Source organism: Clostridium sp. JS66, assembly GCF_033561535.1.
GTDB lineage: Bacteria > Bacillota > Clostridia > Clostridiales > Clostridiaceae > Clostridium_AM > Clostridium_AM carboxidivorans.
This window is the reverse complement of record NZ_CP131467.1, coordinates 922,747-1,038,089: the sequence shown is the minus strand read 5'-3', so window position 1 is coordinate 1,038,089 and position 115,343 is coordinate 922,747. Positions and strand designations below refer to the sequence as shown.

Annotated in this window: 128 protein-coding genes, 1 tRNA gene and 6 pseudogenes (2 of these 135 only partly in view); 31 read left to right on the top strand and 104 right to left on the bottom strand. The window is 29.1% G+C overall.

The features are described from left to right. The 3 genes from Q6H37_RS04830 to Q6H37_RS04820 form a co-directional block, all read right to left on the bottom strand. On the bottom strand, window positions 1-359 hold the 5' portion of the coding sequence (locus Q6H37_RS04830) for a helix-turn-helix transcriptional regulator (protein WP_318739573.1). 67 nt of this gene lie to the left of the window's left edge; only the first 359 of its 426 coding nucleotides appear in the window; it begins with the start codon at window positions 357-359; the stop codon falls past the left edge of the window. Window positions 360-536: 177 nt separating this feature from the next. Further along, a complete protein-coding gene (locus Q6H37_RS04825) occupies window positions 537-980 on the bottom strand; it encodes a helix-turn-helix transcriptional regulator (protein ID WP_318739571.1) in 444 nt (147 codons plus the stop codon). A 922-nt stretch (window positions 981-1,902) separates the two neighbouring features. Continuing rightward, a complete protein-coding gene (locus Q6H37_RS04820) occupies window positions 1,903-3,240 on the bottom strand; it encodes a cell wall-binding repeat-containing protein (RefSeq protein WP_318739569.1) in 1,338 nt (445 codons plus the stop codon). Window positions 3,241-3,537: 297 nt separating this feature from the next. On the opposite strand from Q6H37_RS04820, the gene Q6H37_RS04815 reads away from it, so the two are divergent. Beyond that, window positions 3,538-3,870 carry a helix-turn-helix transcriptional regulator gene (locus Q6H37_RS04815; protein ID WP_318739567.1) on the top strand — a complete coding sequence of 111 codons (333 nt, stop codon included), beginning with the start codon at window positions 3,538-3,540 and terminating at the stop codon, window positions 3,868-3,870. A gap of 266 nt (window positions 3,871-4,136) precedes the next feature. Here the strand turns inward: Q6H37_RS04815 and Q6H37_RS04810 are convergent, their stop codons facing one another. Further along, the gene (locus tag Q6H37_RS04810; RefSeq protein ID WP_318739565.1) at window positions 4,137-4,817 is read right to left on the bottom strand and encodes a hypothetical protein; all 681 of its coding nucleotides are present in this window, start codon (window positions 4,815-4,817) and stop codon (window positions 4,137-4,139) included. A gap of 726 nt (window positions 4,818-5,543) precedes the next feature. Here Q6H37_RS04810 and Q6H37_RS04805 point away from each other — a divergent pair. Both Q6H37_RS04805 and Q6H37_RS04800 read left to right on the top strand, forming a co-directional pair. Continuing rightward, a complete protein-coding gene (locus Q6H37_RS04805; protein WP_318739563.1) occupies window positions 5,544-5,843 on the top strand; it encodes a helix-turn-helix domain-containing protein in 300 nt (99 codons plus the stop codon). Between the two features lie 8 nt (window positions 5,844-5,851). After that, the gene (locus Q6H37_RS04800; protein ID WP_318739561.1) at window positions 5,852-6,331 is read left to right on the top strand and encodes a helix-turn-helix domain-containing protein; all 480 of its coding nucleotides are present in this window, start codon (window positions 5,852-5,854) and stop codon (window positions 6,329-6,331) included. Window positions 6,332-6,963: 632 nt separating this feature from the next. Here Q6H37_RS04800 and Q6H37_RS04795 read toward each other — a convergent pair. Beyond that, window positions 6,964-7,965 carry a GGGtGRT protein gene (locus Q6H37_RS04795; RefSeq protein ID WP_318739559.1) on the bottom strand — a complete coding sequence of 334 codons (1,002 nt, stop codon included), beginning with the start codon at window positions 7,963-7,965 and terminating at the stop codon, window positions 6,964-6,966. 21 nt (window positions 7,966-7,986) lie between these two features. After that, window positions 7,987-8,679 carry an iron-sulfur cluster assembly scaffold protein gene (locus Q6H37_RS04790; protein WP_007060791.1) on the bottom strand — a complete coding sequence of 231 codons (693 nt, stop codon included), beginning with the start codon at window positions 8,677-8,679 and terminating at the stop codon, window positions 7,987-7,989. A gap of 552 nt (window positions 8,680-9,231) precedes the next feature. On the opposite strand from Q6H37_RS04790, the gene Q6H37_RS04785 reads away from it, so the two are divergent. After that, window positions 9,232-9,318: transfer RNA gene (locus Q6H37_RS04785), tRNA-Leu, on the top strand. Window positions 9,319-9,472: 154 nt separating this feature from the next. On the opposite strand, the gene Q6H37_RS04780 is transcribed toward Q6H37_RS04785, so the two are convergent. Further along, window positions 9,473-9,652, bottom strand: coding sequence for a transcriptional regulator (locus Q6H37_RS04780; protein WP_318739555.1), 180 nt, complete (start codon window positions 9,650-9,652; stop codon window positions 9,473-9,475). A 387-nt stretch (window positions 9,653-10,039) separates the two neighbouring features. Between Q6H37_RS04780 and lexA the strand changes: the two genes are divergently transcribed. Both lexA and Q6H37_RS04770 read left to right on the top strand, forming a co-directional pair. Continuing rightward, window positions 10,040-10,648, top strand: coding sequence for a transcriptional repressor LexA (gene lexA / locus Q6H37_RS04775; RefSeq protein ID WP_318739553.1), 609 nt, complete (start codon window positions 10,040-10,042; stop codon window positions 10,646-10,648). Window positions 10,649-11,303: 655 nt separating this feature from the next. Beyond that, a complete protein-coding gene (locus Q6H37_RS04770; protein WP_318739552.1) occupies window positions 11,304-11,462 on the top strand; it encodes a hypothetical protein in 159 nt (52 codons plus the stop codon). A gap of 32 nt (window positions 11,463-11,494) precedes the next feature. Here the strand turns inward: Q6H37_RS04770 and Q6H37_RS04765 are convergent, their stop codons facing one another. Further along, window positions 11,495-12,097, bottom strand: a complete 603-nt coding sequence (locus Q6H37_RS04765; RefSeq protein ID WP_318739550.1) for a hypothetical protein — start codon at window positions 12,095-12,097, stop codon at window positions 11,495-11,497. A 253-nt stretch (window positions 12,098-12,350) separates the two neighbouring features. Between Q6H37_RS04765 and Q6H37_RS04760 the strand changes: the two genes are divergently transcribed. The 3 genes from Q6H37_RS04760 to Q6H37_RS04750 all read left to right on the top strand — a co-directional run bounded on the left by Q6H37_RS04760 (window position 12,351) and on the right by Q6H37_RS04750 (window position 15,192). Continuing rightward, window positions 12,351-12,905 carry a DUF6431 domain-containing protein gene (locus Q6H37_RS04760; protein WP_318742904.1) on the top strand — a complete coding sequence of 185 codons (555 nt, stop codon included), beginning with the start codon at window positions 12,351-12,353 and terminating at the stop codon, window positions 12,903-12,905. 205 nt (window positions 12,906-13,110) lie between these two features. After that, window positions 13,111-14,370 carry a DDE-type integrase/transposase/recombinase gene (locus tag Q6H37_RS04755; protein ID WP_318734736.1) on the top strand — a complete coding sequence of 420 codons (1,260 nt, stop codon included), beginning with the start codon at window positions 13,111-13,113 and terminating at the stop codon, window positions 14,368-14,370. Between the two features lie 15 nt (window positions 14,371-14,385). After that, window positions 14,386-15,192 carry an ExeA family protein gene (locus tag Q6H37_RS04750; RefSeq protein ID WP_318733562.1) on the top strand — a complete coding sequence of 269 codons (807 nt, stop codon included), beginning with the start codon at window positions 14,386-14,388 and terminating at the stop codon, window positions 15,190-15,192. 758 nt (window positions 15,193-15,950) lie between these two features. Here Q6H37_RS04750 and Q6H37_RS04745 read toward each other — a convergent pair. Beyond that, on the bottom strand, window positions 15,951-16,943 hold the full coding sequence (locus Q6H37_RS04745; RefSeq protein ID WP_318739548.1) for an alpha/beta hydrolase: 993 nt from the start codon (window positions 16,941-16,943) through the stop codon (window positions 15,951-15,953). Between the two features lie 1,427 nt (window positions 16,944-18,370). Here Q6H37_RS04745 and Q6H37_RS04740 point away from each other — a divergent pair. Continuing rightward, entirely contained in the window at window positions 18,371-18,598 is a 228-nt protein-coding gene (locus Q6H37_RS04740) for a DUF6485 family protein (RefSeq protein ID WP_318739546.1), read from the top strand. A 296-nt stretch (window positions 18,599-18,894) separates the two neighbouring features. Here Q6H37_RS04740 and Q6H37_RS04735 read toward each other — a convergent pair whose 3' ends face one another. From Q6H37_RS04735 to Q6H37_RS04605, 28 genes and pseudogenes are all read right to left on the bottom strand, one after another. Next, complete coding sequence (locus Q6H37_RS04735) at window positions 18,895-19,341, bottom strand: helix-turn-helix transcriptional regulator (protein ID WP_318739544.1); 447 nt, start codon at window positions 19,339-19,341, stop codon at window positions 18,895-18,897. 352 nt (window positions 19,342-19,693) lie between these two features. After that, complete coding sequence (locus Q6H37_RS04730) at window positions 19,694-20,143, bottom strand: hypothetical protein (protein ID WP_318739542.1); 450 nt, start codon at window positions 20,141-20,143, stop codon at window positions 19,694-19,696. A 763-nt stretch (window positions 20,144-20,906) separates the two neighbouring features. After that, window positions 20,907-21,203 carry a hypothetical protein gene (locus Q6H37_RS04725; protein ID WP_318739539.1) on the bottom strand — a complete coding sequence of 99 codons (297 nt, stop codon included), beginning with the start codon at window positions 21,201-21,203 and terminating at the stop codon, window positions 20,907-20,909. Window positions 21,204-21,462: 259 nt separating this feature from the next. After that, window positions 21,463-21,897 carry a hypothetical protein gene (locus Q6H37_RS04720; protein ID WP_318739537.1) on the bottom strand — a complete coding sequence of 145 codons (435 nt, stop codon included), beginning with the start codon at window positions 21,895-21,897 and terminating at the stop codon, window positions 21,463-21,465. Between the two features lie 369 nt (window positions 21,898-22,266). Next, window positions 22,267-22,902: a chloramphenicol acetyltransferase gene (locus Q6H37_RS04715; protein WP_318739536.1), complete on the bottom strand. Its 636-nt coding sequence runs from the start codon at window positions 22,900-22,902 to the stop codon at window positions 22,267-22,269. A 40-nt stretch (window positions 22,903-22,942) separates the two neighbouring features. After that, entirely contained in the window at window positions 22,943-23,152 is a 210-nt protein-coding gene (gene dmpI / locus Q6H37_RS04710) for a 4-oxalocrotonate tautomerase DmpI (protein WP_318739534.1), read from the bottom strand. A gap of 148 nt (window positions 23,153-23,300) precedes the next feature. After that, window positions 23,301-23,828, bottom strand: coding sequence for an NUDIX hydrolase (locus tag Q6H37_RS04705; protein WP_318739532.1), 528 nt, complete (start codon window positions 23,826-23,828; stop codon window positions 23,301-23,303). Window positions 23,829-23,883: 55 nt separating this feature from the next. Then, window positions 23,884-24,351, bottom strand: coding sequence for a VOC family protein (locus Q6H37_RS04700; RefSeq protein ID WP_318739530.1), 468 nt, complete (start codon window positions 24,349-24,351; stop codon window positions 23,884-23,886). A 149-nt stretch (window positions 24,352-24,500) separates the two neighbouring features. Further along, entirely contained in the window at window positions 24,501-25,040 is a 540-nt protein-coding gene (locus tag Q6H37_RS04695; protein WP_318739528.1) for a sigma-70 family RNA polymerase sigma factor, read from the bottom strand. 5 nt (window positions 25,041-25,045) lie between these two features. Further along, window positions 25,046-25,222 (bottom strand): YvrJ family protein, encoded by a 177-nt coding sequence (locus tag Q6H37_RS04690; protein ID WP_412523907.1) that lies wholly within the window; start codon window positions 25,220-25,222, stop codon window positions 25,046-25,048. Between the two features lie 141 nt (window positions 25,223-25,363). Continuing rightward, window positions 25,364-25,582, bottom strand: coding sequence for a DUF2922 domain-containing protein (locus tag Q6H37_RS04685; protein WP_318739524.1), 219 nt, complete (start codon window positions 25,580-25,582; stop codon window positions 25,364-25,366). A gap of 44 nt (window positions 25,583-25,626) precedes the next feature. Beyond that, window positions 25,627-25,851 (bottom strand): DUF1659 domain-containing protein, encoded by a 225-nt coding sequence (locus Q6H37_RS04680; protein ID WP_318739522.1) that lies wholly within the window; start codon window positions 25,849-25,851, stop codon window positions 25,627-25,629. Between the two features lie 634 nt (window positions 25,852-26,485). Continuing rightward, window positions 26,486-27,148 (bottom strand): hypothetical protein, encoded by a 663-nt coding sequence (locus Q6H37_RS04675; protein ID WP_318739520.1) that lies wholly within the window; start codon window positions 27,146-27,148, stop codon window positions 26,486-26,488. Window positions 27,149-27,238: 90 nt separating this feature from the next. Further along, window positions 27,239-27,613, bottom strand: coding sequence for a DUF6262 family protein (locus tag Q6H37_RS04670; protein WP_318736958.1), 375 nt, complete (start codon window positions 27,611-27,613; stop codon window positions 27,239-27,241). After that, window positions 27,613-29,567, bottom strand: a pseudogene (locus Q6H37_RS04665) (tyrosine-type recombinase/integrase). The gene Q6H37_RS04670 and the pseudogene Q6H37_RS04665 overlap by 1 nt, the downstream one beginning before the upstream one ends. Window position 29,568: 1 nt before the next feature. After that, window positions 29,569-30,696 (bottom strand): tyrosine-type recombinase/integrase, encoded by a 1,128-nt coding sequence (locus Q6H37_RS04660; RefSeq protein ID WP_318736961.1) that lies wholly within the window; start codon window positions 30,694-30,696, stop codon window positions 29,569-29,571. A gap of 157 nt (window positions 30,697-30,853) precedes the next feature. After that, window positions 30,854-31,531: an ABC transporter ATP-binding protein gene (locus Q6H37_RS04655; protein ID WP_318739518.1), complete on the bottom strand. Its 678-nt coding sequence runs from the start codon at window positions 31,529-31,531 to the stop codon at window positions 30,854-30,856. Window positions 31,532-31,731: 200 nt separating this feature from the next. Then, on the bottom strand, window positions 31,732-31,860 hold the full coding sequence (locus Q6H37_RS04650; RefSeq protein ID WP_318739516.1) for a hypothetical protein: 129 nt from the start codon (window positions 31,858-31,860) through the stop codon (window positions 31,732-31,734). A 263-nt stretch (window positions 31,861-32,123) separates the two neighbouring features. Beyond that, the gene (locus Q6H37_RS04645; protein ID WP_318739514.1) at window positions 32,124-32,750 is read right to left on the bottom strand and encodes a type 1 glutamine amidotransferase family protein; all 627 of its coding nucleotides are present in this window, start codon (window positions 32,748-32,750) and stop codon (window positions 32,124-32,126) included. 100 nt (window positions 32,751-32,850) lie between these two features. Next, window positions 32,851-33,813: a YafY family protein gene (locus tag Q6H37_RS04640; RefSeq protein WP_318742922.1), complete on the bottom strand. Its 963-nt coding sequence runs from the start codon at window positions 33,811-33,813 to the stop codon at window positions 32,851-32,853. A 536-nt stretch (window positions 33,814-34,349) separates the two neighbouring features. Then, window positions 34,350-35,309 carry an alpha/beta hydrolase gene (locus Q6H37_RS04635; protein ID WP_318739512.1) on the bottom strand — a complete coding sequence of 320 codons (960 nt, stop codon included), beginning with the start codon at window positions 35,307-35,309 and terminating at the stop codon, window positions 34,350-34,352. A 43-nt stretch (window positions 35,310-35,352) separates the two neighbouring features. Further along, on the bottom strand, window positions 35,353-35,901 hold the full coding sequence (locus Q6H37_RS04630; protein ID WP_318739510.1) for a MarR family winged helix-turn-helix transcriptional regulator: 549 nt from the start codon (window positions 35,899-35,901) through the stop codon (window positions 35,353-35,355). Between the two features lie 761 nt (window positions 35,902-36,662). Beyond that, entirely contained in the window at window positions 36,663-37,136 is a 474-nt protein-coding gene (locus Q6H37_RS04625; protein ID WP_318739508.1) for a hypothetical protein, read from the bottom strand. Between the two features lie 347 nt (window positions 37,137-37,483). Then, window positions 37,484-37,987 carry an HTH domain-containing protein gene (locus Q6H37_RS04620; RefSeq protein WP_318739506.1) on the bottom strand — a complete coding sequence of 168 codons (504 nt, stop codon included), beginning with the start codon at window positions 37,985-37,987 and terminating at the stop codon, window positions 37,484-37,486. Window positions 37,988-38,043: 56 nt separating this feature from the next. Next, complete coding sequence (locus Q6H37_RS04615) at window positions 38,044-38,235, bottom strand: hypothetical protein (RefSeq protein WP_318739504.1); 192 nt, start codon at window positions 38,233-38,235, stop codon at window positions 38,044-38,046. Between the two features lie 238 nt (window positions 38,236-38,473). Next, window positions 38,474-39,295 carry an FtsX-like permease family protein gene (locus tag Q6H37_RS04610; protein WP_318739502.1) on the bottom strand — a complete coding sequence of 274 codons (822 nt, stop codon included), beginning with the start codon at window positions 39,293-39,295 and terminating at the stop codon, window positions 38,474-38,476. 26 nt (window positions 39,296-39,321) lie between these two features. Next, window positions 39,322-39,495, bottom strand: a pseudogene (locus tag Q6H37_RS29510) (hypothetical protein); the annotation flags it as partial. 180 nt (window positions 39,496-39,675) lie between these two features. Continuing rightward, a pseudogene (locus Q6H37_RS04605) lies at window positions 39,676-39,812 on the bottom strand (IS1595 family transposase); the annotation flags it as partial. Window positions 39,813-40,095: 283 nt separating this feature from the next. On the opposite strand from Q6H37_RS04605, the gene Q6H37_RS04600 reads away from it, so the two are divergent. After that, window positions 40,096-40,509, top strand: coding sequence for a hypothetical protein (locus tag Q6H37_RS04600; RefSeq protein WP_318739500.1), 414 nt, complete (start codon window positions 40,096-40,098; stop codon window positions 40,507-40,509). 155 nt (window positions 40,510-40,664) lie between these two features. Here Q6H37_RS04600 and Q6H37_RS04595 read toward each other — a convergent pair whose 3' ends face one another. Together Q6H37_RS04595 and Q6H37_RS04590 are read right to left on the bottom strand one after the other, a co-directional pair. Then, entirely contained in the window at window positions 40,665-40,934 is a 270-nt protein-coding gene (locus tag Q6H37_RS04595) for a hypothetical protein (protein ID WP_318739499.1), read from the bottom strand. After that, complete coding sequence (locus tag Q6H37_RS04590) at window positions 40,924-41,349, bottom strand: hypothetical protein (RefSeq protein ID WP_318739497.1); 426 nt, start codon at window positions 41,347-41,349, stop codon at window positions 40,924-40,926. The genes Q6H37_RS04595 and Q6H37_RS04590 overlap by 11 nt, the downstream gene beginning before the upstream one ends. A gap of 870 nt (window positions 41,350-42,219) precedes the next feature. Here Q6H37_RS04590 and Q6H37_RS04585 point away from each other — a divergent pair. Continuing rightward, complete coding sequence (locus Q6H37_RS04585) at window positions 42,220-42,627, top strand: hypothetical protein (RefSeq protein ID WP_318739495.1); 408 nt, start codon at window positions 42,220-42,222, stop codon at window positions 42,625-42,627. 658 nt (window positions 42,628-43,285) lie between these two features. Here the strand turns inward: Q6H37_RS04585 and Q6H37_RS29505 are convergent. The 6 genes and pseudogenes from Q6H37_RS29505 to Q6H37_RS04560 all read right to left on the bottom strand — a co-directional run bounded on the left by Q6H37_RS29505 (window position 43,286) and on the right by Q6H37_RS04560 (window position 48,551). Next, the gene (locus tag Q6H37_RS29505) at window positions 43,286-43,462 is read right to left on the bottom strand and encodes a hypothetical protein (protein WP_412523906.1); all 177 of its coding nucleotides are present in this window, start codon (window positions 43,460-43,462) and stop codon (window positions 43,286-43,288) included. Between the two features lie 18 nt (window positions 43,463-43,480). Beyond that, window positions 43,481-45,694, bottom strand: a complete 2,214-nt coding sequence (locus Q6H37_RS04580; RefSeq protein WP_412523905.1) for a VapE domain-containing protein — start codon at window positions 45,692-45,694, stop codon at window positions 43,481-43,483. A gap of 46 nt (window positions 45,695-45,740) precedes the next feature. Then, window positions 45,741-46,926: pseudogene (locus Q6H37_RS04575) on the bottom strand (hypothetical protein). A gap of 224 nt (window positions 46,927-47,150) precedes the next feature. Continuing rightward, a complete protein-coding gene (locus Q6H37_RS04570) occupies window positions 47,151-47,672 on the bottom strand; it encodes a DUF2815 family protein (protein ID WP_318739493.1) in 522 nt (173 codons plus the stop codon). Window positions 47,673-48,056: 384 nt separating this feature from the next. Further along, entirely contained in the window at window positions 48,057-48,266 is a 210-nt protein-coding gene (locus Q6H37_RS04565; RefSeq protein ID WP_318739491.1) for a helix-turn-helix transcriptional regulator, read from the bottom strand. A gap of 84 nt (window positions 48,267-48,350) precedes the next feature. Beyond that, on the bottom strand, window positions 48,351-48,551 hold the full coding sequence (locus tag Q6H37_RS04560) for a helix-turn-helix transcriptional regulator (RefSeq protein ID WP_318739489.1): 201 nt from the start codon (window positions 48,549-48,551) through the stop codon (window positions 48,351-48,353). 142 nt (window positions 48,552-48,693) lie between these two features. Here Q6H37_RS04560 and Q6H37_RS04555 point away from each other — a divergent pair, with 142 nt between their 5' ends. From Q6H37_RS04555 to Q6H37_RS04545, 3 genes are all read left to right on the top strand, one after another. Then, entirely contained in the window at window positions 48,694-49,116 is a 423-nt protein-coding gene (locus tag Q6H37_RS04555; protein WP_318739487.1) for a helix-turn-helix transcriptional regulator, read from the top strand. A gap of 309 nt (window positions 49,117-49,425) precedes the next feature. Continuing rightward, window positions 49,426-50,499, top strand: a complete 1,074-nt coding sequence (locus Q6H37_RS04550) for an ImmA/IrrE family metallo-endopeptidase (RefSeq protein WP_318739485.1) — start codon at window positions 49,426-49,428, stop codon at window positions 50,497-50,499. Window positions 50,500-50,896: 397 nt separating this feature from the next. After that, window positions 50,897-52,636, top strand: a complete 1,740-nt coding sequence (locus Q6H37_RS04545) for an ABC-F family ATP-binding cassette domain-containing protein (protein ID WP_318739482.1) — start codon at window positions 50,897-50,899, stop codon at window positions 52,634-52,636. A 232-nt stretch (window positions 52,637-52,868) separates the two neighbouring features. On the opposite strand, the gene Q6H37_RS04540 is transcribed toward Q6H37_RS04545, so the two are convergent. From Q6H37_RS04540 to Q6H37_RS04520, 5 genes are all read right to left on the bottom strand, one after another. Then, window positions 52,869-54,887 carry a Na+/H+ antiporter gene (locus tag Q6H37_RS04540; RefSeq protein WP_318739480.1) on the bottom strand — a complete coding sequence of 673 codons (2,019 nt, stop codon included), beginning with the start codon at window positions 54,885-54,887 and terminating at the stop codon, window positions 52,869-52,871. Window positions 54,888-55,719: 832 nt separating this feature from the next. Next, window positions 55,720-56,109 (bottom strand): hypothetical protein, encoded by a 390-nt coding sequence (locus Q6H37_RS04535; protein ID WP_318739478.1) that lies wholly within the window; start codon window positions 56,107-56,109, stop codon window positions 55,720-55,722. Between the two features lie 12 nt (window positions 56,110-56,121). Further along, the gene (locus Q6H37_RS04530; protein WP_318739476.1) at window positions 56,122-56,322 is read right to left on the bottom strand and encodes a hypothetical protein; all 201 of its coding nucleotides are present in this window, start codon (window positions 56,320-56,322) and stop codon (window positions 56,122-56,124) included. Window positions 56,323-56,493: 171 nt separating this feature from the next. Next, window positions 56,494-56,793 carry a hypothetical protein gene (locus Q6H37_RS04525; RefSeq protein ID WP_318739474.1) on the bottom strand — a complete coding sequence of 100 codons (300 nt, stop codon included), beginning with the start codon at window positions 56,791-56,793 and terminating at the stop codon, window positions 56,494-56,496. Between the two features lie 12 nt (window positions 56,794-56,805). After that, entirely contained in the window at window positions 56,806-57,333 is a 528-nt protein-coding gene (locus Q6H37_RS04520) for a hypothetical protein (protein ID WP_318739472.1), read from the bottom strand. A 242-nt stretch (window positions 57,334-57,575) separates the two neighbouring features. Between Q6H37_RS04520 and Q6H37_RS04515 the strand changes: the two genes are divergently transcribed. The 3 genes from Q6H37_RS04515 to Q6H37_RS04505 all read left to right on the top strand — a co-directional run bounded on the left by Q6H37_RS04515 (window position 57,576) and on the right by Q6H37_RS04505 (window position 58,721). Continuing rightward, window positions 57,576-57,764 (top strand): hypothetical protein, encoded by a 189-nt coding sequence (locus tag Q6H37_RS04515; RefSeq protein ID WP_318739470.1) that lies wholly within the window; start codon window positions 57,576-57,578, stop codon window positions 57,762-57,764. A gap of 235 nt (window positions 57,765-57,999) precedes the next feature. Next, window positions 58,000-58,374 (top strand): hypothetical protein, encoded by a 375-nt coding sequence (locus Q6H37_RS04510; protein ID WP_318739468.1) that lies wholly within the window; start codon window positions 58,000-58,002, stop codon window positions 58,372-58,374. Between the two features lie 53 nt (window positions 58,375-58,427). Beyond that, window positions 58,428-58,721, top strand: coding sequence for a hypothetical protein (locus Q6H37_RS04505; protein WP_318739466.1), 294 nt, complete (start codon window positions 58,428-58,430; stop codon window positions 58,719-58,721). A gap of 284 nt (window positions 58,722-59,005) precedes the next feature. Here Q6H37_RS04505 and Q6H37_RS04500 read toward each other — a convergent pair whose 3' ends face one another. The 7 genes and pseudogenes from Q6H37_RS04500 to Q6H37_RS04470 form a co-directional block, all read right to left on the bottom strand. Next, window positions 59,006-59,344 carry a hypothetical protein gene (locus Q6H37_RS04500; RefSeq protein ID WP_318739464.1) on the bottom strand — a complete coding sequence of 113 codons (339 nt, stop codon included), beginning with the start codon at window positions 59,342-59,344 and terminating at the stop codon, window positions 59,006-59,008. A 16-nt stretch (window positions 59,345-59,360) separates the two neighbouring features. After that, on the bottom strand, window positions 59,361-60,779 hold the full coding sequence (locus Q6H37_RS04495) for a hypothetical protein (RefSeq protein WP_318739462.1): 1,419 nt from the start codon (window positions 60,777-60,779) through the stop codon (window positions 59,361-59,363). 312 nt (window positions 60,780-61,091) lie between these two features. Continuing rightward, complete coding sequence (locus Q6H37_RS04490) at window positions 61,092-61,565, bottom strand: immunity protein YezG family protein (protein ID WP_318739460.1); 474 nt, start codon at window positions 61,563-61,565, stop codon at window positions 61,092-61,094. A 64-nt stretch (window positions 61,566-61,629) separates the two neighbouring features. After that, window positions 61,630-61,914: an SMI1/KNR4 family protein gene (locus tag Q6H37_RS04485; protein ID WP_318739458.1), complete on the bottom strand. Its 285-nt coding sequence runs from the start codon at window positions 61,912-61,914 to the stop codon at window positions 61,630-61,632. 260 nt (window positions 61,915-62,174) lie between these two features. Beyond that, window positions 62,175-62,297: pseudogene (locus Q6H37_RS04480) on the bottom strand (helix-turn-helix domain-containing protein); the annotation flags it as partial. A gap of 59 nt (window positions 62,298-62,356) precedes the next feature. Continuing rightward, entirely contained in the window at window positions 62,357-63,292 is a 936-nt protein-coding gene (locus tag Q6H37_RS04475) for a ketopantoate reductase family protein (protein WP_318739456.1), read from the bottom strand. 63 nt (window positions 63,293-63,355) lie between these two features. Further along, window positions 63,356-63,970 (bottom strand): TetR/AcrR family transcriptional regulator, encoded by a 615-nt coding sequence (locus Q6H37_RS04470; RefSeq protein WP_318739454.1) that lies wholly within the window; start codon window positions 63,968-63,970, stop codon window positions 63,356-63,358. A 686-nt stretch (window positions 63,971-64,656) separates the two neighbouring features. Between Q6H37_RS04470 and Q6H37_RS04465 the strand changes: the two genes are divergently transcribed. Beyond that, window positions 64,657-65,391, top strand: coding sequence for a helix-turn-helix domain-containing protein (locus tag Q6H37_RS04465; RefSeq protein WP_318739452.1), 735 nt, complete (start codon window positions 64,657-64,659; stop codon window positions 65,389-65,391). Window positions 65,392-65,644: 253 nt separating this feature from the next. Here Q6H37_RS04465 and Q6H37_RS04460 read toward each other — a convergent pair whose 3' ends face one another. The 23 genes from Q6H37_RS04460 to Q6H37_RS04350 form a co-directional block, all read right to left on the bottom strand. Next, on the bottom strand, window positions 65,645-66,859 hold the full coding sequence (locus Q6H37_RS04460; protein WP_318742921.1) for an FAD-dependent oxidoreductase: 1,215 nt from the start codon (window positions 66,857-66,859) through the stop codon (window positions 65,645-65,647). Window positions 66,860-67,110: 251 nt separating this feature from the next. Further along, window positions 67,111-67,896: an EFR1 family ferrodoxin gene (locus Q6H37_RS04455; protein ID WP_318739450.1), complete on the bottom strand. Its 786-nt coding sequence runs from the start codon at window positions 67,894-67,896 to the stop codon at window positions 67,111-67,113. Window positions 67,897-68,118: 222 nt separating this feature from the next. Beyond that, window positions 68,119-68,601 carry a hypothetical protein gene (locus Q6H37_RS04450; protein ID WP_318739448.1) on the bottom strand — a complete coding sequence of 161 codons (483 nt, stop codon included), beginning with the start codon at window positions 68,599-68,601 and terminating at the stop codon, window positions 68,119-68,121. A gap of 13 nt (window positions 68,602-68,614) precedes the next feature. Beyond that, window positions 68,615-68,887, bottom strand: coding sequence for a hypothetical protein (locus tag Q6H37_RS04445; RefSeq protein WP_318739446.1), 273 nt, complete (start codon window positions 68,885-68,887; stop codon window positions 68,615-68,617). A 396-nt stretch (window positions 68,888-69,283) separates the two neighbouring features. Beyond that, window positions 69,284-69,709: a hypothetical protein gene (locus Q6H37_RS04440; RefSeq protein ID WP_318739444.1), complete on the bottom strand. Its 426-nt coding sequence runs from the start codon at window positions 69,707-69,709 to the stop codon at window positions 69,284-69,286. 15 nt (window positions 69,710-69,724) lie between these two features. After that, window positions 69,725-69,925, bottom strand: coding sequence for a hypothetical protein (locus Q6H37_RS04435; protein ID WP_318739442.1), 201 nt, complete (start codon window positions 69,923-69,925; stop codon window positions 69,725-69,727). Window positions 69,926-70,399: 474 nt separating this feature from the next. Further along, window positions 70,400-70,690 carry a hypothetical protein gene (locus tag Q6H37_RS04430; RefSeq protein ID WP_318739440.1) on the bottom strand — a complete coding sequence of 97 codons (291 nt, stop codon included), beginning with the start codon at window positions 70,688-70,690 and terminating at the stop codon, window positions 70,400-70,402. 1 nt (window position 70,691) lies between these two features. Further along, window positions 70,692-71,069: a hypothetical protein gene (locus tag Q6H37_RS04425; protein WP_318739438.1), complete on the bottom strand. Its 378-nt coding sequence runs from the start codon at window positions 71,067-71,069 to the stop codon at window positions 70,692-70,694. 239 nt (window positions 71,070-71,308) lie between these two features. After that, window positions 71,309-71,560, bottom strand: coding sequence for a hypothetical protein (locus tag Q6H37_RS04420; RefSeq protein ID WP_318739436.1), 252 nt, complete (start codon window positions 71,558-71,560; stop codon window positions 71,309-71,311). A gap of 16 nt (window positions 71,561-71,576) precedes the next feature. After that, entirely contained in the window at window positions 71,577-71,864 is a 288-nt protein-coding gene (locus tag Q6H37_RS04415) for a hypothetical protein (protein ID WP_318739435.1), read from the bottom strand. A gap of 819 nt (window positions 71,865-72,683) precedes the next feature. Beyond that, window positions 72,684-73,400 carry a hypothetical protein gene (locus tag Q6H37_RS04410; protein ID WP_318739434.1) on the bottom strand — a complete coding sequence of 239 codons (717 nt, stop codon included), beginning with the start codon at window positions 73,398-73,400 and terminating at the stop codon, window positions 72,684-72,686. A gap of 20 nt (window positions 73,401-73,420) precedes the next feature. Beyond that, the gene (locus Q6H37_RS04405) at window positions 73,421-74,866 is read right to left on the bottom strand and encodes a hypothetical protein (protein WP_318739433.1); all 1,446 of its coding nucleotides are present in this window, start codon (window positions 74,864-74,866) and stop codon (window positions 73,421-73,423) included. Window positions 74,867-75,244: 378 nt separating this feature from the next. Continuing rightward, window positions 75,245-75,718 carry an antitoxin YezG family protein gene (locus Q6H37_RS04400; RefSeq protein ID WP_318739432.1) on the bottom strand — a complete coding sequence of 158 codons (474 nt, stop codon included), beginning with the start codon at window positions 75,716-75,718 and terminating at the stop codon, window positions 75,245-75,247. Window positions 75,719-76,010: 292 nt separating this feature from the next. Beyond that, window positions 76,011-76,907, bottom strand: a complete 897-nt coding sequence (locus Q6H37_RS04395; protein ID WP_318739431.1) for a DUF2156 domain-containing protein — start codon at window positions 76,905-76,907, stop codon at window positions 76,011-76,013. A 178-nt stretch (window positions 76,908-77,085) separates the two neighbouring features. Beyond that, window positions 77,086-77,913: an ABC transporter permease gene (locus Q6H37_RS04390; protein ID WP_318739430.1), complete on the bottom strand. Its 828-nt coding sequence runs from the start codon at window positions 77,911-77,913 to the stop codon at window positions 77,086-77,088. Beyond that, on the bottom strand, window positions 77,913-78,827 hold the full coding sequence (locus Q6H37_RS04385) for an ABC transporter ATP-binding protein (RefSeq protein ID WP_318739428.1): 915 nt from the start codon (window positions 78,825-78,827) through the stop codon (window positions 77,913-77,915). The genes Q6H37_RS04390 and Q6H37_RS04385 overlap by 1 nt, the downstream gene beginning before the upstream one ends. A 153-nt stretch (window positions 78,828-78,980) precedes the next feature. Beyond that, window positions 78,981-79,202, bottom strand: coding sequence for a NifU family protein (locus tag Q6H37_RS04380; RefSeq protein WP_029160347.1), 222 nt, complete (start codon window positions 79,200-79,202; stop codon window positions 78,981-78,983). An 80-nt stretch (window positions 79,203-79,282) separates the two neighbouring features. Next, the gene (gene lon / locus Q6H37_RS04375; RefSeq protein WP_318739425.1) at window positions 79,283-81,661 is read right to left on the bottom strand and encodes an endopeptidase La; all 2,379 of its coding nucleotides are present in this window, start codon (window positions 81,659-81,661) and stop codon (window positions 79,283-79,285) included. Between the two features lie 119 nt (window positions 81,662-81,780). Continuing rightward, window positions 81,781-82,344, bottom strand: a complete 564-nt coding sequence (locus Q6H37_RS04370) for a TetR/AcrR family transcriptional regulator (RefSeq protein WP_318739423.1) — start codon at window positions 82,342-82,344, stop codon at window positions 81,781-81,783. Window positions 82,345-82,716: 372 nt separating this feature from the next. After that, complete coding sequence (locus tag Q6H37_RS04365; protein ID WP_318739421.1) at window positions 82,717-83,880, bottom strand: macrolide family glycosyltransferase; 1,164 nt, start codon at window positions 83,878-83,880, stop codon at window positions 82,717-82,719. Window positions 83,881-84,139: 259 nt separating this feature from the next. Further along, window positions 84,140-85,480 carry an MATE family efflux transporter gene (locus Q6H37_RS04360; RefSeq protein WP_412523928.1) on the bottom strand — a complete coding sequence of 447 codons (1,341 nt, stop codon included), beginning with the start codon at window positions 85,478-85,480 and terminating at the stop codon, window positions 84,140-84,142. 98 nt (window positions 85,481-85,578) lie between these two features. Next, window positions 85,579-86,001 carry a class I SAM-dependent methyltransferase gene (locus Q6H37_RS04355; RefSeq protein WP_318739417.1) on the bottom strand — a complete coding sequence of 141 codons (423 nt, stop codon included), beginning with the start codon at window positions 85,999-86,001 and terminating at the stop codon, window positions 85,579-85,581. A gap of 180 nt (window positions 86,002-86,181) precedes the next feature. Then, complete coding sequence (locus Q6H37_RS04350; RefSeq protein ID WP_318739416.1) at window positions 86,182-86,580, bottom strand: Rrf2 family transcriptional regulator; 399 nt, start codon at window positions 86,578-86,580, stop codon at window positions 86,182-86,184. A gap of 191 nt (window positions 86,581-86,771) precedes the next feature. Between Q6H37_RS04350 and Q6H37_RS04345 the strand changes: the two genes are divergently transcribed. Continuing rightward, window positions 86,772-87,140 (top strand): transposase, encoded by a 369-nt coding sequence (locus Q6H37_RS04345; protein WP_318739414.1) that lies wholly within the window; start codon window positions 86,772-86,774, stop codon window positions 87,138-87,140. A gap of 468 nt (window positions 87,141-87,608) precedes the next feature. Here Q6H37_RS04345 and Q6H37_RS04340 read toward each other — a convergent pair whose 3' ends face one another. The 3 genes from Q6H37_RS04340 to Q6H37_RS04330 all read right to left on the bottom strand — a co-directional run bounded on the left by Q6H37_RS04340 (window position 87,609) and on the right by Q6H37_RS04330 (window position 90,477). Continuing rightward, window positions 87,609-88,328, bottom strand: a complete 720-nt coding sequence (locus Q6H37_RS04340) for a hypothetical protein (protein ID WP_318739411.1) — start codon at window positions 88,326-88,328, stop codon at window positions 87,609-87,611. A gap of 352 nt (window positions 88,329-88,680) precedes the next feature. Further along, window positions 88,681-89,883 (bottom strand): alpha/beta hydrolase family protein, encoded by a 1,203-nt coding sequence (locus Q6H37_RS04335; RefSeq protein ID WP_318739409.1) that lies wholly within the window; start codon window positions 89,881-89,883, stop codon window positions 88,681-88,683. A 21-nt stretch (window positions 89,884-89,904) separates the two neighbouring features. After that, window positions 89,905-90,477 (bottom strand): flavodoxin family protein, encoded by a 573-nt coding sequence (locus Q6H37_RS04330; protein ID WP_318739407.1) that lies wholly within the window; start codon window positions 90,475-90,477, stop codon window positions 89,905-89,907. A 142-nt stretch (window positions 90,478-90,619) separates the two neighbouring features. Here Q6H37_RS04330 and Q6H37_RS04325 point away from each other — a divergent pair, with 142 nt between their 5' ends. Then, a complete protein-coding gene (locus tag Q6H37_RS04325; protein WP_318739405.1) occupies window positions 90,620-91,132 on the top strand; it encodes a MarR family winged helix-turn-helix transcriptional regulator in 513 nt (170 codons plus the stop codon). Window positions 91,133-91,582: 450 nt separating this feature from the next. Here the strand turns inward: Q6H37_RS04325 and Q6H37_RS04320 are convergent, their stop codons facing one another. The 11 genes from Q6H37_RS04320 to Q6H37_RS04270 all read right to left on the bottom strand — a co-directional run bounded on the left by Q6H37_RS04320 (window position 91,583) and on the right by Q6H37_RS04270 (window position 99,500). Next, window positions 91,583-92,026, bottom strand: a complete 444-nt coding sequence (locus Q6H37_RS04320) for a hypothetical protein (RefSeq protein WP_318739403.1) — start codon at window positions 92,024-92,026, stop codon at window positions 91,583-91,585. A gap of 147 nt (window positions 92,027-92,173) precedes the next feature. Next, a complete protein-coding gene (locus Q6H37_RS04315) occupies window positions 92,174-92,941 on the bottom strand; it encodes an EFR1 family ferrodoxin (RefSeq protein ID WP_318739401.1) in 768 nt (255 codons plus the stop codon). Beyond that, the gene (locus Q6H37_RS04310; RefSeq protein ID WP_318739400.1) at window positions 92,938-93,510 is read right to left on the bottom strand and encodes a PadR family transcriptional regulator; all 573 of its coding nucleotides are present in this window, start codon (window positions 93,508-93,510) and stop codon (window positions 92,938-92,940) included. Before Q6H37_RS04310 ends, Q6H37_RS04315 begins: the two co-directional genes overlap by 4 nt. A 366-nt stretch (window positions 93,511-93,876) precedes the next feature. Further along, on the bottom strand, window positions 93,877-94,656 hold the full coding sequence (locus Q6H37_RS04305; protein WP_318739398.1) for an acyl-CoA thioester hydrolase/BAAT C-terminal domain-containing protein: 780 nt from the start codon (window positions 94,654-94,656) through the stop codon (window positions 93,877-93,879). A 96-nt stretch (window positions 94,657-94,752) separates the two neighbouring features. Next, a complete protein-coding gene (locus Q6H37_RS04300) occupies window positions 94,753-95,397 on the bottom strand; it encodes a TetR/AcrR family transcriptional regulator (RefSeq protein ID WP_318739395.1) in 645 nt (214 codons plus the stop codon). 493 nt (window positions 95,398-95,890) lie between these two features. Next, window positions 95,891-96,301, bottom strand: a complete 411-nt coding sequence (locus Q6H37_RS04295; protein ID WP_318739393.1) for a peptide deformylase — start codon at window positions 96,299-96,301, stop codon at window positions 95,891-95,893. Window positions 96,302-96,467: 166 nt separating this feature from the next. Beyond that, complete coding sequence (locus tag Q6H37_RS04290) at window positions 96,468-97,016, bottom strand: hypothetical protein (RefSeq protein ID WP_318739391.1); 549 nt, start codon at window positions 97,014-97,016, stop codon at window positions 96,468-96,470. Window positions 97,017-97,177: 161 nt separating this feature from the next. Beyond that, complete coding sequence (locus tag Q6H37_RS04285; protein ID WP_318739389.1) at window positions 97,178-97,717, bottom strand: hypothetical protein; 540 nt, start codon at window positions 97,715-97,717, stop codon at window positions 97,178-97,180. Window positions 97,718-98,026: 309 nt separating this feature from the next. Then, window positions 98,027-98,506, bottom strand: a complete 480-nt coding sequence (locus Q6H37_RS04280) for a hypothetical protein (protein ID WP_318739387.1) — start codon at window positions 98,504-98,506, stop codon at window positions 98,027-98,029. 121 nt (window positions 98,507-98,627) lie between these two features. Then, on the bottom strand, window positions 98,628-99,107 hold the full coding sequence (locus tag Q6H37_RS04275) for a DUF6557 family protein (RefSeq protein ID WP_318739385.1): 480 nt from the start codon (window positions 99,105-99,107) through the stop codon (window positions 98,628-98,630). A gap of 57 nt (window positions 99,108-99,164) precedes the next feature. Beyond that, entirely contained in the window at window positions 99,165-99,500 is a 336-nt protein-coding gene (locus Q6H37_RS04270; RefSeq protein ID WP_318739383.1) for a hypothetical protein, read from the bottom strand. A gap of 483 nt (window positions 99,501-99,983) precedes the next feature. Here Q6H37_RS04270 and Q6H37_RS04265 point away from each other — a divergent pair, with 483 nt between their 5' ends. Next, window positions 99,984-100,409: a PadR family transcriptional regulator gene (locus Q6H37_RS04265; RefSeq protein WP_318739381.1), complete on the top strand. Its 426-nt coding sequence runs from the start codon at window positions 99,984-99,986 to the stop codon at window positions 100,407-100,409. After that, window positions 100,327-100,650: a type II CAAX prenyl endopeptidase Rce1 family protein gene (locus tag Q6H37_RS29500; protein WP_412523904.1), complete on the top strand. Its 324-nt coding sequence runs from the start codon at window positions 100,327-100,329 to the stop codon at window positions 100,648-100,650. The genes Q6H37_RS04265 and Q6H37_RS29500 overlap by 83 nt, the downstream gene beginning before the upstream one ends. Window positions 100,651-100,802: 152 nt before the next feature. Here the strand turns inward: Q6H37_RS29500 and Q6H37_RS04260 are convergent, their stop codons facing one another. Continuing rightward, window positions 100,803-101,684 (bottom strand): hypothetical protein, encoded by an 882-nt coding sequence (locus Q6H37_RS04260; protein ID WP_318739379.1) that lies wholly within the window; start codon window positions 101,682-101,684, stop codon window positions 100,803-100,805. Between the two features lie 138 nt (window positions 101,685-101,822). Here Q6H37_RS04260 and Q6H37_RS04255 point away from each other — a divergent pair, with 138 nt between their 5' ends. Continuing rightward, entirely contained in the window at window positions 101,823-101,966 is a 144-nt protein-coding gene (locus tag Q6H37_RS04255; RefSeq protein ID WP_318739377.1) for a hypothetical protein, read from the top strand. Window positions 101,967-102,344: 378 nt separating this feature from the next. On the opposite strand, the gene Q6H37_RS04250 is transcribed toward Q6H37_RS04255, so the two are convergent. Beyond that, window positions 102,345-103,520: a papain-like cysteine protease family protein gene (locus tag Q6H37_RS04250; RefSeq protein ID WP_318739375.1), complete on the bottom strand. Its 1,176-nt coding sequence runs from the start codon at window positions 103,518-103,520 to the stop codon at window positions 102,345-102,347. Window positions 103,521-104,078: 558 nt separating this feature from the next. On the opposite strand from Q6H37_RS04250, the gene Q6H37_RS04245 reads away from it, so the two are divergent. Further along, on the top strand, window positions 104,079-104,498 hold the full coding sequence (locus Q6H37_RS04245; protein ID WP_318739373.1) for a hypothetical protein: 420 nt from the start codon (window positions 104,079-104,081) through the stop codon (window positions 104,496-104,498). Window positions 104,499-104,728: 230 nt separating this feature from the next. Here Q6H37_RS04245 and Q6H37_RS04240 read toward each other — a convergent pair whose 3' ends face one another. From Q6H37_RS04240 to Q6H37_RS04230, 3 genes are all read right to left on the bottom strand, one after another. Further along, window positions 104,729-105,202, bottom strand: coding sequence for a PTS glucose transporter subunit IIA (locus Q6H37_RS04240; RefSeq protein ID WP_318739371.1), 474 nt, complete (start codon window positions 105,200-105,202; stop codon window positions 104,729-104,731). Window positions 105,203-105,212: 10 nt separating this feature from the next. Further along, entirely contained in the window at window positions 105,213-106,772 is a 1,560-nt protein-coding gene (locus Q6H37_RS04235) for a PTS transporter subunit EIIC (protein ID WP_318739368.1), read from the bottom strand. Between the two features lie 98 nt (window positions 106,773-106,870). Continuing rightward, a complete protein-coding gene (locus Q6H37_RS04230) occupies window positions 106,871-108,193 on the bottom strand; it encodes a 6-phospho-alpha-glucosidase (protein ID WP_318739363.1) in 1,323 nt (440 codons plus the stop codon). 214 nt (window positions 108,194-108,407) lie between these two features. Here Q6H37_RS04230 and Q6H37_RS04225 point away from each other — a divergent pair, with 214 nt between their 5' ends. Further along, complete coding sequence (locus Q6H37_RS04225) at window positions 108,408-109,151, top strand: MurR/RpiR family transcriptional regulator (RefSeq protein WP_318739362.1); 744 nt, start codon at window positions 108,408-108,410, stop codon at window positions 109,149-109,151. A gap of 331 nt (window positions 109,152-109,482) precedes the next feature. Here Q6H37_RS04225 and Q6H37_RS04220 read toward each other — a convergent pair whose 3' ends face one another. The 3 genes from Q6H37_RS04220 to Q6H37_RS29495 all read right to left on the bottom strand — a co-directional run bounded on the left by Q6H37_RS04220 (window position 109,483) and on the right by Q6H37_RS29495 (window position 111,285). Further along, window positions 109,483-109,809, bottom strand: coding sequence for a hypothetical protein (locus Q6H37_RS04220; RefSeq protein WP_318739360.1), 327 nt, complete (start codon window positions 109,807-109,809; stop codon window positions 109,483-109,485). A gap of 64 nt (window positions 109,810-109,873) precedes the next feature. Next, window positions 109,874-110,770, bottom strand: a complete 897-nt coding sequence (locus Q6H37_RS04215; RefSeq protein ID WP_318739358.1) for a hypothetical protein — start codon at window positions 110,768-110,770, stop codon at window positions 109,874-109,876. Between the two features lie 158 nt (window positions 110,771-110,928). Continuing rightward, complete coding sequence (locus Q6H37_RS29495) at window positions 110,929-111,285, bottom strand: LytTR family DNA-binding domain-containing protein (protein ID WP_412523903.1); 357 nt, start codon at window positions 111,283-111,285, stop codon at window positions 110,929-110,931. A 462-nt stretch (window positions 111,286-111,747) separates the two neighbouring features. Between Q6H37_RS29495 and Q6H37_RS04210 the strand changes: the two genes are divergently transcribed. Beyond that, window positions 111,748-111,993, top strand: a complete 246-nt coding sequence (locus tag Q6H37_RS04210; RefSeq protein ID WP_318739357.1) for a ferritin-like domain-containing protein — start codon at window positions 111,748-111,750, stop codon at window positions 111,991-111,993. A 68-nt stretch (window positions 111,994-112,061) separates the two neighbouring features. Further along, a pseudogene (locus tag Q6H37_RS29490) lies at window positions 112,062-112,178 on the top strand (IS1595 family transposase); the annotation flags it as partial. Between the two features lie 18 nt (window positions 112,179-112,196). On the opposite strand, the gene Q6H37_RS04205 reads toward Q6H37_RS29490, so the two are convergent. Together Q6H37_RS04205 and Q6H37_RS04200 are read right to left on the bottom strand one after the other, a co-directional pair. After that, window positions 112,197-112,358 carry a helix-turn-helix domain-containing protein gene (locus tag Q6H37_RS04205; protein WP_318742919.1) on the bottom strand — a complete coding sequence of 54 codons (162 nt, stop codon included), beginning with the start codon at window positions 112,356-112,358 and terminating at the stop codon, window positions 112,197-112,199. Beyond that, entirely contained in the window at window positions 112,322-112,564 is a 243-nt protein-coding gene (locus Q6H37_RS04200) for a hypothetical protein (protein WP_318739343.1), read from the bottom strand. The genes Q6H37_RS04205 and Q6H37_RS04200 overlap by 37 nt, the downstream gene beginning before the upstream one ends. 273 nt (window positions 112,565-112,837) lie before the next feature. On the opposite strand from Q6H37_RS04200, the gene Q6H37_RS04195 reads away from it, so the two are divergent. From Q6H37_RS04195 to Q6H37_RS04185, 3 genes are all read left to right on the top strand, one after another. Further along, the gene (locus tag Q6H37_RS04195; protein WP_318739341.1) at window positions 112,838-113,602 is read left to right on the top strand and encodes a class I SAM-dependent methyltransferase; all 765 of its coding nucleotides are present in this window, start codon (window positions 112,838-112,840) and stop codon (window positions 113,600-113,602) included. Window positions 113,603-113,966: 364 nt separating this feature from the next. Then, window positions 113,967-114,416 carry an Lrp/AsnC family transcriptional regulator gene (locus Q6H37_RS04190; RefSeq protein ID WP_318739339.1) on the top strand — a complete coding sequence of 150 codons (450 nt, stop codon included), beginning with the start codon at window positions 113,967-113,969 and terminating at the stop codon, window positions 114,414-114,416. A gap of 32 nt (window positions 114,417-114,448) precedes the next feature. Next, window positions 114,449-115,343 carry the 5' portion of an EamA family transporter gene (locus tag Q6H37_RS04185; RefSeq protein ID WP_318739337.1) on the top strand. It continues 95 nt past the right edge of the window, so the window shows 895 of its 990 coding nt (coding positions 1-895); it begins with the start codon at window positions 114,449-114,451; the stop codon falls past the right edge of the window.

The window sequence follows — 115,343 nt, the reverse complement described above, 5'->3', positions numbered from 1 at the left end:
GTAATATGTCTCTCCAATTCATGTATAACTCTCTGTAGACTAAGCTTTATGTCTATATTAGAATCTTTTCCCACAAATATAAAATTACTTTTTATTATTAGTTCATCTAATGTTGTAATTTCCTCCAAATTGCTGTCTATAAAACAATCTGGATAAATCTCTAATATCACACTTAATGGTATCTTTAACACTTTTGCCAATTTAACAAAATAATTTAGAGATATGTTGTCCCTATTTTCTGTCTCAATCCTTGAAATATAAGCTGGGCTTATATTTACCTTTTTTGATAAATCGTGCATACTAAACCCTTGATTCTCCCTCATTTCCTTCAAGATGAGTCCCAAACTTCTCCCTGACATTTTTATCCTCTTCCTTCCTCTGTAAATTAGTTGCCTTATATACAACCCCTTCATTAATCAATTTATTTTATATATTCTATAAACCTTCGTCATTTTTTACTACTTGTATTTTGCCGTAAATTATAATTACTAAAATTGCAGTTTATAGTATTACCTTCTTAAATTAAATATCCAAAATTAATCTAACTTTAATACTTCACTTCTTAATTTACAAACTATTTCCAGTAGCTTATCATCATCTTTCTTACTTATGTTCTCTTTAACACAATAATCTTCAAGTGAATTAATGACATCCCTAAGTAACAATTGTATTTCCATTGTTGCAATTTTTGTCGCAAATATATATGTATCATTTATTAATAGCCAATCAATACTTTCTACTACTTTATCATCTTGTTTATCTTCCACACCCATTAGTAACTTTTCCATTAACCTGATATCCATATCTAAAGCATTGGATAATTTACTTATCACGAAGATTGTAATGTTCCTTTTTTTCCCGTTCTCTATACGGGAAAGATAGGATTTACTTATATCGGTAATATCAGATAATTCATCAAGTGACAAGTTCCTCTGTTTCCTAAGCTGGTTAACCCTCTTACCAAATATATTATTTTCCATTTTCCATCATCCTTTCTCAATTAACTGCATAAAGCAGTTCCTTCTTTATTACTCTGATGATGTATTTTATTCAATAACCATGGTTTTAAATAAGTATTATTGCTTGTCAATTATAGTTGACAACTTGAAAAGTTGCCTATGTTATCATTCACATTTTAAACATAACCTTGTATAATTAAGTACATAAAAAGAGACCTATAAAGATCTCCATGTATTAAATGTGTGTGATAATATTTCTACCATCATCCTATAATTTTTCATTTTTTCTAACAGCTCCAAATAACTTTTGAGCTGTTTTTAATTTGTTCTTTAATCCCTTAGTGTACATTTTTATCACTTATAACTCCCCCTCAAAATTAAATATTTACTTTACATATCTTATCTAACTTTTTCACATAAAAAAGTTCAAACTACTTTTAAAAAACCTACTTACAACAAAAGAAACTTTTTCATGGAGCTTGAACTGTTATTATTCTAATAAAGTTGCCTATTGTACTATTTACACCAAAATCTCATATCTTGTATAATAGTTCTATAAACGACTTATTATATTAAACAGCTAAAAAGTTGATTAATATAATATAAAGATTACAGTTTTCCCGAACTGTGACCTTTGTTGAGTGTTTTGTAATAGGGATGGTTACGTATCTTTATGGTTTATGCTTTGGTGGATGTTTGTCCGACACACCAAAGCGTTTTTCCTTTTTAATGATATAAAATATCGAGTTTGTAAAGAATCTTATATTCATCATTCTTATCAATAACAAAAATTTTACAGTTTCAAAATATTTGCACTAATTTTCTAAACCTTATCTACATCTTCCTTATATCAAACTCACTTAATCCTAATTATACTAAAAAAGAAAAAATCCAAGAACCAAGAGCCTCAACCCTTAATCCTTGAACCTTAATTCCCTAATTTCTATTTAACTGGACCAAAGTCTACTACAAGACCATAATCATAAACTCCAATTTTTATTGTTCTACCATCTAATTCAACTGTTCGAGTTGTTAAACCCACAGTGTCCAATATTGAATATAATGTGTTTCCTTGTGTTGGAAGTATCATATTCACTATTGTTTTTATCTTTTGGTCTATTTCTGGATTACTTTGATATATTACTAATGACATATCTCTATCCCCAGTACCTACAGTAAGTTCTAATTGTGTGAATTTTACATTTCCCTCTGCACCATATGGGTTCAATATTACATTGTTATGGCTATCAACAAAACCTAAATCATAAAGTTGCTGTTTTACATGGTTTGCTGTATGTCCAGGTTCATCAACCACATTAGTGTCAGGTAATTTATAGTCTCCTACAATTAATAGGTCTTTGCCATTAATCAAGCTCTTAACACTTTGATTATAAGCATTGTCTGCAAGTATTAATGGATGGTCTATTTTCTCTGCATATACAGAAGCTACAAGAGCATTATGGAAATCTTGTCCTGTAACAATAGTGAATTTATCTAATGAACCATCAAAGTGTTTCACTATTTGCTGAGATGTTTCATATCTATCTACTCCACCTAAACGAGTTATTGATATTCCCATACCTTTTAACTCATTCTCTATGTTTGTAGATATTACTCCTGTACCACCAAGAACATAAACATTTGTTATTCCCCAGTCTTTTAACGCTTGTCTGCTTTGCTCATTAAGAGTACCTGCGTCTGTTAATAAGATAGGGTCTCCTGCTTTTCCTGCAAATGTAGAACTTGAAAGAGCGTCTGGGTAATTATAAGCATTTGCTAAGAAAGCAGTTTTAGAACCAGTTAAGCCTTCAACCTTCTTACCTACAGCTAATGCTGTTCCAAATCTATCTTGACCCCAAAGTCTTTCAATACTAAAGCCTTCTACTTTAAGTGTAGTTTCTACATCTTGACCTACTGAACCAGTACCACCAAGTATATAAACTTTTTTAGCTTGTAACCTATGAAGTTCATCTAATATATTAGGTGAAACACCATTTGGGTCAGTGAAAAGTATTGGTGCATTAAGTTTTATACCTAATACTGTTCCTGTTAAAGCGTCTGGAAAATCTGATGAACTTGCCAATATTACATTATCGGATGTAGTCCATCCCTTTTGGCTTATCTTTTCACCTATATTGTAATAGTCAGTTCCAGTTATCCTGGTTATGTTAGTATTTGTACTCACACCATCTGCATAAGTTTTGTAATTTGTTGTTAATAATCCTGTTGTTGTAAATATTATAGCTAACGCTACAATAAGTGCTATTCTCCTTCTTTTCATTAAAGTCCCCCCAATTGTTATATATTAAATAAAATTATAAGACTTAGTTTATGTATATACTTTCTTATATTTTAAATATAATTTAAATAATAAAATAAATATTTTAAACTAAGCCTTATTATTAAATCCTATTAAGCTAAATTTATATCCAAATTCCTAAATAAGTACCTAAATTTACCTTAACCGACTAAATACATTTTATAAGATTTTGATGCTAATTGCAAACAATTTATATGCTATTAGCTTATTTTTATATTTTAAAATTACCTGTAAAGTTTTATTACAGGGGGTTTTAAGATGAAAGAGGAAATAAGTTATAAAGACGTTGGTTTAAGGATAAAATTAGAAAGAGAAAAGCTCGGATATTCACGTGAAAAATTTTCTGAGATGGTAAACATTGCCCCTGTCTATTTAGGCCAATTGGAACGTGCAGAACGCAAAATGAGCTTGGATACATTTGTAAAAGTTGCTTCAAATTTAAATCTTTCGCTTGATTATTTAATTTTTGGAGATCAAATTTATAATATTAACAAAGATGAATTAATTGATATAATAAACAATAGTTCTAAGCGTGAATTAAATGTAATTTCTCAAATACTGATGGTATTATCACAGAATTTAAAGAAATAGCATAATTAAGACCAGCCCTATAACTGGTCTAATTTTTTATTCTTATGTTTATGTCTGAATTTAATCTCATTTTCTCTATTAATAAATATGTACTAATAAAATTGTATTTACTTTAATATTAAACCCAACATATCATCAATTAAGTCATCTTCCACGGATTTACATATTTCTTGCAACTGTAATCTACATTTTCCAGCTTCATATGCTTATTCATTTGTTAGCCGTCACTATATAAAAACTTTGTTTGTTTATCATTTCATATTCCTTTAATTTCTTATTTCATACTGTGCCTTTTCTGTAATATATGATAGCCAGACAAAACTTATTCCTAACCAAGTGATTAATGGCTTTAAGGCATTTTGAAAAAATGGCCATATAATTATAGTCGATATTGTAGTAAAAAAGGCTATATAAAAATTTAGTCTAATCTTTATTTGCTGAATGCTAATTTCCTCATTAAATATAATGTGATACATAAACCATATTATTGTAAAAATTGCTGATGTTATGAAAACTAAATTTGTGATTATGTTGCTTAGATTTATTGGTTGTCCAATAATCATTATACTTGAATATAACAAAACCCCGTAAATTATTGTAGAAGTAATATATGAAAATATAAATATTCCGTAAAAATACGCTCCATGCGTAAAAGTTTTTAGTAACTCATAAGGAGTTTGTGCTTCATGTATAATAAATTTAGGCAACTTTATTTTTTGAAACATGAAATATCCAATATATATTATAATTAAAAATACACAAGCTATAACTCCTGCAACTAAATTTTTTATAGTATTATAATTAATGTACTTTAGTATCAACCCACCAAACAATATTAAAGCACATATTATGTTCCCTCCCCTTGTCATATCAAAAATACCTTTTCCTGTTATCCATTTAATAACAAATTTTAATCTTTTAAATAACATTTTAATAATTGCAAACATAATCTACCGCCCCTTTTATTAATCAAGTCCAGATAACTTCATTACTTCATCAAATATTTTCTTAGCTCTTATATTACCTTTATTAATTTCTTCTTCAAATATCTCTCTAATAGTGATACATCCAGATGATCCCACTCTATTTAAAATTTTGGTTGAATTTTAAATATAATATCTATAGCCACATATTGCTTTATTAACTTTATCTTTGTAATAATCATCATTTCCGCTGGCATAGTTGTAATAACTTTTTTTAGGAGCTGATTTATTACTACTTTGAGTATAAGATTTTATGCTATAACCTATATCACTCCAAGTACCTATTCTCGCATAAACATCCTTATCTTATTTTGTTTCTTTAACCAATAGTTTCAATCATTCTTGATCTTCCCTATATTTTCTTTCTTGTTCCTCAATCATCTTTTTATCTCTTTCTTCTTCCTTTCCTTTTTTCAAATAAGCTTGTACAAATTCTCCTTTAAGTTTCTTAAATTATCTACTCACACTTTAATTGATCTTGTTCACTTGCTTTCTTAGCATTTTTTCATATTCAACATTTATAATTTCATTTCCATCTATTACTTTAAAAGCATATACCACTTCCCCATTTTGTACCTATTATTACAATTATCTCATTAATTTCATCTAAATTGAAGCATTTTTGATTAATTTATTAATTTTGCGACTATACTAAAAATATGAGTAATTTTATTAGGAGGAATATGGTATATGGAATCTAAAGCATTTACTGTTAAAGAAGTAGCAAAAATACTTAATTTAAGTGAATATACTGTTAGAGAATTGATACATCAAGGCAAATTAAAAAAATTAAATATTGACAAACCAATAAGGGTTTCTCAATCAGCCATAGATAAATTATTGGACTTAGATACTAATAAATCACAAGTAAGTAACCAAATAGATATTGTACTGAAAAAGAAAGAGGTTCTTGACCTTATTTCCACTATAACAAGCCTTCAAAGCATGACCAATCAAATTCTTATAATGCTTCAAAATAAATTAAAGTAGGTTATATTATGGCAACATCATATACAATAAAACAAATTGCACAACTATTAAAAATAAGTGAATATGCCGTTAAAAAGTTAATAAAAGATAATAAGATAAAAGCATTTAATTTCGGCAATCACTATAGAATAAATGAAATTAGTTTAAATGTTTTTATGGGACATAGTATACACGATTGCATAAATAAAGATGAATTTGAAGAAGCTTATAATGATTTTAATAAACTCCAAAATGGTAAAATTGATAAAGGTAAATTTTATGAATATTACTGTAGTCTCTTTGTGCCTGGTACTGAGTTAGACCATGATTATTATATTATTAAAGAACATAGTACTTCTGAATTGAATGATGATATAATAACTACATCTAAAAATGACATCAATAAAACAATTGAAAATGATCAAGTCATATTAACAAAAACAGATATTACCGAGATTCTTAAAGCTTTGAACAATATACAACAAATATTAGAAGGAAAATTAAAATAAACTACAGAAGATATTTTTATCATTTTAAATTAGAAAATCTACTAACTTTGCTTAATTCTATAAATTTATTCCTTGAAAATTCATTAGAATTTTCTCTATCTATGTTCCCTAATAAAAAACACCCCCACACCCCTCATCACCTCTCCCCCTTCTCCAATCTATCCTCAGCCCTTCTCCCCATTTTTTCATCATAATAAAAATCCCCACACAAAAATCCTTATATTTTTCCACTTATCCACAGGTTAGGATTAATGTTAAAACACGAAATCATAATAAAGTTTTCCAAAAATCCAGACATAAAAACCACATACAAAATGAATTGTTTTTGCAATGTTATCTTCAAATATTCTATCAATCCATCATCCAGTAATACATCCGCACCCTAACGGGTTTCCTATGTTAAGCCTGCCTTATTCCAATCTTCTTACCAATCAATCACTCTATAATCAAAACTTAGCAAGATACGAAAAAAGGGAAAAGCATGAAGAGTTACAAGATTTTCTCTTGCATTTCCTTCATGCTCTTTAATTGTTCATTTATTTAATCTCTATATATTTTTTACGGAATTTTTTATGAGTTTTGGATGGTTTTTTATTATGTTGGAGACTTTATTTTAACTATACACAAAAAACTTATTTGCTCATAGCTTCTTCAACAGCAACTGCTACTGCAACTGAAGCTCCAACCATTGGGTTGTTACCCATTCCGATTAATCCCATCATTTCAACGTGAGCTGGAACTGATGAAGATCCTGCAAATTGAGCATCTGAGTGCATTCTTCCCATAGTATCTGTCATACCGTAAGAAGCTGGACCTGCTCCCATGTTATCTGGGTGAAGAGTTCTTCCAGTACCACCACCTGATGCAACTGAGAAGTATTTCTTACCTTGTTCATAGCATTCTTTTTTGTATGTTCCTGCAACTGGGTGCTGGAATCTTGTTGGGTTAGTTGAGTTACCAGTTATTGATACGTCAACTCCCTCTTTGTGCATTATAGCAACACCTTCTCTAACATCATCTGAACCATAGCATTTAACTTTAGCTCTTTCGCCTTTTGAGAAAGCAACTTCTCTAACTACTTCTAATTTTCCTGTATAGTAGTCGAATTTAGTTTCAACATATGTAAATCCATTAATTCTTGAAATTACGTAAGCAGCATCTTTTCCAAGACCATTTAATATAACTCTTAATGGCTCTTTTCTAACTCTGTTAGCTTTTTCAGCTATTTTTATAGCACCTTCAGCAGCTGCAAAAGATTCGTGTCCTGCTAAGAAAGCAAAACATTTAGTTTCTTCTCTTAAAAGCATAGCTGCTAAATTTCCGTGTCCTATTCCAACTTTTCTATCATCTGCAACTGATCCTGGAATACAAAAAGCTTGTAAGCCTTCTCCTAAAGATTCTGCAGCTTCTGCAGCCTTTTTACATCCTTTTTTTATAGCTATTGCAGCACCTAATATATATGCCCAACAAGCATTTTCAAAGCATATTGGCTGAGTTGATTTAACTATGTTATAAACATCGATTCCCTTTTCATCACAAACAGCTTTAGCTTCTTCTATAGTCTTCATGCCATACTTTTCAAGTACTGGTGTAATCTGATCAATTCTTCTTTCATAACTTTCAAATAATGCCATTTCAAACGTCCTCCTTATATATTATTCATGTCTTGGATCGATAACTTTTACAGCTTCATCAAATCTACCATATTGACCAGTAGCTTTTTCTTTAGCTTCGTTAGCATCCATTCCTTTTCCTATCATTTCCATCATTTTTCCAAGGTGAACGAATTTATATCCTATAACTTCGTTATTTTCATCTAAAGCTACATTTGTAACATATCCTTCAGCCATTTCTAAGTATCTAGTTCCTTTAGCTTTTGTACCATACATAGTACCAACTTGGCTTCTTAATCCTTTTCCTAAATCTTCAAGACCTGCTCCTATAGGTAGTCCACCTTCTGAGAAAGCAGTTTGAGTTCTTCCATATACTATTTGTAAGAATAATTCTCTCATTGCTGTATTTATAGCGTCACAAACTAAATCTGTGTTTAATGCTTCAAGTATAGTTTTTCCTGGAAGTATTTCTGATGCCATAGCTGCTGAATGAGTCATTCCTGAACATCCTATTGTTTCAACTAAAGCTTCTTGGATTATTCCATCTTTAACATTTAAAGTAAGCTTGCAGGCACCTTGCTGTGGAGCACACCAACCTATACCATGTGTTAAACCTGATATATCTTTTATTTCTTTAGCACGCACCCATTTTCCTTCTTCTGGAATTGGAGCTGATTGGTGGTTTGCTCCTTTAGTTACGCAACACATTCTGTCAACTTCTGTTGAATAAATCATATTTTATTCTCCTTCCCTTACTGATAAAATTATTTTTATAAGAATAAAAAACTTAACTTATAATTTTTTTACCCTTGATAGTGCTTTTTATATCCCAGTGGGTTTTTTATGTTCCCACCGAGTATAACACAATTCATGTTGAACAATTATATTGTAGCAAAGATGCCTTCATATAACAATACATTTCTACATAAAAATTTATATAATAATATAAAAAGTTAAAGAAGCACGAAACTTCCTTTACTTTAATCCACTTACACCATTTCTATATATTGAAGAATTTTAATTCTTTTACCTCTATTTATAAAAATAACATCAACTGCTACTTTAAAAGCTATAGCTGTTGATTCATCAGGAAATACTTCAGGAGTTCTAAGTAATTCATATGTAATAGTTACACTTTCAACTGGTACTAAGAATGTATATACATGACAAAGGGCAAACTATAACTTTAAGTGATACCGCAAACGTAAATAGATTTAAATATATTTACGTTTTTTTATTTTCTTCTTGACTATATCACATTTGTATGATATTATAATTTTGTCGCTTGCCGAAGTGGTGGAATTGGCAGACGCAACGGACTCAAAATCCGTCGAGGTCACACTCGTGCGGGTTCAAGTCCCGCCTTCGGCACCAAGTATTTTCAATGCTTAAGAGAGTATTATTAATTTAATACTCTCTTTTGTTTTTCCTAAATTGTCATCAAATTGTCATCAAATTAAATAATAAATATTAATACGTATTAAAACTTATTAAGAAAGATTATATAATTATTATTAAATATTTCTAATTAACAATAATATTTTTCTTTAAAATATTTAATAGGTATTCTACCCGCAATAGTTATATATCCTTTTTCTTTAAGTTCTTTATTTAACTGCTGTATAATTTTGTATGCCTTAGATTTAGAAACGCCTAAAATATTCTTAATATCATCAACTCTGTAAAAGCTTGATGTTTGGATTGCCACTTGTTTCAACTCCTTTCTTATGGTTATATCTAAATACGAAATGTCAGCATTAATATTCTGCAGCTCTATTATATTAATTATATAAAAAAATATAAGTATATTCTATATTTCTTCTCTTACTAATACAATCTTGTTTAAATATCCTCCTCCATATTATTTATCCACTCTTTAAATAAGATTTTTTTAATGTATAGAACTTATTTTTATACTTTCTAATTGTCATTTGATTATACTATCCACCACATTATCAACAATCAATTTAGCAACAATATAATTACATTCTAATTTTATTCTTTTGAAAGCCATTGCTTCATAACGAACATATGTTTGATATTTTTAAAACTATATGCTATAATCCAAATTAGGAAATTAATGGAGGGTTATTTTATGGCAGGACGTAAAAGCACTAAGCAAAAAGAAATTTATGAGTTTATAAAACAATATATTGATAAAAAAGAATATTCTCCTACAGTTAGAGAAATATGTGCAGCTGTAGGATTAAAATCAACTTCTACAGTTCATGAACATTTAGGAAGATTAGAGAAAAAAGGTCTTATAAAAAGAGATCCTACGAAACCTAGAACTATAGAGATTATTGAAAACTCTTTGAATAGAAAAGAAATGATAACTATTCCTATCATAGGTACACTTACTGCTGGATTGCCTATTTTATCCGCAGAAAATATAGAAGATACTTTTCAACTACCTGTAGATTACATACAAAGTAATAAAGAACTTTTTATGTTAAAGGTTAATGAAGAAAGTATGATTGATGCAGGAATACTAAATGGTGATTATTGCATAATTGAAAAAACTAATTCGGCTAAAAACGGTGATATTATTGCTGCTTTAGTAGAGAATAAAATTATCATCAGAAGATTTTTTGAAGATAATAATCTTATAAAGCTTCAACCTGAAAACCCTTCTATAAAACCCATTATAGCTAATCATTGTAAAATAATGGGCAAGCTTGTAGGAATTTATAGATCATATTAATACAAAACCTAAAAATAGAAAAAGGCACTCTTAAATAAGGGTGTCTTTTTTATAAAGTGATTACATTTTTCTTTTTATGTCTAAAATTATTACTGAGGTAATTGCAAATGATTAAATCCAAAAGTTATGTTAGAATAGATACAATTCTAAAATTAGGATGTATCTTTATGACTTGTATTGTTTGCTCAATAATATTTTAAGGGTATTGAATGAATCTACTATTTGATGCTAAAATATATTAAAACCATATCTTAACAAATTTATTTATAATAGGCGCTGACTAATTTAGTGCCTATTATTGTAATTTAGTAATAAAAAAACGCCCTAGGCTTTTACACCTAGGGTAAGACTCGCATTAATTTCTGTTAACTATGTTATTTTTAGTAATGTAGAATAGAGGGTACTTTTAATTTGTGCAATTAGTAAAATAATTATTACTAAATCCATATAATATGTTTAACTTTATGTACTATGGATACAATTTATTATGTAGTATAATTTAATCCAATTTCCCTAATATATACATGGCTAGTAGTATAAACTGCTAGTCTTTTGTTGTGTAATGCTTTATACTTATTGTACTACATTGTATAATTTACTTATCAGAAAATAGGTGAATGTATAATGTTAAGTAGATAAATAGGAGGAGATAAACGTGAAATTAAATTTACTAAAAAGCATTAAAGTTTTTTTAGCAGCACTAATTTTTCTTATACTTATCTCAAAATCTATAGTAGCTACAGGTGTTGTAATAATCGTAGTAGCAATAGCTTGGGGTGTATCATTATTTACTAAAAATAAGTCTTTTAAATAAAAAAGCCCTAGGCCTTTGACCTAGGGTTAAACTTATTGTGTTACTGTATTATTTTGAACTGTGCATGTAGTAGCCTGAACTACCTTATTAGTAGTGTCACCTGGAGTAGTTTGTGCTGTAGTAGCATTGACTTGTGCTATTGTATTTTTAAAAGAATCCCTTTCTGCAGTAACTTGCGCTAACTGAGCTTGTAATGCTTGTTTCTCAGCTATTTGTTCATCTTCTGTTTTATTATGTCCTAAATCCTTAACTGCATTTTCTATAGCAGCATTAATAAGATTCTTCTTATTTTCATCCAAAGGAATATTTAATTCTAATAAAGCATTATATACAACATTTTGTGCTGTAGATATTCTTTCATCTTTTTCTATACTTTCTGCGTAATAAAGCTGCTGTGCCTGTCCTACTGCAATTGTTGACCACTTCTCTATAGTTTTTAATATGTCTATAGCTTTATTATTAGGTAGTAAAGTACTTGCAGCATTTATAACCGGATCTGCTGCTTTAGCAGTATCTATGCCTTTTGATACATCTATGCCTTTTTTCTTTAAATAAGGTATGCCAGCTATAAAACCTATAACGCCTCCAACAACTCCACTTGCTATTATTATTTGTATTGTTTGTACACTTAACATAAAAATCATCCTCCAAAATTTTATTTTTTTTATAAATTAAAAGAGAGCCTTTTTTTAAGCTCTCCTAATTACTTGTTATTAAGCAATTTATTTGCTTAATAACAGGTTCAAAAAAAGTAAATTATAATAGCCTTTCTTTTTACGTCAGATTAAATAATCTGACACAAAAAGAATAAGATTATTTAATCTGACTATAATTTAAAAATATAAAAAAATTTTATAGGACTGAAAAAAAGTGATAGAAATAATAAAGATGCCTTACGGCATAAGAAAATATAATAAGCTTAATAAGTATAATAGGTTTCCCATAAAATATGGATGCGAAGCATGCGGATATGAAGGAAAACTATATAGACATGGATTCTACTATAGAAATTTGATTACATTTAACAAAGCTTATAGAGTAGTTATCATTAGATATAGGTGCAAATCATGCCATAAGACGTACTCTCTTATTCCAAGTTTCATAATACCTTATAGACAATACACCTATCATGTTATATTAACTTGCCTTATTATTATGTTTAAATTTAATTACTCATTTAGCAAAATTATTAAGTTTGTTAACTCTATAAATTGTATGTTATCCATAAACAAAACTCATTTATCATTTTGGAAAAGCAGACTAATAACTTCTTTAACGGCTATTCGCCTATTTTTTGCACAACTTAAAATATTTTGCCCTGATACCAAAAATGTTTTTCCATCCAATTTACTTACAATGATTACTGATTTTTCACGTTTAAGATATGATTTTAATTTAAGATTTTTCTTAGATATGCCTAAATATTTTTTCTGTAAACCTTAATTACAGAAGCTTTAGTTTTTTTGCCCTTTATCAAATTAAACACTTCTTATTTTTTAATGCTTATTTACTTAAAACTTGTCTCAACTTTTAAATTTTATTTTGAAGTTCTTATATTTTTCCACACAACTTTTAACGGTTAAGGCTGATTATTGAGGTACATAATTAAAAATGAAAATAAACTCAAAGTTGAAGGAGGCATTTAATTATGATATCTCATGAATTAAGCCAAAAAATAGCTCTGTTTAGATACTCTCTAATTGCACCTATAATCACTAATACTTTTACTCAATCTTCTGTTAAAGAATATTTATCAGAAATTGCTGCTAAATCTTATACTATGCCTAACGGCGGAAGAAAAGAGTATTCTCCGGCTACAATTAAAGGTTGGTTAACCTTATATAGGAAACATGGTATAGACGGTTTATATCCTAAAACAAGAGATGACAAAGGTTGTTCAAGAAAAATTTCGCAAGAAACAAAGCAGTTCATTATAAACTGCAAAATTAATTCCCCCAAAAAAACTGCTAAACATATATATCATGAAGTTATTGCCAAAGGATTTGAAAATGAAAACAATATATCTCTTTCTACAATAACTAGATTCATAAAACAGGCTAATATAGCACCTCAAAAGCTGGCGCCTCAAGATAGAAGAGCCTTTGAATTTGAATATGCGAATGAATGTTGGCAGTCTGATGTATCTGTTGGACCTTATCTCACTATTCAAGGCAGAAAATATAAAACTTATATTATAGCTTTCCTTGATGATGCTAGTAGGCTTATTGTTGGATGTAAAGTATTTTTTAAAGATGATTTATTGTCTCTTATGGCTGTTTTTAAAGATGCGGTAGCATCTAAAGGTATTCCTAAAAAAGTTTTTGTTGATAACGGAAAGATATATAAAAGTGAACAGTTTCAACTTATATGTGCTTCACTTGGGTCTATTTTAAGCTTTGCTAGGCCATATTCTCCTCAATCGAAAGGTAAAATTGAAAGGTGGTTTCAAACAATGCAAAAACAATGGATGAATTCAATAAACTGGGGTGATTTTAAGTCAATAGACATTTTGAATGAATCTCTATTGACTTATGTTAATCACTATAACAAAACCTTTCATTCATCAATAAATTCTACACCCTTTGATAAATATATGAATAATATTGAAAATTTAAGGTTTGTTTCCTCTAAAAGTGAACTTGATCATTTATTTTTATATAAAGTTCAACGTACTGTTAAAAATGACTCCACAGTATCCATAGGAACTAAATTATTTGAAGTTCCATTAAAGTATGTAAGAGAAAAAATAAATATTCGTTATGATCCTACTTCACTTGATAAAGCATACATCTTCTCTGAAGATGCTAAGCTTACAGATACTATTTTCCCACTAAAAAAAATTGATAACTCAAAGGTTAGAAGATCTAATAATGATTCTGTTGATTTTTCTGCCTTTAAAGCTAACTAACCGGAGGTTGATATTATGTATAAAACTTTTTATGGGTTAACCTTTGACCCATTTGATAAAAATATTGATTTAACACACAGCTTTAAATTCCAAGACTTTAATCACGCATTAAGCAGATTAGAATTTTTAAAATCTGTTTTGGGCATTGGTGTACTTACTGGTGAACCCGGAGTAGGTAAGTCTTTCCTACTCCGTTATTTTGTAAATTCACTCAACCCCAATTTATATAAATGTATATATATTCCTATTTCGACCTTAACGGTCATGGATTTTTACAGAGCTCTTTGTGATGGTCTTGGAATAATTCCTGCCTGTAAAAAAGTTACTATGTTTAAACAAATACAGGAAGCTATATACACTTATAGTCATAGTAAAAATATAACCCCAGTCATTATATTAGATGAATGTCAGTTTTTAAGCAATTCCATCCTTGATGATTTAAGAATTATATTTAACTTTAATATGGATTCAAAGAATTATGCTATGCTAATTCTTTCAGGTCAACCTAACTTTTTACTTCAACTCAGCAGACAAATTCATGAAGCGCTGCGCCAGCGAATTTTAATGAATTATTGCTTACGAGGGCTAACGCCAGAAGAATGTAAACCCTACATAATTTCAATGCTTAAAGCCGCAGGCTGCATAGAACCTATTTTTACTGATGATGCATTTGAACTTATGTATTCAACCACAAATGGCTCTATAAGACCTTTAAATTCTCTAACGAGAATGTGTCTTATTTCTGGTGCTAATCAAAAACTTTCCTCTATTAATGCTGAAATAGTTTATAAAGCTCAAAGCGAAATTGACCTTACAATTTAATTTTAAACACTGCTTACTTGGCAGTGTTTTTTTATACCTATATTAATTGTCTAATTTTCATATTTTATACATTGTGGATATTGTGAAGAAAGGTTGATTTAATTTGACTTTTTACATATTTTTTTCTATCGTAAGATTATTTAATCTGCATTTTTACCATATTATTACTTAATTTAGGTTGAAATAATTTGACTTTGAATAGCTTAAATAATTTGACGCGTAACAAGTATATTCTATAATCTTTCTACTTTTGTTGGACTTAATATAAATTTTATTACCCCTAAATAACATATAATACTTTTCCATCATCTTCACTCCAAATCTTTCTATTGTACTTATATTATTTAATAATCTGAGGTAACGTATGCATGATATCACAGTTTCATCGCAGCATAAGAAAGAGATAACACATTTTAAGGTACTGTTCCTCAAGGTGCGTCGTCTCTATCTACAATTGTGATATTATTTATATCACAATTGTATCATGTTTCCTAATATATTTTCACAATTATATAGAAAGTATAGGTATCTTTAACACTGCATTATTCCATTTTCAAAGACCATCGTTCGCATTTATAATTTAAAAAGTTATGTCACATAATTTTCAGAAAGAGTATATATCGTAAATTTAAAATGGATACAAATAGTCTTTGAAATGCGACGCAAAACACTGCATTATTCAAAATTGACTAATGCAGTGTTTCTAAAAATTGTTCCCTTTTTTGATTTTTCTTTAAATTTCAATAATGCAACAAATCTTATTTACCGTTTATAAGGTCTATTATTGATTGATTTATAATTTGTGGAGAATATAAATGTATATAATGTTTTGAACCACTAACAATTGTTTGCTTACTATCACTTGACCAATTTTTAAATTCAATTTGACTTTTAGCCCAAGCAGGAGACATATTACTATTACTTTGAGATGTAAAAATTCTAATAGGTATATTACCTAACTTTCCATTTTTTAATACTGTTTTTGCATTAATAGTAGAATTTTTTAATTCATTTAACCCATCATCATTTACAATGTTCTTTAATGTCATAGCCATGTCTAATTTTTGCAGGTCTTCCGGTATCAAATTCATTCCATTTTTATCCGAACCTAGTGTTTTATACATATTAGTTGTTTGAAATAATACACGAAGAACTCCAAAGTTTTTGAGTAGTTTTGTAGTTCCATAATTAGCACTTGATAAAGGATTATCCTTATAAAACTCAGGATTCCCAGAGTCTATAAAGACTATACCTTTAACTTCACCTTTATATTTTTGTGTAAATCTTATTGTTTCTAAAGAACCTAAAGAGTGTGCAACAAAAATATAGGGAGGCTTCTGTCCTGATTTTTCTAATGCAGTATGTATTTCATCAACAATTGTGTCAATGTCTCTTGATGATTTTGTACTTTGACTCCATCCAGTACCAGGTCTATCATATACCACTACTTTAGCATATTTTGAAACTTCACTATATAAAGGGTAAAAATTCACATAAGGGCATGAAACACCATTTCCAGATGCAAAAACTACTGTTTGTTTTCCAGTCCCTTTACTAAAAACATGCATATCTTGTCCATTTACTTTAACTAATTGTCCTGGAGGTGAATACTTTTTATTATCTAAATATCCTCCAACTTTTTGATAAGTATATCCAATCACAAGAGCACATATTAAAAATAATATAAATCGCTTAGTATACTTTAGAAATCTGGTATTATTTTTAACATTAATTTTACTTTCAATATTCATTAAGCATGCAACCTTTCATTATAGCTTTATATTTTTTAAATAATTTAAAATTTGTATTATTTTTTATTTGCGTTCTATAAATAGGCCTATTCACAGAATTAAAATGTAAAACTGTTCCAACACAAATAAGTATATTGAGTATTAATTAAATTTAATTGTGTCTATGATCATATTATGACATGACTTTTGTCATAATACCCCATACTTATGACTTAATTAACATTAAAATTATACCATATTTTTCTTATTTTTCACAATTACATAAAACATGTAAACATTTTTACCCACTGCATTATTAGATTTTCAAAAGCCATCATTTCTATTTTCTTCTTCAGTACTTACGTGGAATTTTTTTTAATTACTCATAAATTATTTAAGTATTTTCTCGACTTTCTAAGTGCTTCTTTTCTCAAGTTAATAGCACTTCTGTAATTTATACCATATCCAGATGCTACTTTTTAAAGTAGTGCCTTTAATATACAAGGATTGCCTTTTAACCAATCACTACTTTTGCTTTAGATAAGATTATCAGCTACGCCCCTAGGGAAATACTCCATGGTTGCAGAGGATAAGTTTGTCCAAAGCTTCCTTAAAAATAACTAAAATCACCCCAAAATTCAAACATGAATAATGTGGTGTTCCAGTACATTATTTTATTTTTAAAAAATATATTTAAATTTACAATAAGTACACCTTATCTTTGTAATACGACGAAAAACACCATACAATTCAAGTTTGAATAATACAGTGTTTTTGTGAATTGTTCATTTTTTTTAGTTGTAATGATAAATATCAATATTATTATTAATCTCAATTTACTTTCAGTTGAACTTTTTATGTTTAATATGATTGTTGAATGCATGCAATATTGAAAATTCTACAACTAAAATAATGAGAGTCGCTGCCAGTATAATTAATACTTGTTTCCATAATTCCAACGTTGTAAATGATAACGCATAAAAATAGCATAATATTGAAACAACAAATATATTTAAATATAAAATATTTTGCTTCTTTATACATTTGCCTTTATTCATTTCTTTCACCTTCTTTACAAAAACTTACTACTTTAACTTTATTAATAGTAATTATATCATAACTTTTACAAATAAAAGGCGATTATCTTCCCAATAAATGCAATTCATTTACTTCTTCACACTGTATTATTCAATTTTCAAAGACCATCGTTCGCATTTCTAATTTAGAAAGTTATGCCACATTTTTTCAGAAAGAGTATATATCGTAAATTTAAAATAGATACAAATAGTCTTTGTATTACGAACAAAAATTTATTCTACTCTAATTGCTTATAATTCTTTTATAAAACACACTTTTTTACATGATCTTTTTATTTCATTGTCAAATCTTCTAAAATTTGTTATACTCAATCTTGTCCATGTTAACTCTATTGAAAGGAGCAATACCTTATGGAAGATCCAAAACATTTTTGTACCTGTTCTGATTTAAATTGTAAACTAAATCCTTGCAATCATTCTAAAGGTTGTGACCCTTGTATAAAGAAGAATCTAAATGCCGGAGAAATTCCAAGTTGTTTTTTTAAATTAGTAAATAATGATTTAAGCAATCTAAAAGAATTTACTATTGAGAGCTTTGTTAACTTTTTTATAAAAAATAAAGATAAATGTTCAAAATAAAATAATTCAGATAAAGCAATTATTAGTGTTAACATGAATATAATTTTTGAAATGCCTAATTAATAATTTATTCTAATATATAAATTATTAAATTTAATTTTAAAAAACTAAAGAAAAAACACCTCAAAATTCAAACTTGAATAATGCGGTGCCTAAATAAATTATTTGATTTTTACATTTAAGTCATTAAATAAGAATATTCCGAGGTAAATATATACTATATATTGTATTAATACTTATTATTCCAGTAATAAATTTTGAACTTATATTATAACTATTCAACATTTAAAAATATTTTACTTAGTTTTATTTTTTTCTGATTTAAATTTTTTATAAAGAATATCTTTTAAAACCAAAGCAGTGTCCTCGTCATTAAAATTGAATTCTTTTTTGCAGTCATCATACAACTTCCATAACTTTTCACAATATATATTTATTCCTTGCTTACCTTGATAGGAGGCTAAAATCGGGTATTTCTTACTCCATGCACTAGTCCAGTCAATTTCATCCACTATCATTTCAATACTTGTAATATCACCACCAAGATTACTTCCGCTAATAAGATAGTCATAACTCACATTATATAGTTGACTTAACAGTTTCACTTTAATTAACTCGGGAACTGTTTGGTCAGTTTCCCACTTGCTCACTGTTTGCCTGGATACACCTAACTTGTCAGAAACATCTTCCTGCGATAATCCAGCCTTTTTACGTAAATTCAATAACTTTTCTCCTAATGACATAATAATCACCAACCCTTTTGTTTCAAATTACCTTTCAATAACAGTATATTTGAAATAAAAATTGTTTTCTACCAAGTAAAATTGGAATTTTGTCAACTAAACTTAACATCTTAATCATTTAAACCAATATAAATACTTTTTACTACGCATTTTTTACAATTGTTATCTAGCTTATATGAAAATTATATTATATCATCTACATATAATCATTAATTTATATATTTAATTAAACTATTTTTAGCTGCTCACCTTTAAGTTATTCTTTTATCCAAGATATGTATTCTTCCCATTTACAAGACTTATAAATTCTACTATTTACCCATCTGGCAAAGTGTTTTAACTTTTTATCAAGTTAATACATCTTATTAACTTTTAATTTTGAGTAGTACCAATATACTAGTAGATATGGAATAAGATATGATAAAAAAGTCCACCCTATATTCCATCCATTTCCGTAAGTAACCAACTTAAATAAAAACGCCAAATATTCAATCATTGTAGTAGCTACTGCAAAAATTAAAATAATTAAATAAGAGTTTATCTTTTTTATTGAGATATGGTAAATCAAATAACATCCCAATATAGGATATAATCCTAAGTTTACAGACATAGAAGTATAATCATCATTAATATTTAAAGGTACTAGTCTCCAAAAATTGAAATGAAAGCAAAACTCATTTATTACATACGCCAATATTGATGAAAAAGGAGCAATAGTTAATACTATTTTTCTATCTTTAAAATATAGAATTACTCCAAATATCCATGGAATTATAAAACCTAATACCATATTTACAATCATATATTACCTCATCCGCTTAGTATTTTGCTTTTATTATTCCCCCAAAAAAGTTTTTTTAATTTATATAATATTTGTTATGCGACGAAAAAGCACTGCAGAATTCAGCTTTGAATAATGCAGTGTTCATAAAAATTGTTCGTTTTTTTCATATGATTGATTGCAACATTTTTTTCTAATAATCTTCTGGCCCTCAGGATCAACCTCCAGTTTAATTTTTTCAAAATAAGGATTGCTTTAATGATCATATTTAGTAGAGAGTAATTCTTCCACATATGTTTTGAACCATCGTGCAGCAGTTTTCTTCTGATCAATTTCAATATATAATTTACTATAATTGTATGCCGCTGGATCTATTGGGTTCAGAGGCAGTTCCTTAAGAAACTTTTCACTTTCTTCATAATTCTCCATATCCATCTGAATCTGTGCAATACTAATTTCTTTTAAGTTATTAATTAATTAGAAGAAAATTTAAAATTTACAATAAGTACACTTTATATGAAAATTACGTCTATACAAGTCTAAATAAAATAAACATTATTATAAATACTATACATAGTACAACTGAAATAAAACTATGTTTTTTCACTTTTAAATTAGTATTTTTGAAATCCTTGTATGCTTTTAAATTTATACCTAATAATATAATAATCCATAAAATCAAAAAGATGTCTTTCATCATGTACCCCCAATTTATTCAAAATATCTTATAATTATAATTTTTCATAAGAAATGAATTTAGTTTAATAGGACATAAAATCATTTCTTATGGAATAGAAAAGAAAACTATAAAGTATAAGAATGGTATCAAGTTCAATATCGTTAAAACAATAGTTAAAATCAAACTTATTTTACTCAACTTACTAGGAAACATCTTTTTAGATATAAAAGCTGCAATAACCCCTAGTATACACATAAATAGTGTAAAACTAGGTGTACTACCCTTAATAGTTTTAGCATGGAAGAATCCAAACACAATAGTAATAAATGTAGCTAGAGGAACTATAATAGCAACAATACTAAGTATTCTAGCACGATTTTTAGTTAAATTTGTGTTATTCATGTTTTATCTCCTTCTTATTATTGGTTTGTACATAATTTCATCAAATAGTGAATTAAGCACTGTAAAATTATACTATATTTTTAACAACATGGAATTTACTGATAATACTTCATAACGTATCCTTCAATTATCAAAGAGCCTTGTTCTTGTTTTCATTTATAATAGTTTTGTAGCAAAGTTTTGAGAAAGAGTATATATTGTAAATTATTTAACTTTTATAGTTAGGTCTTTTAATTAAGATAAACACGTATTAATGGTTCTACATTCTAGAAATGCCCAAAGACAAAAGGTAAAGCAATATCAAAATAGAACCAATTATGACTGAATAGGTACTTAATACGGATGATATTATAAGATTTAAAGTAGGTTGACTGTCTCTGTATATGTTTGTATATATATTAAAAATAAGAAGAATTAAAAGAACCACTATTGGCCCCCAATTAAAAATTATACAAAGAGCTCCTATTAAGAAAAAAAGTACAATAGAAGTTACAGGTTTTGCTGTTTTATCTACTCCTTTATAAATTTTAAAGAATATAGCTCCAAATAAGGTGCCTGATAACGCTGAAAACATCCATAATATATCTGGTAAAATTGATGGAAAACTCAAAAACTTACTACTAAAAAATAAATGTAAAACTATAAATTGTAACGTTGTTGTTATAATAACAGCAAGTGAAAGAAATTTTTTCATTAAGCATACTCTCCCTATTTTGCTTCTATCATGATTATTTACTACTAAGATTTAATCATTATAAAAATTATACCAGAACATCTATACATTTTCATTACTTTACACAAGTTGTGGAAATTTTTAACACCACATTATTCGATTTTCAAAGAACATCCGTATATTTAGATTTATAGATTAGTGCATATAATTTTCAGAAAATATATTTATATCAAGTTTACATTACATCAACATAGTCTTTGTATTACGACGCAAAAACACCACATAATTCAAAATTGAATAATGCAGTGTTTTAACAAATAGTTCGTCTTTTCAGTTGTTACGTTAAATAAGATTATTATTCATCACTTTAACATAAAATTAATATTTCTATTATAGATACTTTGATGGTTTAGACAAAATTTCTTGAAAATCACTGAAGAACTGGCCAACATGTATTCCGTCAACCAATGCATGGTGTGCTTGTATAGAAAGTGGTAACTTAATCTTACCGCCTTCTTCAAAGTATTTCCCCCATGATATTCTTGGTATGCTGTCAACAGGGTTCATCTGAATTGGGTGGGTGATATTAGTAAATGAAATCCAAGGAATACTGGTTATGTACAGCAAGTCATCACGCCCTATTTCATCTTCTATAGTAATATTGCTTTTTACCTTTTCAATTTCCTTTAATGTATTGTTTTTAAACTCCTTAAATTCATCTATAAAGTTTGATGTGCAGAAACTAAACACTTCCCCTTCTGTCATTACAGTAAAAGAAGGACTTACCGTTTCATGTTCAATTACCTTATCTTCTCTTATCCTAAATCTAAACTCCTTTATGTTGTTTGCAGTTTTTGTTGAAGCATATAAAACTGATATAAAAAATGGCAACCCATTTTCTTTAATATATCTATAAAAACTTGTAATATCAAGGTTTCCACAAATATTAAAATGAGGGTAATCAAGTTGTTTAAAATAATTATAGTGTTTTTTTCTATTCCAGTTTTCTATATCTATGAACTTCATTGGTATATTGCCTCCCATAAACTTTGAATTTATCTTCATATTAATGTTGCTTATCCATATATTCTTTCTTTGTTTTATCGATTGTTTTTCCTCCAATTCCAATATTTTCATCGGGTAATTCTTTAATAGTTGTAAGAAAAAATTCACTTGGAATATGCATTATTTCTGATGAAACCTCTGTTAATCTTTTAATTAATTCTTCTTTTTGTTCTTTAGTTAATTTTCCACCTTCTAATGTTATATATGGCATTTACATCACTCCTAAATACATTATAATTTTATTATTAAATATAACTTAATTATATCACCTGCCAAATAAATTCCTATTTGTAATACTCAATGTTAGATTGGAATTTGTCGGGGTAAGTACGAAATCAAACCCACGTAATACACTAAATTTACCACCTACCCAAGGCTGTTAGTAAAAAAATATAATGTGTTTTGTAAGGCATAAGCATAGTGGAATGTGTTTCCACCATTATCTTGAATTTCTCAAGTGAAACATACGATACCTCTTTCACTTCATTATCGTAGAAAGAGTACTCCTCTAAAAGAATATCCGTTCTATAAAGGAACACATCATCTATTTCATTTTCAATATATCCATCAACCTCCCCATACTCTCGACAGGAAAAGAGGTACTGAAGTTTATCTATTTCTAAATCAATGCCAAGTTCTTCTTTTCCTTCTCGTATAGCTGCTTCTAAAGATGTTTCACCGGCTTGGATATGCCCTGAAAACGAAATATCCATCATATTTGGGAACATAACTTGACTATTTCGAGTTTGTAGTAGTATCTCATCATTAGAATTAATAATCCATACACAAACACCTTTATGAATAAGTCCTTTTTTATGAGCCTCGTATTTTTCCTCGGTCTTACCACATTTTTGACCTAATTCGTCATAAATATCAATCATTTCCATACAATACAGTACCCCCATAAATTACTATTTGTAATACTCAATGTTAAATTGAAATTTATTTTGCACATGCTTGAACAAATTTAATGGGAACATCCATTTTTTTTGCTGTTTCTTCTACGGTAAGCCCACTATCCAAAAAGCGTTTGCATACAACTTTTATATTTTCCCCAACCTCAATGATATGCTTATCTAAATCATAGAAACGAACCACTCTTTGTCCCCATCTATGTTCATAAACATGGTGAACATATTCAATATATTTAAGAGCTTTTAATCTTTCAATAAAGCTGTCAAAGTTATCTTCTTCAAAATACAGTTCAGCATCGTTGCCACTAAAAATTATTTCATTATCATCTTTCTGAATAAACTCTTTCCAACTTTCTTTTGTTTGCAGAGCAACACCACCAGTTAAAGTAACGTTAGCCCCAAAGTCCATAATAACCCTTAAGCCTAAAACATCTTTATAGAATTTTTTTGATTTTTCCATATCTCTTACAACCAACATAGGATTCTTAAATTTCATAAATTTTCTCCTTTCAAATTACTATTTATCTTTTACTAAATTATAACATATTTTACAAATACCAAACTTTACTTTATTACAAATAAAAATAAAGTGTATCCATCTTAAATTATCAATAGATACACTTTATCTTTACCATTATTGCAAGCTTAATTATTTAAGTAATTTCTCAACTTTCTAAGTGCTTCTCTTCTCAGCTTAATAGCCCTCCTGTAATTTATACCACAGTCTGCTGCAGCTTTCCTTAAAGTAGTACCTTTTATATATACACTTTCAATAATACTTTTTTCCGTACCCTGAAGCTTGTACAAAGCTTCTTTAAGTTTTGCTGATTCCTCATATGCAATTACTTCATCTTCAAGAGTAAAATCATAGGCTTCAAGATTAATAGCATTTTCATCTTGAATTTCTCTATAGTGTTTTATCTGTCCTTTTAAAAGTGCCTTGAAATTATTTATAACTGCATTTGTGCAGTATGTAGTAAAAGATCCTCTGCCAGTATTATAAAGATGTACTGATTTTATTATAGAAAGATATCCATGCTGAACTAAATCCTCAAAGTCATAAGATGGTATGCTGTACTTAGATGCCTGTTTAATTACAAAATACTTAAACTTTCCTATGATTTCATCCACTGCAGCTCTGTCTCCACTCTTAGCTTCTTTAACAAGTTCCTCTATGATAAACACCACCTTTATTTACTATTACTATTGTTCTTAGTGTCATTGATAACATTAGAAAGATTATTTATACTCTGGGTAAGTATTTCCATTTTACCTTCAATTCTTACTAGAAGGTATATAGATACTGCAATAGGAAAACCCACATTTCCAATCAAATTTACCAAATCTCCCAAAACGATTACCTCCATATTCTTTAATATACAATGGACAATCAATGTTGATTATCATTACAAAAATCAACATCAATTGTCCATCTACAACAGCAAATTTTAAGTTTTAGGTATATATAAAATAACCTGCTGATTAGCTATTTTTACGAATAACTCTAACTATTTAACTTCTAAGCTAGTTTTATTTCTGTCAATTATATGTGCAGAATCTATTGATTTTAAATCTCCACCTGATGAGAAAAATATATTCTTAGCTATTATTACCCCCATAGCAGCTTTAACCTCGGCCTCTGTTAAATCTTCCTTTACATTATTTACGGTTATGGAAGCTTTCTTCCCTTCATCAGTTAAAAAACTCATTGATAATGATTTTGCCATTTAAACATCCCCTCCTTTTAATTTTCAATTGCAGCACTTGATTTTTAAGCGTTTGTTATTCCATTCTGATCAACTCTTATAAGCTCATTCAAAGTTTTTCCAAGAAGAGTTTCAATTGATTTTGCCACATCAAAAACGTCCTGATCCACTGCTGAAGTCTTAACCTTTGAAAAATTTAGTTTCTTAATTTTATCCTTTCCATTTTTGTCTGTTCCATCTTTGTATTTAAGAATCATTGAACTTTCAAGCTTTGTTGATTTTGCAGCCATATATATCAACCCCTTTCACTTAATATATATACCTTACTTTAGAAAATGGTCATGCCTAAAAATAATATTCTTCAAGAGAACTTTTCCAGAGGACACTGAAGGTGAGTTTTTTTAAATTAAAGATTTTTCGTAGTGAAGCGGAGAAAAATCCTCTGTCAATTGTCCTTTGTCCTTTGAAAAGGTTGCATCGCATAATTTTCAAATTACTCATAAATTATTTAAGCATTTTCTCAACTTAATAGCCTTTCTATAACTTATAACACATCAAGCTGCTGCTTTTTTAAAGTAATGCCGTTAATACACAAGGATTATCTTTTAACCAATTATTATTTTTGCTTTGGAGAATCTTATCGACTGCCACCCTAAAGGAATACTCCATGACTGCAGCTAATAAATTTACCCAAAGCTTCCTTAACTTTGATAAATAAACCTCAATAATATAATTTCTTTTAAGCTCTATTAATTAATCGGAAGAAAATTTAAAATTTACAATAAGTACACTTTATTTTTGTATTGCAACGCAAAAACGCTGTAGAATTCAACTTTGAATAATACAGTGTTTAGGTAAATTGTTCATTTTTTCAGTTGTTACGCTAAATAAGAAATTTACAAATTTATGGATTAAATTAATATCTCAATTAAAAATAAAAGATTTTCTATTTTTCAAAATCCAAACATCTATAAAGGTTGAAATTATACATATACTAATTAAGCAACAAAATGTAATAAATATACTGAATCCGAAAGTCTTACTAATTTCATATATTATAATAGCTAAAACAAACATAAAAATTCCACTTATAATAGGAGCCACTTTTTCATCTGGAAAAAGCAAAGTACTTAACATACTAATAGAACAACCAGCATATGAAATAATAATAGATAACAATAATACTAAATCATTTATTTCAACCCTATCTGCTGGGTTTATAAATAATAAGCCAAATTTCAAACATACTATTGAGAATATAGAAAGGACATATCCTATGATTGCAGGTAATAATATTTTACCTAATACAATTGAAAATATAGATACTTTAGAGCATAGTAAAACTTCTAATGTTTTTTCTTTTTTTTCTTTCAAAACAGAATAAAAACCGAGTTGACCACTTATAACAAATGATACAACTAAAGGAAAAAAGATAGCTAATGTGTTTTTAGGTAATAAGCTATGAGGGCATTTAAATAATAGTATAAGTGGCAAAAATGACACTATAAAAATCATGATTAATTCTTTTTTACCCATAGATTTAATTTCCCAGTATTCCTTTTGCATAATACACAAAATTTCACTCATTCGATCACTCCTTGTAATATCTCGTGTAGCATAGACTACACGAATTCATTTTACTTGTTTTGTACACTGATTACATATAAACAATGTACTCTATATTTTTTCATATAATTTTCCTCTAAGAACCTCTAATTGCTCTTTGAGTTTTCTGTTCTCTTCTTGAAGTTCTTTTATCTTTTTATCTTTAGCCATTATGATAATATCTTTTGATTTATCAGTTTTATCATATTTAAGTTTTTGCCTTATAACTTTTTCCGTCTGTTTATCTCTAAGTTCTTCAATTCTTTGTTTAATTTCAGCGTTGTTATATAAAAAAGTTTTAGATACACCACTTAAATTACAGACACTATTAAAGTTAACTTTTTTGCTTTTCAAAGAAAGTTCTCTAATAGCTTTATCAACCTTTTCTAAAGTAATTTTGGTTTTTTCTTCAGCATATTTCTTTAATCCTTTTGTACTCCCTGCCATTATAAAACTTCCTCCCTTGACTTACCGTTCTTATGAACAATTTTCTGTTCTTTAACTCTCAATAAAGTATCTTCTAACAGTTTTAAATATGTTTTATTCTTCTCTGCCCAAAGTTCTCTACCACATCTTTCACTAACTTCTATTTGCTTTTTAGTATGTTCAATTTCCTCTTCATATTCTGGTATATTTTCAACTGTAGTACAGAAACTAGCACAAGTTAAACAATGATTCATTTGTTGTTTACAAAGCAATTTAGAAGGTTTAAAACATACTCCGAAAGGTACTCTTACAGCATCTAGATTCTTTTTAACGTATTCATATCTTATAAGATTTTCACCATCATCTGAGTTTAAATCTATTTGTTCAAGTTTATTGGTTTCAGTGTTAACCCTAAATAGGTCTAAATCCTCTGTATTCTTCCATTTCTCGTAGAGAGTATTTTCAGTCACAGTGGCATAATGAACAGTCATTTGAAGACTTTGATGTCCTAATATTTGCTGTATGATACTGATACCCATACCTTGTTCTACATACTCCTTAGCTCTTGTATGCCTTAATGAATGAAGTCTAAAATGATATAATTCACCATTAATATCTCTAATATCTTTTTGTTTAATAAGTTTTTTTATTGTATATAATAAATTTGATTTTGCTAATGGTTTGCCTTTTAACTTGCCTTTATAAGTATTAAATAAATACTTCTTAGGATTATTTTCTTCTGTACTTAATTCTTTAGCTTTAACAATAGCCTTCTGAACCATTTCAGCAACCTTATTCCTAATAGGAATTTTAAGTTGTGATATACCTGTCTTAGTTATTTCACCACAAAGATAATAATTGTATTTTTCTTCCTTTTTATTCCATATTTTCTCTAAGCAGTTATGATATTTAAGATTTAATATATCAGTACCACGCCAACCTGTTTCTCTAAGAAGAATATAGATAGGTATATATTGTGGTCTATCTAAATCCATAATATTGTCATCTAACTGCTTTAAAATAGGCTCTGGAACGAATTTAACTCTTCTCATTTCATCTTGTACAAATTCTCTTCTTGGAATATCATCTTGAAATATTAAAAATGATACTTCTTTTTTGGGAGCTTTATCATATTGTGCCATTTGAATATATTCTAAAAATGTTCTTACAAAGCTTACATACTTTGAATTTTCTGTTATATTTTTACCTTTTCTATTGTTGCCTATATAGTACAAATATTTTTCTATATCGTTTCTATTTAAATTTTCAATAAAACCATCACCATAATCACTGGAATAAAAATAATTGAAGAAGTAGCTTAAATATTTTTCTGTGTTATAACAAGTCATCCAACTTTTTTTAGTAATAATGGTTCTGAAATACTTTTTTACAGTTTCTCTATAATACATGGGTATATAACTAAAATTAATTGCATTATAATTACTATGACTTGCGCCACTTGCAGGGATTTTAGCACCTTTAATATTCTTTGAATACCATATATCTTTCTCAATTTCTTCTCTGTCATCATAGAAATCTTCAATAAAATCTACTAAATATTCTATAAATCCAACATATTTATTTCCAAATTTATTAGTTTTTAAATTCTTTGAATTTAAAAATAATATCCATTTCCTTTTTAACTTTTCTTTATTTGCACCAAGTAGTGATTGTTCAGTATAAAAATCAGAAAATATCTTTATCACTGGATTTAAATTTCTCATATGATGATGAGAAATAAGTTTATTTTTAAATGAATATATAAAGTAATATTTTACTTCATTTATTAATGTTTTATTTTAATACTTGAAAAATCTATATATCTAGCACTTTGAGATTTTTTACCAACAAAAAACTTTTCTTCTAAGTCCCATTTGTCATTTTCTAACCAATATCCATTGTTCTGTTGTAAATACTCAATTATTTCATTATATTTACTTTGTTGATTACTTTTTATAAGTTGTAAATTATCCACTTTACTCTTCTCCTTCGTTATAAATATCTAAATCCAAATTAGGTTGAGTTTTATTAAACTCTTCCGTTATTTCTTTATCCGAAGGATGTATATAAGTATTCATAGTAGTATAAATATTTTTATGGCCGGCTCTTATTCTTAATAATTCTGGTTGCCAATTGGCCATTCTAAGAGTAGTTAATGATGTATGTCTGAACATATGTGGTGTAACATATATTCCTGTTTTCTTTTTAAGATTCCTAAATAAATTATCTACATCCGTATAATTCATAGCTTTATTTTTATTTTGTCCATTTATCTTTATGAAAATATGATTAGTTTCTACTTCTTCATTATGATATTCAGCTATATATTCCATAAACATGTCGGCTAAATTTTGTGATATATCTATTCTACGAGGACTTGATACAGTCTTAATCTCTGCATTATTTTCAAGCTGTCCTCGATCTTTTAAATCAATTACCATATCACTTATATCAATATCTTCAATCCATAATGATAAGGCTTCGCCTATTCTCATTCCTGTTTCATAAAGCAATGATAATAAAAACCTGTCTCTTAAATTATTACAAGCTCTAACGAGCGTTTCTATTTCACTTTTAGTAAGTGTTTTTGGTTTACTATTAGGAACTTTTAATTTAAGAATATTACTGGTTACTTTTTTCTTACCATATGCTATTCCATATAAAAAACCTTTAAAGTTTCTGCTTGAACTTGTAACAAACTTTTTAAGTCTTTCAGATACATCATTACTGTATTCTTCATGCCTTAAAATATAATCATAGAACATCAATACAGTATCAACTATAATATTTACTGTTCTTGGACTTCTTGCAGTATCTACTGGTGTTGTAGGTATTACTTTTAAACTCTTATACGGATTTTGTAACCAATTAACAAACAATGATAAATCATCAATAGTGACCTTCTGAAAATCTAAATTATTCTGCTCCAAATATTCAAAGTATAACTTTAAGTGTTGGCAATACATTCTTAAAGTATTTCTTGCATAGTTAGTATTATCCTTAAACCTAATAAATTTCAAAATAGACTCTACTGGTGATCCATTATTATATGCTACAAAATACCTCTCTTTATCATCTTCTGTCTTTACTTTTACTACATCCATTATTTTATGTATCCTCCTATATTTCGATTAATCTCTACATATAGTTTACTATAATTACTATAAAATATACAACAATATATTTAGTAATCACTGTTCTATTCTCATATAAAAGTAATACATAAAATACTATAAATACTATTTAATTATCTACACTATATTACTCGACATTACTATTAGTATATTTTAAATATATACCTTCTATATTTGTATTAACATTTATAGAATTTTCATAAACTAAATTTCCACTTTGAATAATGGATATATAATTACATGCCTTTGAAATAAAATTTAAATCTTGACTACTTAATAATATAGTAACTCCATTTTGATTAATTTTTTTCAACATATTTACTACAATATTTAAACTTTCAGGGTCTATTCCATTTGTAGGTTCATCTAATATCAATATTTTAGGATTAGCTATTAATGCACATGCCAATGCTAATCTTTTTTTCATACCAGTTGACCATTTTAAAACTGATTCATTAGATCTTTTAAAAATATGTAATTGTTTCAAAAGTAAATTTGCTTCAGTATTAAATACATCTGGAGATACCTTAAAGATTTTTGCTCTAAATTCAATGTTTTGAAATGCAGTTAATTTTTCATATAATCCATTATCTGTAGGCATATAGGATATATCATTAGTGCCTAATAAAATTTTTCCTTTTTGAGGTTTTAATAATCCTAATGTTAGTCTAAATAATGTTGTTTTACCAGCACCATTATGTCCCAATATTCCATGTATATCTCTTTCTTTTACATGTAAGTTTAAATTATTTATTACAACATTGTTTTTAGAATATTGGAAACTAATGTTTTTGTAAGTTATCATAACTGCCTCCTTTTAATTCGTATAAATTTACAACTGCGATTTAATTATTATGAAAATTATACCATAACATCTATATATTTTCATTGTTTTACAGGAAGCATAGAAATTTTAACACTGCACTATTCCATTTTCAAAGATCATTGTTCGTATCTTTATATTCAAAAGTTACGTCACATTTATTTCAAACTGCGAAAGTTGAGTTATATATCCTTTCTACCCTTGTCACTTTCATTAATGTTTCTACTTTTTCTTATGCATTTTGAAAACATACAAAAAATATGATTTTTATCTACTTTGTCACTCCAAACACATGATTTACACTTTTTCATAATTCCTCCAACAATAATCAAAAGGCCCAGAACATAAGTCTGAAGCCTTAATTTTTTGTAATAAAAAAGCCCCAAGAGTTTTATCTCTCAAGGCTGTTTTTCTCTATTTATAACTTTCTACATTTTATATTATAGCATTGTTTTTACGATACATTCAATGGACACCCTTGGTCTTTCTTCTAACCGTTGTCTTACACACTACTAACTTTTTATTTTTAGGCTCTGTTTTAATATAGTAGCTATCTTACCCACTTTAAGCCATTTTATTGAATTGAGTTCATAAGCTTAAAGAAATATTTTGGCTCTTGGGTTTTATAAAGATTGTACCAGGAATCTAGGGTTTCTGGTAAGAATATATCTAGAATTTTCAATATATGCAAAGCAAACTCAAGAGGAGCTATTCCAGAAGCAGTAATCAAACTTCCATCGGTTACTGCACATTCCTGCTTATAATACATCTCTCCATCATAGTTTGGACAGACCATTTTAAGATACCCTAGGTCATTGCTTGTATGAGCTCGTTTATCCAATACTCCCCCCATAGCAAGTCCTATTGTAGCACCACAAATTGCCCCTACAACAATACCTTTCTCTAAATATTTTTCAGCCATTCTTATAATAGGAGTATGAATTGCTTCTGTCCATGTATTCCCACCAGGTAGAATCAAAGCAGCAGCATCTTTAACACTACACTCCTTAAGTTCAATTTCTGGCAATATTGTAAGACCTCCCATTGTAGTAATAGGTGTCTTAGTAATTCCTACAGTTACTACTTTTAGAGGCATTAATCCCTTTTTGTAGTACCTTCCTGAATTGATTTCAGCGCTTAAATAACCTATTTCCCAGTCTGCCATTGTATCAAATACATAAAGATATACTATATTCTTCATTTTCTATTCCTCCACATTCATTTCATTGTTGCTATTTGTTACAGAATGGTCTCAAACTCCATCTCGATCTATTATATATTATCTTCACTGACAAACTCAGTCAGTGAAGATAATGGTCCATCAAATCTTTAAGAATTGCTACCATAGCATCTTTAAAACTATTTGGTTCAAGTACCTTTATTGATTTACCATATGGAAGTAGAATATGAGGAACATAAGTAAGGATTGAGTTTTCATCCATTAAAAAATTAGCTCTACATTCAGTTCGTTCTATCTGATGATATCCTAAAAACCAATGTGCACAAAGGTCATTCAATGCTTCTGATTTGCCCTCAATTACTAAAGTGCAAAGGCCTACTTTGCTTTCCACATCCGATAATAAGTTTTTTGTAAAAAACTCACGTGCCGAAAAAGCTTCAGGACGCTTAAATGTATTTTTAGTGCTTATAATATTCACTATTCTATCTACCCTAAAGCTGCGAATTTCATTTCTAAGATGGCAAAATGCAATAACATACCATTTATCGTTCCAGTAAAGCATCCCATAGGGGTCAACAACCCTATGCTTAGGATGACCTTCATAACCTGTACAGTATTCAATTTCCACAGAACATTCATTAGCAACAGCTTGCTCAATTTCCATTAATATAGGTTTCACAGCTGGATCACAAATACGGCTCACTACTTCAAATCCGACTAAATGACGATTGAGAACTTTTTCTTGTTCTTGATTCGAGAACATCTTTAACTTTGATGTTGCACTATTTAGTGCTTCCGTAAAAGGATATCCTGCTTCCATTGCAAAAGTGGCAGCATGCAAAAGTGATTTCTTCTCTTCAAGATCAAAAAACAGGGGTGCTCGGATAAAATTGTTAAGCAAACTATATCCGCCGTTATGACCAGGCTCCGATATTATTGGCACTCCACTAACACACAGTGCATCCATATAACGATAAACTGACCTTATGTTTATTTCTAACCTTTCGGATATTTGCTTTGCAGTTATTTTTTTACCTGAATTCAGCATCCATAAAATTGCTAGCATATTATCATTTTTTGGCATAATGCGCCCCACTTCCCTAGATTTTTAATAGTATCATTTATAAATAAATGTAATGCACCTCATTGCCAAGACATATTTTTCTCATATTTAAGTTAGTATCTTTAACACCCTTTGTTTGTTAAATGGAATCAATGAGGACAGTTCTTTTTCTTCATAATATATAAACTAATACTAACTATAGTTAAGTCGTCATAAATTACTATTTTTACTTAATTAATAATAATCATATCATATTTACATAATCTCAGATGGTTATTGTTACAATAAATGTAAGTCGATTTTGCTTTTTAACATCGCATTATTCGATTTTCAAAGAACATCGTTTGTATTTTCATATTCATAAGTTACGTCGCTTTGTTTTCAGAAAGAGTATATATCGTAAATTTAAAATAGATACAAATAGTCTTTGAAATGCGACGCAAAAACACCACATAATTCAACTTTGAATAATGCAGTGTTTTTTCAGTTGTTGCGTCAAATAAGAAGATTGTGTCACATGAAAAATTACATTTTTATATTACTGTTATAGATCTACTTTAGTTTTTCTCTTTGTTACTAATGTCTACCAAAGCATCAAAAAATAAGTTAGGTTGATCTATCATTGTCATATGTCCAGCACCAGGTATTAAATATAATTTTTTATGTGGTGCATTAATTTTTTTAAAGTATTCTTCGGCAATAACATGAGGGGTTTGCCAATCATTTTCGCCTAGAATATAATAAATTGGTACTCTATACTCTGCTGATTCTGATCTTATATCAAATTTACTCCAAAACTCTATTACTTTTTCGTTTGGTTTATCCATTTTTATCAATGCAGAAATATCCGATAACTTAAAAATAGGACTTTTAATTAAACCTATAATTGCAGAAAAATTCCCATTAGCAGCCAAATTATATTTACCTTGAACTGCACGCAGTTTCTCAGATTTTTTCTTAAAGGCAATACCATGATTATCACCTGGATAATCACCTAAAGCTTCAAGCTCTTTTAGAGATTTTTTATCATTAGCTTGCAAAGCTAATTCTTTAACTTTTTCGTAGCCAACACGTTCATTTTCAAACATACTTATAACTTGCCCAGTTCCAATATAATAAGCTACTTCTTCTGGATATTTTTTTATAAATATGCTTCCTAAAACAGTTCCCCAGGAATGCCCAAATATAATTATCTTTTGTTTACTATATTTTCTTTTTAGGTATTGAACAATTTCAAATAAATCCTTTAGCATTAAATCAACTGTAATACATTTATCTGGATTTTTAGTTAACGTTTTTCCCGCTCCACGCTGATCCCAGTGAACTACTGTAAAAATTTCTTCCCATTTTTCTTGAAAAATATGTGAAAGTGTTGATTCTGCGAAACCTGGTCCGCCGTGTAAAAACAACATTACTGGATTATCATAGTTTGTACCAGCATGAAATAGATATTGCTCTATACCATTAATGCGTACATATTCCTCAAAATAAATTAATCTATTGGGCTTATTTTTCATAATTCTAATTCTCCTTCTATCACTATAAAAAAATTACCGTTTTTTACTTCCCCTCATTTCTTATTCTTTCAAATTCATTTAATGCTTTTGTTTGAGCATCACTTTGAATTTGATCAATTTTATATTGTACTTCTTCTTCAAAACCATCCTGCTCTTCACCATCAAACCTATATAATTTCTTTAATAAATTCCACAGCGTTTCCATTTCTTCAATTGAAAAATCTTTAGAAATATCCGCAAAAAACTTTATTGATGTTTCATCACATTCTTTGATAACTTGTTTTCCAGCCTCTGTAATTTTAATGTTGACTGCACGCTTATCAAGCTGACTAGGTACAGTAGTAACATAACCTTTATTTTCTATAATAGTTATCAACTTTTTCAGGCTCTGTTTAGTTGTACCTAATTTTCTAGCAATATTATTAATGGTTGTTTTATTTTCTGGCAAATGAAGAATTGCTGCAATAACCATAAACTGCCTACTTGTTAAATGTTCAAAATATCCATCGCCTTTTATTTGAAGCTTATTGGTAAGAGAAAAAGTTGTTACGTAAATTTGCTGTATTAAAAATAGTGCTCTGTGATTATCCATAGACATCTCCTTTCATTTAGACACCATGATGTCTAAATGAAATATTAACATATTGCCAAAAATTTATCAACATGCTGCCTATTGTTTCTTTAAATAACTTTTTGTTTTAAGAAGAAACTTTTATTGAAAACATTCTTATTAAAACAAAAAGAAAAAGGAGAACGTCATCCATCTGGACTTGGTTCTCCTCCATTATCTACATACATTATATCTTACTTATTAATCACAACTTCTTACGATTAGAACTCATAATCTTACCATTACATCACAACATAAAAAATTTGCTCATATTAAGTTCCTTCTAATTTCTTAGATAAATTTACTATTTATTTAATTGTTTTACATATTTCATATGTCACATTATCTTACCATTGTGTCTTAACTACTTGTAATTATATCATTTTTCATCAGCTAGTTCTAAATAATCTATAGCTGAATGAGGGCTTTCATACCATTTTTTCACCGCATTATTCAATTTTCGAAGACCATCGTTCGTATTTCCATTTTTCAGCAGTTACGTCGTATTTTTTTCAGAAAGAGTATATATCGTAAATTTAAAATAGATACAAATAGTCTTTGTAATACGCCTTTATCTATTTATTTTTATATATAGATATTAAAATATAATTCTTGAAAAAATAACTAAAAACATCCCAAAATTCAAACATGAATAATGCGGTGTTCCAGTAGATTATTTGATTTTTATAGTTAAGTCAGTAAATATGAAAAATGTGTCACATTTCTTTAATCTCTAATTTAGATTATTCCTTTAATACACCCTGTTTTTCCATGTAATTGATAATTGTTTTAATATCATCTTCTTTTGCAACTGCAATATAATAGTGATTATCTATTTCAACTATAATATTGTTATGGGCATCTTTTTTATTATAAGGAATATATACTTGCATATTATCATAGAAAGTTGCGATTATAAATTTATCTGGTTTACCTTTTCTTGATTCACCTACAACAGTTAATGTATTTAAAACTTTATCCATCATTTCTTTTTGTTTAATATGTGCTTCTTTAATCCAACTTGCGTTACAATTATCTGTTTGTAGATTTGGAATTTCCCCTTTGCTCTTTTTAATAATTGAAATGATTTTTTCTTTAGTATCTTCACTTATTTTTAGATAACTATTTCCTACAATACCCAAATGCCTTGCATAAGTAAAAATCATTAAAGCCATTATAACAATTAAAGCAATTGTTATCTCTTTCTTTAACTTCAATTTAATCCCCCTCTAGTTTAATCCCCAATTATTTACAACTTCAACCTAAACATATAGAAATTATAACATGTTTGTAATATTATTACACAACAGTTTGCAATAAAGGAATAAGTACTTCTTTTTTTTCAAACACCGCATTATTTCATTTTCAAAGAACATTCATATATTTAGATTTATAGATTAATACATATAATTTTCAGAAAGAGTATATATCGTAAATTTAAAATAGATACAAATAATCTTTGTAGTGCGACGCAAAAACACCACAAAATTCATTCATGAATAATACGATGTCTCTACAAATTGTTCGTTTTTTCAGTTGTTGTGTCAAATATAAATATTGTAAATCAATTAGGTAATCTTTTAAATAAGTAATATAAAAATAAGCTTGCTACTGCTAACTTGTATTTTTTCTCAATGGAAATAGAACTAGTGTCATTTATAAAATTCTGAACATCCTCTAATTTAAGTTTTGCATATATCGCTAAAGTTTCATATTTAATTTCAAACTCACCTATTAGTATATCTATTACTCCTTTAATTCTGTCATCTTCACTTATCATCAATACCTCATCAGATAACATAGGAATTATATTTAATAAATATGTAGGGTTTGGGGTATTTGAATTATTATTCTCATTAAAATTCTTTAAATTTATAAAAAAGTCGAGGAAAATATTTTTTCCATCCATAAACTCTTTTAACAATATGTCATCTATTCCAGTTATTTTGCTCAAAGATTTTAGTTCAATTTTATAGTTTTTCATTAGATTCTGCATATCTTTCCTAATAATATCATCAATTTGATTTGGATTCTTACTTACACTTTGTCTTATAATTTCAATATCCATATATTTCCACCTTAACTTTCATAATATATTACAATTGTTCATAGATAAAAGAAAAACTAAAATTTATTATCTTTGTCTTCCTTATCCTCTAATTTATTTAAAATAACATCTATCTTCTTATCAATCTCTTCGTTTCTGGTGACTAAACTTTTAAAACCCTTTACTACTTTATATATGAATAATATGATTGCTATTAATATGACAAAATTAATAATAGTAATAATAATCCTACCATAATCTATCTCCAAGACACTCACCCTTTCCAATATATTATTTGTATAATAATATTTTACAACTAAGGTTTAATTATTATAAAAATTATACCACAACATCTATATATTTCCACCCGTACATTTATCTTGTATTTACAACTAATAGGTATATTATTAGAAAATTTTAATAAAAATAACCAAACTTAAATATTAAGTTTATATATTCCAAATGCGCTTAATTAAAACTTTATTTTAAATCTACAATTTGTGTTTTTTAATCTATTAAGAACTCTCTCATGACAAAAATAGTTCCCATAGCACTTATAATTATTCCAATAAGAATGAAGCTCCATGACATTATGGTAAGTATAAAATAAGGATTTATAGGGATAATAAACATTGTTGATAAATATGGATTTACTTGTTTATATATATAACTGTATAATAAATAAATTATTATTACTGCTAAAATTGAACCTAAAAATCCATTTATCATTTCTTCAAGAATAAATGACCATCTTATAAACCAATCTGTTGCACCAATATACTGCATTATACTAATCTCACTACGTCTTGGGTATATAGCAATCTTTATTGTATTTTTAATTAAGAAAAATGATACTACTATAAACATAATAAGAAGTATTGCTCCTACCAATTCACCTATTTTAGAAAGTACTAAAATTCTTCTTGGAACACTTTGCCCACCTTTAATTTTATTTACACCTTGTAATCCATTAATTTGAGAAATTATTTTTGGTATATCATCTGGTCCATTTGCTTTAATTATATATGATACTGATGTAGTAAAATTATTTTCAAGAGTAATATCAATTGCACCATTTATCTTCTTTATTTTATTATATATTTTTTGCTGTTCTTCAGCTTTTATATTATCTTTTAAAGTTACCTGCACTTCAAACTCAGAATATATTCCAATCATTCCTGCTTTAACATTTAACATGAATAATAAGAATAATTCTAAAATAAATAATGTTGAAGTAACTGTGACAACGGAAGAAACACTATTACTAGCATTTCTTCTAATACTTTTTAAAGCATTTATTAAAAATAAATTTAAATTACTAATCTTCATAAATTATTAATACCTCTTTTTCTGCCTTATCCTAACATTTGATTTAATCCACTGTAATCTTTAACTTTTATAACAATATTATGTTTATCAGCAAAATGTTTAACAATATCTATAGCTCTTTTATATGGACTCGACAAAACTATTTCTATGTTTTTATCAAAAAGATAATTTATAACAAGTTCACGGTCAACCAAGCCTTTTGAAGTTAGTTCACATGCAAATCATCATGGTTATTATAATTTGGTTCAGCATATCTTATAAAATATATTTCTGTTTGCATAGTAATTCTCTCCTTTATTACATAATAGATTACTATTGTTCATTAGATTACATTTTTTAACAACACTTATTATAACATAACTTACAAAATATCACATCTGCTATACATACATTGGTTCTCCATTTTTCAAATCCTTTATTTTGATATATGAATGTGTTACATTACTTTGAACCATAAAGTTCTTAGCCTTTATTATCTCTTTATCTGTATGAAATGTTTGAACCACTTAATATATTGGTTTAAGTGGCTTGAAATCTTTAACACAGAAAAAGATACTATAAAAATCAAAAAACTCTTGGTACGATCCCACACATTCCATATTGATACAAAATTAAAGGATTCTAGTGTTAGAGAGGCAATTTATATTTAACTTATGTAAATTGTTTGTAATTTTGTATTTATTTTATGTATAATTAAATAGATGATTAATTTGTATAAAATTACAAATATATTAATTATATTTATTTATAAGTTAAAGGATGTGATTGTTATTAAAAAGATGAGTACAAGGTATTTAATTATGTTAATTGCCTTCATGCTTATACTTACATCTTGTGGAATAAGCCAAACAAGCAGCAACAATAAAAAAATTGACATCTATAATACGGTTAAGGAGGCATTTCTTACTGATAAAGGATATTCTGATGAATTGTCAAAGCATATGTCAGAAGATGTATTTAAAAGGACTAACATTTATAAAGTATATCCAGTAAATAATCCTGAATATAAAAAGCCTTTCAAAGTAGACTTTAGTCTAAAGGAAGATTCACAAAGTGTAAAAAAAGATATAATTTATGTCAAAATGACATATTCAGTTAGCATAAAGGATTCTCAAAATAAAACAGTCGGAGGTTCATGGGATATACCAATAACATTTACTGTTAAGAAAACGGAAACTGGATGGTATATTATTGATAAACATGAACCGGCATAAATCACAAGATAGATTTTTAATTGGTAATAATATTCACGAAATGGAAATAAGAAAATTTTTTAATAAGTTCACTTAAAAAATGTTTTATTATGAACACTATTCTTTAACATAGCCTTAAAGTCAAGTACCACCAGCCAAGCTAGTGACACTTGACTTTATCTTATCACAAATTCAAAAATTAAACATCCAAAAATAATTATCGCAGCACATAAACTAATTCTAGCAACCGGTTTATTTTTCTTCCAATTCTGAATGGTTTGAATTAGCATTAACACACCCAACAATGGCTCAACTACATTTATTTCAGTTTTCCAAACGCCTAAAATTTGTATAGATGCTAATATTATTATACTTATGGAACAAATACTGCTAAGTACATACAGCACTTTCTCATCTGTTTGTTTTTGATCCCATCTACCTATCACTTTTTGAATTGTACCTCCTATATATTCCAATTTCACAAACACTATTCCAGGAAAGCTTTTCGATAAATATTTTCTTTAAAACCTCTTTAACCTTAGGTTCTAATCTCTCTATACAATAATTTAACCTTGTAATCTCAAACTCTGCAGCCTTCATCATCTTATAAATTTCTTCTTTGCTTTCTTTACTCATTCTCTTTGTAACCTCATTATATACTAAAGCTATCTTACAGGTTTTATCTGAAATATTACTTGTTATAACCCTATCACCACTTGCTGATGAAAAATTAAGAACTTCTATAACCTCCTCTGATTCAAAATTCTTAAAGGCTTCATACTCAAACTTCAATTGATCTATGTCTTTCAATATTTCATTATAATTTTTCAAAAGATACTCCACATATTCTCTAGTTTCCACACTCTCATCCCCAATCTCTAATTTTATTTTTTAACGCAACTTTCACAGTTTTTTCAAATTACTCATAAATTATTTAAGCATTTTCTCACTTAATAGCCTTTCTATAATTTATACCACATCCAGCTACTGCTTTTTTAAAGTAATGCCTTTAATACACAAGGATTGTCTTTTAACAAATTATTATTTTTGCTTTGGACAATCTTATTGGATGTGACCCTGGAGGAATACTCCATGACTGCAGCTAATAAATTTGCCCAAAGCTTTCTTAACTTTAATAAATAAACTTCAATAATATAATTTCCTTTAAGCTCTATTAATTAATCGGAAGAAAATTTAAAATTTACAATAAGTACACTTTATATTTGTATTGTTCAACTATCTAATTATCGGTATATACATTCTTTGGTATATCGATGTATTTTATGGTTTTATGTGTACTTATTGGCATTATAGATCATTTTAAAATTAAAATTATAATTATGAGTATATTTGTAATTTTACATTTAGTCGTTATTATTCAGGTATAAGCATTAAGTTATTTTCTTGATAATAGTGAGATAATAAAAATATTTCTTCTTTTAAAAATTATTGAAAATAATTATTACAATCTTCAAAAGTCAATCGAATATCGCAAAACGTCTACTTTTTATCCTAAAATAAGAATTATAACAAAATACACTGTTTAAAACTTAAAATGTGTATTTCCCGATAATTCGCTTTACAGATTTTTTTATTTTATTTATATTAATAATATAAAGCTTTATATTATTCTATATTATTATAATAACTGAATAGTTACATTTAGTCTTTATAATGATACATTTATATTGTAATATATTACATATTCTTTATAAGAAAGGGAATGATATTATGAACAAAAAAATTAAATTTATGGCACCAGCCTTATGTGGAGCAATTTTAGCTTCTAACTTAGTATTTACAAATGTACAAGCTGCTCCTATAAAAAATAATATGAAAAATAATTTAACTGCTTCATATAGCAATACAACTTATAGATGTACCGCATATGCAGATCAATATAACAATGTTATTGGTAGTGCGACACCTAGTGATAGCAAAACGCATACTTACAGAGCACTAGTTATATTTTATGATGATGCTGGAAATGAATTAGGTGAAATACATGGAAATGATATAGTTGTAAGATCAGGAGAATCATATACCATGTCATATGGTTGGTCTAAATATTGGTCAAAAGCAGATGTACATTTTTATGCTGATAATAGTCCTATATGGCATTCTTTCATTTATAGATAATTTAAGAATCAGGTAACTTCGTCTTATCTTAGGACGAAGTTATTCTATTACAATCTTTAATATTACAAATTAACTACAATTGACTATTGTCTAGTTCTTTTTGATTAATAGTTCCATCCTCATTGACAAAAATACAATTAGTCTGTGTATTAAAATTTTCTACGCCTAATAAAGTACAAGAGTTCCCTGGCTCGTCAGTAAGGTAAGTTTTCTTCCTTACGTCGGAAAACTAATTTATTTTAAAGCTTGTTTTGCTAAAGCAAAAGAATCTTCAAATTTATATAAATCAGCAATGTTTCGCTTTAGCGAAACGAGTCATCAAAAACTTAATTAAAGATTTTTCTCAGCGCAGCGAAGAAAAATCATCCTTCACTGTCCTTTGTATTCTGTCTTCTGAAAAAGTTTTGTATGTGCGAAAGTTGAACTTTTAAAATATATGCCCCTCTACCAAATGGTATCCACATATCCATAAAACTCCTTCCCTATTACCCTTACCACTATATAAATATAAGGTATATACCTATTTCCATATTTCACATATCTCTATATAATAAATAAGGATATATAGGATACCAATAAAACCAAGCCCTTATGTTTACTAACTTTCAGGCGTATCCTTAACCGTATCCATGCTACATTTTATGGATACCTTGAAAGGTTAAGTTCTTGTAAATGCTCTTTGCAATCCGTAGGTTTTTCCAAATTTAAGTTTTCCTGTTCCTTTACAATAAGGTTTCCATCCTTCAATTTTTCTTAAAATATCATTAATTTCTCTTGCTTGAACAGGTGTCATCTGTTTTGGATCTGCTTGAAAAAGCTCTACCCATATTTCCATTGCACATACCTTATCCCTTTAAACAGTACCTTCTTTAGCTTCTCCAAAATCAGTACCATGGATAAAAAGTCTGCGTGCTCCAATATCGAGATCTTTCCAATTTTCAGGTAGCCTCCTATTAAGATATTCTCTAATTAAGCCTTCCTTAGAACTTTCTTCCGTGTGTTGTGCTTGAACCTTAACAGCTTCTTTTTCTATATCAGGTGCAAGGAATAAATCCTCCCCTTCCTCACAAAGCTTCAAAGCTTCTGCCCATATTTGATCTATTTCATATTGATTCATTTCTTTCCATAAGTTTTTATTAATTTTATTTATTCCTACAAGTATAGGCCAATAACGTCTATTTCCTGTTTTATCTCTTAAAAAATCATTATCATTAGTGGTTCCCAAAAATACACACTGCCTTGGAAATTTTGTTACACGCTTACCATATGCAACTCTGTAAATATCCTCTCTTTTAGATATAAAATGTTTTACAGCTTCCGTTTCTGCTCTTTTAGTAGCAGAAAGCTCTGCCATTTCAATAATCCATGCATCTTGAAGCTGTTCATAAGCTTCCTTTCCCTGCACTGTATGAAAAGAATCAGAATACCAATTTTTACCCAGCAAGCTTATAATATGGCTTTTTCCTATTCCCTGTCTGCCAACTAAAACAAGCATATAATCAAACTTTATTCCAGGTACAAACACACGGGCAACTGCTGCAGCCACAGCTTTTCTGGTTACTGTTCTTGTATAAGAACTATCCTCTGCACCAAGATAATCAATAAACAAGGTCTCAACTCTCCTTGTCCCATCCCATACAGTTTCTTTAAGATAATCCCTTATTGGATGATATTTATTTTTTTCTTCCACAATTAAAAGTGCATCATCTATTTTTGTAGGTGAAGTTATTCCATATATTTTTTCACTGTAATACCTTAATGCAGCATCATCACTATCTTTCCAGAGATCACCCTCTTCTGTATTATTTAACTTATGCCATGGAAGATTCCCTCTTATCATTGTTCTGTGTGAAAACTCATTTAAAGCTATTTTTTCTTTTAAATATGGATCATTTTCAAGAATTAAAACTAAATTATCTATGGTTGGTCTATAAAAACCTCTTTTATTAACCTCAAGAAGCTTCAACCACTCTGTATCCATGTGTTCTAAAGCTTCCATGTCTGTAAAATCTTCTTTTGCTGCTTTTAACCTTTCTTCTCCAATGGTGCGCTTTACTTCTTCATCCCTTCTACTAAAATCAATCATAGCTTCATAAGAAGGCAGCTTTCCAGCTGCTGTTCCTTCTTTAACCTCTTCATCTAAATGTCCAAACTTATGAATTCTTACTAAGTCAAAGGCATTGCAAAGTTTACCTGCTACCGCGTCTGTTCCATGATGTGAATAAGCAAAATCACCCTTTTCATAAATAACTAAGCCTCCACTTGTCGAACCCTTGGCATAGGTATATCTATTTTTATCAGCACAGGGTACATATATATCACTTAAAAACTTTTCAATAACCTCCACTACAGAATAAGTTCTGCAAAATGCACCTACAATTCCATCTTTCTCCCTTGGATTTCCTTGTTTATCTGCTGACTTTTCTCTAATCTTCATGTTTCTTGAAGACTCTGGCCACAAAGAAACCTCCTGCCAATGTTCATATCTACTTAAAATATAATCAGGATTTAACCATGCTTCATCTTGATATTTAAAAATAAATTCTCCATCTTGTGATGTGGATGGCCAATACATAAGTCTTGAAGGTTCATAAGTTGTATCATCAAAATAATCAATTCCTATATCCTCTGCAACTTTCCTTGCTACTGCTCCATATTCTTCAGAAGTTACAGTCCTGCTTAATGGAATAACTAATCTGAATCTTGGTTTATCTTTACTGTGTTTATGGGTTGTATACATACAACATCCAAAGTTAAATAGCATTTCTATAGTATCCCATAAGCCTTCTTGTCCATAATCAACATCTAAAGTAAGAATACTTCTGTTTAAAACAGCATCACCTTTTCTCCTCCCAGATCTTAAAGCTCCACCAACAAAACCACCCACATCTTTTATATCATCCTGCTCATTTTTAGGCAGCTTATTATATTGTTCATAAGTTTCTGGTGTTCTTACGGCTTTACTTACCTTATCTAAAAATTCGGACCACTTCATCTCTTTATTTTTCCACTTTAATTCCTTACGATTTCTACCTACCGCAATTGTAATAACACCATCATTTTTCAATGTGCTCCACCTCCAAAATTCTCGTAGAAGAAACCTGAGTGTCTGGTTAATCCTTCTTATAATAACCAGTTTCAAAACCATCAGCTTTTAATGGAAGTCCTTTTGCCCATGTAATAGGTTTACCCATGATTTCATTTACTTCCTTTAAAGAACCAAATCCATTTGGCACATCCAATATAACTTCATCATGAACATGAAACACTATTTTATAACCCGCCCTATCCAGCCTTAGCATTGCATAAGCTAAACAATCTCTGGCAATTGCTTGAACTATATTTTCTGTAAGTTTTCCTCCATAAGTGTTAAGTCTTCCCCATGCTTTAGTTCCCTGCTCTATTCCTTCATAAGTAAGTTTTAGTTTATTGAACCTAAAATCCTTTTCAATTCTAGGTCTTACATAAGAAAGACTTCTTCCTGAAGGAAGCTTGATAAATAAAAATTCTTCACTTCCAAAAAACTCAAGCCCATACTGCATTTTCACTACTTTCTTTTCCCTTACTGCTTCTATTGCTGCATCCTCAATTTTTCTCCACAGCTTTACTATATTAGAATTTGATTTTCTCCAAGCTGCAACAATGCCTGGAAGTTCCTCTTCCTTTAATCCCATCTTTACAGCTCCCATTGCTATAAGCGCACCTGTACTTCCTTGATAACCACAAGCAAGGGTTGCCACTTTTCCTTTCTGTCTTAATGAGTATTCCATATTACCTTTAACTATCTTTTCAATTGGCACCCCAAACATCCTGCTTGCAATAAGTTTTAAATACCTTCCATTTTTCTATATTATGCTGAGGTAAATTCCGACTCCTTCCACCACCTTTGCAGGGCATAGAAAAGTACCTTATAAGAGCCTTCCCTTCCTTCATTTTCTGATGCTGTAAATTTAAACTTTTAACAGCTCCTTCAAGGCTTCCTCCAAATCCTAAAGCTAATGCATGAACAGCACTGCATCTCCACTGCTCCAGCGGCATAGGTTTATTTAAATATTTTGCCAGACAGGTTCTTTCAAAGTTAGCATTAAAAGCTGTTTTTATAAGTTTTGGATTAGTTAAATCTTCTATTATACTTTGTGGTAACTTTTCACCAAAAGCTAAATCTATAATATTTATTTCTTCATCCTCATAAGCATAGGCAAACAATAATATTTCAAAATCTTCTGCCTCTGTATATGCATAAACTCCAGATTTTGTAATATCAACACTTGAATAGGTTTCTATATCAATGGATAGCAAATAATCATCTCCTTATAAGTTAGTTATCTGAAAGAAAATAATTAGTCCAGATGAAATGGATACTTTGCATCAGATAAGGCCACAGATTCTGCCCATAGTAAATCCACCGCAAAACACAAAATAGACTGGCATTTGTACTTATTTTTTTGAAAATGTTTTAAATACTCAACTTTCTAAGTGAAATGCCCATTTCTAGATATGTGATAAGTTCTTATTCCTAAAAATTAATCTAAAAAGCTGTCTCCTGCTGCCTCAAAATCATCTTCAGCTCTGCTGTGTCCGCCAAGTGGTTCCCCATCCTCTAACTTTTGAAGATTTTCAAGTCCGCAGGCTATACCTTTGTTTCCATCAACATTGTAAGCATAAAATGTAATACTGGCTCTCCCATAGCAACCGCTGTAAAATTCACTTTTATCTGTTATGGTTTGTACATTTTTATCTACTATTCCAGGCTTTGTATTGCTATTTGCATTTATAAAATAGCTGTCTTTATAAGCTTCTTCCTCTACCCTATCAACATCCCCATCCCTAAGAGGCATTTTTAAGTTATCTGGTATACTGCCCCCTAATTTAGATATTCCCTCTTTTTTAGCAGATTCAATTGCTTCTTTCACTTTATTAAGGGTGGCTTTATCAGCTTTAGGTATGATTAAACTTACTGAATATTTTGGGTCACCTCCATTAATACTTTTAGGATCCCACACATTTGCATAACTGAATCTTACTTTTCCTGTTATAACCTTCATAGATAATCCCTCCTGATTTTTAAAATCTGCATATGTTCAAGTATTTCTAAATAGTCTCAGCTTCTTTTAAAAGTTCACCATATTTTTGCTTTGGAATATCCGATAATCTTTTGCCACCAAACTTTTCTATAAGTGCTTTTACCTTCTGCTGTTTTCCAGCTTGTGAAAGCCTTGCAAGAAGTCCCCTTACTTCTTCTAAAGTTACTACCTTGTTTTTTTCTTTTGGTGTTTGTACTTCTTCAGGCTTTATCTGAGTTTGACCTTTTATTTCAGCTCCTGTTTTTATTTGTGCTAATGCTTCTGATAAGCCAATAAGGAATTCATAATATCTGGAGAATCAATCCTTACGTTTATATTAATATCCATATATACAACACCTCTTTCTTAATTTTTCTTTGTATAAAATAAAGACTCTATTGTTTCCTCTGGAAAAGTTCTAAGAAGTCCTTCTATAACTTTTCTACCAGCTCCTCTTTTACTATTCATGACTCTACTTATTGTTCCCATGGTAACACCTACTCTTATTGCTAGCTCATTTTGACTCCATAAATTTTTCTTTAGTTTTTCCTTTAAAACTTCATTTCTAACTTTCATATATGATTTGTCCTCCTTTTTGCCGTTGACTATATTTAGTTCTGTTTCTATCTATCGATTAACGTCACTATTTAGCAACATAATTTATAAAAAAAATAGCTTATCTATTGGCTCATCAGGAAAAGCCCTAATTATACCAGCTATTAATTCTGCCCCTGCTCCCCTCTTTCCATTAACCCACCTACTTACTGTAGTCTTTGAAACTCCAGCCTTCATGGCAAACTTATTTTGTGACCAGTTACTTTTATGAATGAGATCTATGATATATTTTTTATTAGGTTGCACTTTTCATCCCTCCATATTGTTTCCATTAGGTTACAATAAAATTGTACTAAATTGTGTAACCGTTTGTCAAATATATTGAAACTTTTTCATTGCCAAATGGCAACACTTATTATATAATTAAATTTAGGAGGGATTGTCTATTATGAAATTTGGTGAATTTTTAAAAAATCTTAGAAAAGAAAAAGGACTGTCTCAAAGACAGCTTGCTGATCTTTGCAATATTAGCAATACAGAAATTTCACGTATAGAATCTGGAGAAAGACAAAAGCCATCTCCAAATATACTAAAGGCAATAGCACCCCACCTTGGAATAAGCTACGGTGAATTAATGACTAAAGCAGGTTATATTGAAGAAACAATCGATCACGAAAAATATACTGAACTCATTTTTAGAACTGAAGACGGTGAATTTGCAGATACTCTAAAAATGGCAAAAAATATTCATAATAAAGATTCTGAACTTTTAACTATTATGAATAGAGTTACCTCTGAGTTACCTAAGGAAGACATAACCGCCATAAAAGAATTTGCAAACTTTTATTTAAATAAAAACAAGAATAAATAAATTTATTCTTGTTTTTTCTTTACTTGGTAATAATTTCATATTATAATTAACTTACAGAACACTTGTTCTACTTTATGATGTGGAGGGATTATATGTGTCATTCTAGTAAAGACAGTTATTATAGATAAAATACCCCAGCATAGGATTGAATATATTACTAAAAGGGTAAAAGACTTTATAAAAGACTTTGAATTAAAATATTGGCCCTTAGATTGTGTTAAACTTATATTAAAAATTCAGGAAGAGCAATGTCTGCCTATTCATATAAAATCGATTCCAAACTTATCTCATAAAACAGATGCAGCAACAGTGTATTCAAGTGAATTGGACAATTTTTTAATAATTGTTAACAAAAATAAAATTCATTATCCTTTTGAAATGTCCAAGCATCGGAGACTTAATTTCACTTTAGCTCATGAAATAGCTCATATTTATCTAAAACATTATGAACTTCCAGATAAGTATAAAACAGAAGATGATTTATATATAGAGGAACTAGAAGCTGATGAATTTGCAGGTAGAATACTTATGCCTGAAAGTAAAATATCTACCTGCAATTTTACATCTTTAGAAAATGTGGCAGAACATTTTAATGTTTCAGAATGGGCTGTATTAAAAAGGTTAAGTAACCTTAAGTGTTCTCATTTAAGATTTTCTAAAACCTTTTTAGTTTGTGAAAACTGTGAAAATGCGGAAATAAATCCAAAGGATTCCTATTGTAAAATTTGTGGAATGTTTTTGAAAAATGGTACTAGGGGGGTAACTACTATGAAATATGATGACGGTTTTAAAATAAGTGAAAATACTATGAAAGTTTCTATTTGCCCTAAATGCGGTAACAGTGTTATTGGGGAATCTGATGAATATTGCCCTATATGTGGACAATATTTATTTAACGAATGTACAAATGATTGCGGCGGCTGCCACACAACAGCTCCTGGTAATGCTAGGTATTGTCCTAAATGTGGAAACGTAACTACTTTTTATAATAGTAATTTACTGCCTGACTGGGAGCCAACACGTGAAGCTCTACTAAATAAAATGGAATTTGAAGAAAACCTGAGCAGCACATCAAATACTGCTGAAGATATTAAGGATTGGGATACAATGGGATTTACATTATTCCTTGAAGGCTATACTTTATTAAGTACTCTTTTAGAAAATTCTACTGCAAAACAATGTGGTGAAACTCTTGTTGTATATGTTAAAGACACTTCCATAAAAGATAGAATTTTAAATTGTAAAAATGTTGGAATTCTAACGTCAATGGCTAAGTCTCAATTTAAAATTGCAGTTAATGATATTAAAATTACAGCACTTCAGGATTTTTACCCTGTTGCTCCAGAACCTGTTCCTATTGATGATGGCGATATTCCCTTTTAGTAAAAAAACAGCAGTTGGCTTAAACTTAAACCTGCTGCTGTTTTGTGTTTAACTTTCAAAAGATAACATTTTCTCTTGTCTCATTTCATGCAAAGTCTTATCACTACCTTTAATCATAGCCCAGCAATAAATTCTAATTGTAGATCATCAGAAGTTTTTACATTTATTTACATGAGTCTGACCCCTTTGTGAGAACATGCTTTGCTGTACTCACTTGTTAATACTTCAAATATGAAATGATTGAACTTAGTCTAAAAAAGTGTTATGCTATCAATGTTAAACTCAGTAGAATGTCTTTACTAAATAGAAATCAAGTGTAAAATTGCAAATGATAAGAAAATATATTGAGGGGCTTATTTTTATAGGCTCTTTTTTAGTGATAAAGAGAGGTAATAATATGATAAAAGTTGATAACTTGTCGTACTCATTTCCGCAAAAAGATCTATATAATAAGATTTCATTTACCTTAGAAGATGATCAGCATTGCGCTTTTATAGGAACAAGTGGTAGTGGAAAAAGTACACTGATAGATATAATTATGGATCCAGAAAGATATATGTTCGATGGTAAACTAGAGATAGATCCAAATTGTAGAATTGGATATGTAAGTCAGTTCTCGCAACTAGACAAAATAAAAGAAACTACAGTTTTCGAATATATAGGAGAAGAATTTATTAAGCTACAAAATGAAATAACATCTATTTGTACTGAAATGGAAACATCTTCAGATATTGATACTTTACTAATAAAGTACCAACAAGCTTTAGACTCACTTGATTCAATTGGTGGGGATGATTTCGAAAGCAACCTTATTAAGAAACTAAATCTTGCAAACCTAAACAAACTTAAAGATTTAATGGTATCTGAACTTAGTGGTGGAGAGTTTAAACTTATTCAAGTGATTAAGGAAATGCTTAATAATCCAAACTTAATGATTATGGATGAACCAGATGTGTTTTTAGACTTTGAAAACATTAATTCTCTTAAAAATCTAATTAATTCTCACAACGGAACAATGTTAATTATTACCCATAACAGATATCTATTGAATCATTGTTTTAACAAAATTATTCACCTTGAAAATATGAAGCTCCAAGAGTTTGATGGAATATATATTGATTATAACTTCTCATTACTTCAAACTAAAATTGAGTTACAAGAACTGGCTATTGCTGACAATGAGGAAATTGAGAGAAACGAGCACCTAATCAAAAAACTAAGAGATACCGCAGCTATTATAGATAAAACTTCTGCTGGAAAATCTCTAAAAGCTAGAGTTAAATTTCAAGAAAGATTAGAAGCTCGTAGAATTAAAACACCATTTGTAGAAATTAAACAACCGAATATATGTTTAATTACTAATAATCAAATCGAAGAAACCATTGCTTTAAAAGTTACTGATTACAGTGCTAGCTTTGATGAGATGCTTTTAGAAAATGTTAACTTTGAGATTAAATCTACTGATAAAGTAGCTCTTATAGGTCCAAATGGTACCGGAAAAACGACTTTACTACGAGACATCTTTAAAAATAATCATGATTCTATTGAAATAAATCCTGACATTGAAATCGCTTATTTATCCCAGCTTCAAGGCGAAATACTACATGACTCTAATACAATACTTGAAGAATTCTTAGATACAGGATTTAAAACTTATGAAGAGATTAGATTATATATTTCAAACTATGGTTTTGACGAAGAAATCATAAACCAAAAGATAGAATCTTTATCTGGTGGAGAAAAAAACATACTTCAATTGGCTAAAGTTTCTGCTAGTAAAGCAAACATGTTGCTTCTTGATGAACCGACAAGTCATTTAGACACATATTCACAAATAGCACTGGAAAAAGCCATAGTAAACTATAACGGTGCAATTTTAATGATTTCTCATGATTTCTATTCTATAGTAAACTGTATGGATTTTGTTTTAATCGTCGAAGATAATACAATTAGAAAAATGAGTATGCGAAAATTTAGAAAGATGATTTATGCTAGTCATTTTGACAGAGACTATTTAGAAATTGAACAAAAGAAAAAATTAGTTGAAACAAAAATAGAATTGGCTTTAAAAGATACTGATTTTACGCTTGCAAAAGCTTTATCTGAAGAGTTAGAAGAACTGATTAAGTTACTCTAAACTTAGTGAGTAGCAAGAGGCTCACGACCTTCCCCTCTAACACCTCGGAAGTCTAGAAAATTTTCAAATTATGACTACTGATAACCGGTGGTATTCATTAAATAATAAGAAAACCCTCGACTAAACAATTAGTCGAGGGTTTCATTGTCTAATATCAACAGAGATTGTCAGCTAATCTCTGTAAGGTAACAGGCACCTTACAAAAACTGGAACAGTTTTTGTTGCAATAGCTTTATCTTAATAAATCACTTTCAATATAATTTAAATTTTTTCTGAGTACAGATGCTATATTCCAACTAATCTCTCCATTTTCAAATAACGATTGTATAACATTCCTTTCTAATTGCATTGCCTTAATATCAGCTTTTTTCTTTTCATATTTATTTATTTTTGCTAATCTAAGCCTGTTTGATATCAAATACACCCCTTGATAATATAAAATTATTTCCTTAAGCGTTTCTTCATTTTCAGATGTAATATTAGATTTAGCATATTCTATTATGTATTCAGCATTAGTGGAATGAAGTTCTTTGAGTGCTATATCCCTTAAATGCTGCTTACTTTTCTTTTTGTTTTGCATTTCTCTTAATATATCCCTAATTTTCCTTATATTAAGTATATATAGAGAGATTCTTTCCAATGTTTCTTTTACTAATAGTGAAAAGCCTTCTACAGATGATATTAATTTTATTTTATTTCTAACTTCTTTTTCATAAGCATGTGCAGTTGACTCCTCTATTTTTTCTTCCTTTAATAATTTTTTAGTATTTTCAATTTCCTTTTTATAGCATAAGATCATCCACTTCTTATATTCTTTGCTACTTCTATTCCAGTTCTTATAATAAGAATTTCCATGTTTTAATTGATTAATACGATACCTATATTCATTTATGGTAAAATGAATATATTTTTTGTTATCAATTTCTAATTTTAATTTATTTATAGTATCAATCCAAACCTTTATTTGTGCTTTATTCAAGGCTTCGGACCAATTTATGTCTTCAGTTTTATCTTTTTTAGCAAATATAGGCAATATAAAAGTTGCAATAAGAAGAGTAGCTAAAATTACTCCAACAGCCAAAAATAAAATAATTGTTCTTTGTGGAAATTCTTCTCCATTATCCAATATTAAAGGAATTGAAAGAACTGTAGCTAATGTAACTCCTCCTCTTACTCCTGAAAGTGAAGTTAAAAGAGCAGCATGAAACTTAAACTTATCTTCTTTCACATCACATTTTTCTCCCCCTAATTTATACATAAATATAACCCACAAAAATCTAATTACAAGTAAAGCCAATGTTATTAATAAAACATCTATAATAGCCATCATGTTATTTATTGAAATTTCTTTAAAAGCAGTTTTAATTATACTAGGTAATTGTAATCCAACTATTATAAATATAAATCCATTTAGAATATATATTATAAAAGACCATGTATTTGATGATACTGCATTTAATTTTGCATTTTTGGTTCTTAATCTTTTAGATGATAATGAAAATACCATTCCAGCCACAACAACAGCTAATATACCTGAAACTTTAAATACTTCTTCCGATATAATATATATTATATATGGAGTTAGAATTTGAAGTAAAATTTCAACTGTAGTGTCTTCCATTCCAAGATTTTTTATCCATCGTTCAAAGTTAATTAGAATGTGTTCTAAAACTAGTCCAGCAATAATTCCTCCAATAGACACCATTAAAAAATTTGTAGTTGCATTAAACAATGAAAATGTTCCGGTTACTGCTGCTGCTAATGCAAATTTAAAACATACAAGTCCTGATGCATCATTCATAAGACCTTCACCTTCTATAAGATGTATTATCCTCTTTGGGAGCGAAATCTTTTTTGAAAGTGCACTTACGGCAACATAATCCGTTGGTGATAAAGCTGCTGCAAGTGCAAATGCTGCTGGTAATGAAATAGCTGGTATTAACTGATTTATAAGTAATCCAACTAATATTACTGTTACAGCAACTAAAGCTAATGCCATCAAAAGTATATTTTTCTTTTGTTTCCATAATGACCTTTTATCTGCTTTTTTCCCATCGCAGAAAAGAAGCGGAGCAATGAACATTACTAAGAATGTATGTGGATCAAGCTCAATTTTGAATTCAGAATATATTATTGAAATTAATGCTCCCATTGCAATTTGTACTATGGGTACAGATAAGAATGGTATAAACCTACTTATTATATTTGAGCATAAAATACATATTAATAGTATTAAAATATATGTAAACATATTCACGCCTACTCTCTTATGTAACTTGATTATTAGATCTAAACATTATGTTCTAATTATAACATAATGTTTAATTTGCCCATTCATTGGTGTATTTTATTATAAAAAAGATACTGACTTGTTATTTTTTTTATATCTGTCTTACAATATAAAATGTTTATTCTAAACCTTACGTAGTTTTATATACAACCCTGAACTTATAACCACAAGAGGAATAGTGGTTAGACATCAGATAATCATTTCATTAAAAATGCATACCCTTTGCACCCTTCTCCACACCCCTGTGCACTTTTACTATATTAATATTACTTTTAATGAAATAATTTAACCTAACTACCATATAAACTACATCCAAAAAACAGCAAAATACCCTGAAATCAAAGACTTTCCGTTGTATCAAAATTATAGTTTATGTATGGCATATATATTATGAATCCTGATTTACATTGCATAAGGCATGGAAATTGTAAATTGGCTTGCAAAGAATAAGCAAAATGGTGTAGCAAGCTCAGCCAAGGCTTCACAACGACTCCCGGGGGGCATTAACAAATTGTTAACAATTTGTTTTGCTAATTAAGCAAAAAAAACTCAAAAACACAGGACTCATAATCCTGCTGCCTTCGTAAGTTCTTTTTTATTATATTTTAATTTATAAAGCTAAATGGTAGTAATAGCTTTTTAACTATTACTACCATTTTAACATTGCTATTTGATTTATTCACTTACTTCATGCAGAATTATTATTGTACAATAAATTGTTTTTCAATTTTTATCCATTTTATCCTATTGCTTTTATACATATTTTTGTAGTTGGTTCTTAATAAATTTGAAGTTAATATTTTATTCTCATACACACCTCTGATGCTTTTTCTATTTCATTTTTTTCTAACAACTTATTTATTATCTCAATTTCATCATCATAATCAGGTCCCCAAAAATATAGTATTTCTATAAAACTTTCAATGACATCTTTATCATTCTTAATTAGATAAAAAAATCGATTATAAATCATAAATTCTTCTGCTGGTGTTAAAACTAACTTAAAATCATTAATAATTCTTTTTAATTCTTTGGTATCTTCTGTCCTAAGTATTTCTTCTTTAATTTTATTTCTTAACAAATTAACTTTATTTTTTATCTCTTCTAATGAATATTTTATTTCAACATTTATATCCATTCTTTCATACTTTATATATTCTTCAACGACATCATAAATTTTCATTCTTACGCCTCCTTATTTCTTAGGAAAATAATTTATACTAAATGATTTTAGTTTTTCAACCCATACTGCCCTGTATAACAATGGCTTGCCATTTGATTCAATTTCTACATTTCCAGAATGAGGAAGCTTTATTCCATTATTATTTAGCTTATTTCTAAAATCCTTCAGTACTGCATTTTCTGCTTCATCAATAGTTCCTATATCTACAAACAAAAATAATTTTGCATCTCTGATTCGTTTAAAGCCACATACCCATATAAACCTGCTCCTGTGAATAATGTTTTTTCAAATTATTAATTTTATAAATTCCTATACACCAAGAAAAAACACTTCTGAACTTAATTAGAAGTGTTTTGGATTAAAATTTTATTTTAAATGTTTGTATTAATTATTTCTATATTGAGAAATCATTTTTTTTACCATTTCATGCATTTGTTCATATTGCCAAATAAAATCAGAATAAATTAAATGTAAATCTATTAAAATTTTTATAACCTTGTCTTCTTCATTTTTATCAATATTTTTTAAATTCTCTATGGCCATTTGAAATCTTTTTTCTATTTTATTAATATCATCTATATTATCATTTTCCTCTTCTATTTCATCCTGTAAATATACGTTATTATTCTTAAATTCATTTAATATTTTTAATATATTCAATGTTTCTTCAAATTTAATTTTCATTAAAACTCCTCCTTATTTTATTTTTAATTTTCTTCCTTCATCCAAAACTTTTTCTGTCTTCTCATAGTTTAAAGTTCCATCTAAGTTTAATACTGCCTTTGCATTTCCTTTTTTATCGAAAACTTCTAGATGATCTTTATGCAAATTATCTAAATATATCTTATCACCTTTTTTTAAATACTGATTATCAACTTTTTTACTTACTTCATATATTGACTGTTCTTGAAATCTACTATTTGTTTTTGTAAGAGATCCTTTAACACTACTACCAAAAGAACCTTCAAAGAATTCATTCATATTATTTACCTTAAGATTACCTGTTCCCTTAACCGCATTACCTTCAATTTTAGAAAAATTAAATAAATCTTCTCCAGCATTTATTGTTCCCATTCCATTTGGTAATGCAAATTGATGTTGTCCATATAATACTGACCTAATATACTGCTTCATATTTTCAACTGTATATCCTACATCTCTACTAATAAATTTAGCTTTTCCAAATTTAGTTCCTATATTAGCAACAAAGATTGCTCGTTTCACTTCCAATCTTTGTAAGGGCTCAGACCCCTTACAAAAACTGGAACAGTTTTTGTTGCTAATTGGTTAAAAAATAAGGTTATAGTATATAACGTAATTGGTTGAATTTAGGATGTCATTTGTTTTATGATTAATATAGAAAGGAAGGTTAAGTTTTACATGGTTAGTTAAGAATTTTATATAGAGATGCAATGTTTATGATCGCATTTACGTATACACACAGTTATATAGGAGAAAGAACAGCTATGAATATTGGGCTTTTAGTAGAATTAGTACCTCTGCATAACGTTGATAGCATATTTAAAATAATTAAAGATTATTCAAATTATGAAATTTATTCAATAAACCAAGATAAATTTAAAATTGTATTTGAATATTATATGATGGTTGTAATGGAAGTTGTAGAATATAAGAGTGAATATGATATAAATTAAGAATATTTTTAATAATGTTATCGAATTATTTGATATTTATAAAAGCAAAATATTAATTTATTAAAAGATATATAGTATATATATATATATATATATATAGTAAAATTTCTAATGATAATTATGATGAAATAATAAGCATAATGAATTCTATATTAGATTATAAATAAATATTGAATTTGAATGTTAATATGTAAGTTTTCTAGTCAAGTTACTAGATAGTTGTGGAGGAAAAGAAATGAATTTTAATAATGAATTAAATAATAATACTATAGCAATAACAGTTTCAACTATAGGGGTTATTGCAACTATTATAGGTAGTTATTATGGATATAAAGGCAGTAAAAATATAAAAATTGCAATGTATGATAAAAAGTATCATATCTATTCAAGAACATTAGAATTATTTAAAAAATCTATTGGAGGAGATGTCTTACGTTCAGAAGAGAGTAAAGAGTTTATTGATTTACATAATCAAAGCTATATGTTATTCAATGAAAATGTAATTGATTTTATAGGGGATTTATTTCAAGCCATAGTTACTATTGATTATATTAATAAGATAATTGATAAATATTTAATTATAGAGGATTTGATATTAATAAAATATTAAGTGATTTATGTTTAAGTATTAGTGAAATTGAAAACTCAGAAGATTTAAAGGGTATGGAAGAGGTGGAAGAATTATTAGTAGTGAGAGAGAAAATACAGAAAATAGAGAAAGAAAGGGTAAGTAAAGATAAAATTGATGAAATTAATTTACTGATAAAGTATTTATTTGAAAAATTAAATAATTATCATATAAATGTAAGAAATGATAAAATTGAAGAAATAAGAAAATCTATTTTAAGTAAAAACTTTGAAAGTAACGAATTATTTAATTGTGATATGGAATCATTAATTGAAAAATTAGAAGAATTTATAACTGTTATTACAGGTGTGTATTTCAGTGCGAATTAGATATGAGATAAAGTTGTTCAATTAATTTTAATAAGTTAGTAGCAAGCTCAACCTTTCAGTTTTCGCAACCACCCCTGGGGTCGTTACAAAAACGGGAAGTTCTTTAGCAACAAAGATTACTCGTTTCACTTCCAATCTTTGTAAAGGGTCAGCCCCCTTACAAAAACTGGAACAGTTTTTTGTTTCTAAATTTGGATAAAGGCCTTGTCCATTTTTCAAATGTTTGCATTTAAATTGCAATTATAATTCTAATTTCTATTATATCAATAGTAATAATTTTGTAATTATACCTCTAGAAAAAACTCATCTTGAAATTCTCCCAATATATTATATTCTATCTCATAAACATAATCGGGATAACCACTTTCAGGATTAATAAAATTGAATGCTATCCTGAATGACGGGTTCTCTCCCAAGCATTTATTGATAATTAAATATGTTTTGCTATATTCAATTACAAAATCCTTTAGCTCATTTCTTTTTTGAGATTCCTCAATGGTCTCAGCTAAAAAGTTATTTTCACGATTATCCACTATCTCCTCAATATATTCTTGTGATTTTGTTATCAAATCACTAAAATTATAATTTTTATTAAAAGCATCCTGTATATCTTTAATATTCATTGTATTCATTCACATCCTACTTTTTCAATAATAAATCAAATACTAATTCACCAGCATCATTTACATATCCATAAACTCTGGTATGTCCACCTGCTGTCGGTACTTTAAGCTTATAAGTATATTCAATTCCTCCTTTCGTAATTATTTCATCTTTGCTAAGTTCAATTATGCCTGAAGTTCCTTGTCTTCTTGGCGCTAAACCTTTATCCATAGCATTTTGAAACTTTTTATCAAGACTCATTTTTTTCAACTCTTTAAGGACTTTGCTATCCAGGCTTCTAGTACTGGCTAATCCAGCTTCTCCTACCCCCTCTGTAGGTGAAACAAAAACGATCCCTGCTGATATCTTCGGTTCATTAGTATAAGCAAGTTTATAGCCATACGTTTTAGTACTAATCACTTGACCATCTTTTGTTATTATATCATCATTAGGAAGTTCTAATCCATTAAATGTAGGTGGAGAATTTTCTGTTAAAACGTAAGTATAAATATATCCACCTTTTTCATAAGTTATTTGCTTAGGCAAATTAGATATCTCATTTGACGAATATATCTTAAGTCCCACATTAAGTCCTAAAATATCACACTTAATATATTTTTCTGCTTCTTTATATGTAAATACAGTTTCTTTTAGTTTCTTATATTCATCTTCTCCCAAAATAATTTTTGCATATTTTAGTATTCCCTTTTCTTCTATCGTTAAGTCCGCTGGATTCTTTAACATTAACTGCATTACTTTATTTTTATCAACTTGTCCACCTTCCGAAATAATGGACATACCTCTAAATTTAGACATTCCCTCAGTTATCCCAGATATCTTCCCGAGTACTGAACATATATTGCTTTCCAATGTCTTAACACCACTGCAATACTCATTAAAGGAATCATTAAAATCTGTTAAACTAGTTGTTTGATTCTTTAGTGACTTTCGTGCCTTTTCAATATCTTCTCCAATAGGAAATGATGTAAAGGTTAGGCTATTCAATAAATTTTGTATTTCTACAAATTTAGAATCCATCTTCTTATAATAATCGTTTATACATTTATCAACATTATTATTTATTTGAGCTTTACCTGAGTATTCTAATGAAATAATCCCTATATCATCATGTGTAAGAGCTGCTCCTCCTGCACTTCTTTTGATACAATCTTCAAAACCCTCACATCTTTTCTTTAATTTGACTGCTTCTGGCTTTTCTTCTCTTTCCATTGCATTTTCCACATACTTGAAATCTTCTTGTAACTTTGTATAAAACTCTTGCTTTTTACTATGATTTTGTTCAAATTGATCTTTTGCTGCACCTGACCAACCTTGGTCGGTAAGTTCTTTAACTGTTTTATTTATATTTTCTTTTTGTTCTGCTAGTATTCTTATAAAATTTTCATAGTCTCTTATTGTATTTGTCAATTCACCTATATCTAGCTTAAAATCCATTTATTTTCTCCCATGTACTATACTTTACTACATTTTTATATTAATATAGCAAAGAATATATATCCAATTTTTACATTAATATTCACATAACTTCTTTATTTTAATATTTTAGTACATGTGTGTCAATATTGTTTTATTTTTCCTAATTCAATAGCAAGCTTAGCCAAGGCTTCGCAACCACACCCAGGGCAGTTAACAAATTGTTACAATTTGTTTTGCTAATGCAAAAGAAAAAACTCAACATTTCTATTGAGCAATTTCATCAGTGGCGGTGAAGCTCGGTAGGTGAAATCCACCAAATTAATACATACATTATTTATTATCCAAATATCTATCTATTATTTTTTTATGTTTCTCATTAGTAGGTACAATTTGCAGCACTTCATATTCCCAAATTATTTGTCTTTCTCCTGATGAAAATGGTGATTTCAATATGTCATCGTAATTAAATTTAATATTAAACTTTCCATTATTATTTAATCTAAACGTAAAATTAGTCCATACATTTTCATTGTTTTCTTTATACTCTTTATATAATTCTTCAACAACATCATTTAATTCCATTAATAAATTTTCATACATATTCTCATCAAAACTATATATCTCAGGAATATCATGCCCATATATAATATTATTTCTTGTCAATGAATTAAAATAAAAATACACTTCACTTGAATCCTCTAGCACTTCCCCATATAAGTAAATCTCATTCCACTTATCCGGTATCATTTCAATTACTATATTAGAAATTTTTCTATATATCTCACCCATTATTTTTGTTTCCATTTTGTTAACCTCCAGATTTCATAAATATTTTTTGTAGCTAAATTCACCAAATTTTTCAGCTAAATTATTTGCTCAGCATTTTCAAAAATGCAGCAAAACTATCTGCTACTTTAATAGTAACAGGTTTGAAATCATCTGATTCAGGGGATTCCAACAAGCATAAGAAACGTTCAATTAGATATTCTCTTCCTTCATAATTAAAAGTATTTGTCTTAGGTATGGCACCATTATTTATCTTCAAGAATTCCTTATATTCTTTAGGCAGTTTTACCCCACAATACTCTTCAAATGAACTTATAACCTCATCACCAGGTAATGGTAAAATAATACTATCTTCTTTTATTTTCATACTTAATCCTCCTACCTTCTATCTTCCTCTAGGGATATTCCTTCAGTCATTGCAAAAACCGGAAGTTTTTTTGTTTGCTATAAGAACAGATTTTATGTCAGAATTCTATTTCAAAATCTCAAATAGACTTTGTAAAATAAGCATTCTTTTTATTTTTTAAAATATATTGAAACTGATAAGAAAACTTTTTCTGGTAGCTAACTTTTTTCACCTCGCAAAAACACGCAGTGCTTTTGCTCTGCGTGTAAAATCATTAAATATTATCTTAGTTCTATATGAATTTCTTTTCCTAGTCCTTTTGCAAGCTTACTTAAAAAATTTAAAGAAGGATTGTAGTTTCCACTTTCAAGCCTGCTAATATTTGATTTTTGAGTTTCTATTCTAGAGCAAGCTCAGCCAAGGCTTCACAACGACCCCCGACCTGTTATGTACCTATATAAAATTATTCCTTACTATACTTACTAAGTTCATATATATCATCTTTATAATTTTTTGTTTCTTTTATCAATAATTCAAAGGATTTTTGTAATTCTATTGTCTCATTCTTCGCCTTATTTGCATGCCTAGCCATACTAAAATCAGCAATTTTACTTTTAAACGCAAATCTGTAAACTAAGGCCAAAAACCAAATAGGCATATAAAACAAGTTTAAACTTCCAGGTTCAACTGAATAACCTAATTCCTTAAGTGAACTTAAGCCTTCTCTTATCCCCCTAATCATTAATTTCAAATCAGGGTTATTATCCGCCAATAACTTTATATTTCCCGAATTTTTATAAATTGCATTAGCAACAGGAACTATTATTGCTACATGAGTTTTCTGCCAGCTATCTATATTATTAGAAATAGCACATGAAATACCTGCATTTTTAAAAGCTTTAACTATTGAATTTAACCTATCTGTATGTGTTCCATCAATTTCACCAAATGTAGTTATTTGATACTTTCCTATTAATCCATTAACAATATAATAATTGGTAATACCATCAATAGTCTCACCACCACATGCTGGAAATCCAACTAGCATTCTTTTACCCATACATTGTTTCCATTTATCATAACCAGATGGATTATTAACAAAGAATACAATATTTTCGCTCTTGTTTTTTTCTAGAATTGGTAATATATTGTCTACCTGCTGAAATTGCATTGTAACTAAAATATAATCATATATATCATCACTACGTAATTCATCTATAACATTTACGTTATAAGTCTCAAGTTTTTTAGTATATATATTATTTAATTTTAGCCCTTCCTTTTTTATTCTATTAAATTTTTCATTCCTTGCAAGTACTGTAACATCGTTCCCAGATGAGCAAAGTTTACCTGCAAATATACTTCCAATTACTCCTGCACCATAAATTAATATTCTCATAACAAACTTCCTTTCGCCACCTTCATAGCAACACAAATTTCTTACATGATAAAAACCTTATATTTAATCTAGAAGATACACTTCTACCACATTTAAAGCTTCTGACAAGAGACGCTCCTTATTAGCAATATTTTTCGAAAAAGCTATTTCATCTATAACTGAATCAAGTAATATAAATATAATTTCTATAGTTGCTTCTATATCTCTAAGTCTGTCTTTCTTTGCATATTTCTCAAAATAATCAATTGCTATTTTTTTCAGCTGCTCCTGCTGCCTCTTAACAATATTCTCTACTCTAAAATTTGAAAGAGCTAATATTCGAATTTCTCGATTAAGCTCTAAGGACTCTTCATGTTTCTTAATGATAATCTCCATTAATCTTCTTAAAAAAACTTTAGGATTATCCTCTAAAGTATCAATTTCTTTCAAAAACACTTCATGTATCTCCACAAATGATCTATAGTATCTATCTAATATTTGTATAAAAATTTCTTCCTTGTTTGGAAAATAAAAATATAAATTTCCAATAGATATATTAGTTTCTTTTGCTATTTCATTAGTGCTCACATTATAATAGCCCTTTTGACCAAAAAGTTTAAGAGCTGTATCCAAAATTTTATCCATTGTTGCTTCGCTTCTTTTTTGTTTTGGTTTATATATTTCTCTGCCTTTGCTCAAATAAACATCTCCTTAACTTATTAGAGTTTATACTCTAATTTTATCACTACAAATAAAAAAGTCAACATATTTAGAGCATTTACTCTAAATATGTTGACTTTCAATTTAAAACTTTTACAAGAAATTTGTTTTATTAAAGCTGCAAAGTGCCTTCTATTCCCTCAAACACAATCCTTCTTTTTCTTCCATTCATAATTAAAGAACTGTCTTCTGTACAATATTTCATCTTTTTTTCCATGCCAAAAGATTACATTACATTTTTCACTACTTTTCCCATTCAAAAATAAGACTCGGCACAGGAATATCCCTGCACTAACGGCGTGAATTGTCCATAAACCCCCATAGTAGGAACTCCTTTGAAAAGCAAGTCCTCTCTAGTTAAAAATTGGAGTAAGAAGCAAGCTCAACCTTTCAGGTTTCGCAACCACCCCTGAGCTCGTTACAAAAATTGGAAGTTTTTTTTGTTTGCTAAAAGTTAATCTTAAAAGCAAATATAAAAATCCTGATTTACATTGCATAAGGCATGGAAATTGTAAATTGACTTGCAAAGAAGAAGCAAAATGGTGTAAATTTTATATAGATATAATTTAGATAGAGAATATATCAAAAATTACTAAAAAATGTTTTGACAAGAATGTTATAGATAAAACTATGAAAAATTTAACTGAAGCAGCTGGAGGATTAATATGCCTAATCTTTATACAAGAAATTTAGAAATTGTACATAAAGCTAAGGAAGGTAAAACATGTCGAGAATTAGCTAAAGAATATAATATATATTATTCAACAATTGCTCGTATAATTAAAAAGCATAAAAAACTTGAGGCTTACTGCAATGAGATGGAAACTTTAAAAGCTAAGAATAAAATAAATGAAGAAACGAAGTTATATGATTTATGTAAGCTATTAAAGTTTGATACTAGAAGTATTAAGGCTTTAGTTTATAAAAATATTAAAAGTATAGATAAGCTTTTAGCATTAAGTGAAGAAGATATTTATGCAATAAGAAGTCTTGGTAAAATGAGCCAAGAACATGTAAAAAAATGTATAATTGAATACAGAGAAAAAATGAATCAACTTAATAATTTATATGGGATAGATATTAATAATACAGAAAAAGTTACAGACAATCTTGAAGAATCATCAATTCAAAAATCATTAATTGAGCCAGAAGTAAGTATAAAGGCTAATAGAGAATATATTTATAAACTTATTAGAGCTGTAGATGATGGACAAATTGATTCAAGATTTTTAGAAAAAGAAATAAGTAAAGAATTTGATAGAATAGAAAATATAAATAAAGAATTATTGAGGACTTTGATAAATTTGCAAAAGTCTAGAAATATTCCTTGGGCTCATGAAGATCAGTATAAGGTAGAAATGGAATGTAAGCTGGAGCAGATTTTAAATATGTATAAATAATGCCATATTTTTAGCAAGCTCAACCTTTCAGTTTTCACAACCACCCCTGAGGTCGTTATAAAAACTGGAAGTTTTTTGTTTGCTAAAAACTTATTTAATTATTAATATGCAAACCATTACCGATAAAACACCCTCACATATTTCCTACTAAACAAATCACTTTAAATAGTGACTTATTATCTCTTTTACATAGTTTCATTTGTACTATATAAAATTATTGGTTTTTTAAAAGCTAATATTATTAATGGTAAGTTTAATTATCAAATCTATCTACTTTAAACAGGCTTAAATCTTTATCTGCTTCTCCTAAATATAATTTACTTAACATCATTCCACCTAGCATAGCAAATAATATTCCATTTGCCCCATAGCCTAAGCAATACCACAATTTAGAGTTATCCGGTTCTTTTCCTATAAACCCCAAATTATCTTGAGTAGATGCAAAGGCTCCACAATATCTATATTCTATTTCGATATTTAAGTTTGGAAATAAACTTTTTAGCCTTTGCTCTAATTTTTCATAGCTTTTATTACATAATTCTTCATTATATATATCCGGTATAAAGTTTATATCTTCTCCTCCAATTATTAACCTGTTATCTCTAGTTGTTCTAAAGTAATTATAAGGATCCTTGTTATCTCTAATAACTACGTCTTTATAAATATTCTCAATATTATCTATAGGCCTGGTTGCAATATTAAATGTAGTAGTTTTAGTTCCAAAGTTTCTTTTAGTAAAAAGTGCTGTATTATACCCTGTAGCTGCAAAAACAATTTTTCCTTTAACTTTATAGCCATACACAGTTTCTACGGTAACACCATTGGCACAATATTTAACATCTATTGCCTCTGTGTTTTCATAGGCTCTTAATCCTTGTTTACAGCTTACATCAATTAAATGATGAGTAAATTTATATGGATCCAATACAGCTCCTCCGCCTTTAGCTAATACCCCGCCCTTTACATCAAATAAGAATGGATTATTATTTTCATCAATAAATTCTACAGGCAATCCACTATTTTTTCTAATTTTATATTCTTCCTCCATCTCCTTCTTTTCTAGCTTCACAGCTGTATATAAAAAACTATCTACTCTTTTGAAATCACAGCTATTTCCATTGTTATCTATAAATTCTTGAATTTCATCTAGCGCCTTTATTCCTAGGTTATATGACTTTATTATATTCTCTATACTTGTATATTTCTTTAGCTCCATAGCATTACTATCAAGCTCATATTGAAGTAATGCTGTTGTTATGCAAGTACTCCCATGACCTATTCTTGATTTCTCTAAAATAACGCAATTAATATTATTTTTACTAAAATAGTATCCTAAAATTGCTCCAGTAACTCCCCCTCCTATTATTATTACATCTGTATCTATATCATCTGTTAAATATTCATATTGTTTTTTATTTTTGTTGATTCTTGTAAATATGCAATCTCCCTGTACATATTGTGTATTCAACATAACCCCTACTTTCTTATGTATAATTCCATTTACAATGTTTTAAATGTACTCCTTATGGATTCCTCAAGCAGCCCATTATAATAAACTCTTGGCAAGACAATCTTATACTTATTGTTTCCTAAACCTTGTAGTTATATCCTAGAAATGTTGAAATATATTTTATTGTTCTCTTACCTATATATGTAAGTAATTATAAAAAGCGAAGGGAACATTAATTTACACCTTCGCTTTATATTACAAGCTTCAAACTATATAAAAATTTCAGGTTCACGTGTAACTGTACCAAAGTTATTAATTAGTCCTTCAGTAAATTTATTAAACATCTCACTATCTATAACCTTTGAACCTGTTGGACATTTTTTTATACAACTACAGCATTTTATACATTTTGACGCATTGATATCCTTAAAGTTATCAAAATCTATAGCACCCATTGGGCAATACTTTGCACAAATTCCACATTTATAACAACTATCTGTAGTTTTAGGTGTTGCTATTTGTATGGGAACCTTTTCTACATATGGAAAGTTGCCTTTAACTGCAAGTTTTATTGATTTTAAACTACTATCCTCATTATTTATTTTTTCTTTGATTTTACTTCCAAAATTTAAAGCAATATTTAAATCACTATTATTAGGTCTCCCAGTTGCAACCTTTGTGGTGTAGGAGTGTTCTCCGATAAATGCACCACCTGCAATTCCGACAAACCCGTTTTTTTCAAAGATATCTCTTAGCTCTATTAGTGAATCTTCGTAGTCTCGATTTCCATATACTACAACAAAAACAGCTTTTGTATTATTTCCTTTTACCTTAGTAAAGTAATCTCTTAAAAATTTTGGAACTCTACCAGCATATACAGGTACTCCAACGATAACAAGTTCATCACTATTAAAAGTAAGTTCATTTTGTCTGTTATCAGGAAGGGTAATGTTATATTCTTTTGATATTTGTCCAATACCTTCTGCTACTTTTTTTACAACTTTACTGGTGTTGTTAGTAGCACTAAAATAAAGTAAATTTAATTGCTTGTCCATAATAAATCCTCCATTTAGTTTATTTAGATAACCTTCTTAGGGTGGCTATTTGCAGTTTTTAGAGTGTATTTTTCATGTTGTAGTTAAAAAACTTACTACAGAATTATTATTATGCACTTAATTATTTTTAACCTATTATTGATATTATTTGTATTATATAAATTAAAATTGTTAAGCAGTAGGTTATTAATTTTGTATTCAGTTTAGTCATTAGATATTAGTTTAATATAATTCTAGTTGTTGTTTTTGCTCCTCTGCAATTTTTCTAAAGGGTTCAAATAAATCATGCATACTTTTGATAAATAATGAGTCACTTATTAATTCATTATCTTTATTTATTTTATCAAAAATAATATAGAAATTTTCCTGCTCATGTATTGATGATTCTGCTGATATATCATCATCATCACTTAATCTATCAATTAAATCATATAGACTTATTCTTTTTTCTATATATAGCATATAATAGTATCCAACCACAGCATCATATTGTGAAAATTCATTATTCTCATAATAACATTCTTCTATCTTTTTATCATACACTGTTGTACATAATTCATCTATGTCTTTTGCCAATGAAATTTTATATATCCATTCTTCAACATCATTATTGTTTAATATTTGTTTATCTGCCCACCCTTGCCAGTCTGATTTAGAATAATAACCACTTATAACTGCTATATATATATAATTTGCTATTGTCATTTAATCACCTCTTTCATGGTGTATCAGGATGTAATCCTGGAACACCATCACCATGTTGTGCTGGTTCGTTATAAGGATTTGGATGATGAGGATTTGTATGGGATGGAATATCAGGTCTACCATGGTCAGTATAGTCATTATTACCTATTCTTCTACCATATCTATCAAATATAGTTTCTCTTATATACATTTCTCCAGTCTTACCATTAATCTTTATATCTTTAATACTTCTTTCTCCTGGTACAGTATATAAGCGTTGCCTTGTATTAATGTTCTTTCCGTTCATTACTTTATATACAAATTCTCCATTCTATTTTACTTTTTGAATTGAACCAGCACCTTGTTTCCAGTATGATTCATATCTAGCTACTTCTGCAGACTCCCATCATATCAACAAAAGTTTTTTCAGGATTACACGCCCCCTTGGGGCCGAAACTGTAGTTACAAAAGCAAATGGTAGCAACAGTTTTTAACTATTACTACCATTTTAACATTGTTATTTAATTTGCACATTGACCTACTACAGAATTACAATTATGCAGTAAATTTTGAAATTCACTTTTTCAGAATATTCACCTTACTAAAGCATATTCATCTGTTATTGTACAATTCTATACTTTTGTGGTGAGAATAAAACCTATTTTTGCAATTACTCTGAGAAATGAAATATCTTCTTCATTCATTATAATTCATTGGAATACAATGAAACTTTACCTCCAACATCATCGGCTATAAGTTTGTTAAGTTTTGCCCACAATTTGTCAATAGTACCTAATTCACTCTCTACATAATAACAGCATCTGTGTGAGCGATTATTTATATCATCAATTTCTACATCAACTTCAATTTTTAGATGACCAGATATATCAGGCTTCATAATTTTCATAGAAAAAGCTGGAGTATAATCTCCATTCTTTTTACCAAACTCAACATAGCAATCCTCATTATATAATTGAGAATACTTGCGAATCTTTTCTGATATCTCCTCTAAATTATTATTCTGAACATAACAACTTTGATATGCTGTAACAAATTCAGATATAGCAGTAATCTTTAATTCAATTAAATCAGAATCTTGCCATACCTTTTCAAAAATAATATTATTCATAAAACTACCTTCTTTCTATTTAAATTTGAAATCATCAAATGCACCTGTAACTTTATTATAATCAAAATGTACTACTGTTTGGCTACCATCAGAATTTTTAACTATTGATTGCATTTTAACCCATCCTTCTTCCTGTGGCCACCTTTTATCACCCATCTTAAACGGTAATTCTTTTGCATTTTCTAAAGGATTTGATTTAACTTGTTCTATAGCCATTTGTTCATTTAAACTACTTGGTATAGTTCTTCCTGTGATACCTCTTCCTTCAATTTTAACAGGGTTACCCGCCCCCTTGGGGCTGAAACTGTAGTTTAATTTTTAGTGGCAACTAGTCTTTTACCACCAGTTACCACTATTTTATCATACTGCTTCTTTTAACTCTACTGTTGGCATCACGTATTCCGTCTTCCTCTAGGTGTGTTTTAAATCCCTGTACTAATTCATTTGTCATTGTTCTTTACCCCTTTCTTTTTTAGACATGAGAAAAAGGCTAACGCCTTTTTTCAGCGTTAGCCTTCATTGATACTTTACCTATTTGATTTTACTTTTTTACTTCTAACTGCATTATCATTATTATGAAGTTAGTTTGATATATGCAATATCACTTTTTTACAAGGTTTTTGTTTCCTTTAATCCTACCACAAAATAACTGTAGTCAGTATTGTCAAAATTTTGTAGTGAGTACAGCAATTATTTATCTATCGGAGTTATTTGAATGAAGTTTGGTATTCGACTACTAACTACTTCCGCTGGCTCATCAAAAGATATCAAGTTTGCACTTGCTGGAACTTTTGTTCTACTAATGTGTATCCCGTGTAAACATGATTTACACCAAATATCTAAATACCCAACCCTTGTTGTCTCATCTCCAACATATTGGAAGTCTATTCCTCTATCTCCACATTTGGGACAAGTCAGATTATCTGTATTGGGTGATTTATCTGCAATTGCTTTCACAAGCTTTAGCCATTCATTGAACATACTATTTCCCTCCTCTATTGTAGTACTGCCACCAAGAATCCTCTGAACCCCACGCACCTTTTTCATATAGATTTAATGTTTCTGTGTCTGTTGCTGGTCCTAGAACTCTTGTTTGATAAATATGCATTCTTTCATGCCCTAACGTCTTTACTAAAGTTTCTGTATCCGTAAATCCATCTGGATACAATTGTATAACCTTGCCATCTGGTGAAGCATATCCACATAGTCCTTTTCCGATTAGTTCAGGGTCTCTTACAATTTTTATCTGAACACCATCTAATCCTATACCAGCATCTTTTGCTACTTTTTCAACATTTCTTAACTGCATTGGTTCTGCTAAATCTTTGTACACTCCAGTGTTGGCAGTTTTCCTAAACAAATCAGCATCAGCCGCCCCCTTGGGGCTGAAACTGTAGTTACAAAGTTAAATGGTAGCAACAGCTTTTTACTATTACTACCATTTTAGTATTGATTTAAATTTTATTCAGCCACTCGCTACAGAATTACAATTATGTAGTGAGCTTATAATATCTCATTCTATTATTCTGGTAAAACAGTAAAATACATATAATTTTCAATATTTATGCAGTCACTCTTTACATCTTTATGCATTTAGTCTTATGACTCAATTGTTGTTCTTTCCGGAAAAATCCCCTTCTCTCTTACAACAATTCTCGAAATTCTTTGTGCTGCAAGATTGATGAAAAACTCATTTGAGACTCCCTCTTGTTCTATAGCATCAATTTGTTTAAAAGCCCTATCAACCTTATTATATTCTATCTTTCCTGTCACATCTTCATTAGGTCCATATTTATACACTACTTTTTTATCATCCTCATATTGCTTTATTAATAATACAAATACTGCCATGTTATATTACCTCCTTTTATGGATTCCATATCCTACCTGTTGATTCTGTCATATCATGTGCTGTTCTATAATTAGTTTTAAATATTGATTCGAATTTTGATTCAAATATCTCATGATTTAGCAAGTCTAAATCGCTTTGCACATGTTCCCCTTTGATTAATCTTTCCCAAGCATTTGCCATATCATAATTGGGGTCAAATCGTCTTACACCATCAGATAAAGTATGCTCATTATTGAATACATGTTCTTTTATTCTACTAATACGCCATTCTGGTATTCCAGTATTTTCAGATATATTCTTCACATCTGTTGTATAGCTCCTTATATTATCATACATTTTTTTGGCTTCTGCTTCTCTTTTAAGATACTCATCAACTGATAGAAGCTTTCCTCCTGTTTCAGCTTCTCCTACCCCCTTGGGGCTGAAACTGTAGTTTAATTTTTAGTGGCAACTAGTCTTTTACCACCAGTTACCACTATTTTATCATACTGCTTCTTTTAACTCTACTGTTGGCATCACGTATTCCGTCTTCCTCTAGGTGTGTTTTAAATCCCTGTACTAATTCATTTATCATTGTTCTTTACACCTTTCTTTTTTAGACATAAGAAAAAAGCTAACGCCTTTTTTCAGCGTTAGCCTTCATTGATACTTTACCTATTTGATTTTACTTTTTTACTTCTAACTGTATTATCATTATTATGCAGTATACCTTTGGGAAAAAGAATTTTAGTTCTATACCACTTACAAGGTTTTAATTTTTATAAATCAATTTTTATTCTTAATACCTTATTAATTTATTTAATTCCATAGTTCTGAATGCTTTCTTAAGTAATTAGTTAATTCCAAGTATCTATTTATATTTTATGCAAAATATACTACTCACTTCAAGAAAATATCATAATATTTTTTTGTATTTAAAATTCTCATGCTAATTTATTTTATATGTTTCTTTTCTGCTTTTAAAAAATCATCAAATAATCATATAAGATGCTTATTATTTTATACCCATGTGTTATATGATTTGATATTACTTATAGTAACACAACATTTTAATCTAACAGCATATACCATTTCAAACATGTTAAATCTTAATCTGCTACAACTTTCTAAAAATTCTTCCTTCTAAATATGGTATCCAAACTCTGGTTCATAATCATATACACATCCCAAATCTTTACACTTCAATGTCATTTCACAACTATTACCATTCAGCATAATCCCCATATTGTATTCAAAATTTTTTTGATTAATATTAGCCAAATGATACTTATTTCCTGTTTTATAGTTGTTTGCCAATATTAATAACATCGTTGCAAAATCCTTTAAACCTGCATAATTTAATTTAAACACCACTTGCATATAATCTTGAGTTATATTGATATTTTCTTCATTATATATTGCAACATCTACTATATTATTATATCCTAATTCATATTCCTCAATAGACTCATCACATGCTGGTTCCTTTATTTCAATAGATTTCTTAATTTCATTTCTAATATAAATCTCTTTATAATTCTCCAATTTTTTATCATAACAGTCACTTTCCATTAGACCATTTAGCACAACAACCAATGACGGACTTGAAGGTGTCATAAAAAAACCTAAAGCCTGATTTCCTGGAACATTTTTTCTTCCTAAAGGATCAATATGAATATGAAATTTCTTATTTTCATTTATATCTTCATACATCCAGATTAAATTGGTAGCAAAACCGATTAGTGCTTCTTTGCTAAATGCAACTTCTACTCTACTATTTTTATCTGTTACTTCCACACCTGTAACAGATAATTCTGCAAATTCCTTTAATAAAATACTATTATTTAAATTAATTATCATAATAAATCTCCTTAAAAATATTATTTAAACGGACTCTTTTTAGGAATATATACATTATCAATATCAAAAGGCTTTAAATTCCCACTTTCATCTAAATAAACATGTAAGTCATAAACAGTTCTACCCCCACTAGTTTGTATTTCAAGATTCCAATGATCACCTATTGGATCATGATCATTAAACCCTCCAATATCTTTTCTTAATAGAACTTTATAATCATCATTCATTTGATATTGTTTCATATATGGTTCCATTTTTCCCGTTTCTGGATTTAATTTTTCAGTGACTTTAGCATTTTTCAATCCATAGAATATTTCCTGTAAATTAGGATTACTTACCCCCTCTGTAGGTGAAACAAAAACGATCCCTGCTGATATCTTCGGTTCATTAGTATAAACAAGCTTATAGCCATACGTTTTAGTACTAATCACTTGACCATCTTTTGTTATTATATCATCATTAGGAAGTTCTAATCCATTAAATGTAAGTGGAGAATTTTCTGTTAAAACATAAGTATAAATATATCCATCTTTTTCATAAGTTATTTGCTTAGGCAAATTAGATATCTCATTTGACGAATATATCTTAAGTCCCACATTAAGTCCTAAAATATCACACTTAATATATTTTTCTGCTTCTTTATATGTAAATACAGTTTCTTTTAGTTTCTTATATTCATCTTCTCCCAAAATAATTTTTGCATATTTTAGTATTCCCTTTTCTTCTATCGTTAAGTCCGCTGGATTCTTTAACATTAACTGCATTACTTTATTTTTATCAACTTGTCCACCTTCCGAAATACTGGACATACCTCTAAATTTAGACATTCCCTCAGTTATCCCAGATATCTTCCCGAGTACTGAACATATATTGCTTTCCAATGTTTTAACACCACTGCAATATTCATTAAAGGAATCGTTAAAATCTGTTAAACTAGTTGTTTGATTCTTTAGTGATTTTCGTGCCTTTTCAACATCTTCTCCAATAGGAAATGATGTAAAAGTTAGGCTATTCAATAAATTTTGTATTTCTACAAATTTAGAATCCATCTTCTTATAATAATCGTTTATACATTTATCAACATTATTATTTATTTGAGCCTTACCTGAGTATTCTAATGAAATAATCCCTATATCATCATGTGTAAGAGCCGCTCCTCCTGCACTTCTTTTGATACAATCTTCAAAACCCTCACATCTTTTCTTTAATTTGACTGATTCTGGCTTTTCTTCTCTTTCCATTGCATTTTCCACATACTTGAAATCTTCTTGTAACTTTGTATAAAATTCTTGCTTTTTAGCATGATTTTGTTCAAATTGATCTTTTGCTGCACCTGACCATCCTAAGTCGGTAAGTTCTTTAACTGTTTTATTTATATTTTCTTTTTGTTCTGCTAGTATCCTTATAAAATTTTCATACTCTCTTATTGTATTTGTCAATTCACCTATATCTAGCTTAAAATCCATTTATTTTCTCCCATGTACTATAACTCTTTACTGCATTTTATATTAATGTAATAAAGAATATATATCCAATTTTTACATTAATATTCACATACTTCCTTTATTTTAATATTTTAGTACATGTATGTCAATATTGTTTTATTTTTCCTACAAATTTAGCACATAAATTCCAGTGAAAATTTTATTTTTATTGGAATTGTATTTTCTTACACTTATTCAAAGGGCTGGTAAGCCAAGGCTTCACAACTATACCCAGGTGAGTTAACAAATTGTTACAATTTGTTTTGCTAATGCAAAAGAAAAAACTCAACATTTCTATTGAGCAATTTCATCAGTGGCGGTGAAGCGCGGTGTATAAAATCTACCAAATTAATACATACATTATTTATTATCCAAATATCTATCTATTATTTTTTTATGTTTCTCATTAGTAGGTGGAATTTGTAGCACTTCATATTCCCAAATTATTTGTCTTTCTCCTGATGAAAATGGTGATTTCAATATATCATCGTAATTAAATTTAATATTAAATTTTCCATTATTATTTAATCTAAAAGTAAAATTAGTCCATACATTTTCATTGTTTTCTTTATACTCTTTATATAATTCTTCAACAACATCATTTAATTCCATTAATAAATTTTCATACATATTCTCATCAAAACTATATATCTCAGGAATATCATGTCCATATATAATATTATTTCTTGTCAATGAATTAAAATAAAAATACACTTCACTTGAATCCTCTAGCACTTCCCCATATAAGTAAATCTCATTCCACTTATCTGGTATCATTTCAATTACTGTATTAGAAATTTTTCCATATATCTCACCCATTCTTTTTGTTTCCATTTTGTTAACCTCCAGATTCCACAAATATTTTTTGTAGCTAAATTCACCAAACTTTTCAGTTAGATTATTCGCTCAGCATTTTCAAAAATGCAGCAAAACTATCTGCTACTTTAATAGTAACAGGTTTGAAATCATCTGATTCAGGCGCTTCCAACAAGCATAAGAAACGTTCAATTAGATATTCTCTTCCTTCATAATTAAAAGTAAGCCTTGGTTGAGTTTGCTACTTCATTTAGATTCCAATTGGGAACGTGACCTAGAATTCCATCCTATGCTAGTTTTTTAGATCTTCCTAGAAACTAAAAATGAATTTCTTCTCTAGTTTTAAAGGATAATAAGACATTTTAGATTTTCTAAGTCCATCAATGCCCAAGTCTTGTTCCCTATTTATTATTTCTGCAACATTAAAACATTTATCTATCAATGTTTTTGCGATAAAACTATATATACCATTTATATTTTTATCACCTTTTTCAATATGAATCACAGCAAGTTTTTCATTTAAACTTTCACCAATACTAAATGCCGCTACTTTTCCATCAACATATACTGCTACCCCCTTAAGGTTTAATAAACTCATATTATTAACTATATTCTTTATTGCCAGGAGTTCATAATACAGTTTACTATCTTGTTCATCCGTTTCCTCATACCATTTTTCAGCTGCAAGGATAACATCTTTAATTACTTTTTCATCGTTTATTTCAATTACCTCATAGCTGTAGTTCTTGGTGAAAGCGTTGTAGTGATTCTTTTTGGAATGAAGCTTTTTACCTGATAAAGTCATAAGCTTTTTTGCTTCATATAAATAATCAAAGTTATCTCTATCTTCTTTTATATAAAACCCGTTTTTTTCACTAAGCAAAACATTTAATTCTTCTATAAAGCTCTCCTCTAAATCTTTAAATAAATATTTCATATGATTTTCTTCTCTATATGCTTTTAATTCCTCTATAATCTCTCCTAGGTCTTCTCTTTTGTATCCTAAAGGTTGCATGAAATGATAGTTTCCATCAAAGTCCTTCTTTTTTAGTATAAGAGCCTGCTTATGTATGGCGTACTGAACATCACAGGCATCTTTCCAAATATATAAACTTGTAAAGGAATATTCACAACTGAAAAATTTATATGGATAAATATATTTGTCTATAATCTCTTTGTCTTCTAAACATAATTTTTTAAATATCATAAATCTACCATCCTTTAATATACTATATTTTATCCAATGACTCCACGCTCTAATAATCCTTCGCACTCTGTGAAAGCGACTGTCACCAAATCGAAGAATTTGGGACATCTGCTTTTCTCAAAGAGGGATTAAAGAGCAGCTGCGTCCTTGGATTCTTAGTTTCCACTTTATCATTGAATTAAAACATTATATCTTTAGATACCTTAACCTTTGAAAAATCTGCTTTGTTAAATTGCTTAACGCAGAGTATAAAGAAAATAATACCAATGATTAATACGATAATTAATCCTAAATAGGGAGTTATAATAAAACCATGTATATCAAAAGCAACCCCTTCCTTAATAAGCATAGCATTTGAATAATGTTCCATTCTTAGAGTAATATATCTATAAATTGAGGTTGTATAGGTTAAGGGATTAAGATATATAATTGGTAAAAGAAACTTTGGCAGTATAGTTGTTGGTATATACGCCCCAGAGAGAAAGGTTAGGGGCATGGTTATAATTCCAATTATAAGTTGAAAATTTGTGGAGTTCTTTGCCAAAGTTGCTAGATATAAGCCCATGGAACTAAAGGTTATACCCACGAGGATCATGATTGCTGTCAATTTTATAAATTGAAGAAGGTCTGTGGATAGACCTATAAATAAGCCAAGGACAAGTATTATAATCCCTTGAAGTACAGCTACAACTGCTGAGGATAATATTTGTCCCATTGAAATTTGGTATCTTGAAATTGGAGCAACAAGGATCTCCTTCATGAAGCCACTAGATATATCTTCAATAGTCAGCATTGAATTATTTAGGGCTGCTTGAAAAACAGTCATTATTATTATACCGGCAATCAAATAGTTAGTGGGATTGGCTATGCCTGTGGTAGAGGATTTCATAACAAAAGAAAATATAAACAGGAAAACTACTGACATAAATACAGTGAAAAATAGTCTAACCCTATCTCTTATAAAGTTTGTTAAATTTCTTATCAGAATTGCATTAATTGCACGCATTATTCTCGAATCTCCTTTCCTGTTATTGCTAGGAAAACATCATTTAAGGTTCCATTTGTTACTTCAAAGTCTGTAATATAATCTTCAAAGGTTGAAGTTATTTTGAAGATTTCTTTAAGCTCTGGTATATAAATTAAAATAAGTTCATCAACAATTTTATATTTAATACCTTTATCCATAAGATATTGAATTACAGGTTTTGAATCTGAGACTTTTATTTTCATTAAAGCACTTGTGTACTGTTTTTTCAAATTATCAGGAGTATCATAGGCAACTATTTTCCCATGATCCATTATAGCTACCTTATCAGAAATTTCTGCTTCATCCATATAATGAGTAGTTAGAAAGATAGTTATATTTTTTTGTTTCTGTAGTTTATAAATATAGTTCCAGATACTCGCTCGTGTTTGAGGATCAAGTCCTGTAGTTGGTTCATCAAGGAAAAGCACTTTAGGATAATGGACGAGCCCCCTAGCAATTTCTACCCTTCTTTTCATTCCCCCTGATAGACTGTTAACTGTTGCCTTTCTCCAATCACTAAGGTCCACCAAGTCAAGAACAAAGTCAATTCTTTCCTTAACCTCAGATTTTGGAACGTTGTAAAAGTCGCAATGGAGCTTTAGATTTTCATAAACAGTTAATTTTACATCCAAGGTTGATTCTTGAAATACTATTCCAATATCCTTTCTAACTCTATCCTTATGCTCTGATACATCATTACCATTGATTTTTAATGTGCCCTGTGTTTTGTTTAGAATTGTACATAGAGTATTAATCGTTGTGCTTTTTCCAGCACCATTAGGTCCTAGAAAAGCAAATATTGTGCCTTCAGCAACTTCAAAGGAAATATCATTAACCGCAATAAAATCTTCATACTGTTTTGTAAAATTTTTCACTTCTATTATATTTGGCATAATCAACCATCTTTCTATATTAATATTTATTTTTTTGAAGATGCCTTACACATCTTAATAAATAGGCAGCCGGACAGTATCTTATTATCTCTCAATACTAATATACTATCCGACTACTAATCCTTAGCCTTTTTTTGCTGGTAAACTTTCTAATTATACCCCTATAACTTCTTTAACTCCTATAACTTCCTTTTTTAGAGTTTGTTCTATAAGCATTTTTATAGTCATCATCGCTGAAGGGCAATTTCCACAAGCACCTTTCATTCTTACTCTTACAATTCCATCTTTATTAACATCTACAAGTTCTACATCCCCACCATCTCTTTGAAGTATTGGGCGAATTCTATCTAAGGATTTCATTACTAATTCTTTCATATTTTTAATTTCTCCTTCTATATATAGTGTACAAGGTACTAAGCCCCATTGTCATGGCTATGTCTATTTACGACATTTATCTATACTTGGAAAGATACCTCATCAGATACCTTTTGATTGAACATATGATCTATTCTAGGTAAGGAAATTCCTAAAGTTTCTTTAAGTACATCTTCTATAGTATCTACAGGTATAATTGTAAGTTGCATCTTCACTTCTTCCGGCACGTCTTTAAGGTCAATTACATTGTCCTTTGGAATTAATACTTTTGTTATACCAGCTCTTTGGGCTCCTAATAATTTTTCCTTTAAACCACCTATTGGCAATACGGCACCTCTTAAAGTTATTTCTCCTGTCATTGCAATTTTGGAATCCACCTTAATGCCTGTGACTAAGGAGGCAAGGGCAGTAAATAATGTAATACCCGCAGATGGACCATCCTTAGGAACTGACCCTGATGGAACATGAATGTGTAAATCTCTTTCCTTAAAATTAATTGAATTCATTGGTAATCTTGACTTTAATAAGCTTAAAGAGATTCTAGCTGATTCTTTCATCACATCGCCTAATTTACCAGTTAATGTAACTTGTCCACTTCCTAACATATCAGTTGCTTCAATAAAAAGTATTTCTCCTCCAACGGGAGTCCATGCGAGTCCAGTGACAACTCCTGGTGGATTATCTAGCTCGGCCTTATCATGTCTTGAAACTTGTCTTCCTAATAAGTCCTCTAATTCCTCCATTTTAACTTTATAAGGTAATTCTACTTTATTAGATACTATTTTCTCGGAGGTTACTCTTGCTATGGCAGCCAATTGCTTTTTTAGTCCCCTAACTCCAGCTTCTAAAGTGTAATCACTAATTATTTTTTGTAACACATCATCCTCAACAACTAATTGTTCCTCTGATAATCCATGCTCTTCAAAAACTTCCGGAACTAAATGATTTTTTCCAATATGGAACTTTTCATTTATTGTATAGCTGGAGATTTGAATGACTTCCATTCTATCCAATAATGGGCCTGGAATACTTTCAAGAGAATTAGCTGTAGCAATAAAGAGAACCTCTGACAAATCATAAGGTAGATCTAAATAATGATCTGTAAAGCTGTTGTTCTGTTCTGGATCAAGTACCTCAAGTAATGCACTAGCAGGATCTCCATTATAACCAGTCATTAGCTTATCGACTTCATCTAAAACCATAACAGGATTACTTTCTCCTGCTTTTTTTATGCTTTGAATAATTCTTCCTGGCATAGCTCCAACGTAAGTTCTTCTATGTCCTCTAATTTCTGCTTCATCTCTAATTCCACCTAAACTCAAACGAATATACTTTCTGTCAAGAGCTTCTGCAATACTTTTACCTAGACTTGTCTTTCCTGTTCCAGGAGGTCCTACAAGTAATAGGATAGAACCCTTCTTGTCTTTCTTTAGCTGCATTACAGCTAAATGCTGTATTATTCTGTCCTTAACCTTGGATAGTCCATAGTGCTCATCATCTAAAATTCGCCTCGCTTCCCCTAAATTAATAGGTTTTGCTTCACTCTTTTTCCAAGGCAGTTGTACTAATAGGTCTAAGTAATTACGTATAATATTATAATCTGAACTACTAGCACTTTGAGCTTGCAATTTATCTAATTCATCAAGAGCAGTATTCTTTATATCAGGTGGCATCTGCGCTTCTTCAATTTTACTTAAATAATCTTTATCCTTTTTAGCACTTTCTCCCTTCCCTTCATTTAGTTCCTCTTGAATAACTTTTAATTGTTCCCTAAGCATTGATTCTCTATAATGTTTATTTGCTTTTTCAGAAACTTTCTCTGCCAGCTGAAGCTGTAATTCAAGGGTTTCTTTTTGTTTTAGAAGGTAGTCCATAAACTTTAAGCTTCTCTCCTTCAAGGATTGTGTTTCAAGCAAATCATACTTTTCAACCTTTGATATTGGCATGAATTGAGATAAATGGACAACGAATGAATTTAAGTCCTTTATCTCTTCAATTACCTTCATGTATTGCTCTGACCCTTGGAATTTCTCACCTATTTCATGGGTAACTTTTTTCATATAACCTAGCATTTCTTCCTGGCTTTTTTCATTGAGATCAATATTATCAGGGGAAGCATCATATTCAGCATGTATAAAATCATTTTCAATACTAAGAGTTCTCATTTCAACTCTATCCAAAACTTTAATCTTAAGCTGATATCCCTTTTCTATTTTCTCCACTTCATCAACTTTAAAGGAAACACCTACCTTGTAAAAATCCTCTTCTTTTAGTTCTTTTTTATTAAAGTTTTGCTTTAGGGGTAATGCAATATTTGCAATATCTTCCCTTGCTAAATTTCTTAGTTCCTCTTCGCTAAGCTTACTTATTCTAAGTATAAAAATTACGCCTGGCAATAAAACTGTATCAGATATAGGAATAACTATTCCTTCTTTATTGTTTTTTTCTAAATTTATCATAATATTTTTCCTTCCTTTATGAGTCTTTATAAATGAACGTTCGTTTAATTATTTATTAAGTTATAGCGAGATAATTTTGTGCTAATAGATTTAATAAAATTATCTCGCTTTAAATTTTTTTATGTTAGCAAAGCATCCTGTATAATCTCAATCATCTCTTGGAGCAATTCTGCTTTTTCCGCTTCACTTTTGTTGTTATTAATTGCAATTGCTTTTACTGGATAAAATATAATTGCTAATAAATTATCATTATTATAATCTTTAATAATATGACTTTTTTTCAACTCAGCTATGAAATTATTAATGTTGCAAATACCTTTTCTTTCTGAACAACCACAAGCTAATGAGGGACAATTTGAAAACTGATCTACGAAGTGAAAAATTTCTTCATGTTCTTGAATATAAGTGTAATAACTTCTCACAAGTGTTTCTATAAGTTGTTGTCCTTTCATTCCTTGATGTACTCTATTTAAAAGATAATTAAAAATTTCTTCTGAGTACTCACGATAAATATCCTGCAGCATGGCTTCTTTGTTTTCATAATATATATATACCGTTGCTGGAGAAACCCCCGCCGTTTTAGCAATTTTTGAAATAGAAGTACCCTGAAAACCTTGTTCAAGTATTAGTTTTATTACTGCTTCTTTTATACTTTTTTCTTTTTCATCATCTTTTTTTCTCATATGACCACCTCTATCTATATTTGTATAATAAACGATCATTCATTTATTGTCAATAGTAATGGCCAAAATTATTAGCAACAAAGATTGCTCGTTTCACCTCCAATCTTTGTAAGGGGTCTGACCCCTTACAAAAACTGGAACAGTTTTTGTTGCTATGCATAGGTATGTGTTATCAAATATTTTTGCATATTGCAATATGAATTTAATGGATAAACTGAATATTGATTTAAATAAATAGTATGCTAGAATACACTCTATAGCGAGTGCTTCTAATATTGTCGGTTTAGTTTGCTCTATCCCTTATTGATATTACTCGAATGTGAATGGTCAGCATTAAATTAAAAGCTATAATTTATTATTCATTGCAGCTAGCTACTTATTCATATCACATAAATTAAGTATTTCATCTACCCCCTTTTTAAAGCCGCCAGCTTCTTTGAGTGATTTTCCAATCTTTTTACTGTTTATTCTAAAATTATTGTCTGAAAGAATCTTAACTACTGATTCCTTCAATATCTCGGGGGTAACTTTATCTTTTTCAATAATAATACCAGCACCGAGTTGTGCTACTCTCTTTGCTACAAAAGGCTGATCTCCAGATTGAGGAATAAGAACCAATGGAACATCATAATACAAACCTTCATTTGTACTGTTCATACCAGCATGAGTGATAAACACATCTGCTTGTTTTAAAATCTCAAGTTGAGATACATAATTTCGAACAATAAAATTCGATGGAATAGATTTAAATGTGTTAACATCTATATTTTTACCTATAGACATGATAATTTGTACATCATCCATATTATCAAAAGCTTTAAAGCAATTTTCATAGAACTCAATAGACTTATTAAATATAGTACCTAAAGATATATAAATAACTTTCTTCTTATCATCAATTTCTAAAGAAAGACTCCCATCTTCATTTCTATCTCCTATTGATGGCCCAATGAACTTATAGCTTTCATCAAAGTTTTCACCACAAATTTGGAAATATTTAGAAGTATATACAACTTTAAGCATGCCTGTACCAGCAGCTGCCATCAGCATACTAGGGAATTTTATATCATATTTTTCTTGTAAATTCTTAACAAAATCCATGTAAACTGAATTAGTTGAAAGCTTCTCTATGTTAGGGCGTATATACCTAAATATATCAAAAACATCTATACTTTCGTTGGCAGCAAAAGTTGTAATAGAACAAATTGTAGGTATTTTTAATACTCTGCCTACTTCATTACCTATAATAAAATTTGAATCGTAAATAATATAATCGAATTTTTCCTTTGCATTAAATACAAGTTCAAGTATTTCTTGAAAAATATTAATTGGCACCATGGGCACCTTACTATCTTTCGAATTTGATAAATTCTTGATTCCTTTAAATTTAGCTCCTGTCTTTTCTATTTTTTCTCTAAATTCCTCACTAGAAATATAAGTCACCTTTTCTCCTCTAGCAATCAATTCTTCGACTAGAAATATAGTAGGGTTAACGCGCCCTGTACCAGACATAGTTATAAATAATGCATTTGACATTTTTACCATCCTTTCGTTTTATAATTAACACCTAAAATATATAAAAATTATAAATGTTTTTCTTTACAAAATTCTTTATTTAGACATGAAAAGGCATGTCAGTTACTGAACCATGAGCTTAATTGAGATGCTACCTTGCTTGACATTAATTCTAAATTCAAGTAATTCTTATATGCCTTCCTTGCAATAAGTTATGTTCCCCAATCCAGTTCTTCTATATTACATTTATATATTATTTTTATAAACATATAAAATCTACTTAAGGCTCAGTTATTGCAAGGAGACGCATCTCTTTATACAACAAAATAGCAGTAATTACCGATGCCATGAAATCTGCAATTGGGCCAGCCATCCATACACCCTCTAACCCAAAGAAATTTGGCAAGATTAGCAGCATTGGGATTAATATAATAACTTGCCTAAGCATACTTAAAATCAATGCGCTTTTTGCCTTACCGATTGCCTGAAAGTAATTTGAAGACACTATTTGAACACCGATAATTGGTGTCATCAATAGAAAAACTCGCAATCCGTGGCTAGCAATACGAATCAACTCGGGATCCTTATTAAATATTTTAATAAGGATCACAGGGAAAATTTGAGTCAAGCTAAATGTAATTATACAAAGTGTTGTTGCAGCGATTATTGCCACTTTTAGTGTTTCCTTAACTCGCTTAAATTGTTTTGCTCCATAGTTGAAACCAAGGATCGGTTGTGCACCTTGCGTAATTCCCATTAGTGGCATGAACAAGAGGATTATTATTGAGTTGATTACCGTCATTGCGCTTATTGCGATATCCCCTCCATTTGTTCTTAATGCACTATTTGAAATGATGGCCTCAATAGTTGCAGCAATCTGAGCGAAAAACGGAGTCATTCCAATACTGATGATACCATTAATAATCTGTAAATTAAGTTTTAAATTTTCACGCTTAAGCTTTAAATTACTTTTTCCTACGATAAAATGACTAATAACCCAGATGGATGAAACAAACTGTGAAATGACTGTTGCTAGCGCTGAACCACTAACTCCCATATTCAATGAAAAAACTAAAATTGGATTTAAAATAATATTGATAATTGCTCCAATTAACATTGTAAACATCGCTTTTCTAGGATTGCCTTCAGCATTGATAACATTATTGAGGCCTAGGCCAATCCCCTGGAAAACTGTTCCACATAAAATAATCGTTATATACTCTGATGCATAGCCAATTGTAGCTTCACTTGCCCCAAACAAATAAAGCAAATGTGTCTTAAAACTTAAGCCAATGATAGAAACAAGTATCATAATTATTGCGAGTAATGCAAAGGCATTGCCTAAAGTTTTCTCGGCATCACTTTTTCTGTTTTCACCAAGTCGTATGGAAATAGTAGCTGCAGCACCAACTCCAACAAGTGAACTAAATGCCATAATCAATGTCATAAACGGAAAATTGATGCCGATTCCAGTCATAGCCAACGCACCAAGCTTTCCAATAAAGAAACGATCTACGACATTATAAAGCCCGTTTACCATCATGCCAACAATTGCCGGCAGTGAAAATTTAAGGAGAAGTTTACCAATAGATTCTGTTCCAAGTAGATTATTATTTGTTATCATAAATACCTCCATATAAAAACTTATATTTTTTGAAATACTCATACAATTTGCATATGAGTACTATATCCCACATGTTTAAATAGTTATTGCATATCTTATTTTTGGGCAGTAATTATATATATTTTTTTTCTCAAAAATATTTTTTGTGTTATATTCAATCCAGCATTTTCTAATTCTTGTTCCATTACCGACGAAGGAACTCTGATTTGCATCGGAGGGCCCTCTATAGTGCTTTCGTCTTTTTCATATTCCAAACACATAAATTGTCCGCCATCTTTCAGCACACGTTTAATTTGCTGTAAAGTAGTAGATAAAGGCTTTATTTCATGTAAAACCAAAGAAGCAAGTATAATATCAATTGAATCAGCTGGTAGTGGAATATTATCAGTTTTTTTTATAGAAAGCATTTGAAATACCTCTTCAGGCGGAAAATCCTTTCTTCTTTCAAGCCCGTCTAAAAATTTAATTTTTCTTTCTAAAGCTTGTGCTTCTTTCAGATTGTGTTGATGTTTTTCCATGCTTATACTCCTATTCTTTGAAAGTTTTTAAATTTTGCTTGATTACAACTTTCTTTTTATATATATTACAGATATTAAATATATTAAATACATCAAATGTATTAAAGATATTTAATATCTGTAATTATAGTGTGAATAACTATAAAACATATAATAGATAAAAATATTAAATTTTATCTATTATATGGGCTCTTCTGTTCCAATCACTTCATAAAGCTTTTTATTTTCAAGATACTTCTCCATCACATTTTCTGCTTCTGCCATTACTTTAACTATAGGACAATCATCATCTTCTTGTAAGTCACAGCTGAATAGTGCTCCAGTTCCTTCAGTTGCTTTAATTATATCTAGGAATGAAATATCATCCTTCTTTTTACGAAGGGAATAACCACCATTCACTCCTGAAGTTGACTGGATTATTCCAGCCTTTACTAACTGCGTTAAAATCTTCGAAAGATATGTAGCAGATATATTGAAGTTGTTTGCTAATGGCTGTAAACTCAAATTATCATTCTTATCATACTTAATCATATATAAAACAATATGAAGTGCATAGTTAGTCGCTTTTGAATATTTCAATGTAATCCCTCCTCAAAGATATTACAGACTGTATTTATCTTTGATTGTACTCGTAATAATTACTTTTGTCAATTCTTTAAAAATAAAATTTCTGATTCATTTGTGATAACGCCTTGGTATACCATTTATGATTATGTCCCAAACAAATAAAAAATAATATAAACTATACCTCATAACAATACGTAGATAAGGTGAACATAATTAGATATGTTACAAATGCTCCAGCTCATATATTGAGTACTGAAATAATACATGAAATCTATTCACTGCGTTGGCAGGTTGAAATAATGTTTAAAATATGGAAATCTATTTTTCAAATACATCTTTCAAAACCTGTTAAAATTGAAAGATTTAACTGTCATTTATATGGTAAATTCATAGCTGTACTTTTAAGTACTGTTGTTGTATTTACCTATAGGGATGATGTTTATTATGAATATAGCAAGCAATTGAGTGAATATAAAGCTTTTAGTATAGTAAAGTCAATGCTATTCAATATAAAACAAGCTTTTTTTAATAATGAAATTACTTTGTTAAATTTGTTTCAGTTAATAAATTAAATATTTCTAAAAAATGCCATTAGCAACAAAGATTGCTCGTTTCACTTCCAATCTTTATAAGGGGTCAGACCCCTTACAAAAACTGGAACAGTATTTGTTTCTATAAATTTGGATAAAGGCCTTGTCCATTTTTCAAATGTTTGCATTTGAATTGCAATTATAATTCTAATTTCTATTATATTAATAGTGTTATATATGACACCACCTCTGTAAATTGAGCTAAGCAGTGCACTAATATTCCTAATTTTAGAGAGTCTTTTTTATATACAAAATAGTATAATGGTAACATAGTAGCACTTATGGGCCCACATTCCCAGAGTAAATTAACAAGCCCACTGATAAAAAGCTATCAGTGGGCTTATTTAAAAAGCTTGATTTATAAGGGATTCAAATTAACAATTCAGTGGTATGTACCGTGTAGAGTCATACTCATCACCTTGTTGTTCTTATATGATTGCAGCAAATTTGCTATTTTTGAAGATCCATAGACTTCTTATTAGCATTCCTCTTATCAATAGGTTGTATATCACAAATAACTAATGTTTCTGGTAAATAGGTTACCTTATACTCTTCATCTTCTTTAGGATTAAATTCATTTACAATTCCCAAGGAACTTCTAATCCAAGAAGGACTTTTTGAATCTTCTTCTTTAATCTTCCACCTTTGCGTAAAGTAGTTATCATACTGCTTTTCACTATAATATGGTCCCTGCATAATTTCTTTTTTTGATGGCTTTAATGGTCCATAATATGTCTTTACATTACCTGATTTATAATTTTTCATATCTGCTCTAATGTTATTAAAAGGCTCCTGTACATCATTTGAAAGTATCATAGGAAATATAATTATATTGGGAACTATAAAGGTCACAACAGCCAACTTCGCAAACATCAATTTAGAACCTGGTACCAACTTGATCATTTTCTTCCACCAAATAAAGTTAACTACTCCAAGTAATAAAGAAATCAATATTCCTCCTACTATTAAAATTTCTAAACACAAGTATGTAGGATATAACACTGAATAAGCATGTCCTAGTCTGCTTTCCGGGAAAAATTTTGGTATAATATTTGGTAAATGCAGCATTCCAAGCATTAATGCAACAGCTCCCATTGCAAATAATATAAATGCCAATATATGTAGGCTAAATTTTATGACTTCAAGACCTTCTTTTTTATGTTTAAGCATAATTTTCTCCTTTTTATATAATTTTAAATTTTAGCGTTTTTGTGTGAAACTCTTTCATGCTCTACTAGGTAAAAGATTGCCAGCCTTTAAACCCATCAGTTTCCATATATGGTGGTAGTTCACACTGATATATAATATCACATTTATCAAAACCAAACTGTTAACAATTCGTTTACGTCCCTTGGGGATATTTATACGCGCAGAAAATTCGCTATTATTTTCCACAAACCCCTAGGGGCATTTGCTAAAGCTTGCCTGAGCTTGCTAAATTTAAAATAAGAATTAATATAGGAGGATTTTTAACTTTGAAATTACAAAACCTTTTTATATTGAACAAGGTCTAGAGAGCAAATTACTTTCCGGAAAGAATATCTTCTATCCAGCTGAAAATTCTCTCGTTGCCAATAAGTTTTGCACCACACTGGCAGTGTGCACCTGCACCTTCTTTGCCTGTAAAGAGCATATAATCTTTTCTGCAAGTGAGAACATCATAAAGAGGCTTAGCCTGTGAATCAATAAGTCCGTCATCATCGGTATCAACAACTAGTGTCGGACATTTTATATTTTCTGCAATGCCTTTCATTACATATTTTTCTGCAGCTATAACAAATTCGGCTGGAGTGCTGCATCCGAATACATACATACCCTGATATATTTTCCACCGGAATTCAGAACTTTTTTTCGAAGCATCATACAACTTATTATTAAGAATTTCAGGATCCTTTTCAGCAATAGTAAGCATCTGTTCTCTTGTTAAACCAAGACCCTTTATTCCGCCTCCAAAAAAATCGTAGATTCCGCTGTTTGCTATACATGCAGCAAGACGATGTTCAAAGGCTGCTGCTCGTGGTGCCAGGTATCCTCCAAAGCTTTCACCCCATAAAACTATCTTTTCTGGATCTACTTCTTCATTTGCAAGGATGTAATCTACAGCAGGGGTGACAATAGCTTCATAGTCATATCTGAAATATAAATGCTGCTTTTTAACAACTTCACCTTGTCCAGGACCTTCTATGGCAAGACAGTTCATTCCGTGTTCAAGGGCTGTCATTGCTAATCCATAGAATTCTTCCTTTGTACCGTCAAATCCTGTTAAAAGTATCAAAACTGGCTTTGGTTCATTTGTATCATTTAACTGATAATAATGGGCAGGCAGAGTTGTACCTTCATACGGTACCATAACAGACTTAATTACTGGTTTATTAAGTTCCATAACCTTTGAAAAGCATTCTGTACTTGCGTTAAATAACTTTTCAATTTTTTCTGAATTTGGATTTTCATGAAGGAAAAATTCTGCAGTACGGTAATAGTTAGAAGCACGAAGATATGCCTTTCTAGCACTTACTAAATGACCCTCCCTGAAGGCTTTGTTACCTATACTGTGTAATCTTTCGGCCGTTTTAGTCCATTCATCACACCAGCTGTCATAATCACCTTCTGTTATCCTATTGCTTGTAGAGACAACTTCTCCTATATCAGCTGCACAATAGACTGTTTCACCAAGTAATCTTAATACCTGAAAATCAAATTGGTCATCTTTAAATAATATACTCATATTGTATTAACCTCCCTATAATTATTTGCTTTGAATAGCACAGTTAAAGTCGTTGAACATTTTTTCGGCAACTACTTCTGCTCTTTTTTCAAAGTCAGGTTTTACGCTTGATTCCGCAACGTAGGTCCCAACAACGGTAGTTTTGAATTTATCCCCTTCATTTATATCAAAAGCACGTCTGAATATTGTTTGAATACAATCTGCATTATTAGCTTCTTCACCTCCACAAGTAACTAGCAGTGCTGAAAGTTTTCCCTTTAACAGATCCTTATTCATTAGACTGAAGTTTCTGTCCATAATTGGTTTAATTTGACCAGCTACACCATAGCAGAAAAGCGGTGTTGCATATATTACACCATCTGCAGCAATTAGTTTCTTAGTTAACATATCCCAATCATCCTTTTGAGGACAGCCATGTTCTAAACTTTTACGTCTGCAGGCATAACATTCTTGGCAGTTGTTAATGTTTATATCGATGGCATTAATTCTCTCAATTTCATGTCCAGCTTTTCTCATACGCTCTTCGAATAGTGACAGTGTAAAAGCAGTTTTTCCGTTTTTCTTTGGACTTCCCATAATAGTTATAAATTTCATTTTTATTCTCCTTAAAAATCTTTTTTAATTTTAGTCAATGCGTTGTCTAAAATCAATATATGCCTTTAAAAACATTTTGTCAACCCCTTGTCTATATGTGATATAATATTTTTATTAACTATATTAATTGGGAGGATTGAAATTGGATAACAAGGATTTTAACGAACTACAGTTTATAATGGATCAGACATATGCTAGTCTCATGGCGGTTTCAAACAAACTTCAAACTGCAGGTGACAGTTACTCCGATGATCTAACAAGCAAGCAGTTTATGACACTCATAGCAATACTTCATATACCTGAAGGTGATGCTACAATCATAAATATAGCAGATAAATTGGGCACGACTAAACAGAATGCAGCAAGGATTATCAAAAGCCTTGAGAAAAAAAAATATATTTCAGTAATGCCATCAGAAAAGGATAAAAGAGCGGTTAATGTAGTGTTTACAGAAGCAGGAATCCGTTCTCTTTCAAAAAATGGAAAGGATGCTAAGAAAAATTTTATGGTTGATATATTTAAAGATTTTAAGAAAGAAGAATTGGAAACACTATGGCAACTTTTAAAAAAGCTATATAGTTATGATGGTGTTCCAATGGATGGGTTTGAAGAAAGAATGAAAACTCCGAATATTTCTGATGAAGTGTTAGAATAATTGAGCAAAAACAGTATGATTTAGGTAAGCTATGATAGCCATCGGATAAAATAAAACATCTGTAACTGGCAAGTACTTTTGGAGAAATTTCGGCAAATAATTTTCCTTAATTTCTTCCAGTTACTTTTCTAAAATATAGACTCTCTATGTTCCAGTCTAAAACTCTTGCCAGACATATTAAAAAGTTCACATCTATAAGCAAGTTATATCAATACTTAAGTCTATAAGCCTCACTTATTTATGATACGCTTCTCCGTAAATGGTATAACGTAGATTTTTTCACTTAGTATTTTTTAGCAGAACCTCATCAGAAATCAGCATTTTACCAGGTATTAAGGAAACTTTGTCTTGGATGATGCATGGCGGCTGCCTCCGTGCATTCTTGCTCTTTTCCAAGGTGATTTATTAGAAATTTCTTCATACTACTACCTAATAAAATCCTCCAAACATTTACATAACAGAAATAGCATGGAATACTCCAAAAACTATCAATGTTATCACTGCTGGAAAACAGTCAAGCCAAAATGCTGCACAAATAAAATAGCATACAGGAAAAATTACCATAGGAGCAGGAATACCTAAAAAACTTTTGCCAAGTGTACCGTAAGAACTTCCCTCATAAAAGTACCGTCCCCATAGTATAAAATATAACGCGAGAAAAATAAACATCGTAACCACCAAAGGACTTTTTAAGTTTGGATTTTGATTCTTAGATAGAAAAAGCAATAAGATAAAAGAAATAATTCTGCTTATATTTTCAATACTCTCAATTAACTTTATCCTGCTTCCTAAACTTTCAGTAATATCAGTTGATGGCATTATAAAATAAATAATATTAGGTATCATAACTAGCATGATTATAATCAATGCACTCCATGAAAAACTAATCTTCATTTATTAACCCCTCCTTTAAAATTAAAGCAATTTTATACCTAAGAGTAGTATAACTAATCTTCGTTTGTAATCTATTGTTACGGTGAATAGACCATTTTAATATATTAGTCATACATAAAAAGAGTTATCATACTTACGTTTTAGATTTTAAAGGTGGCTTTGTTCATATTCCATCTTTTTTATAATGAAATTTTCTTTACCTTTAATATAGATGGCTTTGTTTGGACATGAAGCTATACATCTCATGCAAAATTCACATTTTCTATTATGCTTAAGCCCTTTGTTTAATTTTATATTATGTACTGGACACTGTTTTTCACAAAGCCCACAATTTACACATTTTTTTTTATTTACTTCTAATTTAAATATTAGCCTCATAAAAAACCATGTAAGACTAGTATGCCTCGATAGAAATGAAACCATTTTAGATCCTTTAAATTCTGATATCCATTTTGAGTTACTACTAATAATATCGTCAACAATTACATCACACTTCTCCAAAGCTTTTTTAACCCTTATCTTGTCATTTTCAGTATTAATAGCTCCATTAACCATGTTATTAGGCATACTGATTTCATTATAATACACAGGATTATACCCTTTCTTCTTAAGTAATTTATATAAAGGCTTTTCTATTGCAGCAGATTCATTAAGAGTTATAAGAATAAATATCTTTTCTCCAGTACCCTCAGGTAATCTCTTTAAATGCTTCCATATAAACGGGCATGTTGCTTGTGAGTTTATTGGGAAAACAAACATCTTAGCATTCTCTTTTTTGATTTTTTTAAATCCGTTCTCTATACGATATGTCTCTACATTAACTTTTCTATCACTTAATCTATTTACAATATACTCAACTATAAATTTTGTATTTCCTGTACCTGAAAAATAATATAGTTCTAATCCTCCCTTCATTTCTTTTCCTTCCTTCCTTTTCTTTTTTCTAGCACTGAACTTACTTCCTCGCACCAACTATCATAGGCTTCCCATACCTTTTGCCCAAATAAAAGTACCATTAATATATCCTCATGATTTTCATGTACATCCTTATATTGTTCTAGTTGAAATTGAAATTTTTCAAAAACCTTCTGTTGTTGCCTATGCGATATTTGAAACTCCTTTATATGTTCTAACATGATTTCTGGTGAGACAATATTTGAAAAATACATTTTAAGTAAAATTTCATACCTAACTACTTCCTTTTCTACTGGTTGTTCTAGCCATTGTTTTAATTCCTGAATTCCACTATCTGTTATAAAATATTTTTTACTTGCCTTATTATTTTCTGCTTCCTTCAAGTCCACTTCCTCTATTAATCCCTCTTCATTAAGTTTTTTTAATTGAGGATATATTTGTCCAAAACTTTCATTCCAAAAGAATGAAAATCGAGTATCTACGATTTTTTTTATTTCATAACCTGATAAAGGTTCTTCACTTAATAATCCAAGAATAAGATATTTAGTTTTATTACCTGAGTTTTTCATAATTACATTCTCCTCGCCTTAATATATCTTAAAGATGTATCTTTAAGATATATTTAATTTTATATGTTAAGTATTATTTTGTCAATAATTTAATAGGTTATATTTAAATATAATAAAAAAAGAGAACCTCTAGCATTGAGAATTCTCCTTTCTCATTATTTATGAAATCAACGATTTTAACAAAAATCTACGTCACTTGTGATACGCTTCACCATAAATGCTTCTAAGCTTATGCAAAAGAAAAAGCTCACCATTTCTGTCAAGTATTCTATTGTTGGGATTTAAAACAGGTGAGTAAACTTTCCAAACCTTATTCAATACCAAATCTAACATCACGTTGTACATTTTCTTCATGCTGGTTAACTTCTATGCTTGTTTTATTTCTTCTAAATAATGAATCATCTCATTAACTGACTCATCGTAAGTCAAAAAACCATGCCCCTCTAAATTTAAACAAACATGTTTTATATTATTTTTGTTCTTACTATTTTGAACTAGCATATTACTCATTTTTTTACTTGGCCAGTACCTATCATTTTCCGAAGAAAGAAGAAATATCTTTCCTTTATAGTTATCAATATTTATCAATGCTTCTTGATTAAAGTTTTTCTCTATAGATTTTTCATGAATTTTACAAAAATATTTATTCTTTGTATCTTCAATATCATCTTCATTAAATTCAAACTTAATGTATGTCAGCTCCTTATTATTAAAAGACCATGAAGATTTAGGCGGTACCTGTGACATGCTGTAAAGATCCTTTGGTAACCCTTGAAATACATAGGAGCTAGCTACGCAAGCAATAGTAACTGCTGACTCCATGTACTTAGTTAATAATAATGCCGCTTCTCCACCTTTAGAAGATCCAATAAAAATCACCTTATTATCAGCTACTTTATAATTTTTTTTAATAAAATTAGCAGCATTTATAAAGTATTCTAATGGAACATTCTCTAGAGATTCAGAAAGTCCAGGAACTCCATAATATGCTAATCGTAAAACATTATAATCAGGCATTAAATAATCCATTAATTTTTCACTTACAGGTGGAAGTCCAGGTAAACTTCCTGTTATAATAACAACTAACGGTTTCCCTTCATTTTCATAAAAATCACCATAAATCTCTTTACTTCTATATTCTTTCATAACATCCATCTCCTTAAATTTAATAAAATTATTAATTGTTTCAAATGTCAAAAGCTATTTTTCTTTTCATTTGCTTTATCAGGTTGTTTCATGCTCTCATATTTCTATTTCATTTATACATTTATTTATCTCTTCATATGTAAAATCAATGTTAAGTGCTTTTAGATGATATGTACACAAGGAAAATATTATATCTTTCAAATCACTAGTAAACTTTTCATTAAGCCAATATGTAATAACACCAAATATACTTTGTGTAAGTAAAACCGAAGTTACATTAACATCATGAATATTTAAGGAATGCTGTTTTTTTAAATGTTCTAATATCTGCCTTAAATATACATTTGTTCTATCTAATATCTCCCAACGCTTCTTTTCAAACGCTTCATTTATTCCCATAGACCTCACAAATAATATCTTCGATAAATTTTTATTTTTTGCGTATATGTTAATTACATATGCCATTGCCAAAGTAAACTTTTGAGAAATGCTATCATCCTTATTCATAGAAACTTCAGAAGCTGCCTTCAAACTCATATTAGAAATTTCTTCATAAATTTGCTCCAAAACCTCTTCTTTATCATTAAAATAATTATAAAAGGTTCCTACTGCTACATTAGCTTCATCTGTTATGTTTTTTATAGAAGTTTCAATGTATCCTTTTTCTGAAAAAATTTTTGCAGCTGCTTCAAGAATATTCTTTCTTTTTAAAGAACTTTTGCTAGAACTAGTATCATTCATTATATTTCTCTCCCCGCATAAACTTTATTGAATTTGAATTCAAATTCATTTTATTCTTTTTTATATTACATGTCAATATATTTTTTGAATGCATTTTTTTTGCTGTATATGGAACTTCCTAATATATGGTTCAAAGAAATAGGTCTTGTACGATTACCTGATATACATGTTGGTATCTTGACAAATAGAAACTAATAGCATAAAACTTAGTTAGAATTTTTACCTTAAGTATTCTTACTATCTGAAAGGTGATGTTTATGACAAAAGATGAATTTTGAGAACTGCACGACTTATTATTTAAAACTATCGGCTTATTCCATTCAAAATTTATCCGTAAATTTTGAATAGAAAGCCCAAATCATCCAGAACTAAAAAAATAATACTGCAAGCGTTGTGTTTTTTGAAAATAAATATTTAAAAAAGGAGTGAATTACACCATATATTGGTTTGTAATCCACTCTTTGTTTTTTGATTAAAGTTAAATAATATATAATTAGATTATTATACCTTCAAAATGATCCATTTCATGTTGAATTATTTGTGCTGTAAATCCAGTAAACACTTGCTTTTGGTTCTTAAAATTTCTATCAAGATACTCCACCTCTATCATTTCATATCTTTTTGTTTTTCTAACACCAATTAAAGATAAACAACTCTCTTCTGTTTCATAAGGTTTTTCCTTTTTTAATATAACTGGATTTATCATAGGCACAATAAGGTTTGCTACAGCAAATACCAATATACGCTTTTTTACTCCAATCATATTACCAGCCAATCCAACACAATTCTGTAAGTTTGCTCTTAATGTATCCATTAAATCATCAACTGCTGCCATATCATTTTTAGTTGCCTTTTCTGATTTTTGTCCTAAAAACAATACATCTTTTACAATTGGTTTTATCATAATTCACACCTCAACTATATATTTTCCATGTTTTATTTTTATGTTCAATTATTCCCTTAATATCAGCTTTCTTCTTATTTAGTTCAAGGTTATTATACATTTCATCCATATTTTCATAATGACCAATAGTATAATAGTTCAAACTAATAGATTTCTTACTATTATATTATGAATTAAATATGTTTTCACGTCTTCCTAAATATTGACCTATAGATTCAGTATCTGTCAAAAGATATACTTCACTCCAACCCCAATCTACAAGCAGTAGATCCGAAGTTTCAGATAACTTATGTAATAACTTTTCAGCACTTTTAATATCATTTTTTTCATATATATTAAGTATTAACCAAATATTCTGTACTATATCATTTTCATCATAATCGAAGAATGCAATAACATTTTCGTTAAATCCATATGCACAAGTATTTTTATCCTCAATACAATAACTGCTATATCCCGTTTCTACTTTATCAAATTTTGGGAATATATTCTCCATACATTTCTTTAAGTAGTCCTTTGTCAAAGTTAGGGTTGATAACAAAATTGCATTATTTTCCCTAATATAAATGTCTGTATATCCAAGCCCATTTACATCCATATGATCATTGGCAAAATCTTCAATATTGCCGCATTGAGAAAGACAATAATTATAATTTTCTTTTGGAAGAATCTCTATTTGGCAGTAGTCATCTTCATGGAAAAAGATATTACGCATTTTTATAACCTCCAATATAAATTAATAAAATTCTCCTTCATCTCCTTGGACTCTTGCATTTAAAAATTCTGCTATTTCTTTTAAGATATTAATTTCCTCTGGAGAATGGCCTCCTGTAATTTTTTCAATTGTGAAGCCTTAGCTGAGCTTGGCTACCCTAACTATAATTGATTATATTTTATATAAGGTTTATAGTTTTCATTGAATGCTATCTCTGTCTCTTCATATGTTGGTATATCTAATATTTCCACCTTTATTATTTCCTTGTTAAAAAACTTTTCACCAAGAATTTTAACACATTTTTTTATTTCATTTTCATCCCAGTGATCTGATAGTTTTGACCACATTTCAATATATATAGGCTTGTACCCTTTACTGTTAACTGGAGCATTATGCTTCACTTGATGGCTAATATCCTCTTCATCTCGTGGATAAATATATGTATAATGAATTTTGTTGTCACTATTCAAGAATTCTATTATTTCTTTATAAAATTCTGGCTGTTCAGCTTCTAAATTATCTTCTTCATTATTTATAAGATACTCAAGACTACAATGTGTAGTAATTTCAAAATAGCCCAAGAATTTTGTTTTATCTTTATCCTGATAGATTGTAATTTCATCATTACAACTATTTTTACAAAATCCATAATTCCCATACCAAAATAACCAATGTCTGATATCAATATAAACTGTATCCAATATAGTCCTAACCTCCATAATTTAACCTAATGTATAGAATTCTCCTATCCCCTTAGGTGGTAGATGAATAAAAATCAACAAATTGCTTATAATACAATTCCTTTTGTATTCTTTAAATATCATTTTTCCTTCACTTCATTTAATTGCTCATATTTCCCTATAGCTTCGCAAGAAAAGAACATTTTGTATTTACAAATATCTTTGAGAGTTCTTTCGATCCAAATTTCCATGATATAGTTCACAATAAATTTGAATTTAATCACTAACAAAAAATTTACCTGACTCAGAAATGTGTACAATGTATTCACCTTAATATGATTCACACACTGAGATTATTAGTTTTCTAACTCTTTCATCTAATTCTTCTGTTTCGCAATTATTCAAAACATCTTTTGCTATATCAATAAAGAAAGAATACCAATGTCTATGTCCATTCCAAAAGTTTTCATCAATCCGAAAAATTATAAATAAAAATTCACCATAAAAAAATGGACCTGGCATTAATGGCCATAATTCTATATAACGTGATATTAAAGGAATCATATATTCTAACAATATAAATTCTCTTAAATATTCATATATTTCTATCCTATTAAGTTCTCCCAGCTTTTTGTTTAGTGAAACAGAATATGTTGAGCGATATTCCAACAAATGCTCTATTATTTTTTTATCGCTAATCAGGTCACGCACAGTAGTCTCTAAAATCTTTTTTGTCAAAGTTTCTAAACCTATACCAATATCAGTTCTTAATTCAATGTTCTTAAAAAGTTCCCTGTAACCTACATTCATATTAAAATGTCCTTTCTTTAATGGTTCCCTTTATCACAACATTTTGCCACTACTACACAAAATAAGAATTGAAGAAATTAACTTTTTTAAAAATAAGACTGTGGCCTAACATAGCTTAGATTTAGTTCTCTAAATTTCCATCAATATTATTTGCCCAATTAATAACTTCATTTTCCGATAGCCCCTGCCAAGTCATTTCATATAAGCATAATGCAACAATTTGTTCAGTGCTTAAAATTTTAATGACCTTATCATGTATGTAGTATCCAAGCCAACTACCCCAATCTCCAGCGGATATATCCCAATAACCACTCCATTCTTTAGAGTTGTTCTTTCCATGCACACGATATTCTATATCCTCTATTTCTTTGTCACCTAATTCTAACCGACAATCTTCTTCATCATCAAATTCTTCATAATCTTGTCTATCAATATGAATAATCATCTCTTCCATATTTTCTTTAGGTTCTTTATACAAAAGGTAATTAAATATCTGTAAGTATTTTTCTCTTAAATTTACTGTATCAGGGTAAAAAACAATATATTCTTTCCATACCAAGTCAAAGTCTACTTTATCTATTAGATTTTTTAAAGTAATCATAAAAATTATACTCCTATACAAAATTCCGTTCTCTATGCTTATTTGATGCATACTTTTTTACAGGATATCATCTATCTCTTCACATATATGCCAACCAAGAAAAGTTTCAAAGTCTTGAAAAAACTCTTTAATCCAAGTTGACAATTCTTTGGAAGTCACTATATTTATAAAATTCATCTCTATTTTATTATAATCATTACTACTCCAAGAATCATAGTTCTTAACATTCATAAGCTGTATGGTACAAAAAAATGACTTATGTCTAAAGCCACCATAACCTTCCTCCTCAAAACCACCATAAGATAATATGAACTGTTCAATTTCATATGTGTCCCATTTATTTGATAAGCAATCTGTTGAAACATAGTAGTAACGATAAAATGCAGATTCCATTTTGTTAACCTCTTATTTTCATTAAATTAACTTTAAATAAACCATATCAATTATTTTCCATGCAGTCAAATCTCTCTTGGGTGTCTCATTTCTCTTCAATGATTTCATTCTGTATCGTTCTAAATACCATTCTATCTTCTTCTGTGTTTAACTTACTTTCCAAGTATCTATATTCTTTCTTAAATATTGTTAATACTAAATTTGATTTTGGATGTAAGTAAGATCAAAATATATCAACATTTGTATCTTTTATATCCTTTAGTGCTTCAAACAATAATCTCTGTTTTTTATTAAGCAAAATATTCATCCCCTTTAAACTCTGTTGTTATGCTATACATTACCTTTATGATATTTTACACATATCATACCAAATAAATATATTTTAAGAAATAAAATACTTAAACTTTCTAAAAAAGAAGAACCATTTTAGTTCTTCTTCCTTATTTTTTTAATTAATATAATTGACATACTAAAAATGGAGCAGTGATATATCCAGAACTTAGCAAGATGATAGAAGAAGGATTAATTGATTATTCTAACATTAAAGTAACAGAAAAAATAAAGCGTGAAAAAAATAGATATAAGATATCTCCCAAAGGAGAAAAAGAGTTAAAAGATTGGATGGAAGCAGAAAATGAAAAAGACACTGCTAGAAGTGAATTTCTTTTAAAGATGTTTTTATCCACTAATAAAAATGCGGAAGAAATGCAAAGACATATCCTTAAGTTTAAACAACAGTCAGAACAAAGATTAGAATTGTTTAGTTTATTTGAAGCACAGTTAAATGAAACTATAGAAGTACACAATAATCACAGACAAATACTTAGTGTACTTAATCTTGGTATACGCCAAGCAAAAAATATTATCACCTATAGTAGAAACGTTTATTTTTCAATATGCAATTATTGAATTTTTAAGTTCTATTAACATTTTAAAAGGAAAAAGTATTTTAATTATAATAATTTCAGCAGTATTATTTGGAATTCCACATAGCTATAGTTATATATATGTTTTTTATGGATTTATAATGGGTTTGTTATTGGCATATTCATATTTAACTTATAAAAGTAAGAATTTCTCTGCCTTTTGGGTGGTTTTTTTGATTCATTGTATAAGAAACACAATCTCTACTGTTTTGAGCATAATATAATATTTATTAGCAAGATCAGCCAAGGCTTCGCAACTCCCCCAGGTGGATATTAATAAATTGTTAACAATTTGTTTTACCCTTGCCCAATCATGTCACTTTTAAAAATTAAACCTCGGAGGAATTTTGAAGTTCAATTTTTATTGTTACTCCTATTATTTCTTTTGATTTCGCATCATTTCAAGTCCTAAATTTATTTTCTCTACCATGAAGTTATTACCGGTTACGCAATATATCTTCTTTGCTATTTCTATTTCATTTAACCCTTTTTCAACTTCTCCATTTGCATAATAATAAAGACCCTCTAAGTAGAATAAAATAACTTTCCAGGTAAGCATAGTTACATCCTTTGTTAATTCATATAGTCTATCAATGGCTTTTTTAGCAAACGAATATTGCTCCGTGTAAATGAGATGAAATAAGTTATTTGTTAATAAATGGCAAATATATACTGCAAAATCTGGATAATACTTATATTTCTCAATTGAATTCCATGCACATTGAAATAACTCTGTTTTTCCTTCTCCATCTTCATATAAAAAACTCATGTCAGAAAATAGTCTGAGTTCAGAAAGATTCCAACTTTCTATATCAAATAAGTACTTCTGTATATTTCTTTTTGCAATCTGATAATCATGAGATTTGTCATAATCAGATTCTTTATAAAATGCCTTTAGCGCAAGAATTTCCATATACCTTATCATACTGGCAGAGTCTTTGTTTTTATACGCTTTCTCTTGCATCTTAATTTCTATTTTCTTGGAATATGCAGCATCTTCTCTAAACTTTTCCATATCTAATTCAAATAAAGAATCATCAATATCCGGGTTATGAAAATCATTATGAATTAATATTAACTCATCTACCGAAATCATTAAACGTCTTAAAATTTTTATCATCAGAGAAAATTTTATATCATACAATCCTTTTTCAAAATCAATTGCAAATGATTTACTTAGAATACCGGTATATATCTCTTTTTGACTAAATCCTTTATTTTTACGGATCTTACGAATTGTACAACCATATTTCTCCATGTAACACCCCATGTATAATAATTTTTATTTTTACTATACCACAAAATACATGATTTAGGTACGAGTATCTGGACCTTTTTGAAGATTCATTCCTTGATAGTATAAACTAAAATTACAAACAGAAAGGAGTTGATATATATGAAAGGCATCCATATCCCACGCAAAAAGAAAGAGAGAAAATTTGGAATAGGAATTATAAAAGTAAAAGATTTTGATGATACAAAATTAAAGGAAGAACTATATAAGTTAGATTGTTACCTAAAAAATTTATTTAAAAATTAACCCTAACTGTCTCAAAAACTTTATAACTAAATGACTGTTATGTACTTACTTAGACATAGAATTCTCTGGCTGCAAAGAAATATTGTCTGCTTTTCCTATAAGGTTATCCTGCATTTTATCTATACCACTGTGTGTAAAAACTTATTTCGACTTATTTGGGTAATACAAACATTTATGTCACATACTTGAAAGAAAATACCACATAAAGGTAATTTATAAGCATACTAGCTATATGTATGAAAATAGACCACATTATAGAATTGATATCCTGATGTGGCCTTATTTAGTAAACAATATAAGAAATTTGGGATTATTCTATTATATTAAAAGTGTTACGATTGAATTCTAAATCAATTGACAATATCCTATATTTGAAATTTAAAGTAAAAATACTGATGCATACCAAGTCATTATAGTATTACCAAAACCAAAAGAAAATGTATTGCCTGAAGAATATGCTTGTTTATAACATTCATATGCAGGATCCATTAGAATTAATGAGTTACCATCAGAGTATTTTATCCATCCATTTATTACTGTAGCATGATTTCCTATATTAGAAGTTGATCTCATGTATACAGGTTTATTATTGTTAATGTAATTTACTACTTGATCAAAACTAAGAGGGTTGTCTACTGCAAATGCAGATATTCCATAAATACCAAGTGCATTTCTAGCAACAATTCCATTTGCTCCATCATCATAGCCAACATTCATTAAATCACATACATTAGCAGCAGTTATGTTTTTATTTAATTTATAGTTAACAATACATGAAACAGAAGCTGCCCAACACATACCATGTTGTACTCCATCTGATGTTCTCTGTGTAGTTATAGGCACTGACAGATATCTACCACTATTAGTGTTTGATGCTCCTAAAAGATTTGATGAATGGGAAACTTTTTTATGTGTTGTTGGTAGTACCTTCTTTACATTAACAATATTTGTTGATGTCTTGGCTATTTCTTTACTATTTATTATTCTATTTAAGGTATCTTCATTAAATGAACTATTTTTATTAATTGATAAATTGTTTAATTTAGTTATTCCATTTTTATTTTTAGCTACAATAAGCTCTTTATATGATAAAAGTAATAATGGATTTTCCGTAGTGCTTTTCATAGATACATTTTCAAGTTTTTGCGCAAAATCTTTTCCTAATGTTGCAGAATAAGTTCCATCATCATTCAATGAAACAGTTAATATCTCCTTAATCTTTTTATCAGATAAAACTGGAAAATAATAAATATTTGATGTTTTATTATCTTCAAGATTAAAAATATTAAAGCCTTGTCCTAAACATAAATTATTTGCTTCATCTGAATTTAATTCATACAGATAAGGATTGTCTTTTACACCTTGAGAAAGTGTTTCAAATTTATCTTTTGCAAAATTAATAATATTTTCAGGTATTTTTGATGATTGAATAAATTCAGTTGTATTTGTTTTAGATATAAGCTCATCTGCTTTAACTGGTTGTCCTAAAAATTGAGTACTCATAATTAGTACTAAAATAAGAATAAAAATTAAAGACTTAAACCTTTTTTTCATAATATTGTACCTCCTTTTAAAATACATTAATATGTGCAGCTATTCAACATGTTTGAAAAAAGATGAATAGTTATATTAATCACAAAATAGTCCTAACAATCAATTCATTAAAAAATTGACATTTTTATGTTTGTAAAATAATACATTTATTATAAAATAAACCATATGCTTTAGCTTATATTATATATGTATGCATATATATATTCAACCTTAAATTTACAAATATGTTATAAAATTAATTCAGGTACATAAATATCAACTTTATTATCAATTTTTAACTTAATACCACAATTATGTATATTCGTATTTATGTGGTATCATTATATAAAAAGCATATTAATTAGACTTAGAGTAATAGAGAAAATTTATGACCAACTTAGGTTTAAGTCTTGCTTTGACTAATTACAGAATCAAATATATTTAAAGAGTTCGGTGTGGTAATTCTATAAGAGGTTTGTTTAGAAACTAATGCATCTACTGCGACCTAATATATATTAACATCAAACTTCAACAATAAATAAAATACATTAATAACTATAATGCAGGAGGAAAATATTGATGAAAAAAATTTATATTTTAAGTTGCTTATTGATTATAGTATGCTGTTTTTCAATATACTGCATATCTACAGATAATAAAAAGTTTTCAAAGAAAAATATAAAATCCATATATATGTATAAATTAGGTGAACAAAAATCTATAAATAATAGTAATAAAGATTCTGTTTTAAATTTTTTAAACTCACTAAATTTAAAAGAAATAAGTTTTCAAGACAATCTAGATGGCAATATATATTCTATTAAAATAATGTATAATCCATCATCAAAAATAGCCTATCAAACCTTAAAATTTTTTTCTAATAAGGTACAAATTACATCATATGATAACAAAAATAATATTCTATTAAGCAAATGGTATACACAAAAAAAGAATTCAATAGAATTCTTGAATTCTTTTTATTCTTCCATCAATAATTAAAATTGCTATAAAGCCTTCTACTTTTTCAGCATAACGAAACGCGAACTCCTGACTGGGATACCCCCCCATAGACATACCCACCAATATTACCTTATCAACTTTTTCCTAGCCCAATATTCTCATCAGATCATGTGTAAAATTTGAATATGGGCGTGAAAGACCATGGAGAGGAACAAGCTCAGCCAAGGCTTTGCAACAACCTTCTAAGTATATTAACAATCAAATAGGGTTTATTTGATTTTCATTATGGCTTCTCCATTACGTTTATCCCCTAAACATTTTACAATATTTTTATTTTCATGGTTAGCTATAATAACTGGAGTTATCGGGCTAATTCCTTTATTTTTAAGGAACTCTAAATCTACTTCTATAAGTTTTTTGCCTATAGTTACCTTATCTCCTTCATTGACAAGTACATTAAAACCCTCACCATTCAATTTTACAGTTTCAAGTCCAATATGAATTATTATGTCCAAGTCTTCTTTGCTTTTTATTAATACTGCATGTTTTGTGCTGAAAATTTGACTTATACATCCATCCACTGGAGAACAAATGATACCATCTTCTGGAATTATTGCAACTCCTTCACCCATCATTTTATCAGAAAATACTGGATCATTTACTTCAGTTATATCTACAACCTTACCATTTACAGGGCAACAAACTAAATTATCATTATTTTTTTTAAATAATTTACTAAACATATATAATCACCTACTCCATCCCAAGAAAATCTCTTATCTGTGTTTTATAAACATCTGCTTTTGCTCCATACACGATTTGAATGCCATCCTTAACCTTAACAATGCCATTAGAACCTAGCTTCTTCCAAACATCTACATCTTTAACTATAGACATATCTTTAACTGAAACTCTAAGCCTTGAAAAACAAGCATCAATGCCAGTAATGTTATCTTTTCCACCAAGAGCATTAACTATATCTAAAATTATTGTTTCAGAAGTAGATATTTTTACATTTTCTGTAGAATCTTCTTCCTCTAATTCTCTTCCAGGAGTTTTTAAATCCCATTTTTTAATTATAAATTTGAAACTGAAGTAGTACAAGAAGAAAAATACTATACCTAGCAAAGGAACAAACATCCAATTTGAACCCTTGTCTGCCTGCATTATACCATTAAAGATAAAGCTTAGAAAAGGACCTCCAAATGCTGCACTTCCAGGTATATTAACTTTTAATAAATAAGTTGCAAGGTAAGCCATTCCAGCAAATACAGCATGTACTCCATATAAGACTGGTGCTGCAAATAAAAAGGAAAACTCAATCGGTTCTGTAATTCCTGCAAATATGGCTGGAATTATGGCTGCTATAAAAAATCCACCTATAACTTTTTTCTTTTCAGGTTTTGCACATTGATACATTGCAAGAGCTGCACCTGGTAAACCAAACATAGCCTCTATAACTTTACCATTCATAGCAAACCTTGTTACATCAATATTAAATAACGCTCCTGGTGTAGCTAATTGAGCTTGATAAATATTAACAGCTCCTTGAGTTAACTTTCCACCTATCTCCATGCTTCCACCAAGACTTGTAAAGAAGAATGGTAGATATACAAAATGATGAAGACCAAAAGGAAGCAGTGCACGCTCAGCGAGACCGTATATCATAGATCCAAGAGCACCAGAATTTTTAATTAATAGACTTAATGCATTTAATATATTTTGAATAAAAGGCCAAATTACAGATAATACTAGTCCTAAAAGTAGTGCTCCTATGATACTAACTACTGGAACGAATTTTGTACCACTGAATATGGATAAAATAGGGGGTAAAGATATATTGTAATACTTGTTATGAAGATAAACAACTAAAAATCCTACCATAATTCCGCCGAAAACTCCTGTATCCAAAGTTGGAATTCCAAGTATACTTGCCTGGCCTGTTGCCAGCTTATTAGGATTTATTCTTCCTACATTTATAAGTAAACTACTCATAGTTGCATTCATAACCATGTAACCTAAAAATGCTGATAATGCTGCAATACCTTTTTCCTTTTTTGCGTAACCTATAGTTATAGATATAGCAAAAATTACAGGTAAATTGTTAAAAACAGCTGACCCTGCAGATTTTAATAGATTAAATAGGCTAGAAAAAAATGGTAGTCCTAAAAAAGGCATCGTTTTCACTATGGATGTACTTAGAAATGCAGAACCCAATCCCATTAATATACCAGCAATTGGGAGTATAAGTATAGGTGTCATTAATACCTTACCTAATTGTTGAAACTTTGCAAAATAGCTTCCACTTTTCATTAAAAATTCCTCCTATAGTATTACGTTTATTGTATGCTGGAATACTGGTCTCTTAATATAGCACCAATATTCCATATACCATTTCATTTACAACTATATTATTTAAACTCCGGCCAATACTCTTTATTTGCCTCAATTAATTTGTCTAATACTTCCCTTGCTTTCTTTGCAGATATAATAGTTCTGTTTAAAGTTAATGCCTGTAGTGCCTTCTGATAAGACCCTTCAAAATAAGCATCCACAGTCAACTTTTCATAGGCTGATTGAGATTCCATTAAGCCTTTATAGAAGGTAGAAATTTTACCTACTGAAAGAGGTCTTGGACCATTTGAAGTCATTACTGCTGCAACCTCAACCATTACATCATCATCAATATTTGATATTATTCCATTATTTTTTACAATTACTATATATATTTTTTTCAAATTATAAGCAATAGCTTCCGCTACTTCTATCATAAATTCACTATGAGCATCATTGTGAACCATTACAGAACCTTCTGCAGTACCTGCCTCAGCAACCCTTCTGCACTCTGCAAAAACTCTTTTTTCTCTTCCGTCAATTACCTCATTTGCCCTAGTATACTCAGGATTAAGATGTTTGACCTTGTAATCAGGGTAGTAATAATACTGCAGATACGTATTTGGAAGATATTCAGGAAAATCATTTACCATATCCTGTACCATTGCATAAGTATCTAACCAGGATTTATCTCTTTGCTCAGCATCTACTGGAATAAATCCCCTTTCCTTTATTATCTTTCTTAATTCTGGAACTAAATCTTCTCCGTTCTCATCATATAAATGAGTGAACCACCCAAAGTGATTTAATCCAAAATATACAGGTTCAAAGCTTTTGGAATCCCTGCCAAGTACCCTTCCATAAGAACGCAGTAGGTTTACAGGCTGATCACAAATGTTTAAAATCCTTTTGTCATCTGGAAATTCTCTTCTTAAAGCTTCTGCAACTATGGCAGCAGGATTTGTATAATTTAATATCCATGCATTATTGGAGTAATTTCTAATATCCTTTATAGTTTTAATCATATCACCTATAGATCTAAGACCATAAGCAAAGCCGCCAGCACCGCAGGTTTCTTGTCCTATTACACCCAAGCTCAAAGGAATCTTTTCATCCTTTTCTCTCATTTTGAAACCACCAGTTCTCATTTGCATAATTACAAAATCAACATCTAAGTATGCCTCTTCAACTTTTGTAGTATAACTGAAATCTAATTCAGGATATCTTTCACCAAATAGTACTTTAGCGTAGTTCGCAATTACTTCTTGACGTTCTTTGTCTATATCAAACATAACAAGTCTATTTATAGGAAATCTATCCTTTAGTTTGCATAAACTTGCAAGTAATCCTGGTGTCCAAGTACTTCCTCCGCCAACAATTGTTACATTAAATTTTTCCATTGAAAACATCACCTTGTCAAACATTATTTCATGAGGTACCTTCTATGATATTATTATTATAATGCCATTTTACCGATAATTAAATATTTTACAAAGATATAGAAAATATTGACCTGTAAAGAACAATGTACATTTTTGAAAATATTTTCATACATATGATATAATTAAACTTAATATGCAGTATTCTAAGTTTAAAATAACCTGGAGGTAACTAATGACAATATTCGATGTAATTGAAAAAAATAGAGAACTACTAAATAAAAATGAAAATCATATACTTAAATACATATTGGAAAACGCTGAAGAAGTCTCAACTATGAAAATTAACGATTTATCTAAAGCTGCCTTTACTTCTACAGCTACTATAGTAAGGCTTTGCAACAAATTAGGCTATTCAGGCTATTCTGAGCTAAAAGCAAATTTAAAGAATTCCTTACTTAAAGAAGGTACTGATGGAAAGGCTGCAAGTAATGTATTTTTATTTGATGATATAGCTAAAACTAAAGATTTAATTAATGAAGATTTAATTGATGCTGTAATAGATATGATACATGAAGCTAAAAAAATAGATTTTTATGGAGAAGGTTCTTCCAAAGATGTATGTATTGATATTTCCAGAAAGCTTCATCTTGTAGAAAAAAACTGCAGATACTTTACCGATTCTAGTATAATGTATTCTACTGCAAGTGATCTTAATAAAGACACTTTAATAATGGCCGTATCCATGTCAGGTGAGACTTCTCAAGTAATCAAAGCTGTAAATATTGCAAAAACTAGAGGATGTAAAATTATATCCGTTACTGGTGTAGGATATAATACACTTGCTAATCTAGCAGATAAATGTATTTTTGTATTTTCAAGTGAATATGAAATAAATAACATAAAATTTAAATCCAGAGTAGCTGCAAATGCAATAATGGAATATGTATTTTTTAGTTATTTGAAAAAGTATAAATAGTAAAATCACTTATAAAGTTAATTTTTATTCTTCATAATTTCCCTCAAATACAAAAATATTATCGTCACTTAAATGAGAACTTTATCAAGTTCAGCCAAGGCTTCACAACGACCCCCGGATGGTGTTAAATTTTCAGGAACCAGTGTGAAAATATATAGGAAATATTTGTAAAAGCAAAAAGCAGTATTCTTTATGATTGATTTGTTTCTAAAAGATAAAATATACTACAGGGACACTTGAACATGCTCTGTAGTAATTTTTAAATATGACCAATTTTGTACATTTGATATAAATATTCTTTAGCTCAATCTATAATTGAGCAAATTCACCTCTATTTTGTAAAGTCAGGAAGTGCACCGCCAAGAAAACAATGTAATATTGGGTCGGTGTTTGGGCGCTCAATTAACAGCCAGTGCTTTGGTGTTTCTGTATTCAAACTCCATTTATTTGTATTAAAATGATAATTTAATGTTGCTTTAGCATAAATAAAACCACTAGGTGTATTCACATAAATATTTATATTAAAAGTGTAATCAGTATTTGTTGTGAAGGATTCAATTGATGACCAATTGCTTTCCAAGTTAAAATGTTTGCCATTACTAAGCTGCCAATTTTGATTTGTAACACTAGAATTTTGCAATTCAATAGTAAGATTCATTTATTTTCACCTCTAACATTTGAATTTAGGATTTTAACTTTCCTATGCGAAATTCTTCTATTCTCTATAGGTGTTGGTAGTTCACTATGCGTGGATAATCATTTAAATTAATAGCAGCATTTAACAAAAACTCTTCTGTAGGAGGTTCTGATTCTACATTAAGAAGTTCTTCTATTTTATTAAGACAATCTGTATATAATTTTCCTTGTGCACTATCTAAGGCTGCTTTAAAGTTTTTATAATCTTCAGTTGAAGTGTCCAATACCGATGCTTTTAATGCAGTGATACGGGATTCAAATTCAAAATTAAAAGTTACGTATTGTGTTTTTGAGCAGTTAGTTGTAAATTCGGATTGAGTTGCACTAACGGAAATATAGTAGTATTTTACTTTAGGAAAATAGATTAAATCTTTTCTCATATTAATGCCTTCATGACATTGGCTCATTAAAGCTACTTCAAAATTTTTTTCTTTTGTTTCCCAGGATGCTCTTAGTGTCTGAGCCACACCTTTTATAAATTTGGTAACATCTTCTACTAAGGCTTCTGGAAAGGCAACTGCATCAAAAATCATTTTAAAAACTTCTGTACTGAATTCAGCCACCACTTGTTTACTACTATAATCTTCAGTTTTCATTTTGAAACCAGCTAATCCACCAGCATTAGATAGAATGTTCTCCATATAATGTGTGACGGCTTTACTCCATTGGGAAGTAGGAGGGGTATCACCAGGTAAAACCTTTTCTGGATGTTTTTTTAGGAGTGCATATGTTTTAATGCGTAGTGAAGAATAAAAATTGCATATTTTGTCACATAATTCTCTTCCTTGCTTATATTCCGCAATTTTAGATATGTGCTCATTTGCCAGATTTACAAATGAGATTAATCCGTCAGAATCACTAAAGGTGTTATCAGGCTCATTTAAAATATCTTGATTTAAAATTAACTCCAAATCTTTGTTCATAATCTAAGTTCTCCTTATCTATAAATTAATTCTTCATTGATTTAAATTGTATCTACACGTGTAAGCTACAACAATATTATGTGAAGATTTATTTGCAATATGTCTTTTAGGCAGTGAAAGTTAAATATTAGTGCTAAACGGTATAATGTAGGTGCAAATTACCAACAAACTATTTCTTTAAACTTTTTTATATATTTCCTTCCTACTGGTACTGTGTTTTTATGATTTTCTAATTTTAAATTAAAGGTGTAATTATAAGAGGGAATAATTTCTATGACTTTTTCGAGATTTACTATATATCCTTTATGGCATCTGAAGAAATTTCTAAAGGTAAGTTTTTTTTCAAAGAATTGAAGTGAGTGTTGTACAGTGTAGACACAATTATTAATAGTAATGACTTTTATTTCATTACTATAAGAATAAAAATATAATATATTTTTTAGGTCAATAAGAAATTTTTTGTTTTCTTTTACAGCAATTATTTTTCTTAAAGGCAATAAAAGTGATACATCCATGGCTGCTTGAATACCTTTATTTTTTTAAAAATTCTATTAGTTCATCTTCAATAGGTGTTTGAGAATTATAGGCTAAAAATTTCATGTTTTGTTAATCTCCTTTATTGTTGATTTTGAAATGTTGTTAAGCATTACTTTCTTGGTTTAAGAAAAGCAAAATTTGCAGTATAAAAAAAGCTAATCTTATAAACCAGATTTATTTTATATTATTACCACAAGAATGCTTAAAAAACATATTGGGAATCCATTTATGACTGAATTGTGGCTATAAGATGATGTAGATAACAAAAATTTACTTATATAATTAAATATAGCAAGTTCAACCAAGGATTCGCAATGACCCTCGTGTGGTGTTAACAATTGAGTAACAAAGATTAAAACAGTTTTTGTTGCTAATGGACATGCTCATTGATAGTACCCCAGCATATATTAGTACTGAATACTTTTATTGGAGTGATGTATTTGTTCAAGTATGCTAACCCTTATATGACAACATGTAGGAATTATTCATCTCATAACATGGATTTTACTCAACAAGCTTTTAATAAAGCACTAAGCCTTATTAAGGAAGCAGTACAAGACGAGAGGGCTGACGAACTATTCTATGATTACTTGATTAGTGCAGCTCCTACTCAAGAAGAAAAAGATATTATTACATCCATAAGAGATGATGAAAGAAATCATCGTCAGTGGTTTAAAGAAATATAATCAAACAAATGTCACTGCAGATCTTTGCTGAAAGTTTTAAAGGTACAAAACCTTCTAACATGCCAAGACATTCTCGTAAAAGAGGCAAACATAAAGAAGGATTATATCATATTCAACATATTAATGCTCTACATAGTAATTTAAAGAAATGGATGAATAGATTCAATGGTGTTGCAACTAAATTTTTCTTTATAATTAATAGATTATGTTTCTAAAAACTTCAAAAGAGCATTTTTGTTTAATACGAGAATTTTTTTATATTTAGTATTAATCCATTGATATTGAGAGAATTTGTTTAAAGTTCTGCTTACCGTAACTCTACTTACACCTACAGCCTTTCCAACATCTTCATGGGTACAATCAATAGAACAATTAGTAGATATTGGGCAATTCTTTTCTCTGCTGTTACAAATGAAATATTGTCAATTTCATTTGATAACATTCTTACCTTTTTCGATAGAAGCTCTATGAAATTCAAAGCAAGAAGTGGCTCTTTTTGAAAATATAACATAATGTCAGATTTATTAATACTGATGATTTCTGAATCTGAAAAAGTTTTTGCCGATGACATTCTTGGAAAGCCATCAAAAAAAGAAGCTTCTCCAAAAATTTCTCCCTTTATTATAAATTATTTGATTATCTTTAAACATCTGTGCAGGTTTTGCCTTAAAAGTTTCAAACAATCTAGTAGGAATACCTATTTTATGGACTAAAAATAAATCCCATGTATTCAAGAAAAAACACCTCCATTTAGTAATTATTTTTTAATTGTATCATAGTTTACATTCTTCATAAAAGTTTTATGTAATAATATAATAAAACAATTTATGGAGGTAGCAAAAAAATGAAATGGAATAGTAATCTATATGATAATAAACATTCTTTTGTAGCAGAATACGGTAAGTCTATGATTAATTTTGTAAATGTGGGAAAAGAGCAAAAAATTTTGGATTTAGGATGCGGTACAGGGGTATTAACAAATGAGCTGGCAAAAAACGGTGCAACTGTTATTGGAACAGATTTATCAAAAAATATGATTGATAAGGCAAAATCTAATTATCCTAACTTAATCTTTCAAGTGGAGGATGCAACAAGTTTGCCTTTTAAAAATGAGTTTGATACTGTTTTTTCTAATGCGGTTTTTCATTGGATATCGAATCAAGAAAAATTGTTGCATTCTATTTATACCTGTTTAAAAGATAATGGGACATTGATTTGTGAATTTGGAGCACAAAATAATATAAGTCAAATACAAACTGCTTTTGAAAAGGTAATAGAACAAAAGGGATATTCTTATTGTTCACCATTCTTTTTTCCTTCAAAGGAAGAATATAAGTTATTATTAGATCAAGCTGGTTTTGAAGTAAAACATATCATTGAATATGATAGACCAACACCACTTGCTGATGGAAAAAAAGGACTACGTAACTGGATTTGTCAATTCTTTGCAAGTGATTTACTAGAATTTTCAGATGAACAAAAGGAGCAAATATTACTTGAAACAGAAAAACTTTGCAAAAATAGCATATGGAAAAACAACCAATGGGTAGCGGATTACAGGCGTATTCAAATTATTGCAGTTAAAAATAAAAACAATCATACCAAATGAACATAATAGGTAATTACATTTTTTTAGTTCATAATGTTCATATATTAAGTATTGTAGGTGGACAATCCCACCTATAATTTTTTAGGATATATTTCAACATTATATTAAAACATATCCTAAAATTCAACCAAGTACTTGTACTTATTTGAAATTTTTATTTTTTCACATTTTAATGTAGCATTAATTTTGAAATTTAATTGGTTACGAATAGTAATTTTATATTAATGTTTATAGTTTACAAATCTATTAAATACTCCATTTTAATTGTCTCCTTGTTACTATTAGTAATATTTATAGGGCATTATCTTACTAATAGTTGACATATATAAGATTAAGATTATACTTAGTATCTAGGAGGGATATCATGGATAACATAGATAAAAGCATTATAAACGCATTAGAAAATAACGGAAGAATATCTCATGAGGATATAAGTAAATTAATTCATATTTCAAGACCTGCAATTCATCAAAGGGTAAGCAAATTAGAATCAGGTGGTATTATAAAAGGTTACAAAACTATAATTGATTGGGAAAAACTTGGCGAGCCAATTAAAACTCTCCTATATGTCAAAATCAGTTGTGAAAATTTCAAGGAAATTGTAAACCAAATTTTATCTCTTGAAATTCCTAATGTATTCATAGAAGAGTGTCATAGATTAGCTGGAGAATGGTGTCTATTACTAAAAATAAGAGCGAGTACGCCAACAGATATTTCAAACTTTATTGATACTCTATGGAAAATACAAGGTATCAAAGAAACGTCTACTACTCTTGTTTTATCCACTATATTAGAAAATGGAATGCGCAAATAGTACATAGATAGATTTTGAATGGAGGAACAAAAATGGAACTTAATACAAAAAAAGAACACAGAAATGCTATTTTAGCCTATTCCGCTGTCTGTATTTTCTGGGGTTCTACCTATCTTGCAATAAGAATTGGCGTTGGTGAGCTGCCGCCAACAATTTTTGCTGGAATTAGATTTATTATTGCAGGCGTCTTAATGTTTGGATATGCTGCCTTTAAAGGACTGCCTATGCCTAAGAATTTATCAGAAATCCTTAAAATCTCTATTGTAGGAATATTTCTTCTTGTTGGCGGAAATGGAGGAGTCGTTTGGGCTGAAACCAGAGTTAGTTCGGGTATAGCATCTTTAATGGTTGCAACAGTACCACTTTTCATGGCACTTATTGAATCCTTGCTACCTTCCAAAACAAAAATTAACGGTAAGGGTTGGATAGGATTATTAATTGGTTTTGCAGGAGTTGCCTTTCTAGTACTTTCAGACTGGCATAAAGCTCCCGTAGATATTATAGGCATAACCTTATTAATTGCATCAGCTTTATCCTGGGCACTAGGTTCAGTATATTCTAAAGGCTTTACTACTTCTGCATCAACTATATCAAATATTGCTATACAGATGCTTGCTGGAGGATTTTGTTTATCATTAATCGGAACTTTTCTTGGAGAATTTTCAAAAATGCATGTTACTACTAAAGGCTTAGAAGCATTATTATATCTAGTCGTTTTTGGATCCATGGTTGGTTATAGTTGCTATATTTATATATTAAAAAAATGGCCTGCTTCCAAAGCTGGTACTTATGCCTATGTAAATCCACCAGTGGCAGTAATTCTAGGTGCTATTTTTCTAGGAGAAGTTATATCTTTAAAGATAGTTATAGCTACAATAATAATCTTAGCAGGAGTAATTTTAGTTCAAAGTTCAAAAACAGAAGCTA

What these genes read in the sequence shown, in the direction of transcription:
- Q6H37_RS04545 (WP_318739482.1), top strand. Translation starts at nt 50,897, where the DNA reads ATGATAAAAGTTGATAACTTGTCGTACTCATTTCCGCAAAAAGATCTA.
- Q6H37_RS04750 (WP_318733562.1), top strand. Translation starts at nt 14,386, where the DNA reads ATGTATAAAACTTTTTATGGGTTAACCTTTGACCCATTTGATAAAAAT.
- Q6H37_RS04475 (WP_318739456.1), bottom strand. Translation starts at nt 63,292, where the DNA reads ATGAGAATATTAATTTATGGTGCAGGAGTAATTGGAAGTATATTTGCA.
- Q6H37_RS04490 (WP_318739460.1), bottom strand. Translation starts at nt 61,565, where the DNA reads ATGGAAACAAAAATAATGGGTGAGATATATAGAAAAATTTCTAATATA.
- Q6H37_RS04215 (WP_318739358.1), bottom strand. Translation starts at nt 110,770, where the DNA reads ATGAACAAAGATTTGGAGTTAATTTTAAATCAAGATATTTTAAATGAG.
- Q6H37_RS04395 (WP_318739431.1), bottom strand. Translation starts at nt 76,907, where the DNA reads ATGATATTTAAAAAATTATGTTTAGAAGACAAAGAGATTATAGACAAA.
- Q6H37_RS04385 (WP_318739428.1), bottom strand. Translation starts at nt 78,827, where the DNA reads ATGCCAAATATAATAGAAGTGAAAAATTTTACAAAACAGTATGAAGAT.
- Q6H37_RS04705 (WP_318739532.1), bottom strand. Translation starts at nt 23,828, where the DNA reads ATGGAAATGATTGATATTTATGACGAATTAGGTCAAAAATGTGGTAAG.
- Q6H37_RS04660 (WP_318736961.1), bottom strand. Translation starts at nt 30,696, where the DNA reads ATGGATGTAGTAAAAGTAAAGACAGAAGATGATAAAGAGAGGTATTTT.
- Q6H37_RS04510 (WP_318739468.1), top strand. Translation starts at nt 58,000, where the DNA reads ATGAATTTTAATAATGAATTAAATAATAATACTATAGCAATAACAGTT.
- Q6H37_RS04515 (WP_318739470.1), top strand. Translation starts at nt 57,576, where the DNA reads ATGAATATTGGGCTTTTAGTAGAATTAGTACCTCTGCATAACGTTGAT.
- Q6H37_RS04735 (WP_318739544.1), bottom strand. Translation starts at nt 19,341, where the DNA reads ATGTCATTAGGAGAAAAGTTATTGAATTTACGTAAAAAGGCTGGATTA.
- Q6H37_RS04650 (WP_318739516.1), bottom strand. Translation starts at nt 31,860, where the DNA reads ATGAAAAAGTGTAAATCATGTGTTTGGAGTGACAAAGTAGATAAAAAT.
- Q6H37_RS04195 (WP_318739341.1), top strand. Translation starts at nt 112,838, where the DNA reads ATGAAATGGAATAGTAATCTATATGATAATAAACATTCTTTTGTAGCA.
- Q6H37_RS04410 (WP_318739434.1), bottom strand. Translation starts at nt 73,400, where the DNA reads ATGATAATTAATTTAAATAATAGTATTTTATTAAAGGAATTTGCAGAA.
- Q6H37_RS04645 (WP_318739514.1), bottom strand. Translation starts at nt 32,750, where the DNA reads ATGAAGAATATAGTATATCTTTATGTATTTGATACAATGGCAGACTGG.
- Q6H37_RS04715 (WP_318739536.1), bottom strand. Translation starts at nt 22,902, where the DNA reads ATGAAGTTCATAGATATAGAAAACTGGAATAGAAAAAAACACTATAAT.
- Q6H37_RS04630 (WP_318739510.1), bottom strand. Translation starts at nt 35,901, where the DNA reads ATGGATAATCACAGAGCACTATTTTTAATACAGCAAATTTACGTAACA.
- Q6H37_RS04825 (WP_318739571.1), bottom strand. Translation starts at nt 980, where the DNA reads ATGGAAAATAATATATTTGGTAAGAGGGTTAACCAGCTTAGGAAACAG.
- Q6H37_RS29505 (WP_412523906.1), bottom strand. Translation starts at nt 43,462, where the DNA reads ATGGAAATATGGGTAGAGCTTTTTCAAGCAGATCCAAAACAGATGACA.
- Q6H37_RS04230 (WP_318739363.1), bottom strand. Translation starts at nt 108,193, where the DNA reads ATGGAAAAATTTAATGTAACAATTGTTGGCGGAGGAAGTACTTGGACA.
- Q6H37_RS04820 (WP_318739569.1), bottom strand. Translation starts at nt 3,240, where the DNA reads ATGAAAAGAAGGAGAATAGCACTTATTGTAGCGTTAGCTATAATATTT.
- Q6H37_RS04200 (WP_318739343.1), bottom strand. Translation starts at nt 112,564, where the DNA reads ATGTCATCGGCAAAAACTTTTTCAGATTCAGAAATCATCAGTATTAAT.
- Q6H37_RS04250 (WP_318739375.1), bottom strand. Translation starts at nt 103,520, where the DNA reads ATGAAAAAAAGGTTTAAGTCTTTAATTTTTATTCTTATTTTAGTACTA.
- Q6H37_RS04455 (WP_318739450.1), bottom strand. Translation starts at nt 67,896, where the DNA reads ATGGACAAGCAATTAAATTTACTTTATTTTAGTGCTACTAACAACACC.
- Q6H37_RS04290 (WP_318739391.1), bottom strand. Translation starts at nt 97,016, where the DNA reads ATGCGTAATATCTTTTTCCATGAAGATGACTACTGCCAAATAGAGATT.
- Q6H37_RS04730 (WP_318739542.1), bottom strand. Translation starts at nt 20,143, where the DNA reads ATGATTGTAAATATGGTATTAGGTTTTATAATTCCATGGATATTTGGA.
- Q6H37_RS04310 (WP_318739400.1), bottom strand. Translation starts at nt 93,510, where the DNA reads ATGAAAAACTCAGGTAATAAAACTAAATATCTTATTCTTGGATTATTA.
- Q6H37_RS04680 (WP_318739522.1), bottom strand. Translation starts at nt 25,851, where the DNA reads ATGGCTGCAAAATCAACAAAGCTTGAAAGTTCAATGATTCTTAAATAC.
- Q6H37_RS04485 (WP_318739458.1), bottom strand. Translation starts at nt 61,914, where the DNA reads ATGAAAATAAAAGAAGATAGTATTATTTTACCATTACCTGGTGATGAG.
- Q6H37_RS04340 (WP_318739411.1), bottom strand. Translation starts at nt 88,328, where the DNA reads ATGCTTAAACATAAAAAAGAAGGTCTTGAAGTCATAAAATTTAGCCTA.
- Q6H37_RS04655 (WP_318739518.1), bottom strand. Translation starts at nt 31,531, where the DNA reads ATGATAACTTACAAAAACATTAGTTTCCAATATTCTAAAAACAATGTT.
- Q6H37_RS04270 (WP_318739383.1), bottom strand. Translation starts at nt 99,500, where the DNA reads ATGGAATCTGCATTTTATCGTTACTACTATGTTTCAACAGATTGCTTA.
- Q6H37_RS04585 (WP_318739495.1), top strand. Translation starts at nt 42,220, where the DNA reads ATGAACAAAAAAATTAAATTTATGGCACCAGCCTTATGTGGAGCAATT.
- Q6H37_RS04740 (WP_318739546.1), top strand. Translation starts at nt 18,371, where the DNA reads ATGGAAGATCCAAAACATTTTTGTACCTGTTCTGATTTAAATTGTAAA.
- Q6H37_RS04635 (WP_318739512.1), bottom strand. Translation starts at nt 35,309, where the DNA reads ATGAAAAATAAGCCCAATAGATTAATTTATTTTGAGGAATATGTACGC.
- Q6H37_RS04690 (WP_412523907.1), bottom strand. Translation starts at nt 25,222, where the DNA reads ATGGAGGTAATCGTTTTGGGAGATTTGGTAAATTTGATTGGAAATGTG.
- Q6H37_RS04500 (WP_318739464.1), bottom strand. Translation starts at nt 59,344, where the DNA reads ATGAATATTAAAGATATACAGGATGCTTTTAATAAAAATTATAATTTT.
- Q6H37_RS04225 (WP_318739362.1), top strand. Translation starts at nt 108,408, where the DNA reads ATGACAATATTCGATGTAATTGAAAAAAATAGAGAACTACTAAATAAA.
- Q6H37_RS04370 (WP_318739423.1), bottom strand. Translation starts at nt 82,344, where the DNA reads ATGAGAAAAAAAGATGATGAAAAAGAAAAAAGTATAAAAGAAGCAGTA.
- Q6H37_RS04720 (WP_318739537.1), bottom strand. Translation starts at nt 21,897, where the DNA reads ATGAAAAAATTTCTTTCACTTGCTGTTATTATAACAACAACGTTACAA.
- Q6H37_RS04505 (WP_318739466.1), top strand. Translation starts at nt 58,428, where the DNA reads ATGGAAGAGGTGGAAGAATTATTAGTAGTGAGAGAGAAAATACAGAAA.
- lon (WP_318739425.1), bottom strand. Translation starts at nt 81,661, where the DNA reads ATGATAAATTTAGAAAAAAACAATAAAGAAGGAATAGTTATTCCTATA.
- Q6H37_RS04565 (WP_318739491.1), bottom strand. Translation starts at nt 48,266, where the DNA reads ATGAAAGTTAGAAATGAAGTTTTAAAGGAAAAACTAAAGAAAAATTTA.
- Q6H37_RS04315 (WP_318739401.1), bottom strand. Translation starts at nt 92,941, where the DNA reads ATGAAGGGAGGATTAGAACTATATTATTTTTCAGGTACAGGAAATACA.
- Q6H37_RS04220 (WP_318739360.1), bottom strand. Translation starts at nt 109,809, where the DNA reads ATGAATCTTACTATTGAATTGCAAAATTCTAGTGTTACAAATCAAAAT.
- Q6H37_RS04755 (WP_318734736.1), top strand. Translation starts at nt 13,111, where the DNA reads ATGATATCTCATGAATTAAGCCAAAAAATAGCTCTGTTTAGATACTCT.
- Q6H37_RS04800 (WP_318739561.1), top strand. Translation starts at nt 5,852, where the DNA reads ATGGCAACATCATATACAATAAAACAAATTGCACAACTATTAAAAATA.
- Q6H37_RS04810 (WP_318739565.1), bottom strand. Translation starts at nt 4,817, where the DNA reads ATGTTTGCAATTATTAAAATGTTATTTAAAAGATTAAAATTTGTTATT.
- Q6H37_RS04380 (WP_029160347.1), bottom strand. Translation starts at nt 79,202, where the DNA reads ATGAAAGAATTAGTAATGAAATCCTTAGATAGAATTCGCCCAATACTT.
- Q6H37_RS04300 (WP_318739395.1), bottom strand. Translation starts at nt 95,397, where the DNA reads ATGAATGATACTAGTTCTAGCAAAAGTTCTTTAAAAAGAAAGAATATT.
- Q6H37_RS04405 (WP_318739433.1), bottom strand. Translation starts at nt 74,866, where the DNA reads ATGGATTTTAAGCTAGATATAGGTGAATTGACAAATACAATAAGAGAG.
- Q6H37_RS04440 (WP_318739444.1), bottom strand. Translation starts at nt 69,709, where the DNA reads ATGAATAATATTATTTTTGAAAAGGTATGGCAAGATTCTGATTTAATT.
- Q6H37_RS04435 (WP_318739442.1), bottom strand. Translation starts at nt 69,925, where the DNA reads ATGGCTATAGAACAAGTTAAATCAAATCCTTTAGAAAATGCAAAAGAA.
- Q6H37_RS04640 (WP_318742922.1), bottom strand. Translation starts at nt 33,813, where the DNA reads ATGCCAAAAAATGATAATATGCTAGCAATTTTATGGATGCTGAATTCA.
- Q6H37_RS04335 (WP_318739409.1), bottom strand. Translation starts at nt 89,883, where the DNA reads ATGAGTATATTATTTAAAGATGACCAATTTGATTTTCAGGTATTAAGA.
- Q6H37_RS04815 (WP_318739567.1), top strand. Translation starts at nt 3,538, where the DNA reads ATGAAAGAGGAAATAAGTTATAAAGACGTTGGTTTAAGGATAAAATTA.
- Q6H37_RS04330 (WP_318739407.1), bottom strand. Translation starts at nt 90,477, where the DNA reads ATGAAATTTATAACTATTATGGGAAGTCCAAAGAAAAACGGAAAAACT.
- Q6H37_RS04320 (WP_318739403.1), bottom strand. Translation starts at nt 92,026, where the DNA reads ATGAAGATTAGTTTTTCATGGAGTGCATTGATTATAATCATGCTAGTT.
- Q6H37_RS04420 (WP_318739436.1), bottom strand. Translation starts at nt 71,560, where the DNA reads ATGGCAGTATTTGTATTATTAATAAAGCAATATGAGGATGATAAAAAA.
- Q6H37_RS04675 (WP_318739520.1), bottom strand. Translation starts at nt 27,148, where the DNA reads ATGAGTGAAATTTTGTGTATTATGCAAAAGGAATACTGGGAAATTAAA.
- Q6H37_RS04620 (WP_318739506.1), bottom strand. Translation starts at nt 37,987, where the DNA reads ATGGATATTGAAATTATAAGACAAAGTGTAAGTAAGAATCCAAATCAA.
- Q6H37_RS04235 (WP_318739368.1), bottom strand. Translation starts at nt 106,772, where the DNA reads ATGAAAAGTGGAAGCTATTTTGCAAAGTTTCAACAATTAGGTAAGGTA.
- Q6H37_RS04260 (WP_318739379.1), bottom strand. Translation starts at nt 101,684, where the DNA reads ATGGAGAAATATGGTTGTACAATTCGTAAGATCCGTAAAAATAAAGGA.
- Q6H37_RS04570 (WP_318739493.1), bottom strand. Translation starts at nt 47,672, where the DNA reads ATGAAGGTTATAACAGGAAAAGTAAGATTCAGTTATGCAAATGTGTGG.
- Q6H37_RS04790 (WP_007060791.1), bottom strand. Translation starts at nt 8,679, where the DNA reads ATGATTTATTCAACAGAAGTTGACAGAATGTGTTGCGTAACTAAAGGA.
- Q6H37_RS04245 (WP_318739373.1), top strand. Translation starts at nt 104,079, where the DNA reads ATGAAAAAAATTTATATTTTAAGTTGCTTATTGATTATAGTATGCTGT.
- Q6H37_RS04305 (WP_318739398.1), bottom strand. Translation starts at nt 94,656, where the DNA reads ATGAAAGAATATAGAAGTAAAGAGATTTATGGTGATTTTTATGAAAAT.
- Q6H37_RS04255 (WP_318739377.1), top strand. Translation starts at nt 101,823, where the DNA reads ATGAAAGGCATCCATATCCCACGCAAAAAGAAAGAGAGAAAATTTGGA.
- Q6H37_RS04555 (WP_318739487.1), top strand. Translation starts at nt 48,694, where the DNA reads ATGAAATTTGGTGAATTTTTAAAAAATCTTAGAAAAGAAAAAGGACTG.
- Q6H37_RS04190 (WP_318739339.1), top strand. Translation starts at nt 113,967, where the DNA reads ATGGATAACATAGATAAAAGCATTATAAACGCATTAGAAAATAACGGA.
- Q6H37_RS04795 (WP_318739559.1), bottom strand. Translation starts at nt 7,965, where the DNA reads ATGGCATTATTTGAAAGTTATGAAAGAAGAATTGATCAGATTACACCA.
- Q6H37_RS04685 (WP_318739524.1), bottom strand. Translation starts at nt 25,582, where the DNA reads ATGGCAAAATCATTATCAATGAGTTTTTTAACTGATGAAGGGAAGAAA.
- Q6H37_RS04540 (WP_318739480.1), bottom strand. Translation starts at nt 54,887, where the DNA reads ATGTTTACATATATTTTAATACTATTAATATGTATTTTATGCTCAAAT.
- Q6H37_RS04525 (WP_318739474.1), bottom strand. Translation starts at nt 56,793, where the DNA reads ATGAAAATTAAATTTGAAGAAACATTGAATATATTAAAAATATTAAAT.
- Q6H37_RS04400 (WP_318739432.1), bottom strand. Translation starts at nt 75,718, where the DNA reads ATGGAAACAAAAAGAATGGGTGAGATATATGGAAAAATTTCTAATACA.
- Q6H37_RS04610 (WP_318739502.1), bottom strand. Translation starts at nt 39,295, where the DNA reads ATGAAGATTAGTAATTTAAATTTATTTTTAATAAATGCTTTAAAAAGT.
- Q6H37_RS04280 (WP_318739387.1), bottom strand. Translation starts at nt 98,506, where the DNA reads ATGAATGTAGGTTACAGGGAACTTTTTAAGAACATTGAATTAAGAACT.
- Q6H37_RS04390 (WP_318739430.1), bottom strand. Translation starts at nt 77,913, where the DNA reads ATGCGTGCAATTAATGCAATTCTGATAAGAAATTTAACAAACTTTATA.
- dmpI (WP_318739534.1), bottom strand. Translation starts at nt 23,152, where the DNA reads ATGCCATATATAACATTAGAAGGTGGAAAATTAACTAAAGAACAAAAA.
- Q6H37_RS04240 (WP_318739371.1), bottom strand. Translation starts at nt 105,202, where the DNA reads ATGTTTAGTAAATTATTTAAAAAAAATAATGATAATTTAGTTTGTTGC.
- Q6H37_RS04700 (WP_318739530.1), bottom strand. Translation starts at nt 24,351, where the DNA reads ATGAAATTTAAGAATCCTATGTTGGTTGTAAGAGATATGGAAAAATCA.
- Q6H37_RS04445 (WP_318739446.1), bottom strand. Translation starts at nt 68,887, where the DNA reads ATGAACGGAAAGAACATTAATACAAGGCAACGCTTATATACTGTACCA.
- Q6H37_RS04495 (WP_318739462.1), bottom strand. Translation starts at nt 60,779, where the DNA reads ATGGATTTTAAGCTAGATATAGGTGAATTGACAAATACAATAAGAGAC.
- Q6H37_RS04745 (WP_318739548.1), bottom strand. Translation starts at nt 16,943, where the DNA reads ATGAATATTGAAAGTAAAATTAATGTTAAAAATAATACCAGATTTCTA.
- Q6H37_RS04275 (WP_318739385.1), bottom strand. Translation starts at nt 99,107, where the DNA reads ATGATTACTTTAAAAAATCTAATAGATAAAGTAGACTTTGACTTGGTA.
- Q6H37_RS29495 (WP_412523903.1), bottom strand. Translation starts at nt 111,285, where the DNA reads ATGGATGTATCACTTTTATTGCCTTTAAGAAAAATAATTGCTGTAAAA.
- Q6H37_RS04355 (WP_318739417.1), bottom strand. Translation starts at nt 86,001, where the DNA reads ATGGAAAAACATCAACACAATCTGAAAGAAGCACAAGCTTTAGAAAGA.
- Q6H37_RS04465 (WP_318739452.1), top strand. Translation starts at nt 64,657, where the DNA reads ATGCCTAATCTTTATACAAGAAATTTAGAAATTGTACATAAAGCTAAG.
- Q6H37_RS04600 (WP_318739500.1), top strand. Translation starts at nt 40,096, where the DNA reads ATGTTAATTGCCTTCATGCTTATACTTACATCTTGTGGAATAAGCCAA.
- Q6H37_RS04535 (WP_318739478.1), bottom strand. Translation starts at nt 56,109, where the DNA reads ATGAAAATTTATGATGTCGTTGAAGAATATATAAAGTATGAAAGAATG.
- Q6H37_RS04670 (WP_318736958.1), bottom strand. Translation starts at nt 27,613, where the DNA reads ATGGCAGGGAGTACAAAAGGATTAAAGAAATATGCTGAAGAAAAAACC.
- Q6H37_RS04295 (WP_318739393.1), bottom strand. Translation starts at nt 96,301, where the DNA reads ATGATAAAACCAATTGTAAAAGATGTATTGTTTTTAGGACAAAAATCA.
- Q6H37_RS04805 (WP_318739563.1), top strand. Translation starts at nt 5,544, where the DNA reads ATGGAATCTAAAGCATTTACTGTTAAAGAAGTAGCAAAAATACTTAAT.
- lexA (WP_318739553.1), top strand. Translation starts at nt 10,040, where the DNA reads ATGGCAGGACGTAAAAGCACTAAGCAAAAAGAAATTTATGAGTTTATA.
- Q6H37_RS04430 (WP_318739440.1), bottom strand. Translation starts at nt 70,690, where the DNA reads ATGTTCAATGAATGGCTAAAGCTTGTGAAAGCAATTGCAGATAAATCA.
- Q6H37_RS04725 (WP_318739539.1), bottom strand. Translation starts at nt 21,203, where the DNA reads ATGAATAACACAAATTTAACTAAAAATCGTGCTAGAATACTTAGTATT.
- Q6H37_RS04760 (WP_318742904.1), top strand. Translation starts at nt 12,351, where the DNA reads ATGCCTTACGGCATAAGAAAATATAATAAGCTTAATAAGTATAATAGG.
- Q6H37_RS04365 (WP_318739421.1), bottom strand. Translation starts at nt 83,880, where the DNA reads ATGTCAAATGCATTATTTATAACTATGTCTGGTACAGGGCGCGTTAAC.
- Q6H37_RS04765 (WP_318739550.1), bottom strand. Translation starts at nt 12,097, where the DNA reads ATGTTAAGTGTACAAACAATACAAATAATAATAGCAAGTGGAGTTGTT.
- Q6H37_RS04450 (WP_318739448.1), bottom strand. Translation starts at nt 68,601, where the DNA reads ATGACAATAGCAAATTATATATATATAGCAGTTATAAGTGGTTATTAT.